109 protein-coding genes, 1 tRNA gene and 2 pseudogenes (1 of these 112 cut by a window edge) are annotated in these 112,342 nt (G+C 71.3%); 65 read left to right on the top strand and 47 right to left on the bottom strand.

Annotation, left to right across the window (positions count from 1 at the left end):
- Nucleotides 1–59, top strand: partial view of a bifunctional aminoglycoside phosphotransferase/ATP-binding protein gene (locus tag ABLE53_RS15540; RefSeq protein WP_348859918.1) — the end only. 1,420 nt of this gene lie to the left of the window's left edge; the window shows 59 of its 1,479 coding nt (coding positions 1,421–1,479); its start codon lies off the left edge, out of view; the stop codon is at nucleotides 57–59.
- Between the two features lie 113 nt (nucleotides 60–172).
- Here the strand turns inward: ABLE53_RS15540 and ppsA are convergent, their stop codons facing one another.
- A complete protein-coding gene (ppsA, locus tag ABLE53_RS15535) occupies nucleotides 173–2,578 on the bottom strand; it encodes a phosphoenolpyruvate synthase (RefSeq protein WP_348859917.1) in 2,406 nt (801 codons plus the stop codon).
- A 180-nt stretch (nucleotides 2,579–2,758) separates the two neighbouring features.
- Between ppsA and ABLE53_RS15530 the strand changes: the two genes are divergently transcribed.
- Entirely contained in the window at nucleotides 2,759–3,691 is a 933-nt protein-coding gene (locus ABLE53_RS15530) for a universal stress protein (RefSeq protein ID WP_348859916.1), read from the top strand.
- 349 nt (nucleotides 3,692–4,040) lie between these two features.
- Here the strand turns inward: ABLE53_RS15530 and ABLE53_RS15525 are convergent, their stop codons facing one another.
- The 7 genes from ABLE53_RS15525 to ABLE53_RS15495 are packed head-to-tail and all read right to left on the bottom strand — an operon-like array spanning nucleotide 4,041 to nucleotide 12,395.
- On the bottom strand, nucleotides 4,041–5,684 hold the full coding sequence (locus tag ABLE53_RS15525) for a dipeptide ABC transporter ATP-binding protein (protein WP_348859915.1): 1,644 nt from the start codon (nucleotides 5,682–5,684) through the stop codon (nucleotides 4,041–4,043).
- Nucleotides 5,681–6,832 (bottom strand): serine hydrolase domain-containing protein, encoded by a 1,152-nt coding sequence (locus tag ABLE53_RS15520; RefSeq protein WP_348859914.1) that lies wholly within the window; start codon nucleotides 6,830–6,832, stop codon nucleotides 5,681–5,683. The genes ABLE53_RS15525 and ABLE53_RS15520 overlap by 4 nt, the downstream gene beginning before the upstream one ends.
- Entirely contained in the window at nucleotides 6,829–8,016 is a 1,188-nt protein-coding gene (locus tag ABLE53_RS15515; protein WP_348859913.1) for an anhydro-N-acetylmuramic acid kinase, read from the bottom strand. The genes ABLE53_RS15520 and ABLE53_RS15515 overlap by 4 nt, the downstream gene beginning before the upstream one ends.
- On the bottom strand, nucleotides 8,016–8,960 hold the full coding sequence (murQ, locus tag ABLE53_RS15510) for an N-acetylmuramic acid 6-phosphate etherase (RefSeq protein ID WP_348859912.1): 945 nt from the start codon (nucleotides 8,958–8,960) through the stop codon (nucleotides 8,016–8,018). The genes ABLE53_RS15515 and murQ overlap by 1 nt, the downstream gene beginning before the upstream one ends.
- Nucleotides 8,957–9,853 carry an ABC transporter permease gene (locus ABLE53_RS15505; RefSeq protein WP_348859911.1) on the bottom strand — a complete coding sequence of 299 codons (897 nt, stop codon included), beginning with the start codon at nucleotides 9,851–9,853 and terminating at the stop codon, nucleotides 8,957–8,959. Before ABLE53_RS15505 ends, murQ begins: the two co-directional genes overlap by 4 nt.
- Nucleotides 9,850–10,830 (bottom strand): ABC transporter permease, encoded by a 981-nt coding sequence (locus ABLE53_RS15500; protein WP_348859910.1) that lies wholly within the window; start codon nucleotides 10,828–10,830, stop codon nucleotides 9,850–9,852. Before ABLE53_RS15500 ends, ABLE53_RS15505 begins: the two co-directional genes overlap by 4 nt.
- Before the next feature lie 2 nt (nucleotides 10,831–10,832).
- A complete protein-coding gene (locus tag ABLE53_RS15495) occupies nucleotides 10,833–12,395 on the bottom strand; it encodes an ABC transporter substrate-binding protein (RefSeq protein WP_348859909.1) in 1,563 nt (520 codons plus the stop codon).
- Between the two features lie 153 nt (nucleotides 12,396–12,548).
- Here ABLE53_RS15495 and ABLE53_RS15490 point away from each other — a divergent pair, with 153 nt between their 5' ends.
- From ABLE53_RS15490 to ABLE53_RS15465, 6 genes are all read left to right on the top strand, one after another.
- The gene (locus ABLE53_RS15490) at nucleotides 12,549–13,412 is read left to right on the top strand and encodes a MurR/RpiR family transcriptional regulator (protein ID WP_348859908.1); all 864 of its coding nucleotides are present in this window, start codon (nucleotides 12,549–12,551) and stop codon (nucleotides 13,410–13,412) included.
- 64 nt (nucleotides 13,413–13,476) lie between these two features.
- Nucleotides 13,477–15,087, top strand: coding sequence for a carboxylesterase/lipase family protein (locus ABLE53_RS15485; protein WP_348859907.1), 1,611 nt, complete (start codon nucleotides 13,477–13,479; stop codon nucleotides 15,085–15,087).
- A gap of 213 nt (nucleotides 15,088–15,300) precedes the next feature.
- Nucleotides 15,301–16,671 carry a colicin D domain-containing protein gene (locus tag ABLE53_RS15480; protein ID WP_348859906.1) on the top strand — a complete coding sequence of 457 codons (1,371 nt, stop codon included), beginning with the start codon at nucleotides 15,301–15,303 and terminating at the stop codon, nucleotides 16,669–16,671.
- A 34-nt stretch (nucleotides 16,672–16,705) separates the two neighbouring features.
- Complete coding sequence (locus tag ABLE53_RS15475) at nucleotides 16,706–16,945, top strand: colicin immunity domain-containing protein (RefSeq protein WP_348859905.1); 240 nt, start codon at nucleotides 16,706–16,708, stop codon at nucleotides 16,943–16,945.
- 441 nt (nucleotides 16,946–17,386) lie between these two features.
- A complete protein-coding gene (locus ABLE53_RS15470; protein WP_348859904.1) occupies nucleotides 17,387–19,531 on the top strand; it encodes a DEAD/DEAH box helicase in 2,145 nt (714 codons plus the stop codon).
- A gap of 38 nt (nucleotides 19,532–19,569) precedes the next feature.
- Entirely contained in the window at nucleotides 19,570–19,710 is a 141-nt protein-coding gene (locus ABLE53_RS15465; RefSeq protein WP_348859903.1) for a hypothetical protein, read from the top strand.
- Here ABLE53_RS15465 and ABLE53_RS15460 read toward each other — a convergent pair.
- A complete protein-coding gene (locus ABLE53_RS15460; protein ID WP_348859902.1) occupies nucleotides 19,707–20,879 on the bottom strand; it encodes a 4-hydroxybenzoate 3-monooxygenase in 1,173 nt (390 codons plus the stop codon). The genes ABLE53_RS15465 and ABLE53_RS15460 overlap by 4 nt on opposite strands.
- Nucleotides 20,880–21,017: 138 nt before the next feature.
- On the opposite strand from ABLE53_RS15460, the gene trxA reads away from it, so the two are divergent.
- The gene (trxA, locus tag ABLE53_RS15455) at nucleotides 21,018–21,383 is read left to right on the top strand and encodes a thioredoxin (protein WP_348859901.1); all 366 of its coding nucleotides are present in this window, start codon (nucleotides 21,018–21,020) and stop codon (nucleotides 21,381–21,383) included.
- A gap of 89 nt (nucleotides 21,384–21,472) precedes the next feature.
- The gene (locus tag ABLE53_RS15450) at nucleotides 21,473–21,769 is read left to right on the top strand and encodes a chorismate mutase (protein ID WP_348859900.1); all 297 of its coding nucleotides are present in this window, start codon (nucleotides 21,473–21,475) and stop codon (nucleotides 21,767–21,769) included.
- Nucleotides 21,770–21,811: 42 nt separating this feature from the next.
- Here ABLE53_RS15450 and ABLE53_RS15445 read toward each other — a convergent pair whose 3' ends face one another.
- Nucleotides 21,812–22,273: an MOSC domain-containing protein gene (locus ABLE53_RS15445; RefSeq protein WP_348859899.1), complete on the bottom strand. Its 462-nt coding sequence runs from the start codon at nucleotides 22,271–22,273 to the stop codon at nucleotides 21,812–21,814.
- Entirely contained in the window at nucleotides 22,270–23,460 is a 1,191-nt protein-coding gene (locus tag ABLE53_RS15440; protein ID WP_348859898.1) for an ROK family transcriptional regulator, read from the bottom strand. Before ABLE53_RS15440 ends, ABLE53_RS15445 begins: the two co-directional genes overlap by 4 nt.
- A gap of 131 nt (nucleotides 23,461–23,591) precedes the next feature.
- On the opposite strand from ABLE53_RS15440, the gene xylA reads away from it, so the two are divergent.
- The gene (gene xylA / locus ABLE53_RS15435; RefSeq protein WP_348859897.1) at nucleotides 23,592–24,788 is read left to right on the top strand and encodes a xylose isomerase; all 1,197 of its coding nucleotides are present in this window, start codon (nucleotides 23,592–23,594) and stop codon (nucleotides 24,786–24,788) included.
- 25 nt (nucleotides 24,789–24,813) lie between these two features.
- Nucleotides 24,814–26,205 (top strand): xylulokinase, encoded by a 1,392-nt coding sequence (gene xylB / locus ABLE53_RS15430; RefSeq protein ID WP_348859896.1) that lies wholly within the window; start codon nucleotides 24,814–24,816, stop codon nucleotides 26,203–26,205.
- 84 nt (nucleotides 26,206–26,289) lie between these two features.
- On the opposite strand, the gene ABLE53_RS15425 is transcribed toward xylB, so the two are convergent.
- From ABLE53_RS15425 to ABLE53_RS15410, 4 genes are read right to left on the bottom strand one after another with little or no spacing between them, the layout of a single operon-like run.
- Nucleotides 26,290–27,531: an FAD-binding protein gene (locus ABLE53_RS15425; RefSeq protein ID WP_348859895.1), complete on the bottom strand. Its 1,242-nt coding sequence runs from the start codon at nucleotides 27,529–27,531 to the stop codon at nucleotides 26,290–26,292.
- The gene (locus ABLE53_RS15420) at nucleotides 27,528–27,911 is read right to left on the bottom strand and encodes an acetylxylan esterase (RefSeq protein WP_348859894.1); all 384 of its coding nucleotides are present in this window, start codon (nucleotides 27,909–27,911) and stop codon (nucleotides 27,528–27,530) included. Before ABLE53_RS15420 ends, ABLE53_RS15425 begins: the two co-directional genes overlap by 4 nt.
- Nucleotides 27,911–30,256, bottom strand: coding sequence for a glycoside hydrolase family 3 N-terminal domain-containing protein (locus ABLE53_RS15415; protein WP_348859892.1), 2,346 nt, complete (start codon nucleotides 30,254–30,256; stop codon nucleotides 27,911–27,913). The genes ABLE53_RS15420 and ABLE53_RS15415 overlap by 1 nt, the downstream gene beginning before the upstream one ends.
- On the bottom strand, nucleotides 30,192–31,211 hold the full coding sequence (locus tag ABLE53_RS15410) for a LacI family DNA-binding transcriptional regulator (protein ID WP_348859891.1): 1,020 nt from the start codon (nucleotides 31,209–31,211) through the stop codon (nucleotides 30,192–30,194). Before ABLE53_RS15410 ends, ABLE53_RS15415 begins: the two co-directional genes overlap by 65 nt.
- 142 nt (nucleotides 31,212–31,353) lie before the next feature.
- Between ABLE53_RS15410 and ABLE53_RS15405 the strand changes: the two genes are divergently transcribed.
- From ABLE53_RS15405 to ABLE53_RS15385, 6 genes and pseudogenes are all read left to right on the top strand, one after another.
- On the top strand, nucleotides 31,354–32,667 hold the full coding sequence (locus tag ABLE53_RS15405; protein ID WP_348859890.1) for an ABC transporter substrate-binding protein: 1,314 nt from the start codon (nucleotides 31,354–31,356) through the stop codon (nucleotides 32,665–32,667).
- Complete coding sequence (locus ABLE53_RS15400; protein WP_348859889.1) at nucleotides 32,664–33,653, top strand: carbohydrate ABC transporter permease; 990 nt, start codon at nucleotides 32,664–32,666, stop codon at nucleotides 33,651–33,653. The genes ABLE53_RS15405 and ABLE53_RS15400 overlap by 4 nt, the downstream gene beginning before the upstream one ends.
- Nucleotides 33,653–34,543, top strand: coding sequence for a carbohydrate ABC transporter permease (locus ABLE53_RS15395; RefSeq protein WP_348859888.1), 891 nt, complete (start codon nucleotides 33,653–33,655; stop codon nucleotides 34,541–34,543). Before ABLE53_RS15400 ends, ABLE53_RS15395 begins: the two co-directional genes overlap by 1 nt.
- A gap of 158 nt (nucleotides 34,544–34,701) precedes the next feature.
- Nucleotides 34,702–34,923, top strand: coding sequence for a hypothetical protein (locus ABLE53_RS15390; RefSeq protein ID WP_348859887.1), 222 nt, complete (start codon nucleotides 34,702–34,704; stop codon nucleotides 34,921–34,923).
- A 50-nt stretch (nucleotides 34,924–34,973) separates the two neighbouring features.
- Nucleotides 34,974–35,117: pseudogene (locus ABLE53_RS24910) on the top strand (AAA-type ATPase lid domain-containing protein); the annotation flags it as partial.
- Between the two features lie 85 nt (nucleotides 35,118–35,202).
- Nucleotides 35,203–35,292, top strand: a complete 90-nt coding sequence (locus tag ABLE53_RS15385; RefSeq protein WP_348859886.1) for a helix-turn-helix domain-containing protein — start codon at nucleotides 35,203–35,205, stop codon at nucleotides 35,290–35,292.
- A 40-nt stretch (nucleotides 35,293–35,332) separates the two neighbouring features.
- Here ABLE53_RS15385 and ABLE53_RS15380 read toward each other — a convergent pair whose 3' ends face one another.
- From ABLE53_RS15380 to ABLE53_RS15325, 12 genes are all read right to left on the bottom strand, one after another.
- A complete protein-coding gene (locus ABLE53_RS15380; protein WP_348859885.1) occupies nucleotides 35,333–36,856 on the bottom strand; it encodes a CoA-acylating methylmalonate-semialdehyde dehydrogenase in 1,524 nt (507 codons plus the stop codon).
- 21 nt (nucleotides 36,857–36,877) lie between these two features.
- A complete protein-coding gene (locus tag ABLE53_RS15375; RefSeq protein WP_348859884.1) occupies nucleotides 36,878–38,215 on the bottom strand; it encodes an aspartate aminotransferase family protein in 1,338 nt (445 codons plus the stop codon).
- 122 nt (nucleotides 38,216–38,337) lie between these two features.
- Nucleotides 38,338–39,522, bottom strand: a complete 1,185-nt coding sequence (locus ABLE53_RS15370; RefSeq protein WP_348859883.1) for an ABC transporter substrate-binding protein — start codon at nucleotides 39,520–39,522, stop codon at nucleotides 38,338–38,340.
- A 65-nt stretch (nucleotides 39,523–39,587) separates the two neighbouring features.
- Nucleotides 39,588–40,385 carry an ABC transporter permease gene (locus ABLE53_RS15365; RefSeq protein WP_348859882.1) on the bottom strand — a complete coding sequence of 266 codons (798 nt, stop codon included), beginning with the start codon at nucleotides 40,383–40,385 and terminating at the stop codon, nucleotides 39,588–39,590.
- Nucleotides 40,382–41,215 (bottom strand): ABC transporter ATP-binding protein, encoded by an 834-nt coding sequence (locus ABLE53_RS15360; protein WP_348859881.1) that lies wholly within the window; start codon nucleotides 41,213–41,215, stop codon nucleotides 40,382–40,384. The genes ABLE53_RS15365 and ABLE53_RS15360 overlap by 4 nt, the downstream gene beginning before the upstream one ends.
- Nucleotides 41,212–42,132, bottom strand: a complete 921-nt coding sequence (locus tag ABLE53_RS15355) for an ABC transporter permease (RefSeq protein WP_348859880.1) — start codon at nucleotides 42,130–42,132, stop codon at nucleotides 41,212–41,214. The genes ABLE53_RS15360 and ABLE53_RS15355 overlap by 4 nt, the downstream gene beginning before the upstream one ends.
- A complete protein-coding gene (locus ABLE53_RS15350; protein ID WP_348859879.1) occupies nucleotides 42,129–43,172 on the bottom strand; it encodes a TIGR03842 family LLM class F420-dependent oxidoreductase in 1,044 nt (347 codons plus the stop codon). Before ABLE53_RS15350 ends, ABLE53_RS15355 begins: the two co-directional genes overlap by 4 nt.
- A 65-nt stretch (nucleotides 43,173–43,237) precedes the next feature.
- On the bottom strand, nucleotides 43,238–44,665 hold the full coding sequence (gene hydA, locus ABLE53_RS15345) for a dihydropyrimidinase (RefSeq protein WP_348859878.1): 1,428 nt from the start codon (nucleotides 44,663–44,665) through the stop codon (nucleotides 43,238–43,240).
- Between the two features lie 11 nt (nucleotides 44,666–44,676).
- Nucleotides 44,677–45,525, bottom strand: a complete 849-nt coding sequence (locus tag ABLE53_RS15340) for a nitrilase-related carbon-nitrogen hydrolase (RefSeq protein WP_348859877.1) — start codon at nucleotides 45,523–45,525, stop codon at nucleotides 44,677–44,679.
- Nucleotides 45,526–45,711: 186 nt separating this feature from the next.
- Nucleotides 45,712–46,008: a hypothetical protein gene (locus ABLE53_RS15335; protein ID WP_348859876.1), complete on the bottom strand. Its 297-nt coding sequence runs from the start codon at nucleotides 46,006–46,008 to the stop codon at nucleotides 45,712–45,714.
- 112 nt (nucleotides 46,009–46,120) lie between these two features.
- A complete protein-coding gene (locus tag ABLE53_RS15330) occupies nucleotides 46,121–46,765 on the bottom strand; it encodes an NAD(P)-dependent oxidoreductase (RefSeq protein WP_348859875.1) in 645 nt (214 codons plus the stop codon).
- A gap of 24 nt (nucleotides 46,766–46,789) precedes the next feature.
- Nucleotides 46,790–47,185 (bottom strand): FAD synthase family protein, encoded by a 396-nt coding sequence (locus ABLE53_RS15325; protein ID WP_348859874.1) that lies wholly within the window; start codon nucleotides 47,183–47,185, stop codon nucleotides 46,790–46,792.
- 46 nt (nucleotides 47,186–47,231) lie between these two features.
- Here ABLE53_RS15325 and ABLE53_RS15320 point away from each other — a divergent pair, with 46 nt between their 5' ends.
- Nucleotides 47,232–48,494 carry a DUF445 domain-containing protein gene (locus ABLE53_RS15320; protein ID WP_348859873.1) on the top strand — a complete coding sequence of 421 codons (1,263 nt, stop codon included), beginning with the start codon at nucleotides 47,232–47,234 and terminating at the stop codon, nucleotides 48,492–48,494.
- 97 nt (nucleotides 48,495–48,591) lie between these two features.
- On the top strand, nucleotides 48,592–48,840 hold the full coding sequence (locus tag ABLE53_RS15315) for an RNA-binding S4 domain-containing protein (protein ID WP_348859872.1): 249 nt from the start codon (nucleotides 48,592–48,594) through the stop codon (nucleotides 48,838–48,840).
- Nucleotides 48,841–48,861: 21 nt separating this feature from the next.
- Here ABLE53_RS15315 and ABLE53_RS15310 read toward each other — a convergent pair whose 3' ends face one another.
- From ABLE53_RS15310 to ABLE53_RS15280, 7 genes are all read right to left on the bottom strand, one after another.
- Nucleotides 48,862–49,230, bottom strand: coding sequence for an FKBP-type peptidyl-prolyl cis-trans isomerase (locus ABLE53_RS15310; protein ID WP_348859871.1), 369 nt, complete (start codon nucleotides 49,228–49,230; stop codon nucleotides 48,862–48,864).
- A 67-nt stretch (nucleotides 49,231–49,297) separates the two neighbouring features.
- A complete protein-coding gene (locus ABLE53_RS15305) occupies nucleotides 49,298–49,729 on the bottom strand; it encodes a CBS domain-containing protein (protein WP_348859870.1) in 432 nt (143 codons plus the stop codon).
- Nucleotides 49,730–49,804: 75 nt separating this feature from the next.
- Nucleotides 49,805–50,671 (bottom strand): inositol monophosphatase family protein, encoded by an 867-nt coding sequence (locus ABLE53_RS15300; protein ID WP_348859869.1) that lies wholly within the window; start codon nucleotides 50,669–50,671, stop codon nucleotides 49,805–49,807.
- Between the two features lie 41 nt (nucleotides 50,672–50,712).
- Nucleotides 50,713–51,726 carry a ribosome small subunit-dependent GTPase A gene (gene rsgA, locus ABLE53_RS15295; RefSeq protein ID WP_348859868.1) on the bottom strand — a complete coding sequence of 338 codons (1,014 nt, stop codon included), beginning with the start codon at nucleotides 51,724–51,726 and terminating at the stop codon, nucleotides 50,713–50,715.
- 2 nt (nucleotides 51,727–51,728) lie between these two features.
- Nucleotides 51,729–53,015 carry a 3-phosphoshikimate 1-carboxyvinyltransferase gene (gene aroA / locus ABLE53_RS15290; RefSeq protein ID WP_348859867.1) on the bottom strand — a complete coding sequence of 429 codons (1,287 nt, stop codon included), beginning with the start codon at nucleotides 53,013–53,015 and terminating at the stop codon, nucleotides 51,729–51,731.
- Between the two features lie 19 nt (nucleotides 53,016–53,034).
- Complete coding sequence (locus ABLE53_RS15285; RefSeq protein WP_348859866.1) at nucleotides 53,035–53,559, bottom strand: DoxX family protein; 525 nt, start codon at nucleotides 53,557–53,559, stop codon at nucleotides 53,035–53,037.
- Between the two features lie 175 nt (nucleotides 53,560–53,734).
- Nucleotides 53,735–56,323 (bottom strand): sigma-70 family RNA polymerase sigma factor, encoded by a 2,589-nt coding sequence (locus tag ABLE53_RS15280; RefSeq protein ID WP_348859865.1) that lies wholly within the window; start codon nucleotides 56,321–56,323, stop codon nucleotides 53,735–53,737.
- Between the two features lie 202 nt (nucleotides 56,324–56,525).
- Here ABLE53_RS15280 and ABLE53_RS15275 point away from each other — a divergent pair, with 202 nt between their 5' ends.
- From ABLE53_RS15275 to rsrA, 11 genes are all read left to right on the top strand, one after another.
- Complete coding sequence (locus ABLE53_RS15275; RefSeq protein WP_348859864.1) at nucleotides 56,526–57,245, top strand: hypothetical protein; 720 nt, start codon at nucleotides 56,526–56,528, stop codon at nucleotides 57,243–57,245.
- 21 nt (nucleotides 57,246–57,266) lie between these two features.
- Complete coding sequence (locus ABLE53_RS15270; RefSeq protein WP_348859863.1) at nucleotides 57,267–58,022, top strand: SOS response-associated peptidase; 756 nt, start codon at nucleotides 57,267–57,269, stop codon at nucleotides 58,020–58,022.
- Entirely contained in the window at nucleotides 58,019–58,669 is a 651-nt protein-coding gene (locus ABLE53_RS15265) for an alpha/beta hydrolase family protein (protein ID WP_348859862.1), read from the top strand. The genes ABLE53_RS15270 and ABLE53_RS15265 overlap by 4 nt, the downstream gene beginning before the upstream one ends.
- Nucleotides 58,670–58,710: 41 nt before the next feature.
- Entirely contained in the window at nucleotides 58,711–59,967 is a 1,257-nt protein-coding gene (locus ABLE53_RS15260) for an ROK family protein (RefSeq protein ID WP_348859861.1), read from the top strand.
- Between the two features lie 178 nt (nucleotides 59,968–60,145).
- Nucleotides 60,146–61,501 carry an LLM class flavin-dependent oxidoreductase gene (locus ABLE53_RS15255; RefSeq protein ID WP_348859860.1) on the top strand — a complete coding sequence of 452 codons (1,356 nt, stop codon included), beginning with the start codon at nucleotides 60,146–60,148 and terminating at the stop codon, nucleotides 61,499–61,501.
- 20 nt (nucleotides 61,502–61,521) lie between these two features.
- Nucleotides 61,522–62,568, top strand: a complete 1,047-nt coding sequence (locus ABLE53_RS15250) for an ABC transporter substrate-binding protein (RefSeq protein WP_348859859.1) — start codon at nucleotides 61,522–61,524, stop codon at nucleotides 62,566–62,568.
- A 3-nt stretch (nucleotides 62,569–62,571) separates the two neighbouring features.
- A complete protein-coding gene (locus tag ABLE53_RS15245; RefSeq protein WP_348859858.1) occupies nucleotides 62,572–63,390 on the top strand; it encodes an ABC transporter ATP-binding protein in 819 nt (272 codons plus the stop codon).
- A complete protein-coding gene (locus ABLE53_RS15240) occupies nucleotides 63,383–64,222 on the top strand; it encodes an ABC transporter permease (protein WP_348859857.1) in 840 nt (279 codons plus the stop codon). Before ABLE53_RS15245 ends, ABLE53_RS15240 begins: the two co-directional genes overlap by 8 nt.
- A gap of 58 nt (nucleotides 64,223–64,280) precedes the next feature.
- On the top strand, nucleotides 64,281–65,276 hold the full coding sequence (locus tag ABLE53_RS15235) for a TauD/TfdA dioxygenase family protein (protein WP_348859856.1): 996 nt from the start codon (nucleotides 64,281–64,283) through the stop codon (nucleotides 65,274–65,276).
- Nucleotides 65,277–65,449: 173 nt separating this feature from the next.
- Nucleotides 65,450–66,145, top strand: a complete 696-nt coding sequence (locus tag ABLE53_RS15230) for a sigma-70 family RNA polymerase sigma factor (protein ID WP_425474888.1) — start codon at nucleotides 65,450–65,452, stop codon at nucleotides 66,143–66,145.
- Nucleotides 66,145–66,426: a mycothiol system anti-sigma-R factor gene (rsrA, locus tag ABLE53_RS15225; RefSeq protein ID WP_348859854.1), complete on the top strand. Its 282-nt coding sequence runs from the start codon at nucleotides 66,145–66,147 to the stop codon at nucleotides 66,424–66,426. The genes ABLE53_RS15230 and rsrA overlap by 1 nt, the downstream gene beginning before the upstream one ends.
- A gap of 84 nt (nucleotides 66,427–66,510) precedes the next feature.
- Here rsrA and ABLE53_RS24850 read toward each other — a convergent pair whose 3' ends face one another.
- From ABLE53_RS24850 to ABLE53_RS15210, 4 genes are all read right to left on the bottom strand, one after another.
- Entirely contained in the window at nucleotides 66,511–66,585 is a 75-nt protein-coding gene (locus ABLE53_RS24850) for a 50S ribosomal protein bL37 (RefSeq protein WP_425474887.1), read from the bottom strand.
- Between the two features lie 310 nt (nucleotides 66,586–66,895).
- Nucleotides 66,896–67,579, bottom strand: a complete 684-nt coding sequence (locus ABLE53_RS15220; protein WP_348859853.1) for a Type 1 glutamine amidotransferase-like domain-containing protein — start codon at nucleotides 67,577–67,579, stop codon at nucleotides 66,896–66,898.
- A gap of 164 nt (nucleotides 67,580–67,743) precedes the next feature.
- Nucleotides 67,744–69,444 (bottom strand): AMP-binding protein, encoded by a 1,701-nt coding sequence (locus tag ABLE53_RS15215; RefSeq protein ID WP_348859852.1) that lies wholly within the window; start codon nucleotides 69,442–69,444, stop codon nucleotides 67,744–67,746.
- 34 nt (nucleotides 69,445–69,478) lie between these two features.
- Nucleotides 69,479–72,694: an acetyl-CoA carboxylase family protein gene (locus ABLE53_RS15210; protein ID WP_348859851.1), complete on the bottom strand. Its 3,216-nt coding sequence runs from the start codon at nucleotides 72,692–72,694 to the stop codon at nucleotides 69,479–69,481.
- A gap of 87 nt (nucleotides 72,695–72,781) precedes the next feature.
- Between ABLE53_RS15210 and ABLE53_RS15205 the strand changes: the two genes are divergently transcribed.
- Nucleotides 72,782–73,405, top strand: coding sequence for a TetR/AcrR family transcriptional regulator (locus tag ABLE53_RS15205; protein WP_348859850.1), 624 nt, complete (start codon nucleotides 72,782–72,784; stop codon nucleotides 73,403–73,405).
- 22 nt (nucleotides 73,406–73,427) lie between these two features.
- Here ABLE53_RS15205 and ABLE53_RS15200 read toward each other — a convergent pair whose 3' ends face one another.
- A complete protein-coding gene (locus tag ABLE53_RS15200; RefSeq protein WP_348859849.1) occupies nucleotides 73,428–74,321 on the bottom strand; it encodes a DUF2785 domain-containing protein in 894 nt (297 codons plus the stop codon).
- A gap of 59 nt (nucleotides 74,322–74,380) precedes the next feature.
- Between ABLE53_RS15200 and ABLE53_RS15195 the strand changes: the two genes are divergently transcribed.
- Nucleotides 74,381–75,853 (top strand): sensor histidine kinase, encoded by a 1,473-nt coding sequence (locus tag ABLE53_RS15195; RefSeq protein ID WP_348859848.1) that lies wholly within the window; start codon nucleotides 74,381–74,383, stop codon nucleotides 75,851–75,853.
- Between the two features lie 3 nt (nucleotides 75,854–75,856).
- Here the strand turns inward: ABLE53_RS15195 and ABLE53_RS15190 are convergent, their stop codons facing one another.
- A complete protein-coding gene (locus ABLE53_RS15190) occupies nucleotides 75,857–76,111 on the bottom strand; it encodes a WhiB family transcriptional regulator (protein WP_348859847.1) in 255 nt (84 codons plus the stop codon).
- Between the two features lie 228 nt (nucleotides 76,112–76,339).
- On the opposite strand from ABLE53_RS15190, the gene ABLE53_RS15185 reads away from it, so the two are divergent.
- A complete protein-coding gene (locus ABLE53_RS15185) occupies nucleotides 76,340–76,720 on the top strand; it encodes a hypothetical protein (protein ID WP_348859846.1) in 381 nt (126 codons plus the stop codon).
- 17 nt (nucleotides 76,721–76,737) lie between these two features.
- Here ABLE53_RS15185 and ABLE53_RS15180 read toward each other — a convergent pair whose 3' ends face one another.
- The 3 genes from ABLE53_RS15180 to sodN all read right to left on the bottom strand — a co-directional run bounded on the left by ABLE53_RS15180 (nucleotide 76,738) and on the right by sodN (nucleotide 78,633).
- A complete protein-coding gene (locus ABLE53_RS15180) occupies nucleotides 76,738–77,553 on the bottom strand; it encodes an RNA polymerase sigma factor SigF (RefSeq protein WP_348859845.1) in 816 nt (271 codons plus the stop codon).
- Nucleotides 77,554–77,925, bottom strand: coding sequence for an ATP-binding protein (locus ABLE53_RS15175; RefSeq protein ID WP_348859844.1), 372 nt, complete (start codon nucleotides 77,923–77,925; stop codon nucleotides 77,554–77,556).
- 303 nt (nucleotides 77,926–78,228) lie between these two features.
- Nucleotides 78,229–78,633 carry a superoxide dismutase, Ni gene (sodN, locus tag ABLE53_RS15170; protein WP_348859843.1) on the bottom strand — a complete coding sequence of 135 codons (405 nt, stop codon included), beginning with the start codon at nucleotides 78,631–78,633 and terminating at the stop codon, nucleotides 78,229–78,231.
- A 52-nt stretch (nucleotides 78,634–78,685) separates the two neighbouring features.
- Here sodN and ABLE53_RS15165 point away from each other — a divergent pair, with 52 nt between their 5' ends.
- From ABLE53_RS15165 to ABLE53_RS15150, 4 genes are all read left to right on the top strand, one after another.
- Entirely contained in the window at nucleotides 78,686–79,057 is a 372-nt protein-coding gene (locus tag ABLE53_RS15165; protein WP_348859842.1) for a S24/S26 family peptidase, read from the top strand.
- 152 nt (nucleotides 79,058–79,209) lie between these two features.
- A complete protein-coding gene (locus ABLE53_RS15160; RefSeq protein WP_348859841.1) occupies nucleotides 79,210–80,382 on the top strand; it encodes an NAD(P)-dependent malic enzyme in 1,173 nt (390 codons plus the stop codon).
- A gap of 20 nt (nucleotides 80,383–80,402) precedes the next feature.
- The gene (locus ABLE53_RS15155; RefSeq protein WP_348859840.1) at nucleotides 80,403–81,374 is read left to right on the top strand and encodes a zinc-binding dehydrogenase; all 972 of its coding nucleotides are present in this window, start codon (nucleotides 80,403–80,405) and stop codon (nucleotides 81,372–81,374) included.
- Nucleotides 81,371–82,030, top strand: coding sequence for an SDR family oxidoreductase (locus tag ABLE53_RS15150; RefSeq protein WP_348859839.1), 660 nt, complete (start codon nucleotides 81,371–81,373; stop codon nucleotides 82,028–82,030). Before ABLE53_RS15155 ends, ABLE53_RS15150 begins: the two co-directional genes overlap by 4 nt.
- 21 nt (nucleotides 82,031–82,051) lie before the next feature.
- Here the strand turns inward: ABLE53_RS15150 and ABLE53_RS15145 are convergent, their stop codons facing one another.
- Together ABLE53_RS15145 and ABLE53_RS15140 are read right to left on the bottom strand one after the other, a co-directional pair.
- Complete coding sequence (locus ABLE53_RS15145) at nucleotides 82,052–82,228, bottom strand: DUF6104 family protein (protein ID WP_348859838.1); 177 nt, start codon at nucleotides 82,226–82,228, stop codon at nucleotides 82,052–82,054.
- 68 nt (nucleotides 82,229–82,296) lie between these two features.
- Entirely contained in the window at nucleotides 82,297–86,103 is a 3,807-nt protein-coding gene (locus ABLE53_RS15140; RefSeq protein ID WP_348859837.1) for a multifunctional oxoglutarate decarboxylase/oxoglutarate dehydrogenase thiamine pyrophosphate-binding subunit/dihydrolipoyllysine-residue succinyltransferase subunit, read from the bottom strand.
- 181 nt (nucleotides 86,104–86,284) lie between these two features.
- Here ABLE53_RS15140 and ABLE53_RS15135 point away from each other — a divergent pair, with 181 nt between their 5' ends.
- The 3 genes from ABLE53_RS15135 to ABLE53_RS15125 all read left to right on the top strand — a co-directional run bounded on the left by ABLE53_RS15135 (nucleotide 86,285) and on the right by ABLE53_RS15125 (nucleotide 88,705).
- Entirely contained in the window at nucleotides 86,285–86,935 is a 651-nt protein-coding gene (locus ABLE53_RS15135; protein ID WP_348859836.1) for a hypothetical protein, read from the top strand.
- Entirely contained in the window at nucleotides 86,932–87,897 is a 966-nt protein-coding gene (locus tag ABLE53_RS15130) for an LCP family protein (protein WP_348859835.1), read from the top strand. Before ABLE53_RS15135 ends, ABLE53_RS15130 begins: the two co-directional genes overlap by 4 nt.
- A 148-nt stretch (nucleotides 87,898–88,045) precedes the next feature.
- Nucleotides 88,046–88,705, top strand: coding sequence for a hypothetical protein (locus ABLE53_RS15125; protein ID WP_348859834.1), 660 nt, complete (start codon nucleotides 88,046–88,048; stop codon nucleotides 88,703–88,705).
- A 25-nt stretch (nucleotides 88,706–88,730) separates the two neighbouring features.
- Here the strand turns inward: ABLE53_RS15125 and ABLE53_RS15120 are convergent, their stop codons facing one another.
- Nucleotides 88,731–89,426: a hypothetical protein gene (locus ABLE53_RS15120; RefSeq protein ID WP_348859833.1), complete on the bottom strand. Its 696-nt coding sequence runs from the start codon at nucleotides 89,424–89,426 to the stop codon at nucleotides 88,731–88,733.
- Nucleotides 89,427–89,606: 180 nt separating this feature from the next.
- On the opposite strand from ABLE53_RS15120, the gene ABLE53_RS15115 reads away from it, so the two are divergent.
- Nucleotides 89,607–90,323, top strand: coding sequence for a tail fiber protein (locus ABLE53_RS15115; RefSeq protein WP_348859832.1), 717 nt, complete (start codon nucleotides 89,607–89,609; stop codon nucleotides 90,321–90,323).
- Nucleotides 90,324–90,426: 103 nt separating this feature from the next.
- Here ABLE53_RS15115 and ABLE53_RS15110 read toward each other — a convergent pair.
- Nucleotides 90,427–90,499: transfer RNA gene (locus ABLE53_RS15110), tRNA-Arg, on the bottom strand.
- Nucleotides 90,500–90,595: 96 nt separating this feature from the next.
- Between ABLE53_RS15110 and argS the strand changes: the two genes are divergently transcribed.
- The 23 genes and pseudogenes from argS to ABLE53_RS14995 all read left to right on the top strand — a co-directional run.
- The gene (argS, locus tag ABLE53_RS15105; RefSeq protein ID WP_348859831.1) at nucleotides 90,596–92,269 is read left to right on the top strand and encodes an arginine--tRNA ligase; all 1,674 of its coding nucleotides are present in this window, start codon (nucleotides 90,596–90,598) and stop codon (nucleotides 92,267–92,269) included.
- Nucleotides 92,270–92,288: 19 nt separating this feature from the next.
- Entirely contained in the window at nucleotides 92,289–93,680 is a 1,392-nt protein-coding gene (gene lysA, locus ABLE53_RS15100; protein WP_348859830.1) for a diaminopimelate decarboxylase, read from the top strand.
- A 17-nt stretch (nucleotides 93,681–93,697) separates the two neighbouring features.
- Nucleotides 93,698–94,285: a hypothetical protein gene (locus ABLE53_RS15095; protein ID WP_348859829.1), complete on the top strand. Its 588-nt coding sequence runs from the start codon at nucleotides 93,698–93,700 to the stop codon at nucleotides 94,283–94,285.
- Between the two features lie 388 nt (nucleotides 94,286–94,673).
- Entirely contained in the window at nucleotides 94,674–94,862 is a 189-nt protein-coding gene (locus ABLE53_RS24905) for a zinc-binding dehydrogenase (protein WP_484555212.1), read from the top strand.
- A complete protein-coding gene (locus ABLE53_RS15085) occupies nucleotides 94,859–96,208 on the top strand; it encodes an MFS transporter (protein ID WP_348859826.1) in 1,350 nt (449 codons plus the stop codon). Before ABLE53_RS24905 ends, ABLE53_RS15085 begins: the two co-directional genes overlap by 4 nt.
- 76 nt (nucleotides 96,209–96,284) lie before the next feature.
- Nucleotides 96,285–97,595 carry a homoserine dehydrogenase gene (locus ABLE53_RS15080; protein ID WP_348859825.1) on the top strand — a complete coding sequence of 437 codons (1,311 nt, stop codon included), beginning with the start codon at nucleotides 96,285–96,287 and terminating at the stop codon, nucleotides 97,593–97,595.
- Nucleotides 97,592–98,689, top strand: coding sequence for a threonine synthase (thrC, locus tag ABLE53_RS15075; protein ID WP_348859824.1), 1,098 nt, complete (start codon nucleotides 97,592–97,594; stop codon nucleotides 98,687–98,689). The genes ABLE53_RS15080 and thrC overlap by 4 nt, the downstream gene beginning before the upstream one ends.
- A gap of 8 nt (nucleotides 98,690–98,697) precedes the next feature.
- Nucleotides 98,698–99,627: a homoserine kinase gene (gene thrB, locus ABLE53_RS15070; protein WP_348859822.1), complete on the top strand. Its 930-nt coding sequence runs from the start codon at nucleotides 98,698–98,700 to the stop codon at nucleotides 99,625–99,627.
- Nucleotides 99,628–99,869: 242 nt separating this feature from the next.
- Nucleotides 99,870–101,735: a transcription termination factor Rho gene (gene rho, locus ABLE53_RS15065; RefSeq protein ID WP_348859821.1), complete on the top strand. Its 1,866-nt coding sequence runs from the start codon at nucleotides 99,870–99,872 to the stop codon at nucleotides 101,733–101,735.
- 118 nt (nucleotides 101,736–101,853) lie between these two features.
- Complete coding sequence (gene rpmE / locus ABLE53_RS15060; protein ID WP_348859820.1) at nucleotides 101,854–102,063, top strand: 50S ribosomal protein L31; 210 nt, start codon at nucleotides 101,854–101,856, stop codon at nucleotides 102,061–102,063.
- Nucleotides 102,064–102,187: 124 nt separating this feature from the next.
- Entirely contained in the window at nucleotides 102,188–103,270 is a 1,083-nt protein-coding gene (gene prfA, locus ABLE53_RS15055; RefSeq protein ID WP_348859819.1) for a peptide chain release factor 1, read from the top strand.
- Complete coding sequence (gene prmC, locus ABLE53_RS15050) at nucleotides 103,267–104,115, top strand: peptide chain release factor N(5)-glutamine methyltransferase (protein ID WP_348859818.1); 849 nt, start codon at nucleotides 103,267–103,269, stop codon at nucleotides 104,113–104,115. Before prfA ends, prmC begins: the two co-directional genes overlap by 4 nt.
- A 19-nt stretch (nucleotides 104,116–104,134) precedes the next feature.
- Nucleotides 104,135–104,797, top strand: a complete 663-nt coding sequence (locus ABLE53_RS15045) for an L-threonylcarbamoyladenylate synthase (RefSeq protein WP_348859816.1) — start codon at nucleotides 104,135–104,137, stop codon at nucleotides 104,795–104,797.
- The gene (locus ABLE53_RS15040) at nucleotides 104,797–105,960 is read left to right on the top strand and encodes a glycosyltransferase family 4 protein (RefSeq protein ID WP_348859815.1); all 1,164 of its coding nucleotides are present in this window, start codon (nucleotides 104,797–104,799) and stop codon (nucleotides 105,958–105,960) included. Before ABLE53_RS15045 ends, ABLE53_RS15040 begins: the two co-directional genes overlap by 1 nt.
- Before the next feature lie 301 nt (nucleotides 105,961–106,261).
- Complete coding sequence (locus tag ABLE53_RS15035) at nucleotides 106,262–106,492, top strand: hypothetical protein (protein ID WP_348859814.1); 231 nt, start codon at nucleotides 106,262–106,264, stop codon at nucleotides 106,490–106,492.
- A gap of 9 nt (nucleotides 106,493–106,501) precedes the next feature.
- Nucleotides 106,502–106,924, top strand: a complete 423-nt coding sequence (locus ABLE53_RS15030) for an ATP synthase subunit I (RefSeq protein WP_348859813.1) — start codon at nucleotides 106,502–106,504, stop codon at nucleotides 106,922–106,924.
- A complete protein-coding gene (gene atpB / locus ABLE53_RS15025; protein ID WP_348859812.1) occupies nucleotides 106,921–107,754 on the top strand; it encodes a F0F1 ATP synthase subunit A in 834 nt (277 codons plus the stop codon). The genes ABLE53_RS15030 and atpB overlap by 4 nt, the downstream gene beginning before the upstream one ends.
- A 69-nt stretch (nucleotides 107,755–107,823) precedes the next feature.
- Nucleotides 107,824–108,087: a F0F1 ATP synthase subunit C gene (locus ABLE53_RS15020; RefSeq protein ID WP_348859811.1), complete on the top strand. Its 264-nt coding sequence runs from the start codon at nucleotides 107,824–107,826 to the stop codon at nucleotides 108,085–108,087.
- Between the two features lie 56 nt (nucleotides 108,088–108,143).
- Entirely contained in the window at nucleotides 108,144–108,686 is a 543-nt protein-coding gene (locus ABLE53_RS15015) for a F0F1 ATP synthase subunit B (RefSeq protein WP_348859810.1), read from the top strand.
- Nucleotides 108,686–109,498 (top strand): F0F1 ATP synthase subunit delta, encoded by an 813-nt coding sequence (locus ABLE53_RS15010; protein ID WP_348859809.1) that lies wholly within the window; start codon nucleotides 108,686–108,688, stop codon nucleotides 109,496–109,498. Before ABLE53_RS15015 ends, ABLE53_RS15010 begins: the two co-directional genes overlap by 1 nt.
- 54 nt (nucleotides 109,499–109,552) lie before the next feature.
- A complete protein-coding gene (atpA, locus tag ABLE53_RS15005; protein ID WP_348859808.1) occupies nucleotides 109,553–111,193 on the top strand; it encodes a F0F1 ATP synthase subunit alpha in 1,641 nt (546 codons plus the stop codon).
- A gap of 2 nt (nucleotides 111,194–111,195) precedes the next feature.
- Nucleotides 111,196–112,122, top strand: a complete 927-nt coding sequence (locus ABLE53_RS15000) for a F0F1 ATP synthase subunit gamma (RefSeq protein WP_348859807.1) — start codon at nucleotides 111,196–111,198, stop codon at nucleotides 112,120–112,122.
- A 24-nt stretch (nucleotides 112,123–112,146) separates the two neighbouring features.
- Nucleotides 112,147–112,342, top strand: a pseudogene (locus tag ABLE53_RS14995) (F0F1 ATP synthase subunit beta); the annotation flags it as partial.

The raw sequence follows: 112,342 nt of genomic DNA, 5'->3' as shown, positions 1-112,342 counted from the left end.
ACACCGCCGGGGCCCTCGACGACACCGTCGACCGCGCCGTCGTCGCCGTCACCGGTTGAGTCGGGGGTTGTGACCTGCCGAGTCGGGAGTTGTGACCCGACCGGCGCGCCAAAGCCCCGATTCGACGGGTCCGAACTCCCGAACTCATGTGGTCACAACCCCCGACTCGACGTCATCGCCCGAGCCGCCGCTCCTCGTCGAGGACCGCCTGGGTGACGCCGACGACGCTGTCGGGCAGCAGGCTGATGGCGTCGATGCCGGCCTCGACGAGGAACCTCGCCACCTCGGGGTGGTCCGACGGCGCCTGGCCGCAGATACCGGAGTGGATGCCGTGACGCCGGCAGCCGTCGATGGCGAGGGCGATCATCCGCTCCACCGCCGGGTCGCGCTCGTCGTAGTCGAAGGCGACCAGCTCGCTGTCGCGGTCGACGCCGAGCGTGAGCTGGGTGAGGTCGTTGGAGCCGATGGAGAACCCGTCGAACCGCTCGGCGAACTCGTCGACGAGGATCACGTTCGACGGCACCTCGCACATCGCGTACACCTTCAGGCCGTTCCGGCCGCGCTCCAGACCGAGGTCGGCCATCCGGCCGAGGACCAGGTCGGCCTCCTCGAGCCGGCGTACGAACGGCACCATCACGATGACGTTGGCGAGGCCCATCTGCTCCCGGACCCGCCGCAGCGCCCGGCACTCGAGGGCGAACCCCTCGGTGTACGCCGGGTGGGCGTAGCGCGACGCGCCGCGGAAGCCGAGCATCGGGTTGTCCTCCTCCGGCTCGAACGCCCGGCCGCCGAGCAGTGCGGCGTACTCGTTCGACTTGAAGTCCGAGAGTCGTACGACCACCGGCTTGGGGTAGAAGGCGGCGGCGATGGTGCCGATGCCCTCCGAGAGCCGCTCGACGACGTACGCCGCCGGGTCGGGGTAGCCACGGACGAGGCGGTCGATCTCGGCCCGCTCGGCGGCGTCGGCGATCCGCTCGGGATGGAGCGCGGCCATCGGGTGCACCTTGACGGACTCGGTGAGGATGAACTCCATCCGGGCCAGCCCGACGCCGTCGTTGGGCAGGAAGGACGTCTCGAACGCGAGGTCGGGGTTGCCCAGGTTGACCATGATGTGGGTCTCCGGACGGCGGGTGGACGTCGCGATGACCTCGTCGACGTGGAAGGCCGCACGCCCGCGGTAGACGTGCCCGGTGTCGCCCTCCGCGCAGGAGACGGTCACCTCGTCGCCGTCGGTCACGACGGTGGTGGCGTCGCCGGTCCCGACGACGGCCGGCAGGCCGAGCTCGCGCGCGACGATCGCGGCATGGCAGGTGCGTCCGCCGCGCTCGGTGACGACCGCGCCGGCGACCTTCATCAGCGGCTCCCAGTCGGGCGTCGTGCTGGTCGCGACCAGCACGTCGCCGGGCGCGAAGTCCCCGGCCTCGTCGGGGCTGGTCACGATCCGCGCCCGGCCGGCCGCGACCCGCGCCCCGACGGCACGTCCGGTGGCGAGCAATTCGCCGTGCGACTCCACGACGTACCGCGCCGACGCCGCCGGCGCCCGCAGCGAGGCGGCGGTCTCCGGGCGCGCCTGGACGACGTACAGCAGACCGTCTGTGCCGTCCTTCGCCCACTCGATGTCCATCGGCCGGGCGTAGTGGTTCTCGATCGTCATCGCCGTGCCGGCCAGCTCGAGCACCTCGTCGTCGGTGAGGCAGAACCGCTCGCGGTCGGCCTCGGGCACCGGCTCGTTGCGCACCGGCTCGGTGGCAGGGTCACCCAGCACCATCCGGACCGCCTTGCTGCCGCGCCGGCGACGGAGGACGGCGCGGTGGCCGGCGGCGTACGTCCGCTTGTGGACGTAGAACTCGTCGGGCTCGACGACGCCCTGCACGACGTTCTCGCCGAGGCCGTACGAGCCGGTCACGAAGACCACGTCGCGGAACCCGGACTCGGTGTCGAGCGTGAAGACCACGCCCGAGGCCGCGATGTCGGAGCGGACCATCTTCATCACCCCGACCGAGAGCGCGACGGAGAGCTGGTCGTAGCCGTGCCGGCGCCGGTAGTCGACGCCGCGCTCGGTGAACAGGCTCGCGAAGCAGCGGCGTACGGCGTCGAGCAGCGCGTCCTCGCCGCGGATGTCGAGGTAGGACTCGTGCTGCCCGGCGAAGCTCGCGTCCGGCAGGTCCTCCGCCGTCGCCGAGGAGCGGACGGCGAGCGCGACGTCCTCGCCGTACTCCTCGCGCAGCCTGCGGTACGACGCCAGCACCTCCTCGGCCAGGTCGTCGGGGAGTCCCGCGGCGTACACGACGCCGCGCGCCTCCTCCGCCCGCCGGGCGAGGTCCTCGAGGGTGATGTCCCCCTCGAGGGGCATGTCCGCGAAGATCGCCCGGAGCCGCTCGTCGGCACCGGCGCAGCGGAGCACGTGCCGGAACCCCTCGGCGGTGACCGCGTAGCCGTTCGGGACGCGGACACCCTTGGCCGAGAGGCGGCGGTACATCTCGCCGAGCGAGGCGTTCTTGCCGCCGACGAGTGCGACGTCGTCGAGCCCGATCTCGGCGAAGGTCCTGACGTAGCTGGTCCTCTGGAGGGTGCTCATGCCCCCATGCCACGCCCGCGGACGCTGTGGCCACAGGGCCGCTTGGAGCGTGGTGGAGGGACCATCTGCCCGTCGTGGCAGGGACCCGTGTCGAAGGTCCCGGCCGGCCTAGACGGTTGACCCTGACTCCCGCACCCGCGCGCGGGGGATGGTGGAGGTGACATCAACAGAGGGGTTGAGATGAAGTACGACGAGACGATCGTGGTCGGGGTCAACGGCTCCGCCGGCAGTGCAGCCGCGGTGAGGTACGCCGCTCGGGAGGCCATCCGACGCGACGCCGCGCTGCGTGTCGTCCACGTACCGCCCACGGCGCTGCCGGTCTATCCGGCGGCGTACGAGATGTGCCCGGCGGAGCTCGAGGCCGCCGGCCGCCGGATCCTCGGCGAGGCGGCCGCGCTCGCGCGGGACTACGTCGCCTCCGACCGGGTCACGACCGCGCTCCTGAAGGGTCAGCGCGCGCAGGCCCTGGTGTCGGAGGCGGCCGGTGCGGCTCTGCTCGTGCTCGGCGACGAGTCGCTGCCGTACGCCGAGCGGCTCGTCACCGGCTGGGCCGGCGACGAGGTGATCGCCCGCTGCGCCACGCCGGTCGCGCTGGTCCCGTCGACCTGGCGCGCGGTGGGGGAGCGGCGCATCGTCGTCGCCGGCATCCGCGACCCGCGGCGCTCGCTGGCGCTCATCGAGATCGGCCTCCAGGAGGCCAGGCGCCGCGACGCCCGGCTGGTCCTGCTCCACGCGGCGTACCGGCCCGGTCTCGAGGACGACGACCTCGCCCGCGGCGTCGACCCGGAGCTGTGGCTGGAGGAGGACCGGCGGATCTTGGATGAGGTCTCCGCCCCACTCCGCGAGCGGTACGCCGACGTCCCCGTGGAGCTGCGCATCGAGCAGGGCCGGCCGTCGCAGGTCCTGCAGGGCGCCGCCGGCCGCGCCGGGCTGCTGCTGCTCACCCGGCGGCCGAGCAGCGCCGCGTCGGGGGCCTTCGGGCTCACCGGCCGCGCCCTGCTCCACGGGGTGCCGTGCCCGGTCGAGGTCCTCCCGCCTGCCCGCGAGTGGGCGCTGCCGGGCCCGCGAGCGGGGCACGCCGTCGAGCCCGCCGAGGAGCCCGCGGCCACGTAGGGCGGCCTACGACCCGGGTTGCTCGCTGACGGCTATGTGCGTCGGAAGCGGAAGTCGCCGTTGGCGAGCCGGGTGGGGTCGTAGGCCGGGTCGTGTGCGCGGCGATGATGGTGATGGCAGAAGATGACACCGTTGTCGAGGTCGGTGGATCCGCCGCGCGGTGGCGGTGGCGACGAGCGAGGGCCCAGGCCTGGACACATACCCCCGGATCATCTGGCCCGGCGAGCTCCGGCCCTCCGACCGGAGCTGTCACGGGCGGACCGGCTACGACCAAGACCTGCGATTATCGTACGTCAGTTCGACGACGCCCGTCAGCCGTTTTCCACCCCGATCTTGCGACCGGATCGGTCTAGGAGTGACCCGCGGCACCCCGGTGCCCCGGGACCGCGGCGACGAGCTGCTTGGTGTAGTCATCCCGCGGATGGCGGAAGACCTCGTCGGGGTCGCCGCTCTCGACGACCCGGCCGGCCCGCATGACGTAGACGTGGTGCGAGACGAGGCGTACGACGGCGAGGTCGTGGCTGATGAAGAGGTACGACAGCCCGAGGTCGCGCTGGAGCGAGACCATGAGGTCGAGGATCTGCTCCTGGACGAGGACGTCGAGGGCGCTGACCGCCTCGTCGAGCACGACCAGCTCGGGCTCGAGCGCGAGCGCGCGGGCGATCGCGACTCGCTGCCGCTGGCCGCCGGAGAGCTCGTGCGGCCGCCGGCCGGCGTACGACGGCGGGAGGGCGACCTTGTCGAGCAGGTCGACCACCGACCTCCGCCGCGACGCGGCGTCGCCGATCCGGTGGACCCGGAGCGGCTCCTCGACGACCTGCCCGATCGTGTAGCGCGGGTCCAGCGAGGCGTACGGGTTCTGGAAGACCGGCTGGACGGCCCGCCGGTAGGCGAGCAGCTCCTCGCCGCGCAGCGCCGAGACGTCGGCGCCGCGGTAGCGCACCACGCCGCCGTCGACGTCCTCGAGGCGCAGCGCCAGTCGGGCGGTCGTCGACTTGCCCGAGCCGGACTCGCCGACGATCGCGACGGTCCTGCCGCGCGGGATGGCGAGGTCGACGCCGTCGACGGCGTGGAACGGGTCGTGCCGGCCGCGCATCCGGTAGCGCTTCAGCGCGTCGCTGAGCTCGAGGAGGACCTCCGGCTCGGCCGTGCCGTCGGAGACGTCGCGGACCGGGGCGACCTTGGCGCTCGCCATCCCGGGGGCCGCGGCGAGGAGCCGCTTGGTGTAGTCGTGCTGCGGCTCGGCGATGACCTGTGCGGCGGGGCCGGTCTCGACGACCTCGCCGCGGTACATCACGACGACCCGGTCGGCCCGCTCGGCCGCGAGGGCGAGGTCATGGGTGATGAGCAGGACCGCGGACCCGATCTCCGACGCCAGCTCCGACATCTGGTCGAGGACCCGGCGCTGCACGGTGACGTCGAGCGCGGACGTCGGCTCGTCGGCGAGGAGGACCTCGGGCCGACAGGCGAGCGCCATCGCGATGAGCACCCGCTGCCGCATGCCGCCGGAGAACTCGTGCGGGTACTGGTCGAACCGGGTCTCCGGCTCGTGGATCCCGGCCTGGCCGAGGAGGTCGACGGCCCGCTCGCGCGCAGCGCGCCCCTTCGCGAGCCCGTGCACCTCGAGCGCCTCGACGATCTGCGCCCCTACCCGTATCACCGGGTTGAGGCCGGTCATCGGGTCCTGCGGGACGAGACCGATCCGGGCGCCGCGGATCGCGGTCATCCGCGCCTCCGAGGCGGCGGTGACGTCGAGGTCGCCGAGCAGGATGGTGCCGCCGGTGATCCGGCCGTTGTCGGCGAGCAGCCGGTTGACGCACGACGCGAGGGTGGACTTGCCGGACCCCGACTCGCCGACGACCGCGACCGTCTCGCCGGCGGCCAGGTCGAGGTCGACGTGGCGCAGGGCCTCGATCTCGCCGCGCGAGGTCGTGAAGGAGACCGAGAGGTCACGGACTGTCAGGACCGGCTCGCGGTCGGGGGTGTCGGTCATCGTTCCTCACTGCCGTGGAACCGCTCGAGGCCAGCCTCGAGCAGGACGTCCTGGATGTCGGGACCCTGTACGACGTCGGGCAGCCGCGGCGTCGCGTCGCCGAGCGGCAGGGGACCGGTCGTGCCGTGCAGCCGGGTCGCGCCGCCGGCGACGACGAGCTCCTCCTCGAGCGCGAACGCCAGCCACGTGCCCGTGAAGCCGGGGTGATGGAGCAGGGTGAGCACGCCTCCGGCGTACGGCACCTGGCGGCGGCGGAATCCCAGCGCCTGCTCCTCGTGCAGCGGCGACGGAGTCGCGAAGCGCGCGAGCACCTTCGCCGGCACGAAGGAACCGTGGCGAAGTGCCGCGCCCAGCACGAGGAGGTCGTCGACGGTCGCGAACAGTCCGGCGTGGCCGGCGACCCCACCGAGGGCGTGCGCCGCGTTGCCGTCGCTCGCCTCCCCACGGATCGGCCGGTCGCGCCAGCCGTCGAACCGCTCGGGCCCGATGCCGACCGGATAGGGCCGGCCGCCGGCGAGCATGGCGTGCTCGTAGGCGTCGCTGTCCGCGCTCGTCGCGGCATCGTCGGGCGGCACCGGGCCGTAGCGGGCGGACAGCCCGAGCGGCTCGGCGACCACCCGGCGGTGGGCCTCGGCGAGATCGAGCGTGGAGACCCGCTCGACGATGTGGCCGAGCAGGATCATCCCGAGGTCGGAGTAGCGCCAGACGCTCCCCGGCGAGGCGGCGAGCGGGAGTCGCTGGGCGACCAGCAGCGCGGTCTGCCGGTCGGTCTCCTCGGCGTACAGCGGCCACCACGGCTGCAGTCCGCCCGTGTGCGTCAGCAGCTGCTCGACGGTGACCTCGTCCTTGCCGCCGCCGGCGAAGCCGGGAAGGTGCCGCCGGACCAGGTCGTCGAGCCCGAGCTTGCCGTCGGCGACCAGCCGCATCACCAGCGGCGTCGTGGCCGCGATCTTCGTCACCGACGCGACGTCGAGCAGGAGCCCCGGCGTCATCGGCACCCCCGGACGTCCGTCGGCCGGCAGCGCAGCCCATCCGGCGGCGGTGACCAGGCAACCGTCGGCCGTGCGTACGCCGACGACGGCGCCCGCGGGATGCCGCCCGTCGCCGCCGAGGAGCAGCAGCCGGTCGGCGTACGACTGAAGGGTCATGACGCACCACCACCGGAGCCGTCGACGACGAGCCCGTCCGGCCAGGCCGGCAGCGCGTCGGACGGCACGCCCGCGGCGCCGGGCGTGATCCGGCCGAGCACCCTCGCCCCGGATGCGCCGGTGCACGACGGCACGTTGCCGGGCAGGCCGTGGGCCGTCGCCCAGCCGATGAGCGCGAAGGCGACCGCCTCCTTCTCCCCGGCGGGTACGCCGAGGGCGTCGCTCGTCAGGACCCGCACCTCGGGCAGCAGCGCCACGATCCGCTCCATCAGCACCGGGTTGCGTACGCCGCCGCCCGACGCGACCAGGACCTCGAGCCCCGCCGCCGCGACGGCCCGCGAGACCGTCACCGCCGTCAGCTCGGTGAGCGTCGCGACGAGGTCCGGCACGGACGTCTCGACCCCCGCGCGGGCGGCCGCCTCGCGCACGTAGGCGAGGTGGAAGAGCTCCTTGCCCGTGCTCTTGGGTGGGGGCAGCGCGTAGTACGGCTCGGCGAGCAGATCCCCGAGCAGCCCGGCCACGACGGCGCCCTCCCGAGCCAGGGCGCCGTCGCGGTCGAACGTCTCCTCGCCCGGCGCCGCGGTCACGACGGCGTCGATGAGTGCGTTGGCCGGGCCGATGTCCCACGCCCGCGGCTCGGCCGCGGGCGCGCAGACGGTCAGGTTGGCGATGCCGCCGAGGTTGAGCGCGCCGGCCCGCCGGCCCTCGGCGACGTACGCCGTCAGCAGCCGGGTGTCCAGCAGCGGCACGAGCGGCGCGCCCTGACCGCCGGCGGCGAGGTCGGCGGCGCGTACGTCGGACACGACCGCCACACCGGTCGCCTCGGCGATCCACGCCGGCTGGCCGAGCTGGAGCGTGCCGAGCCCCCGGCCGTCCTCGACCCAGTGGAAGACAGTCTGCCCGTGCGAGCAGACCAGGTCGACCGGCCCGGCCGCAGCGACGGCCGCGCGCGCCGCGCCGGCGAAGGCCTGCCCGAGCGCGGTGTCGAGCTCGCACGCCACGTCGAAGCCGACCGGCGCGGGCGGGAGCGCGGCGATCAGCCGCTGCCGCAGCGCGCCGTCGTACGCCGTGGACCCGGCGTGCTCGATCCTCCCGACGAGCGTTCCGCCCTCGACCGCGAAGTCCACCACCGCGACGTCGATCCCGTCGTGGGAGGTCCCGGAGATCATGCCGAGCACGCGCATCAGCCACGCTCCTCGATGACCGCGCGCAGCCGCCCGCCGGCGGCGTCGAGCGCGCGCCTCGCCTCGTCGGCGTCGAGGCCGGTCGAGATCATCGCGATGGCGAGCTTGGCGTGCCAGTCGGCGGCGTCGAGCGTCTGCCGCGCGGTGTCGTCGTCGACGCCGGTCGCGAGCGTCACGATCCGGACCGCCCGCCGGACCAGCTTCGCGTTGGTCGCCCGGACGTCGACCATGAGCGTCTGGTAGGTCTTCCCGAGCTGCACCATGCTCACCGTCGAGAACATGTTGAGCACCATCTTGGTCGCCGTCCCGGCACCCAGCCTGGTGGAGCCGGCGACGATCTCCGGGCCGACCGGGATCTCGATCCCGTGGTCGGTCGCCGCGGACAGCGGGGTGTCGAGGTTGCACGACAGCCCGACCGTCAGCGCGCCCGCCTCGGCGGCCCGGGCGACGGCTCCGAGGACGTACGGCGTACGTCCGCTCGAGGCGATCCCGACCACGGTGTCGAGCGGTCCGACGCCCAACCCGTCGACGTCGGCCGCGCCGGTCTGGGCGCTGTCCTCGGCCGACTCCACGGAGCTGACGATCGCCCGCGGGCCGCCGGCGATGAGCCCGACGACCACGTCGCCGGCCGTGCCGAACGTCGGCGGCACCTCGGAGGCGTCGAGGACGCCGAGCCGCCCGGACGTTCCCGCGCCGGCGTAGATCAGCCGGCCGCCCTCGCGCATCCGCTCGACGGTGGCGGCGATGGCGGCGGTGATGGTCGGCAGCGCGGTGCGTACGGCGCCGGCGATGGTCGCGTCGCGGTCGTTCATGAGCTCGACCAGGTCGGCGACGGTCAGCTCGTCGAGCATGAGGCCGCGGTCGTCGACCGCCTCGGTCGCGAGCTCGTCGAGGCCGGCCAGCTCGTCGAGCCCCTCGCTCCGCTCGGGTGTCTCGTCGCTCATCGTCGGCCTCCCGCCCGCGGGTCGAACGCGGCGCGCAGGCCGTCGCCGACGAGGTTGAGCCCCACGACCGCCACCATCAGGGCGGCGCCGGGGAAGAGCAGCATCCACGGCGCCACGCTCACCAGCGACTGTGCGTCGTACACCATCCCGCCCAGTGACGCTGCCGGCGGCGGCGTCCCGAAGCCGAGGAAGCTCAGCGACGCCTCGGTGAGGATCGCCCACGACAGCGACAGCGTCACCTGGACGACGAGGATGCCCCGCATGTTCGGCAGCACGTGCTCGAACAGGGTCGACAGCCGGCTGCGCCCGATCGCGGTGGAGGCGAGCACGTAGTCCGCCTGCCGCAGGGTGAGGACCGGCCCCCGCGCGACGCGGGCGAAGATCGGCATGTAGACGATCGCGATCGACAGCGCGACGGTCACCCAGCTCCGCTTCAGCGTCGCGGCCAGGGCCAGCGCCAGCAGGAGTGAAGGGAACGCGAAGAGGACGTTGGTGATGACGCCGACCACGCGGTCGACGACGCCCTGGTAGTAGCCGGCGAGCACGCCCAGCACCACCCCGACGACCGCCGCGGCGGCCACGGAGACCAGCGCGACGCGCAGCGAGTTGGCCAGCCCGGAACAGACCCGGGCGAAGGTGTCGCGGCCGAACTGGTCGGTCCCGAACCAGTGCGCCCCGCCCGGCCCCTGCAGCGACTCGCGGACGTTCTGCTGCGCCGGGTCGTGGGTCAGCCCCAGCGCCGCGAGGAGGGCGAGCACGACGACCGCGACCATCAGCACCAGCCCCACGATCCCGGCCGGCGTGCGGAACGCCGCCGCCCAGGGATGCGTACGTCGGGGCGCGGCGGCCTCGGGCAGGTCGGGGACCTCGTGCATGTCCGCCGCGGCGCTCATCGCACCCTCACCCGCGGGTCGACGACCCGGTAGAGCAGGTCGGTCAGGAGGTTCACCAGTACGAACATCGCGGCGATGATCAGCACCGTGCTCTGCACGACGGCGTACTCCTTCTGGTTGAGCCCGAGCAGCACCTGCCGGCCGATCCCCGGGATCGCGAAGATCTGCTCGGCCACGAGCGCGCCGCCGAGGAGGAAGCCGAACTGCAGCCCGCTCATGGTGACCACCGGGATCAGGGCGTTGCGCAGGATGTGCCTGACCTGCAGCCGGCGCGCCGGGACGCCCTTGGCGCGCGCGGTCCGTACGTAGTCCTCGGCGCGCACGGCCAGGATCGCGGCCCGGGTCGTGGAGAAGACCGGCGAGGCGATGCTGATACCGAGCACCAGGGCCGGCAGCAGCATCTGCTCGAGGTTGAGGCCCGGGTCCTCCCAGAGCCGCCGGTAGCCCTCGCCGTTGGGATACCAGCCCAGGTTGTTCGCCAGCCAGCTCGACACAGCCGTCGCGAGCAGGAACGACGGGATCGACAGCGCCAGCAGGCTGGTCAGCTGGCTGACCTGGTCCCGGGCCCTGCCCGGACGGCTGGCGGCGAGCATGCCGCCGGGTACGCCGAGCACCAGCCCGACCACGATCGATAGCACGGCCAGCTCGATCGTGTTGGGCAGCGCCTGAGCGGTCATCGACAGCACGGTGAGGTGGGACGTGGCGGAGACGCCGAGGTGGCCGGTGAGAACACCGCCGAGCCAGCTGAAGTACTGCACGAGCAACGGCTTGTCGACGCCGTAGTAGGCCTCGAGCGCGTGCACCTGCGCGGGCGACAGGTCGCCGGCGGCGGTGCCGTACGCCGCGGTGATCTGGTCCCCGGGCACGACCCGGAGCAGCACGAAGGTGAGGACCGAGACCCCGAGCAGGGTCAGGACGGCCTCGCCGACGCGCCGCGTGATCGGATGGCGCGCGAACGCGCTGAGCCGGGCTGCCACGGTCAGGAGATCGACGCCTTCCACAGCGTGGCCAGCGACGCGTCCGTCCGCGCCTCGAGCCCGTGGACCGCCTTGTTGGCGACGATGTAGTCCTTCGGCGTGAACAGCCAGACCCACGGCGCGTTGTCGACGAGCTGCTTCGAGACCTGCTCGTAGATCGCCTTGCGCTTCGAGGTGTCCGTCGTGGCGATGCCCTGCGCGAAGAGCTTGTCGAGGGTCGGCGAGCTGTAGCCGGCCACCTTGTTGTAGCTGCCGCTGCTGGTGAAGTAGCGGGCGTACATCGTGTTCGGGTCCGAGCTGCCGCCGTTGAGCGCGATCGCCGCGTCGAAGTCGGCGTCGAGCCACTTCTGGACGTACGCGTTGGAGTCGAGCGTCTCGACCTTCACCTTGATCCCGACCTTCGCGAGCTGGGCCTGGATGTTCTGCGCCTCGTCCACGGCGGTGGAGTAGAGGCCCTGCGAGGTCATCAGGTCGAGCGAGAAGCCGTTCGGCTTCCCGGCCTTGGCGAGGTACTCCTTGGCCTTCGTCAGGTCCTGGTCGGGGCAGGGCTGGTCGTCGGGGTCGGAGCGGTACTCCGGCGAGGTGATCGGCCCGGTCGGCTCGCCCGCGCCGAGCGCCGCGGAGTCGATGACGTCCTGCCGCGAGATCGCGCACTGGATCGCGAGCCGGGTGTTGACGTTCGACAGCACCGGGGAGGAGGCCCGCAGCTGCAGCACGTGGTAGGAGAGTGAGTCGACCGGCGTACTCGACGTCTCGCCCGACTCCGCCGTCTTCGCCGTCACCGGGTTGTCGAAGATCGCGACGTCCACCGAGCCGGTCTTGAGCGAGGACACCATCGACTGGTCGTCGGGGATGATCCGGAACTCCACCTTCGCCGCCCCCGGCGTTCCGGCGTAGTAGTCAGGGTTGCGCTTGAGCGTGATCGACTCGTTCGGCGTACGGCTCACGAACTGGTACGGCCCCGAGCCGACCGGCTTCGTCTCCAGGGTCTTCACGGGGACGTCGGAGGGCACGATGGCGGTGTTGACCAGGGTCAGACCGGAGACGAACGACGCGTCCGGCTGCTTGAGGTGTACGACGACGGTCTGCTTGTCGGGGGTGTCGATGCTCGCCACGGAGGCGAAGTACGACGCCGAGCTCGCGCTCGAGGCCGGGTCCATGATCTTCTCGTAGGTGTACTTGACGTCGGTGGAGTCGAGCGCCGACCCGTTTCCGAAGGTCAGCCCCTTCTTCAGCGTGAACGTGTAGGTCTTGCCGTCGGCCGAGACCTTCGGCAGATCGGCGAGGCCGGCCTCCGGCACGCTGTCCTCGTCGGTGTTGAGCAGGGGGCTGTAGATCTGCGACAGGACCTGGATCGACTGGGTCGACGTCGACGTCCACGGCACCATCTGGGTGGGGTCGGCGGTGATGCCGAAGACGAGGGTCCCGTTGCCGTCGCCCGACGAGCCCGAGCCGGAGCTGCCGCAGCCGGCGAGCAGGCCGGTGGTCAGCAGGGTCGTGGCGAGCGCGGCGCTGGCGGCGCTGAGCTTCCCATGGGCGCGGCGTCCGGGGGCAGGCTTATTCACGGGTTCCTCCAGGGGGATGGGTGCGTCCCCGAGCGACGGCACCGGCGGGTCCTCCCGATGCTAGGGGAAAATGTTTCGCCCGTGGTCTCGGATCGGTAAATTACTGACATCCGGCCGCTAGGGTGGCCGCCGACCGGGGGAGAGGCGGAGCTGATGAGCGAGGACGTGCTGGTGCGGCTGCGCCAGGCCCGGCCGGGCCTGCGGCCGAGCGAGCGCCGGATCGCCGACGCCGCCCTCGCCGACCCCGCCGGGATCGCCGGGCTCACCATCACCGAGCTGGCCTCGCAGCAGGCGACGTCGACGGCCACCGTCGCGCGGTTCTGCCGCAGCGTCGGCTTCGACGGCTACACCACCTTCCGGCTCGCGCTCGCCCGTGCAGGCGCGGACGAGACCGGTCGGCGGGTCGAGTTCGGCGTGTCCGAGGGGGACATCGACCCCACCGACACCACCCGGGAGATGGTGCAGAAGCTCGCCTTCCAGGAGGCCCGCGCGGTCGAGGAGACCGCCGCGCTGCTCGATCTCGAGCAGCTCGACCGGGTGGTCGCCGCGATCGCCGCAGCGCCGGTCGTGGACGTCTACGGCTCCGCGTCGAGCGGGCTCGCCGCCCAGGATCTGCAGCAGAAGCTGCGTCGCATCGGCCGCCAGGTCAACGCGTGGACCGATGCCCACCTGGCGCTCACCAGTGCGGCCGTGCTCCCGGCCGACGCCGTCGCCATCGCCTTCTCCCACTCCGGCGAGACCGAGGAAGCCATCTCCGCGCTCGAGACAGCCGCCGGTCGGGGTGCGTTCACCGTCGCCGTCACGAACTTCCCCGACTCGCCCCTCGCCCGGCTCGCCGACGCGACGCTGACGACGGTCTCGCGGGAGACCCGGTTCCGCTACGGCGCGATGTCGAGCCGGATGGCGCAGCTGATGATCGTCGACGTCATCTTCCTCGGCGTCGCGCAGCAGCACCCCGACTCCGTCTCAGTCGCCCTCGCAGCGACCTTCGACGCGGTGGCGAACCGCCGCCGTTGACCCGCTGTGTGACCAGCGTCACACTCGATGGTAAAGAACCGTCGGCCACCTTCGGGGGTGCGCAATGCCAGCTCGGACCCGTCGTACTGCTGTTGTCGTCGCGGCGCTCGGCCTCGTGCTCGCCGCGCTCGTCACGTCGCCACCGGCGGTGGACGCGCATCCGTCCGGGGGCGGCGGTCACGGCCCCGGGCGGTCGTCGCTCGACGTACGCACCGACACGGGGGTCGTGCGCGGGTTCCGCGACCAGGGCGTGGACACCTTCCGCGGCATCCCGTACGCCGCCCCGCCGGTCGGCGCGCTGCGATGGCAGCCGCCGCAGCCGCACGCGCGCTGGCGCGGCGTGCTCGAGACGACGTCGTACGGTCCGCGCTGCGCCGCGCTCGAGAGCACGAACGGGCCGCGGACCGAGGCAGAGGACTGCCTGTATCTCAACGTCGACCGGCCCACCGGCGCCCGCCCCGGCGAGCGGCTGCCCGTCTACGTCTTCATCCACGGTGGCGGTCTGGTCAACGGCAGCTCCAACCAGGCGAGCGGCGAGAAGATCGCCCGCGAGGCGCACGTGATCGTCGTGTCGATGAACTACCGGCTGGGCGTCTTCGGGTTCCTCGGCCTGTCGGGGCTGTCGGGACAGGGGAGCGGCGACTACGGGTTCCTCGACCAGCAGGCCGCGCTGCGCTGGGTGCGCAGCAACGTCGCGGCGTTCGGGGGCGACCCGGGCAACGTGACGGTCGGCGGCGAGTCGGCGGGCGGGTTCTCGGTCTGCGGCCACCTCACCTCGCCCGGCTCCCGCGGACTCTTCAACCGCGCGATGATCCAGAGCGGCTCCTGCCTCTCGCGGCCGGTCGCCGAGACCGAGACCGACAGCACGAGCTTCGCCGCGGCCGCCGGGTGCTCCGACCCGGCCACCGCCGTCACGTGCCTGCGCGGCAAGGACACCGCGACGCTCCTCGACGCCAGCTCCGGCTTCTCGCCGACACTGACCAGCGGCACCGCCGCGCTCCCGGAGCCGCCGACCGACGCGGTCGCCGCCGGCCGCTTCACCCGCGTCCCCGTCGTGAACGGCTCCAACCGCGACGAGGGCCGCACCTTCGCGCAGGGCTACATCGGCGCCGACGAGGCGGCGTACGACGACTTCGTCCGGTCCTCCTATCCCGACGACGCCGACGCCGTGCTCGCGCACTACCCGTGGCCCGCCACCGCCGACCGGTTCACCGCGGCGTACCTCGTCGGCGCGATCATGACCGACTCCGGCATGCTCGCCGGCATCGGCGGCTGCGGCGCGCTCTCGCTCACCGAGCAGCTCGCCCGCTGGGTCCCGGTGCACGCGTACGAGTTCGACGCCCGCAACGGTCCCGGCCTGACGCCGATCGAGGGCTACGTCTGGGGCGCGGGCCACGCCGCCGAGCTCGCCTACCTCTTCCCGAGCTTCGACAACGGCACGCCCATCGCCCCGACCTTCGACGCGGGCGAGCGGCAGCTGTCGCGCGACATGGTCCAGTACTGGGGCTCCTTCGTCGCCCGCGGTACGCCCTACGCCCCCGGCCGGGCCTTCTGGCCCGTGTGGAACGGCTCGGGGCAGGTCATGTCCCTCCGCGTCGCCGGCCAGAGCCACACCATCTCCACCGCCGCCTACCGCGCCGAGCACCAGTGCGACTTCTGGGACTCGGTCGGCTGACGTCTCAGGTGTCGCCTCGGCGCCGCCGGCAACCCCTGAGCCCCGCTACATCCTGACCGCCACCCCCGCTGGTCGTCTTGAGCAAACGTTCGCTCAAACCGGGAACCACCCCCACGAACGCGGTCGGCCGAGGCGCGCCGGACCTTCGGACTTATCCACAGGAGTCACGTTCGGTGTTGTTTGCGTGCGTTTGCGTATGGATAGATGTCGTGCGTGAACGCTCGCATCGACACCGACCACGGCGGGGGCACCGTCTCGGACCACCTGTACCTCGCCCATGCCGCGCTCGTCCCGGCGGTCGAGTCACTGGCCGGCGCGCTGTCGGGCAGCGGCGGGATGGCGGGCAGCGGGCTGGGCTCGGAGGGCTGGGCGTCCGACTACGACCCGGCAGCGGGCCGGCTGCTGACCGGTGCCGCCGATCTGGCGTCGGGCGCGGGCGTACTCGCGAACCTGACCAACGCGACCTTCCGCAACCATGCCGCGGCCGACGGCGGAGCGGTCGTACGCCTCGAGCCTGGGGAGCCCGGCGGGGAGGTGAACCCGGAGTACGCCGATGGCGACCCCGACCCGGCCCACAACACGACACTGCTCTCACCGGGGGCGCCGCCCGGGACGCGCGGCCACAACGGCGGGGCGCCCGACGTGTGGGCCAAGCTCCAGGCGGCGCCGGGCGTCGTCGGTGCCCTGGTCTGGCCCGACGCCGACACCGGCCGGCTCCGTGACACCGCTGCCGCATGGCACCGGGCGGCGTACGCCCTTGAGAGCGCCGCCCGGTATCCCGAGCTGGCCCGCATTGATCTGACCGGGCTGCGTTCGCCGGAGATCCCGATGGCGGAGCAGGCGTTCGGCCGGATGCGCGACGACTGCTACGGGCTGTCGGCGGCGATGGGGAAGATGGGGCGGGCGTGCACGGACTACGCCGACGCGGTCGAGAGCATCCGCGACGAGATCCTCCACGCCCTGCGCGACCTGGAGCGCGACAGCGTCATCAACGGCGTCGCGTCGGGTGTGCTGAGCCTTGTCACCGCCGGCGGCGGTGCCGGTGTCGCCGCGGAAGTCGAGAGCGCCCTGCTCGCACGGGTAGCCGTCCGCGTCGGCGCCCTCCTCTACAAGCTTTCCAAGCTCGTTGAGCGCGCCAAGGCCGTCGTCGGCCCGGCGCTCGAGGCTGTGTCCGCGATCCTGCTGCGGCTTCCCAAGCTTCGCGACGCGGTCGTGATCAATGCGAAGTTCCGGGAGTTCGCGACGGAGGTGCTGCCCCGACTCCAGGCTCCCGAGATCACGTTCCAGGCTTCTCAAGTGCGCAGGAAGTTCAAGCACGCCAAGGACTTCGGGGTCCTTGGCAATTTCAACAAGGCGAACTCGGCGAGCTTCACGTCTGCGATCCGCGACTTCATGAACGCTGATGGCACCGCTGTCATGTCCGGCACGATGCGCGGCCAGGAAGGCAACGTCATCATCTACTACGACGCCATCACGCAGCTTTTCGTAGCCACGAAAGCGGATGGTTCGTTCATCAGCGGATGGCGACTGCGCAAGTCGCAATTCGAAAAGCTTCTTACGGAAGGACACGTGGGCCTTGGCTGAGTCGCATCCCGATGTCACCCAACTCCGGTCGCTCATGGAGGACCTGGTGGCTGGCAGGATCGAGCCGGCGGGTTTTCCGGCCGAGTACTTCTCGCGGTATCAGCGGGCGCCGGATCCGTTGCCGCTGGAACTCGAGCGGGTCTTTGAAGAGGTCTTCTGGCTGGCCGAGGAGTACGTCGCGGAGCCGGAACTGCGGGAGCCAGGGGATCTGGATGAGAAGCAGCTCCTGTGCGGCGTTGCCGAGCAGCTGAAGCGTCTCGACGCGCTCGGCTGACCTTGCTGCGCGGCGTTGGCGCGCTTACGCCATGTGCCATCGGCTCTTGTGGTGGTCACGCGCCCCCGCTCTCGGGCGGACTGGTTCCGTGGACGACTGTGTTGGTCTCGACGCCGGCCACTCCGTGTCCGGGCTCGACCAACGAGGGCGGCCGCTCGACCAACATTCTGAGGAAGATCGGTGGGGACTTCCGCGTTAGAGCATCGACGGCGTTAGACTCGGCGTCGCGCCAGGTTCGCGGCCCGACGTCATGGGACCGACAGAGGGCAGCCGACCCGGACCAGATGCGCCGCTCGCGCAGGTCCGGCACGTCCGCCCCCGCAGTCGCGGGCCGTCGTACGCCGCCGGTGCATGGGCCTGAAAGCTTGGGCCCGTCCGACCCCTCGGGGTCGCTGTTGTACGTGCCACGCCACCCAGGAACGTGGCTATAGGAGGAATCCTTTGGCTCGAGGAGCCGCTACCCGTCGGGGCTCACGCCCCACGCAGTCGCGCAACCGCCGCAAGACCGCGCACAAGGACAACGAGGGCATCATCCCCGTCCTCGCCCAGGTCGTGCGCGAGGTCGAGAGCGCCGTCCAGCGACGCTCGGCGATGCCCGACGTACGCACGAAGTTCCAGGTCGTCGCCCTGCTCGCCCGCGACGAGCGCCACCGCGTGCTCGAGGACGGGACGCTCAACGAGCAGCGCCGCGCCGAGCAGCTGAAGCGGCTCGACGGCATCGCGACCATCCTCGCGAAGACCGCGGCACTCGACTCCCGTCTGTTCGAGCTCCTCGGCGAGGGCGCGGTGGTCTCCGACGCCGCCGTCGAGCTCAAGCGCGAGCTCATGGAGCAGGCCGGGCTCGAGGTGCCGGAGGAGGAGCCGAAGAAGGACGAGGAGGAGATCGAGCTCGTCCCGGACAAGCGCGTCGTGCCGATCTCGGTCGTCCAGCGCCAGCTCTCCAACCCGTTCCTCGTCCCCGACTTCTCCTCCGCCAAGCCTGTCGTCCACGCCCGCCGCCTCGCCGGCTGGGAGCTGCTCGGGCCGCTGTTCCGCAGCTTCGAGTACGCCGGAGACGGCCCCTCCTGCATGCCGCTGCCCGACGCGCTGACCGCCGAGCCGATCCCGGTGCCGGTCGGCCGTGAGCTGATGCCGCACCAGATCCAGACGATCTCCGCGGCCGCCGAGGGCCACCGCACCTTCCTCCTCGCCGACGAGCCCGGCCTCGGCAAGACCGCGCAGGCGCTGCTCGCCGCGCAGGCCGCCGACGCCTACCCGCTGCTCGTCGTCGTTCCCAACGTCGTGAAGACCAACTGGGCGCGCGAGGCGGCGATCTGGACGCCGCGGCGTACGTCGACCGTCATCCACGGCAACGGCGAGGACGTCGACGGCTTCGCCGACATCGTCGTGGTCAACTACGAGATCCTCGACCGCCACGTCGGATGGCTCGGCGACTTCGGGTTCAAGGGGATGGTCGTCGACGAGGCCCACTTCATCAAGAACAAGACCTCCCAGCGCTCCCAGCACGTCCTGCACCTCTCGGACCGGATCCGGCAGCGCACCCCCAACCCGCTGATGATGGCGCTGACGGGCACGCCGCTGATCAACGACATCGAGGACTTCCGCGCGATCTGGCAGTTCCTCGGCTGGATCGACGAGACCAAGCCGCTCGGCGAGCTCCTCGAGGCGCTCGAGGAGACCGGGCTGACCCCGCAGGACCCCGGCTTCTACCCGGCGGCCCGCCGTGCCGTCGTCGCGCAGGGCATCGTCCGGCGCCGCAAGGTCGACGTCGCCGCCGACATCCCGGCCCGCCGCGTCGCCGACATCCCCGTCGAGCTCGACGACGAGATCGGTCGCTCCATCCGCGAGGCCGAGGCCGAGCTGGCCCGCCGCCTGCTGGAGCGCTACGACATGGCGATCAAGACCCGCACCTCCGGCGAGGCGGTCGACGGCATCGACCTCGAGCTCGTACGCCGGGTCGCGAGCTGGGAGCGCGAGGACAGCGACACCTCCACCGGCGAGAACGTCTTCGGCATGATGCGCCGGATCGGCAAGGCGAAGGCCGGTCTCGCCGCCGACTACGCCGCGCAGCTGGCGCGTAACGTCGGCAAGGTCGTCTTCTTCGCCAAGCACATCGAGGTCATGGACGCGGCCGAGGAGACGTTCGCCCGGCGCGGCATCCGCTACGCCACCATCCGCGGCGACCAGACCACGCGGGCACGCGAGCGCAACATCGAGGAGTTCACCAACGACCCGGGCGTCGAGGTCATCGTCTGCTCGCTGACCGCGGCCGGTGTCGGCATCAACCTGCAGGTTGCGTCCAACCTCATCCTCGCCGAGCTGTCGTGGACCGACGCCGAGCAGACCCAGGCGATCGACCGGGTCCACCGGATCGGCCAGGACGAGCCGGTCACCGCATGGCGGATCATCGCCGCCCAGACGATCGACACCCGGATCGCCGAGCTGATCGACTCGAAGGCCGGGCTCGCCGCCCGCGCCCTGGACGGGTCGGACGAGGAGATCGGGTCGTCGGCCGACGTACAGCTCGAGGCGCTGGTCTCTCTGCTCACCGAGGCGCTCGAGCGCCGCGAGGGCGTCCGCGTCTGACCCCCGGTGGGGCTGGCGCCGGCACGTACGCTGTCGGCATGACGCTCCTCATCATCCTGGTCGTCCTCGTGGCCGCCGGGCTCGCCTACAAGTTCCGGGTGCCGCTGCTCGCCAAGATCCTCGGCCAGCCGCGCAGCCGGATCGAGCGGCGCTTCGGCGGCCGCAAGCAGCTGCGCTAGAAGCCGATCCGGAGGCCGGCGTAGTTCTCGGCGAGGCCGGCCGCTCCGGCCTGGCTGGAGGTGACCCAGCGCAGCTGGGAGAGCTGCAGCTGGGCGTCGAAGTCGTCGTCGGACCGGTGCAGCATCGAGGTCATCCACCAAGAGAAGTGCTCGCAGCGCCACACCCGGCGCAGAGCGGTGTCGGAGTAGGCGTCGGCGAGCGACGCGTCGCCCTTGAGGAGCGCGACGAGGGCGGGCGCGAGCAGTGCGACGTCCGCGATCGCGAGGTTGAGCCCCTTGGCGCCGGTGGGCGGGACGATGTGGGCAGCGTCGCCGGCGAGGAAGAGCCGGCCGTGGCGCATCGGTGATTGGACGAAGCTGCGCATCGGCAGGACGCTCTTGTCGGTGATCGGTCCGGAGTGCAGCTCCCAGCCGTCCCGGCCGTGGCCGAGCCGGGTGGCGAGCGCCTCCCAGATCCGGTCGTCGGACCAGTCCTCGACCGGCGTGCCGTTGGGCACCTGCAGGTAGAACCGCGACACGGTCGCCGACCGCATCGAGTGGAGCGCGAAGCCGTCGTCGTGCCAGGCGTAGATGAGCTCGTCGGTGGAAGGCGGTACGTCGGCGAGGATGCCCAGCCAGGAGTACGGGTAGACCCGCTCCCACGTCCGCCGGCCCGACTCCGGGATCGCCGTACGGCTCGGACCGAAGGAGCCGTCGCATCCGACGACGACGTCGGCGTCGAGCCGCTGCGGTGCGCCGTCACGGTCGGTGTACGTCACCGAGGGCCGGTCGCTCTCGAGGTCGTGCAGCGCCACGTCTGAGACCTCGTACATCACCCGTCGGCCGTCGGCCTCGGCGGCCACGTGCAGGTCGGCCTGCACCTGCGTCTGGCCGTAGACCCACACGCTGCGGCCGACCAGGTCGACGAAGTCGAGGTGGTGTCGCTCGTGCGGCCACTGCAGGTAGATGCCGCGGTGCTCGTCGCCGTGCGCGTCGATCCCGGCGCCCAGGCCGACCGAGCGGAGCAGCTCGACCGAGGAGTGCTCCAGGATGCCGGCGCGGATCCGCGCGGCGACGTACTCCTTCGAGCGGGACTCGAGCACGACGGCCTCGACGCCGTCGGCCGCGAGCAGGTGCGCGAGGAGGAGGCCGGCAGGGCCGGCGCCGACGATGGCGACTTCGGTACGCACCAGGACATGTCACCACCACCCGCTGGTCCGGCGCGACCGGCGGGTTCCGCTGGCCGGAAGGGAATCCCTCTGCGGCCCCGCGCGTTGACCGATCGTGCCGGGAACCTCTCGGCACCGATCCACGCAGGAGAGGCAACCATGGCGACCACCACCCTCGGAGCCGAGAACTTCGAGAAGACCGTCACCGACAACGAGATCGTGCTGGTCGACTTCTGGGCCAGCTGGTGCGGCCCGTGCCGCCAGTTCTCGCCCGTCTACGAGGCGGCCTCCGAGGAGCACCCGGAGATCGTGTTCGGCAAGGTGGACACCGAGGCCGAGCAGGCGCTCGCCGGCGCCGCCCAGATCACCTCGATCCCGACGCTGATGGCCTTCAAGAAGGGCCACCTCGTCTTCTCCCAGCCGGGCGCGCTGCCGGCCCCGGCGCTCAAGCAGGTCATCGACGCCGTCGTCGACCTCGATGTCGACGCCGCGCTCGCCGAGGCCGAGAAGCAGCAGAAGGACTGACACCGGTCGGGTCGTCGAGCCGGCCGAGACGCCGCCCGCCATCCGGATGCAGTACGCCGGCGGCGTACGCCATCCGGTTTGATGGACCCGTGACACCCGACGACGCCCAGGCAGAGCTGCTCCGTCTCCGGACGAGCATCGACAACCTCGACGCCGCCCTCGTGCACCTGCTCGCCGAGCGGTTCAAGTGCACCGAGCAGGTCGGGCGTCTCAAGGCGCGCGCCGGGATGCCGCCCGCCGACCCGGACCGCGAGGCCGTCCAGATCGAGCGCCTGCGGAAGCTGTCCGACGAGTCCGGCCTCGACCCGGCCTTCGCCGAGAAGATCCTCAACGTGATCATCGCGGAGGTCATCCGCAACCACCGGCAGTTCCTCGACTCGGAGTGAACCGGCCCCGCTGCCGGCCCGCGATCGGCATCGACGTGTCTGCTACTCCGGTACGACCGCGTCGCCGACCGCGATCGTGCCCGACTCGAGCACGCGGAAGACCGTGCCGGCGCGCCGGCGGAGCGCCTCGGCGGCACCCGGGCCGAGCTCGTCGTCGAGCAGACGGCACGGCGCCGCGACGCGGACGACCTCGAGCAGGACTCCGCCGACGCGCAGGCGCGTGCCGGGAGCGGTGGGTACGTCGCCGTGGCTGACGGTCACGTTGCGCCGGGTGAGACCCGGCTCGACCGGCCGGCCGAGCTGCTCGGCCGCGTCGTCGAGCCGCTCCTGCGACTGGAGCGTGACGTGGCGGTGCCGGCTGCCGTGGTAGCGGTCGCCGACGAGGCCCTTGCCCGCCTCGGCCTCGACCCGCTCGACCGACTTCGTCGGCAGCCGGCGTCCGGGCGCGACGTGGATCGCGGTGACGATCGGGGTGACGATTGCGGTCTCGGCCGGTGCGCTCACGCCGCACCACCGGCCGCGGTGAGAGCGAGGTAGCGGGCAGGGTCGGCGACGACCCGGCGTACGACGCTGCCGGCGGCGCCGCGGACTGCGGCCTCGGCGCCGAGCCGCGAGCTGAGGACCGCGGGCGGCGCGGGGAGGTGGCGGCCGAGGGTCTCCTCGACACAGGGCCGGAGCCAGGGTGCGAGCTCGGCGAAGAGGCCGCCGAGGACGACCGCGTCGGGGTCGAGCAGGTTGGTGACCGAGGCGAGCGCGACGCCGAGGTGGCGGCCGGCGTCGCGGACCGCGCCGATCGGCTTCTCATCGCCGTCGGCGCACCGGGCGAGCAGCTCCGCCCGGTCGGTGACTCCGGCCTGGGCGACGATCGCGTCCTGGCCGGCCAGCCGCTCCAGGCAGCCGCGGCCGCCGCACGAGCACGTCGGCCCGTCCGGGTCGAGGACGACGTGGCCGAGCTCGCCGGCGCGCGCGTGGGCGCCGCGGAAGAGGCGCCCACCGACGACCACGCCGCCGCCGATGCCGATCTCGCCGGAGACGTGGACGAAGTCGGGCGGCGCCTGCCCGCCGAACCACAGCTCGCCGAGCGCGGCGAGGTTGGCCTCGTTGTCGACCGTGACGCCCAGGGGAGTGGGGTCGAGTGCCTCCGCGAGCCGCTCGGCGAGGGCGACGTCGTGCCAGTGCAGGTTGGGGGCGGAGAGGACCCGGCCGCCGCCGTCGACGGTGCCGGGTACGGCGACGCAGACGCCCGCCAGGTCGAGGTGCTGCTCCTCGGCCGCCCGACGGGCGGCGCCGGCCACCGCAGCGAGCTCGGCGAGGACCGATGCGGCCGAGGGCCCGCGGTTGTCGCGTGTCACGACGTGGCGGTAGCGCGGGCCGCCGCCGAGGTCGGTCACCACGGCCGCGAGGTAGTCGACGTTGACCTCCAGCCCGAGACCGGCCGCACCCTGGCGGTCGACGCTCAGCACGGCCGCCGGCCTGCCGCGGTCGCCGGCCGGCGTACCGCCCGCCGCCTCCGCCACCAGCCCGGCGTCGACGAGGTCGGCGACCAGCCCCGAGACCGAGGACTTCGTCAACCCGGTCCGGGCGGCCAGCTGCGCACGGCTGAGCGGCCCGGCATCGGCCAGCTCGCCGAGCACGAGCGCGAGGTTGCTCGCACGCATGCCGGCGTGCTGGAGCGCGGGACGCATCGCCATGCCGCCAGATTAGATCATGTCCCGTACTTTCGGTGCTCGAGCCGCTGCGCGCCGGAAGAGCCGTTGACAGAGCCTGCCGTCAGAGGTTGGATCGCCCTATTAGTCCAAGACGTGGAAGAAATGGAGCGGCCATGACGACGACGGCGACAACGGGGTCGGCCGGCACCTACCAGCCGGTGCCCGAGGACAAGTTCAGCTTCGGTCTGTGGACCGTCGGCTGGCAGGCGGTGGACGTGTTCGGTCCGGCGACGCGGCCACCGATGGACCCGGCGTACGCCGTCCACAAGCTCGCCGAGCTCGGCGCGTGGGGCGTGACCTTCCACGACAACGACGTCTTCGAGTTCGACGCCGACGACCAGGCCCGCGACCAGGCGCTCGCCTCGTTCCGCAAGGCGCTGGACGAGACCGGCGTCGTGGTGCCGATGGTGACGACCAACCTGTTCGGCCACCCGGTGTTCAAGGACGGCGGCTTCACGAGCAACGACCGGGGCGTACGCCGGTTCGCCCTCGCCAAGGTCGCCCGCAACCTCGACCTCGCCGCCGAGCTGGGCGCGAAGACCTTCGTGATGTGGGGCGGCCGCGAGGGGGCCGAGAGCGCCTTCGCGAAGGACGTCGGGCTGGCGCTGGACCGCTACCGCGAGGCGGTCAACCGGCTCGCCGACTACGTGCTCGAGCAGGGCTACGACCTGCGGTTCGCGATCGAGCCGAAGCCCAACGAGCCGCGCGGCGACATCCTGCTGCCGACGATCGGCCACGCGCTCGCCTTCATCGAGACCCTCGACCACCCCGAGATGGTCGGCCTCAACCCCGAGGTCGGCCACGAGGAGATGGCGGGCCTCAACTTCGCGGCCGGCATCGCCCAGGCGCTGTGGCACGGCAAGCTCTTCCACATCGACCTCAACGGCCAGCACGGCCCGCGCTTCGACCAGGACCTCCGCTTCGGTGCCGGCAACCTGCGCGGCGCGTTCGCGCTGGTCGACCTGCTCGAGACCCACGGTTACGACGGGCCGCGGCACTTCGACTTCAAGCCGCCGCGCACCGAGGACGAGGCGGGCGTCTGGGCGTCGGCCGCGGGCTGCATGCGCAACTACCTCGTGCTCCGCGAGCGGGCCGCCGCCTTCCGCGCCGACCCGGAGGTGCAGGCGGCGCTGGAGGAGTCCGGGCTGGGCACCCTGGCGGAGCCGACGCTCGCGCCGGGGGAGACACTCGCGGACGTGCGCGCGGAGAGCCACGACATCGACACAATGGCGGCGCGCGGCTTCGGGTTCGAGCGGCTCGACCAGCTCGCCATGGACCACCTGCTCGGCATCGGTCGGCAGAGCCGCTGAGCTCGCTTCTGGCTAGGCTGGGCTGATGCCACTTGTCGCCGGGGTCGACTCGTCGACCCAGTCCTGCAAGGTCGTGGTCCGCGACGCCGAGACCGGCGAGCTGGTCCGGTCGGGGAGCGCCGCGCATCCCGACGGCACCGAGGTCCACCCGGACGCCTGGTGGTCGGCGCTGGAGGAGGCGTCCGCCGCGGCCGGCGGTCTCGCCGACGTCGCCGCGGTCGCCGTCGGCGGCCAGCAGCACGGCATGGTCTGCCTGGACGAGTCGGGCGCCGTCGTACGCCCCGCGCTGCTGTGGAACGACACCCGCTCCGCCGACGCCGCGGCGGCCCTGGTCGACGAGCTCGGCCGCGACGTGTGGGCCAAGGCGACCGGCTCCGTGCCGGTCGCCAGCTTCACCGTCACGAAGCTGCGCTGGCTCGCGGAGCACGAGCCGGAGTCGGTGCGGCGTACGGCGGCGGTCTGCCTGCCGCACGACTGGCTGACCTGGCGCCTCGCGGGCGCCGCCGGCCTCGACTCGCTGGTGACCGACCGCAGCGACGCGAGCGGCACCGGCTACTGGTCGCCGGCCGACGGCGACTACCGGCCCGACCTGCTCGAGAGGTCGCTCGGCCGCTCCGATGTCACGCTGCCGCGCGTCCTCGGACCTGCCGAGCGCGCCGGCACGACCGGCGGGGGAGCCGCGGTGGGCCCCGGCTGCGGCGACAACGCCGGCGCCGCCCTCGCGCTCGGTGCCGGGCCGGGCGACGTGGTCGTCTCGATCGGAACGTCCGGCGTGATCTCGGCCGTCTCCGCAGCCCCGACCGCCGACCCGACGGGCATGGTCGCCGGGTTCGCCGACGCCACCGGGCGGTTCCTGCCACTCGCCTGCACCCTCAACGCCGCGCGCGTCCTCTCCGCCACCGCGAACCTCCTCGGTGTCACCCTCGAGGAGCTCTCCGACCTCGCCCTCAAGGCGCCGTCGGGCGCCGGCGGGCTGGTCCTCGTGCCGTACCTCGAGGGCGAGCGCACCCCGGACCGCCCCGGCGCCCACGGCGTGGTCCACGGGCTCACCCTGAGCACCGCCGAGCCGGCGTACCTCGCCCGCGCCGCCGTCGAGGGGCTCCTCTGCGGCCTCGCCGACGGGCTCGACGCACTCCGCGACCAGGGCGTCCCCGTCGAGCGCCTCCTGCTCGTCGGCGGCGGCGCGCGCTCCGAGGCCGTACGCCGGCTCGCCCCAGCCGTCCTCGGCCACCCGGTCACGGTCCCCGAGCCGGGTGAGTACGTCGCCGACGGCGCAGCCCGCCAGGCCGCCTGGACCCTCCTCGGTGGCGACACCCCGCCCACCTGGGCTCCCGCCGGAGTCGAGGTCTACGAGGCGACCCCCGACCCCGCCGTACGCGCCCGCTACGCCGAGGTCCGCGAGCTCACCGAGCGTTGAATCGCGGGTTGTGACCGGTCGATTCGGGGGTTATGACCGGTCTTCGGGTCAGAATCCCCGACTCAACGGGTCCGAACCCCCGACTCAACCGAGCGTGCGGTCGAGCCAGGCGTTGCGGAACCTGCCGGCCGGGTCGTAGCGCCCGACGAGGGAGCGGAAGTCGTCCCAGCGCGGGTAGAGCGGGGCGAGGTCGGCCGGGCCGGCGGCGAACACCTTGCCCCAGTGCGGTCGGGCGCCGAGGGGGAGCAGGCGCTCCTCGAGCAGCGGCAGGAGTGGGAGTACGCCGGCGTGATCGCGCCGCCAGGTGAAGTGCAGCCCCACCGTGTCGGTGCCGTAGGCCCCGGACACCCACAGCCCGTCGCCCGCGATGCCGCGCACCTCGGCGACGAGGAGCACCGGGGCGAGCGCCGGCCCGAGGCCGCGGACGGCCTCCAGCGCCTCGCGGGCGTGGACGAGGGGCACGAGGTACTCGCTCTGCAGCTCGTCGCCGGCGCTCGGCTGGAAGCCCAGTCGGAAGTGCGGGATCCGCTCGTGCCACGGCCCCGGCACCCCGAGCTGCGGCGTGGTCAGGGTGGGGTCGAGCCCGTCGATCATGTGCCGCTGCGCGGTCGCAGGACGCGCGCCGGAGAGCTCCGGCGTCCCCTCGGACGCCAGTGCCTTGGTCCACACCGAGACGGTGTCCTCCGTCCACCGGGTGAACACGGACACGGAGTAGGCGAGCCCGAGCACCTCCTCGACCCGCTCCAGCAGTACTGGCCAGGTCAGTCCCTCGTGGACGACCTGGACGACGTCGTACGCCGGGACGGTCTCGAGCTCGACGTGGGTGACGATCCCGAGCGCGCCGAGCCCGACGACGGCGCCCGCGAAGTCCGGGGAGGACGCGTCGAGCCGGACCAGCTCGCCGCGGCCGTCGACCAGCTCGAGCGCCGTGACCGACGTCGCGAGCGAGCCGTTGCGGAGCCCCGCGCCGTGGGTGCCGGTCGCGACCGCCCCGGCGACCGAGATGTGGGGGAGCGAGGCGAGGTTCGGCAGGGCCCGGCCGCGGGCGTGCAGCCAGACCGCGAGGTCGCCGTACCTCATCCCGGCCGGGAGCCGCACCACCGACCCGTCGAGCTCCGGGCCGGCGAGCGCCTCGGTCGAGACGAGCAGGCCGTCGGTGTCGGCGAGGTCGGTGAAGGAGTGTCGGGAGCCGAGCGCCCGCAGCCGCGGCTCGCGTACGACGAGCTCCTGCACCTCCGCGACCGACGCGGGCCGGACGAGCCCGCGGGCGGCGAACGCGTGGCTCCCGGCCCAGGTCGTGCCTGCGGGCGTCACGGCGGGCGTCACCCGAGCACCTCGGCGAGCCAGCGGAGCTGGCGGCGCTGCTGGAACGCCTCCCCGCCCTCGTGGTCGTTGAACTCGTAGACGGCGATCTCCTTCGGCACGTGCGACGAGCCGCCGTAGGCGTGGTACGCCGCGAAGACGGTCGACGGGGGACAGGTCTGGTTCATCATCGCAACGGAGAACAGCGCCGGGGCGGTCGCCCGTCGAGCGAGGAGCGCGGCGTCGAGGTGGACGAGCGTGTCGAACGCGGCTGCCACCCGGTCGCGGTGGGCGGCGAGATAGCGGGCGACCTCGGCGTACGGGTCGCCGACCGCGAGCTCGGCCGGCTCCGGCAGCTCCGGCCACTCCCACAGCTCTGCGAGCGGCAGGTCCGTGCGCGGCATCAGTCCTCCACGTCGAGCGTGACCTCGGCGTGCAGGTGCCGCCGGTCCCCGACGTACCTCGCCTCGCCGGTCATCCGGACCTTCAGCACCTCGCGGATGTCGCTGCTCGAGGCGCCGACGCGGAGCTCGACCTCGCCCGGCTCGACGAGGCGGCGCAGGTCGCGGCCGGTGTAGGACGCCAGGTCGGCATGCAGCCCGATCCGGACCGTGACGCGTGCGCCCGGGGCCAGGTCGGCCCGCGCGGCGCCGACGAGCTGCTGCACCGGGCGTACGACGGAGGCGGTGACGTCGTGAAGGTAGACCTGGACGACCTCGCTGACCTCGCCCGGTGTCGGGTTGGCGAGCGAGACGGCCACCTCCACCGTGCCGGCGGTGGGCCACTCCGGGCAGCCGAGCAGCTCGACGCCCTCCCAGACGGCCGCGGCGTACCCGAGCCCGTGGCCGAACGCGAACAGCGGCGTCGGGTCGACCGAGCTGACCTCGGTGCGCTGCCCGAGCCGCGGCACGAGGTAGGTCCCGGGCTGGCTGCTCGTCCGCGGGAACGAGACCGGCAGCCGTCCCGACGGGTTGACCCGCCCGGAGAGGACGTCGGCGAGTGCCGGCGCGCCCTCCTCGCCGGGGAAGAAGCCGCACACGACCGCGGCCACCCGGTCGGCCACCCGGGAGAGGTCGTACGGCCGCCCGACCAGCAGGACGAGGACGACCGGCGTGTCCGTGGCGAGCAACGCCTCCAGCAGCTCCTCCTGCCGTCCGGGCAGGCGCAGGTCCACGGCGTCGCAGCCCTCTCCGGAGGTGCCGAGGCCGAACAGCCCGGCCTGGTCGCCGAGCACGGCGACGCACACGTCGGCCCCGGCCGCCGCCTCCGCCGCGACCCGGATCCCCTCGTCGTCGCCGCCGGTGACCGGGCACCCCTCGGCGTACGTCACGTGGTAGCCGGCGGCATCGCCGGCGAGCGCGTCGAGCACCGTCGGGATGGCGACCCCGATCGGCACGGTCGGGTGGTGCACGCCCACGTGCATCGGGAACGAGTAGCAGCCGAGCATCGCCTGCGGGGTGTGTGCCCGCGGCCCGACCACCGCCAGCCGGAGTCCCGCGGGGAGGGGAAGCGTCCCGTCGTTCTGCAGGAGTACGACGGAACGCGTGGCGAGCTCGCGGGCGAGCGACCGCATCTCGGGGTCGTCGAGCGTGTCCGGCACGGCCGCGGGATCCGGCGACCAGCCCTCGTCGAGCATGCCGAGCCCGGCCTTCTGCGTCAGCACGCGGGTGACGGCGCGGTCGACGAGGGCCTCGCGTCCGGCGTCGCCGCGGACCGCCTCGAGCAGCGGTCCGCCGAAGCAGCTCACCGACGGGAGCTCGACGTCGATCCCGGCGGCCAGCGCGGCAAGGCCCGCGTCGGCGGGGGTCTCCGCGACGGCGTGCTGAGTCTGCAGGAAGCCGACCGAGAAGTAGTCGGCCACCACGGTCCCCGTGAAGCCGAGCCGGTCGCGCAGCAGCCCGGTCAGCATGCCGTCGTCGGCGGCGGTGGGCACACCGTCGACGGCGGTGTAGGCGTTCATCACCGACCGCGCTCCTGCCTGCAGCGCCGCCTCGAACGGCGGCAGCAGGACGTCGGCGAGCTCGCGCGGCCCGAGCGAGACCGGCGCGAGGTTGCGGCCGGCGGCCGACGCGGAGTAGCCGGCGAAGTGCTTGAGCGTCGCGACGACCCCGGCCGTCTCCAGCCCGCTCACGTACGCCGCGCCGATCAGTCCCACCAGGTAGGGGTCCTCGCCCATGGTCTCCTCGACCCGGCCCCAGCGCAGGTCGCGGACCACGTCGAGCACGGGCGCCAGCCCCTGGTGGATCCCGAGCCGGCGCATGAGGCCGCCGACGGCGTACGACATCCGCTGGACGAGGCCGGGGTCGAACGACGCGGCCCAGCACAGCGGGCTGGGGAAGACGGTCGCCCGCCAGGCCGCCAGGCCGGTGAGGCACTCCTCGTGGACGACCGCCGGGATCCCGAAGCGGTTGGCCGCCATGATCTGCCGCTGGCTCTCCGCGAGAGCGACCGCGCCGCGGCCGGGCTCCACCGGCGCGGTGCCGTACGGCCGGGTGAGCTGGCCGAGCCCGCCGACGATCACCTCGGCCCAGTCGAGCGGCCCGACCAGCTCGTGCTGGTGCGGCGCGACGTCGCCCTCGGTGGCATCGATGCCGACCCAGACGCCGTACAGCTGGGAGACCTTCTCCTCGAGCGTCATCCGGCCGACCAGGTCGGCGACCCGCTCGGCGACCGGGCGCCGCGCGTCACGCCAGGGGAGCGGTGCTTCCCCGGACGACGAGTCTGGTGGGTAGTCGGACGTGCTGCTCATCGACGCTCTCCTCACGGATCAGGTGCACGAGGAGCTGGAGCGCGCGCTGCCCCATCTCCCTGATCGGCTGTTCCACGGTCGTCAGCGGGGGAGTGCGCACGGCCGCCTCGGGGATGTTGTCGAAGCCGACGACCGACAGGTCGCCGGGTACGCCGAGGCCGAGCTCGGCGGCCACCTGGATCGTGGCGATCGCGGTGCCGTCGTTCGCGGCGAAGACGGCGGTCGGCCGGTCGGGCCGTGACAGCAGCGCCCGGGCGGTCTCGGCCGCGACCTCCGGCTTGTAGTCGCCCTCGCACAGCAGGCTCTCGTCGAGAGGTACGCCGGCGGCGCGGTGCGCCTCCCGGAACCCCTGCTCGCGCGACCGCGAGGACTGCAGGTCGGGCCGGCCGGTGAGCATCGCGATCCGGCGGTGGCCGAGATCCAGCAGGTGCTCGGTGGCGAGGCGGCCGCCCTTGAGGTTGTCGGAGTCGACGGTCGGGAGGCCGGTCGGCCCCTCGTGGGGGTCGATGGCGACGATGGGGCTGCTCGTCACGATGTCCGTGACCGTCGGGGTGACGAGCACGGCCCCGTCGACGAGCGTGCCGCTCACCCGGTTGAGATGGCGGCGCTCCCACCCGACCCGCTCCTCGGCCTGGCCGGCCGCGGAGTAGACGACCAGCTCGAAGCCGGTGCCGCGGATCGCGTCGGCGGCGCCCTTGAGGACCTCCGTGCTGAACGGCTCGAAGTCGGCGACCAGGATGCCGATCACGTTGGTGCGGTGGTTGCGCAGCGACCGGGCGACCAGGCTCGACTCGTAGCCCAGCTCCGCGATGACGGCGCGCACCTTCTCGGAGGTCGCGCCGGCGACGCCGTACCGGTCGTTGAGCACCTTCGACACGGTCGCGACCGAGACGCCGGCCGCCTCCGCGACCTCGCGGATCGTCACCCGCCCTCGCGGGCTCCGCCCAGTGTCCATGCTCCGAAACATACTCATGGAAATCGTTATCGACAACGATTGACATCGCCTCCGCGGCGTTGTCATGCTGGCCGGGAATCGGCGTGACGCACGTCACATCCCGGCGCCGACAGGGCGCGGCGACGATCCGGAGGAGAGGACCATGCGCGGACATCGAGGTCTGGCCGCCGTAGCCGGACTGATCACGGTAGGGGCCATGCTCGCCGCCTGCGGAGGCGGCAGCGGCAGCAAGTCGTCGGCCGCGGTCGCCACGGGCAGCGTCGAGGACGTCGGCAACGTGTCGCTCACCTGGTGGCACAACGCCACCGCGGACCCGGGCAAGTCGGAATGGGAGAAGGTCGCCCGCGCCTACACGAAGGCCCACCCCAACGTGACGTTCAAGATCGTCCCGATCCAGAACGAGCAGTTCACCTCGAAGGTCCCCGCCGCGCTCGAGAGCTCCAACCCGCCGAGCCTCTACCAGCAGTGGGGAGGCGGCGCCGAGGCCACGCAGGTCCAGTCCGGGAAGCTCCTCGACATGACGCCGCAGGTCAGCGGCTGGATCGACCAGCTCGGCCCGTCGGCGAAGGGCTGGCAGGTGGACGGCAAGTGGTACGGCGTGCCGTACGACTACCACGTCGTGGGGTTCTGGTACCGCAAGGACCTGTTCGCGAAGGCCGGCATCACCCAGCCGCCGACGACGATGACCGACTTCGACGCCGACGTGCAGAAGCTGAAGGCCGCCGGCATCGTGCCGGTCGCGATCGGCAGCAAGGACCGCTGGCCGGATGCGTTCTGGTGGGAGTACTTCGTGCTCCGCGAGTGCTCGCAGGACACGGTGACCTCCTCCATCGAGAGCTCGTCGTTCGACGACGAGTGCTTCACCAAGGCCGGCGACGACCTCAAGGACTTCATGGCGACCGACCCGTTCCAGGAGGGCTTCCTCGGGACGCCCGCCCAGCAGGGTGCCGGCAGCTCGGCCGGACTGGTGGCCAATGGCAAGGCGGCGATGGAGCTGCAGGGCGACTGGGAGATGCTGGTCATGCCGTCGCTGACCCAGGACAAGGACTTCGCCTCCAAGATGGGCTGGTTCCCCTTCCCGGCGGTCGACGGCGGTGCCGGCGACCCGAAGGCCGCGCTCGGTGGCGGAGACGGGTTCAGCTGCACCAGCAAGGCCACCGTCGCCTGCCCGGACTTCCTGAAGTACATCACCAGCGCCCCGGTCCAGACCGAGCTGGTGAAGTCGACGACGATCTCGCTCCCGTCCAACCCGGCCGCGAACGGCGCGATCACCAACGAGGCCGCGAAGACCGCGCTGTCGTACCTCGGGACGGTCTCCTACAACCAGCTCTACTTCGACCAGGCCCTGCCGACCGACGTCGGACAGGCGCTGGACACCGCCGTCGCCGACTTCGTCGCCGGCAAGGGCTCCTCCAAGGACGTCGCCGACTCGGTCGCCAACTCCAAGGCGCCGTGAGCAGCACGATCAGGGAGGCCGCGGGGCCGGTCTCCTTCCCGGAGGGAACCGGCGCGGCCGGCCGCATCCAGTCGCGGCCGGCGCGCCGCCGGTCCTGGCGGAAGAGCGGCGAGCTCGCGCTGCTCCTCGGCCCGGCGACGCTGCTCTTCGTCGGCTTCGTGCTCGTGCCGATCGCGGTGGCGGTCTACCACAGCTTCTACCGCTGGAACGGGTTCGCCGTCGTCACCGACTTCGTCGGCCTGCACAACTACTCGTTCGCGCTCCACGACCCGGACTTCCGCGAGGCGGTGGTCCACAACCTGATCATCGTGGCGCTCTCCCTGCTGATCCAGCTCCCGCTGGCGATCGGGATCGCGCTCCTGCTCAACCGTCGGCTGCGCGGTCGCGGCCTGCTCCGGCTGGTGGTCTTCGCGCCGTACGTCCTCTCCGAGGCGATCGCCGGCGTGATCTGGCTGCTGATGCTCCAGCCGGACGGGTTCGTCGACCGGGTGTTCCGGGACGCGGGCCTCGGCGGGCTCGTCCACCACTGGCTCGCCGACCAGCGTCTGGTGCTCTACACCCTCTTCGTCGTGATCACCTGGAAGTACATCGGCTTCGGGATCATCGTGCTGCTCGCCGGACTGCAGGGCATCCCGGCCGAGCTGCGCGAGGCCGCCGCGATGGACGGTGCGGGTTCGTGGAGCATCACCCGGCGGATCACCCTCCCGCTGCTCGGCCCCACGATCAGGATCTGGGTCTTCCTCTCGGTGATCGGCTCCCTGCAGCTCTTCGACCTGGTGTGGATCATGACCCTCGGCGGCCCGGCGAACGCCTCGGACACGATGGCGGTCTACATGCTCGACCACGGGTTCCGCCGCTACCAGTTCGGCTACGGCAGCGCCGTCGCGGTGATCCTCTTCCTCATCTGCCTCGTCTTCTCCCTCCTCTACCAGCGGTTCGCGCTGCGGCGGGACGTCGAGGGTGCGCTGACCAGGGCGGTGGGCTGATGGCGGTCGTCGAGCACCCGCTTCCGGGTGGCCCGGCCCGGCCGGACCACGGCGTACGCCGGCGGACCGGCGGCTCACTCCCGGGCACGGTCTCGGCGTACGTCGCGGCGGTGGTGCTCCTCGTCGTGACGCTGGTGCCGCTGCTCTTCGTGTTCGTCGGCGGGTTCCGCACAACCCCTCAGATCAACGAGAACCCGGCCGGGTTGCCGAAGCCATGGGTCCTCGACAACTACCGCGAGATCCTGGGCTCCTCGCTGTTCTGGCGGTTCCTGCTCAACAGCGCGCTGATCGCCGGCGCGATGACCCTTGTCACCGTCACTCTCGGGGCGATGGCGGCGTTCGCGCTGGCGCGCTACAGCTTCCGCGGGCGTGAGGCGATGTACGCCATGTTCTCGATCGGGCTGCTCTTCCCGCTCAGCGTCGCGGCCCTGCCGCTCTACCTGTGGCTGCGGCAGATCGGCCTGCTGGAGAGCTATCTCGGCGTCATCCTCCCCGAGGCGGCGTTCCAGCTCTCGCTGACGATCATCATCCTGAGGCCGTTCATGCGCGAGGTCCCCGGCGAGCTCGAGGACGCCGCCCTCGTCGACGGCGCGAGCAGGCTGAGCTTCTTCTGGCGGATCCTGATCCCGCTGTCCGGTCCCGCGCTGGCCACGGTGGCGATCCTCGCCTTCGTCACGAGCTGGAACTTCTTCGTCCTCCCGCTGCTGGTCTTCAACGACCAGAGCCACTTCACCCTGCCGCTCGGGGTGGCCGCGTTCCAGACGCAGTACTCCCAGGACACCGCCCGCGTCCTGGCCTTCAGCGCCCTCTCGACGCTGCCGACCCTGCTGTTCTTCATGGCCGCGGAGCGGAAGATCGTCGGCGCCCTCAGCGGCGCCGTCAAGGGGTAGTCACGACCTCGCCTCCGGCGTGCCGCACCGGTAGCGAACCGCAGTCCCGTGCCGGCGCGGCACGCGGCGCTTGCCCGGCACCGCCCCGACGGTGTGGACTGCGTCGCAGGCCCTCGGTGGCCCGTTTCGTCGACCGAGTGGAAGGGAACCGATCCACCATGACTGCTGACGCGTTCGACAGGGCGAACGAGGCGGATGTCGAGGAGCAGGAGCAGCCTGTCGTCGACGACGCGGAGGTCGACGAGGAGGAGGCGGCCGGCAACGACGTACCGCCCCGTCGCGACGACGTCGACGAGGCCGACTACCTCGACCAGGTCGAGGCGGTCTCGGGCTTCGACGACGACTATCCGTACGGCGAGTCCGAGGAGGACGAGGCCTGACCGCCGGGTCGGCGCTGGGCTCACCAGCGCCGACCCGACGATGATCAGACGTGGGCGGCGCGGTGCAGGCGGGGCCGGGGACGCGGCTGCGCGACCACGGCTGGCCGGGCAACGTGGCCGAGCTGCGCCGGGTTGTCAGCCGAGCCGCTGCGCTGACCGACCTCGTCGACGTACGCCACCTGCCGCCGAACTGCTCTCCGACTCCGGCCACCGGCTGTCCCGCATCGAGACCTTCGAGCGGGACGAGATCATCCGCGCCCTCACCCGCCCGGCATCACCATGAACGACGCGGCCGCCGAGCTCGGGATGTCGCGGGCGACCGTCTACCGCAAGCTCTCGCAGTACGGCATACGCCTGCCACGCGGATAGGGCCCGGCGGACGCCAGACCTGCGGAACCCCGACTCGGCCCTAGTCGTGCTGAGGGAAGCCGAGGTTGATGCCGCCGTGGGAGGGGTCGAGCCAGCGGGTGGTGACGGCCTTCTCGCGGGTGAAGAAGTCGACGCCGTGGACGCCGTAGGCCTTGGTGTCGCCGAAGAGCGACGACTTCCAGCCGCCGAAGGAGTGGTAGGCGACCGGCACCGGGATCGGGACGTTGATGCCGACCATGCCGACCTGGACCTCGCGCTGGAACTTCCGGGCGGCCCCGCCGTCGTTGGTGAAGATGGCGGTGCCGTTGCCGAACTGCCCGGAGTTGATCAGCTGGAGGCCCTCCTCGTAGCCCGAGACGCGTACGACGGAGAGGACGGGGCCGAAGATCTCCTCGGTGTAGACGGTCGAGCTGGTCGGCACCTTGTCGATGAGCGTGGGGCCGACCCAGAAGCCGTTCGGGTCGCCGTCGATCTCCACCCCGCCGTGGCCGATCCGGCCGTCGACGACCACCTCGGCGCCGTCGGCGGTCGCCACGTCGACGTACGAGGTGACCTTGTCGCGGTGGGCGCCGGTGATGAGCGGCCCCATGTCGGAGCCGCGGCGGCCGTCGCCGATCTTGAGCCCGGCCATCCGCTCCCGGATCTTGCCGATGAGGTCGTCGGCGACGGTGTCGACCGCGAGGACGACCGAGATCGCCATGCAGCGCTCGCCGGCGGCGCCGAAGCCGGCGTTGACCGCCGAGTCGGCGACGAGGTCGAGGTCGGCGTCGGGGAGTACGAGCATGTGGTTCTTGGCGCCACCGAGCGCCTGCACGCGCTTGCCGGCGGCGGTGCCCTTCTCGTAGACGTACCTCGCGATCGGGGTCGAGCCGACGAACGAGATCGAGGCGACGTCCGGGTGGTCGAGCAGCGCGTCGACGGCCTCCTTGTCGCCGTGGACGACGTTGAAGACGCCCGCGGGCAGGCCGGCCTCGGCCCACAGCTCGGCGAGCCAGTTGGAGGCCGACGGGTCCTTCTCGGAGGGCTTCACGACGACCGTGTTGCCGGCCGCGATCGCGATCGGGAAGAACCACATCGGCACCATCGCCGGGAAGTTGAACGGGCTGATGATGCCGACCACCCCGAGCGGCTGCTTGAGCGAGTGGACGTCGACGCCGGTCGAGACGTTCTCGCTCATCGCGCCCTTGATCAGGTGCGGCATCGCACACGCGAACTCCACGACCTCGAGGCCACGGGCGATCTCGCCGGCCGCGTCGGCGAGCACCTTGCCCTGCTCGGCGGTGATGATCGCGGCGAGCTCGTCCTTGCGGGCGACGAGCAGCTCGCGGAACTTGAACACGACCTGCATGCGCTTGGCCAGCGAGGCCTCGCCCCACTCGGCGAACGCCTTCCGCGCGGCGCCGACGGCGGTGTCGACGTCGGCCGCGGTCGCGAAGCGGACGTGCCGCTGGACGGTGCCGAGGGCCGGGTCGTACACGTCGCCGACGCGGGTGCCGGTGCCGGGCGTCGTGGCGCCGTCGATCCAGTGGTCGAGGACCGGGAGTCCGGAGTTCTGGTCAGACATCGTTGTCACCTTTCGAGGGTTTCAGAGAAGGCCGAGGACCTCGTCGTACGTCGCCAGCGCCTCCGCCACCTCATCGGAGGTGACGACGCACGGGGGTACGACGTGGATGCGGTTGTCCTGGACGAAGGGGAGCAGCCCGCGCGCGAGCAGCTCGGACTTCGCCTTCGCCATGGTGGCGGCCGAGGCGGGCTCGCGGGTGGCGGCGTCGGCGACCAGCTCGATCGCCCAGAAGACGCCGGTGCCGCGTACCTCGCCGACGACGTCGTGCTTCGCCTCCAGCTCGGCGAGACCCGGGCCGATGTAGTCGTGGCCGATCGTCGCGGCGTTGTCGACGACGCCCTCCTCCTTCATCGCGTCCAGGGTCGCGACGATCGAGGCCATAGCCAGGGGGTGGCCGGAGTAGGTGAGGCCGCCGGGGAAGACCCGCTCGTCGAACGTCGCGGCGATCGGGTCGCTGATGATCACGCCGCCGGCCGGGACGTAGCCCGAGTTGACGCCCTTGGCGAACGTGATGAGGTCGGGGACGACGCCGTACGCGTCGAGCGCGAACCAGTGCCCGGTCCGCCCGAAGCCCGCCATGACCTCGTCGAGGATCAGCATGATGCCGTACTGGTCGCACAGCGCGCGTACGCCGGCGAGGTAGCCCGGCGGCGGCATCAGGACACCGGCGGTGCCGGGGACGGTCTCGAGCATGACCGCGGCGATCGACTCGGGGCCCTCGGCCTCGATCACCCGGCGGAGGTGGTGCAGGGCGCGCTCGCTCTCCTGCTCCGGCGTCGTCGCCCAGAACTCCGACCGGTAGAGGTAGGGGCCGAAGAAGTGCACGTGGCCGCGGGCGAACTCGTTGGGCACCCGGCGCCAGTCGCCCGTGGCGACGACCGCCGCCCCGGTGTTGCCGTGGTAGGAGCGGTAGGTCGTGAGCACCTTGTCGCGGCCGGTGTGGAGACGCGCCATCCGGATGGCGTTCTCGTTGGCATCGGCGCCGGCGTTGGTGAAGAAGACCTTGTTGAAGCCCGCCGGGGCGAGGGCGGTGATCCGCTCGGCGGCCTGGCCGCGGGTCAGGTTGGCGGTCGCAGGCGCGACCGTCGTCAGGACATCGGCCTGCTCCTTGATCGCCGCCACCACCCGGGGATGCTGGTGGCCGATGTTGGTGTTGACCAGCTGGCTGGAGAAGTCGAGGTAGGTGCGCCCGGCGTGGTCCCAGACCCGGCTCCCGCTGCCGCCCGCCAGCACGAGCGGCTTGAGACCGCCCTGTGCTGACCACGAGTGGAAGACGTGTGCTCGGTCGAGCTGCAGCGTCAGCGCGTCGAGGTCGGTGTTCGCGTCGGTCGTCGGGGAGTTCGGGATGGTGCTGGTCATGGCGCCTGATTTCGTCGTACGGATCGGGGCTGATCCTGCTGGCCGAAACAACTGATTCCGAAGATTGGATCGGCCAGCAGGCACGTTTTCAGAAGGCTATCGCACTGATTGTTTCGTGATCATCACTTCCCACCCTCGGTCAGGGTGACCGAGATCGGCTTGAAGTCGGTGCCCTTCACGTCGAGTCCCATCTTCTCGAGGTTGGCGAGCGCCTTCTCGGTGTAGTCGTTGGTGTAGGCACCCGCGGCCGGCGCCTTGGTCAGCACCGTATCGCCGTCCTTGTTCTTGGTGTTCCGGGCGATGTCGACAGTCTGGTCCCACATCTTCTTGTCCACCATGCCGATTCCCTGCGGCGAGGGCCAGACCAGCTTGTTGATCTCGTTCATCATCCACAGCTGGTGGACCGGTGCGAGCCCGTCGCCCGCGGACACCACGTCGTCGGCGCACTGCTGCGGGTTGCTGGCGCACTCGATCCAGCCCTGGTAGCTCGCGGTCAGGAACTTCACCGTGGTGTCCTGGAAGTCCGGGTCCTCCAGCTTCTTACTGTTGGCCCAGATCGCGTCCTGGAGCATCGCGGTGCCCTCGTCGTTCCAGTTGATCACGTTGAGGTCGGAGGGCTGGTAGAGCTTGCCGGTCTTCGGGTTCTTCGACTCGAGCACGAGGGCGTACTCGTTGTAGATCATCGCCTGAGCCGCGTCGATGTCGCCCTTGAGGAAGCCGTCCATGTCGAAGGCCTGCTGGACGATGTTGACGTCCTTCGAGGGGTCGAGCCCGGCCTTGGTCATGCCGGCGAACAGCTCGTACTCGTTGCCGTAGCCCCAGTCGCCGACGTTCTTCCCCTTGAGGTCCTTCACGCTGGTGATGCCCTGGTCCTTGAACGAGATCTGCAGCGTCCCGGAGCGCTGGAAGACCTGCCCGACGTCGGTGATGCCGGCGCCCTTCTCCCGCGACTGCAGCGCCTTCGGGACCCACGCGATCGCGAAGTCGGCCGAGCCGCCGTCGGCGACTGTCAGCTGGGGCACCGTGTCCGAGCCGGCGGGCACGATCGTGACGTTGAGGCACTGCTTCTCGTAGTAGCCCTTCGCGCCCGCCTCGATGTAGCCGGCGAACTGCGCCTGGGTCTGCCACTGCAGCTGCAGGGTGACCGGGGTCATCGAGCTGCAGCCGCTGCCGGACTCGCTGCCGGAGGCGGACGGCGACGAGCTGTCGTCGGAGCCGCAGCCGGCGAGGCCGGCGACGGCGAACGCGGCCGAGGCCACGCCGGCGGCGAGCCTCGTACGGCCGCTCGTACGACGGGGTGTGTGCATCGGGTTCCTCCTGATGGATGGGTCGGCCACGCTGCCGGGTGGGATGTACGCCGAGATCGGGGTGGTCACTGCCGGGAGACCGAGACCGACCGTCTCCCGAGGACGAGGCGCTCGACGAGGAGCGCCGCGAGGAAGAAGAGCAGCCCGAGGACGACGGCGCCGAGCACGGCCGCCCAGGCGCCGGGGTAGTTGGTCGCATGGGCCTGGTCGCTGATCCGGAACCCGAGGCCGTTCTGCAGGCCGCCGAAGTACTCGCTCACGACCGCCGAGATCACCGCGAGCGAGGCCGCGACGCGCAGCCCCGTGCAGAGGTGGGGGAGCGAGCCGGGCAGCCGGATCAGCCGGAGGACCGCCGTACGGCTGGCCGCGAGGCTGCTCATCAGCTCCTGGTGGACCGTGGAGATCTCGCCGAGGCCGCGCAGGGTGTTGATGAACATCGGCACGAACGCCGCGATGGCCACGACGCCGCGCCGCGGCACCGCCGAGGTGAGGCCGTAGAGGTGCATGAGCACGGGGGCGAGGCAGACGATCGGGATCGCCGCGAGCGCCGCGACGAGCGGGGTGATCGCGTGGCCGAGGACGGTGACGCGCGAGCACAGCGCGGCGAGGAGCACGCCGACGACGCAGCCGATCACCAGGCCGATGAGCGCGTTCAGGCCGCTGTTGCCGGCCGCCTCCGCGATCTGGCTCGGGTGGGCGGTGACCTCGTGCCAGATGTCCGTCGGGGCGGCGAGGACCCAGGACTTCACGTCCAGCAGCCGGACCAGCCCCTGCCAGAGGGCCAGCACGACGATGCCGAAGAGGACCGGCGGCACGACCAGTCCGGTGCACCGGCGCAGGGCCGCCGCCGGCGCGCCCGTCACAGCGCCCCCTGTGCGTTGGCGGCGTGCTTGCCGGCTCCGGCGCGGCCGCGCAGCGCCTCGCGGACCTCGGTGATGGCGGCGAAGAACTCCGGTGATTCCCGGGTGTCCTCGGTGCGGTCGCCGAGCGGCACCTCGACGATCTGGGTGATGCGTCCGGGCCGCGGCGACATGACCACGACCCGGTCGGAGAGGAAGACCGCCTCCGGGATCGAGTGGGTCACGAACACCACCGCCGCGCCGGTCTCGCCAGCGATCCTGACCAGCTCGGCCTGCATCCGCTCCCGCGTCATCTCGTCGAGCGCCCCGAACGGCTCGTCCATGAGCAGCAGGGTCGGGCTCTCGGCCAGGGCGCGGGCGATCGCCACCCGCTGCTGCATCCCGCCCGAGAGCTGCGGCGGCCGCTGGTCTGCGAAGTCGGCGAGCCCGACCAGCTCGAGCAGCTCCATGGCGCGCGAACGCCGCTCGGACCGGGGTACGCCGTGGAGCTGCAGCGGCAGCTCGACGTTGGCCCGCACGGTGCGCCAGTCGAGCAGCCCCGCCTGCTGGAACGCGAAGCCGTAGTCCTGGTCGAGCCGGGCGCGGCGCGCGGTCTTGCCGTTGACCTCGACGCTGCCGCGGGTGGGCCGCTGCAGGTCGGCGATGATCCGCAGCAGCGTCGACTTCCCGCACCCGGACGGCCCGATGAGCGACACGAACTCCCCGGCACCGACCACCAGGTCGACCTCGGCGAGCGCGTGCACCTCCCCGCGGCGGGTCGGGAACGTCATGGTGACGCCGCTGACGGCGACGGCCGGCGTACTCGTCTGGGTGCTCGTCTCGGTGGTCGTCATGCTCGGGCTCCGGTCCGGTGGTAGCGCCACAGGGCGAGGTCGACGAGGGTGATCGCGGCGGCCGCGACGAGGCCGAGCGCCGCCGCGGCGGCGACCGAGGCGTAGAGCCGGGCCGCCTCGGACTGCTGGGTGTACTGCCAGATCCGGGAGCCGATCCCGGTCGCCTGGCCGACGGACCCCTGGCCCAGCGAGATCTCGGCGACGATCGCCCCGACGACCGACGCCGCCGCGGCGAGCCGCAGCGACGGGACGAGGTAGCGCACCGCCGCCGGCAGCTTCAGCCGGAGCAGCGTGCTCCACCAGCCTGCCGCCGCCGACGCGAAGTAGTCGGCGTGGACCGCGGACGGCGACTTGAGGCCGCGAAGCATCCCGACCGAGACCGGGAAGAACGCGAGGTAGGCGGCGATCAGCTCGATCGAGGTCGCGTTCGTCCAGTCCCACGGGCCGACGTGGACGTGGTGGCCCCACTGCTGCAGCACCGGGGTGAGTGCGATGAGCGGCACGGTCTGGCTGAGCACGACGTACGGCAGCAGCGCGCGCTCGGCGAGGCCGAAGCGCTCCATGACGAGCGAGAGGAGTACGCCGACGACGACCCCGATCGCGAACCCGACCGCCGCCCAGACCAGGGTGTGGCCGCACGCGACCAGGATGCCGTGGAGCACCGACGGGCTGTCCTGCTTCGGGCCGAACGTGATCGCCTTCTGCGCCCCGCCGCCGTCGTCGTCGCCGAAGACCTTCCAGATCGCCGACAGGTGGGGCATCGCGGTGTCGTCGGTACGCGGCAGCAGCGGGACGCCGAGGACCTTCGCGCCCCGCTCGGGACCCCACGCCTTGTAGCCCTCCCACAGCGCGCCGAGCACGACCAGGCCGACCACCACGGCCAGCGCCCGGCCGGCGTACCTCACCGCTCTCGTCATGCCTTCGCCGCCGTGGGGAGGTTGACCCGCGGGATGACGTGGTCGCCGTACGCCGCCAGGGTCTCGTCCTTGGCGTCGTGCTGGAGGTAGATCGCGAACTGGTCGACGCCCAGCTTCTTGAGCTCCTCGAGCTTGGTCGCCTGGTCCTCGACGGTGCCGAGCACGCAGAACCGCTCGACGATGTCGTCGGGCACGAACGCGGTGTGGGTGTTCCCCGCCCGTCCGTGCTCGTTGTAGTCGTAGCCGTCCCGGCCCTTGATGTAGTCGGTCAGCGCCTGTGGGACCGCCCCGGCCCCAGAATCGGATCCGGCGCCGTACTTCGCGACGATGTCGGCCACGTGGTTGCCGACCATCCCGCCGAACCACCGGCACTGCTCGAGGGCGTGGTCGAAGCCGGCGGCGGTCCCGTCGGTGACGTACGCCGGCGCGGCGACGCAGAAGGTGAGCGACTCGGGATCGCGGCCGGCGTTGCTCGCGGCCTCCTTGACCGCGGCGATCATCCACGCCGCGATGTCGACGTCGGCGAGCTGCAGGATGAACCCGTCACCGACCTCGCCGGCGGCCTTGAGCGCGAGTGGCCCGTACGCCGCGACCCAGACCTCCAGCGACGACGTCCGTGCCCACGGGAAGCGGAGCGTGCTCCCGTTGAGCTCGACGCTCCGGCAGCTGGCCAGCTCGCGGATCACGTGGGTCGCCTCGCGCATCTCCTTGATCGTCGACGGCCTCCCGTTGAGCACGCGCACGGCGGAGTCGCCGCGGCCGATGCCGCAGACGGTGCGGTTGCCGTACATCTCGTTGAGCGTCGCGAACACGCTCGCCGTCACGGTCCAGTCGCGCGTGGCCGGGTTGGTGACGAACGGACCGACCGTGATCCGCTTGGTCTCGGCCAGGATCTGGGAGTGGATGACGTACGGCTCCATCCACAGCAGGTGGCTGTCGAAGGTCCACACGTGGGAGAAGCCGTACTCCTCCGCCCGCTTCGCGAGCGCCACCGTCCGCCACGGCGGCGGGTCGGTCTGCAGGACGACCCCGAAGTCCATGATCGCTCCTTCCGGCGGTTGAGGAGGTCGCGAAGCGACCGTCTCGAAACCACCGATGACGTGGGTCAGCTCAGGTACTGCGAGGTGCCGCGCTTGACGTACTGCCCGTGGCCCTTCGTGCCGACATAGCCGGTCCCGTCCACGATCACCGAGCCCCGCGACATGACGAGGTCGACGTGACCGTCGATCTCGAAGCCCTCCCAGGCGGAGTAGTCCATGTTCATGTGGTGGGCCTTTCCGACCCCGATGGAGGTGTGGCCGTTCGGGTCGTAGACGACGATGTCGGCGTCGGCGCCGGGCGCGATGACGCCCTTCTTGCCGTACAGGCCGAACATCCGGGCCGGGGTCGTGGAGGTGATCTCGACCCAGCGCTCGAGGGTGATCTCGCCGGTGACGACGCCCTGGTACATCAGGTCGAGGCGGTTCTCGACCGAGCCGATGCCGTTCGGGATCTTGGAGAAGTCCCCGATGCCCATCTCCTTCTGCTCCTTCATGCAGAAGGGGCAGTGGTCGGTGGAGACCATCTGGATGTCGTTGGTCCGCAGGCTCTGCCACATCGCGTCCTGGTGGCCCTCGGCGCGCGAGCGCAGGGGAGTGGAGCAGACCCACTTGGCGCCCTCGAAGTCGCCCCACTCCTCGCTGCTGGCGCCGAGCTGCTCCTCGAGGGAGAGGTAGAGGTACTGCGGGCAGGTCTCGCCGAAGACGTTGAGCCCTCGGTCGCGTGCGGCGGCGATCTGCTGGACCGCCTGCTTGGCGGAGACGTGGACGACGTACAGCGGCGCGCCGGTCAGGTCGGCGATCATGATCGCCCGGTGGGTGGCCTCCTCCTCGGCCTGCCACGGGCGGGTGACGCCGTGCCAGTACGGCGTGGTGTTGCCGGCCTCGACCGCCTGCTTGACGAGGACGTCGATCATGGCGCCGTTCTCGGCGTGCATCATCATCATCGCGCCGTTCTCGGCGCCCTTCTGGAACGCCCGCAGGATCTGGCCGTCGTCGCTGAGGAAGACGCCCTTGTAGGCCATGAAGAGCTTGAAGCTGGTGACGCCCTCGCCGATCAGCTCGTCCATCGCCTTGAGCGACTCGTCCTGGACGTCGGAGAGGATCTGGTGGAAGCCGTAGTCGATCGCGCAGTTGCCGGCGGCCTTCTCGTGCCACAGGTGGTACTGGTCCATGACCCGCTGGTCGGGGTACTGCACGACGAAGTCGACGATCGTCGTCGTACCTCCCCACGCCGCGGCGCGGGTGCCGGTCTCGAAGGTGTCGGACGCGAAGGTGCCGCCGAACGGCATCTCCATGTGGGTGTGGGCGTCGACGCCGCCGGGGATGACGTACTTCCCGGTCGCGTCGATCGTCGTGTCGGCGTTGACCGGGCCGAAGGGCGCGGTGCCGGGCTGGAGGAGGGCGACGATGGTCTCGCCGTCGACGAGGACGTCGGCGACCGTGCGGCCGGTGGCGCTGACGACGGTGCCGCCGGTGATGAGAGTCGTGCTCATCGAGACCTCCCTCAGGGCTTCGCGATCGCGGCGTACGTGTCCGGCCGGCGGTCGCGGTAGAACTGCCAGTCGTCGCGCATCTCCTGGACCATGTCCATCTCGAGGTCGCGGACGAGCAGCTCCTCCTTCTCACTGGAGCCGAGCTCGCCGACGAAGTTGCCGCGCGGGTCGATCACCTGGCTGGTGCCGTAGAAGTTGACCGCCTCGTCGCCGTACTCGTTGTCCTCGAGGCCGACCCGGTTGGGCTGCAGCACGAAGTAGCCGTTGGCGACGGCCGCGCACGGCCCCTCGACCTCCCAGAGCCGGTTGGAGAGGCCGGGCTTGGTGGCGTTGGGGTTGAAGACGATGTGGGCGCCGGCCAGGCCGAGCTCGCGCCAGCCCTCGGGGAAGTGCCGGTCGTAGCAGATGTACATCCCGACCTTGCCGATCGCGCAGTCGAAGACCGGATAGCCGAGGTTGCCGGGCCGGAAGTAGAACTTCTCCCAGAACTTGTCGACGTGGGGGAGATGGTTCTTGCGGTACTTGCCGAGCACGGTGCCGTCGGCGTCCACCAGCACGCTGGTGTTGTAGTAGACGCCGGTCTGCTCCTCCTCGTAGATCGGCAGCACCATCACCATGCCGAGCTCCTTGGCGAGGCTCGCGAAGCGCTGCACGACCGGCCCGTCGGCGGGCTCGGCGAAGCGGTAGTACTTCTTGTCCTGGGTGATGCCGAAGTACGGCCCGTAGAAGAGCTCCTGGAAGCAGATGGCCTGCGCGTCCTGGGCCGCCGCGTCACGGGCGAACTGCTCGTGGCGATCGAGCATCGACTCCTTGTCGCCGGTCCAGGTGGTCTGCGTGATGGCCGCTCGCACGATCGTCATTGGCCCTCATTCCTCTCGCATCAGCCGGTCAGGGGCACCGCCGTGAAACCCCACCCCGTGATCGTCGTGACACGACATGTCGGCGGGGTTTCGACGTGTGTCGGAGGGATTAAGGGTTGCCCTCGGCCCCGGGCCTGTCCAGAGCAATCGGCCCACGAAATGCGCCCGATCTGGACCGCTGCCCGGTCAGGCAGCCGTCAGCCGGCGTACGACGACCTGCTCGACCGCGCGGGCGAGCCGGAGTCGCAGGGTCGGGTCGACCCGGGGGCAGCCGAGCTCGAGCAGCAGCGCGACGCCGTCGCGGGCAGCGCGGCCGCGGTCGTGGGGGAGGGCGCCGGGGAGCCGGTTGGCCATGGCGGCGACGTCGGCGCAGGTCTCGACGGCCAGGTCGCAGTCGGCGGCGCTGAGCGTGGCGCGGACCTCGCGACCGGCCCGGACGAGCACGCCGAGCACCTCGACCTTCGCAGCCGTCGCGAGCGGCATCCGACACCCACCTCGTCCGTGACCCGAGCCGCCGGGGCGGCCTGACAGAGCCCCAACGACGAGCGCCCGCCCCGCGTTACGCGGGGCGGGCGCGTGGTCCGGACCGGCGCCGTCAGTGACCGGTGGTGAACCGCTGCCGGGGGTGGTTGGACTGCTCGATCTCGTCGACGTAGGCGAGCGCGAAGTCGGTTCCGGAGATCTCCGAGGATCCGTCCTCCTTGGTGACGAGCAGGTCCCCGCCGGTGCGATAGGTGCCGAGCGTCTCCCCCGGCGCCCAGGCGCCGAAGAGCGCTGCGGGGGAGACGTAGAACCAGCGCAGCTCCTCGGGGGACTGCTCCAGGGCCGCGAGGACCTCGGCGTGGGAGGAGGCCTCCGGCTTCCACTCCTCCTTGAAGTCAGGCGTGTCGATCAATCTCGGCCCGTCCGGGGCGACGAGCGAGCTGCCGGCGCCACCGACGAAGGAGAGGCGTACGCCGGCGTCGATCGACGCCGAGATCAGCGACGGGACGAGCTCCACCAGCTTGCGGCCGTCGACGTCGGCGCCGTGGACCGCGATGACGAGCTCGTCGGCGTCCCGCGCCGCCTTGCGGACGGTGTCCTCGTCGGCGAGGGTCCCGATGCGGTACTCGACGCCCTCGTCGGGCGCGCTCGGCTCGTGCCGGCTGTAGGAGATGACGCTGTGGCCGCGCTTGACAGCCTCCCGGGCGATGTTGCCACCGGCGTAGCCGGTGCCTCCGAAGATCACGATGGTCGACATGCGGTCAACCTAGCGGGCGGCCGGTCAGACGCCGGAGATCTTCTCGATGAGGGCCGTCGTCGAGATGGCGGGCGTGCGCGGGAGGTAGACGACCTCGCAGGCGTCCTTGAACTCGTCGAACCGCCCCGACCAGTCGTCGCCCATGACCAGGACGTCGGCCTTGTAGGTCTCGATGTAGTGCCGCTTCAGCTCGAGGCTCTCCTCGAGGAAGACCTCGTCGACCGGCTTGAGCGCCGCGACGATCGCGAGCCGCTCGCCCTGGCTGAAGACCGGGTCGCGGTCCTTCTTCTTGCGGTTGAGCTCGTCGGCGGACACGCCGACCACGAGACGGTCGCCGTACGCCGCTGCCCGCTCAATCATCCGGAGGTGGCCGATGTGGAACACATCGAACGTGCCGAAGGTGATGACGGTGCGGGACATGGGATGGGATTCTCGCACGTCAGGTACCACCGGGCAGAATCACGCCATGACCTCACCGGGCGGCCTGATGGCGGTGGACACCGCGGCCGACGCCGTACGCCGCCGGGCGCTGCGACGCATGCGGACCGTCGCCACGGGGCTGCTCGTCCTGGCGGCGATCGTCTATGTCGCGACGCTGCACCACGGCGGGTTCTGGGGCTACGTCAACGCGGGCGCGGAGGCCTCGATGGTCGGTGCCATGGCCGACTGGTTCGCGGTCTCGGCGCTGTTCCGGCACCCGCTCGGGCTGCCCATCCCGCACACCGCCCTGATCCCGAAGCGCAAGGACGACATCGGGGCCAGCCTGGAGGAGTTCGTCGGCGACAACTTCCTGCAGGAGGAGATCATCCGGGACCGGATCACCGTCTCGATGCCGGCGCTGCGGATCGGGCTGTGGCTCTCCGAGGAGGCCAACGCGAAGCGGCTGGTCGACGAGGCCGCGGTGATCGCCGCGGCGGTCCTGAAGCGGGTCCGCAACGACCACATCGAGGCACTGGTGACCGAGGCGGTCGTGCCGCGTCTGCGGGAGGAGCCGATCGCCCCGCTGCTCGGCACGACGCTCGGGGAAGCGCTCGACGACAACGTCCACCACGGCCTCGTCGACCTGGCCCTGGTCGAGCTCCACGGCTGGCTGCTCGAGCACCAGGAGACCGTCACCGACGTGCTCGGCGAGCGGGCCCCCTGGTGGGCGCCGCAGGCGCTGAAGGAGCCGCTCACCAACCGGATCCACGTCGAGCTGGTCCGCTGGGTCGCCGACATCCGTGACGACCCTGACCACCGCGCCCGCAAGGCCTTCGACTCCCTGCTGCGCGACCTCGCCAACGACCTGGTCAACGACCCCCCGACCCAGGAGCGGGCCGAGCGGCTCAAGCTGCGCCTCCTCGACCACCCGCAGGTCATCGAGACCTCCATCGCGCTCTGGGACGCGCTCCGCCGGGCGCTCACCGGCTCGCTGGAGGACCCCGACGGCGCCGTACGCAAGCGGGCCCTCGACGAGGTCCAGCTCTTCGCCTCGCGGCTCATCGCCGACGAGGCGCTGCAGCACCGGCTCGACGGGCTCGCCTCCGACGCGGCGGTCTTCGTCGTCAACCGGTACGGCTCGGAGGCCACCGCCCTCATCACCCACACCATCGAGCGCTGGGACGGCCGCGAGGCGGCCAAGCGGATCGAGCTCCACGTGGGCCGCGACCTTCAGTTCATCCGGATCAACGGCACCATCGTCGGCGGCCTCGTCGGCGTACTCATCCACACCGCCACCCAGCTCACCTGACCTCGGATCACCAGTTGTGGCACGTCGAGTCGCCAGTTGTGGCACGTCGAGTCGCCACCTTTGGTCGGTCGCGTCGCCACCGTGCGACGATCGGAGCGTGAGCGAGCCGCAGGACGTCCCGATCCGCGACGAGTCGATCAGGCTCGGTCAGTTCCTGAAGCTGGCCAACCTCGTCGAGACCGGCGCCGAGGCCAAGCCGGTCATCGCCGGCGGCCTGGTCCGCGTCAACGGCGAGGTGGAGACGCGGCGCGGCCGCCAGCTGCGCCTCGGCGACGTCGTGGAGCTGGCAGGACAGGCGGCCAGGGTGACCGACGAGGCGTCGTACGACGACAACCTGCCGTGGTGACCTGCCGAAGGGCAGGGCGGCTCAGCTCACGCCGAGCAGGTCGACCACGAAGATCAGCGTCTCGCCGGGCTTGATGACCCCGCCCGCGCCGCGGTCGCCGTAGCCCAGGTGCGGCGGGATGACGAGCTGCCGGCGCCCGCCGACCTTCATCCCCTGCACGCCCTGGTCCCAGCCCGAGATGACCTGGCCGATGCCGAGGCGGAACTGGAGCGGCTGACCGCGGTTGTAGGACGCGTCGAACTCCTCGCCCGTCGAGTGGGCGACGCCCACGTAGTGGACCGACACCGTCTTGCCGGCGGTCGCCTCCTCGCCGTCACCCTCGGTGATGTCGGTGACCACCAGGTCGGTCGGCGGCTCGGGGTCGAAGGACTCGATCTCAGGCTTCTCCATGCCGCCAGCCTAGGCGCACATGCGCGGCGACCCGGCGGCCGGGCACGTGCACACGCGCCGACCGGCGTCAGGTCTGGTGGACGTACGCCTCCAGCTGGTCCCGCTCGAAGGCGAGCTCGTCGATGCGGTGCTTGACGAGGTCGCCGATGCTGACGATGCCGGCGAGTACGCCGTCGCGCAGGACCGGCACGTGCCGGATCCGCCGCTCGGTCATGATCGTCATCAGCTCGTCGACCGTCGCCTCCGGGCCGCAGGTGACGACCGCGGGGGTCATGATCTCGCCGACCTCGAGGTCGAGCAGGGACTCGTCGGTGTGGAGCCTTCTCACCACGTCACGCTCGCTCACGATGCCGGCCAGCCGGCTCCCGTCAGGACTGACGACGCAGGCGCCGATGCCGTGCGAGGCCAGCACGCCGAGCAGCGTGCGGACGGTCTCGTCCGGGCCGATCGTCACGACGTCGGGACGGGCCTTGCGAGCGAGGATCTCCTCGATGTGCATCTTCCGACGGTAGGGCCTGCGGACCGGCCGGCGAAAGGGACCTGTGGGACAAGACTCCGACGTCGCGCGCCGGCGTCAGTCCGGTCGCCGGAACGGTGTGACGCTTCCGGGGCGTGGCGCCGGCCAGTCGGCGTCGGAGTCGCCGTCGGGCAGCGAGCCGAGGAAGGAGAGCACGGCGTCGTGCAGGTGTCCGTTGGTCGCCAGCGCGTTGCCGCCCCACGGGCCCTCGGTGCCGTCGAGCGAGGTGAAGGTCCCGCCGGCCTCGCGCACGATGACGTCGAGCGCGGCCATGTCGTACACCTCCAGCTCCGGCTCCACCGCGATGTCGACGGCACCCTCGGCGACGAGCATGTAGGACCAGAAGTCCGAGTAGGCGCGCGTACGCCAGCAGCGCCGCATGAGGGAGAGGAAGTCCTCGAGCCGGCCGCGCTCCTCCCAGCCGTGGAGCGAGGAGTACGACAGTGACGCGTCCTCGAGGCGGCGTACGTCGGAGACCTGGCACTTCGTCGCCTTCATCAGCGACTTGCCGGTGTAGGCACCCTGGCCCTTCGCCGCCCACCAGCGCCGGCCGAGCTGCGGTGCGGAGACGACCGACATCACGACCTCGTTCTCGACCGCGAGGGCGATGAGGGTGGCCCAGACGGGTACGCCGCGCACGTAGTTCTTGGTGCCGTCGATCGGGTCGATGATCCAGCGTCGGTTCGAGGAGCCGGTCGAGCCCTGCTCCTCGCCGGTGACGGCGTCCCGGGTCCGTGCCCGCGAGAGCGTGCGGCGGATCGACTCCTCGACGGCCTTGTCGGCGTCGCTGACCGGGGTGAGGTCCGGCTTCGTCATCACGTGCAGGTCGAGCGCCTTGAACCGCGAGGTCGACAGCGAGTCCGCGTCGTCGGCGAGGAGGTGCGCCAGCCGCAGGTCGTCGTTGAAGTCAGGTGTGCCAGCCACGGGCCCACCTTAGTGTCCCGACCCGCCCAGCGGGATCCGACCTAGAGAAGGTACGCCGGCACCGACCGCGCCTCGAGGAGGCGCCTGAAGGACGCGACCCGGTCCGCGTCGAGCTCGCCCCGCTCGATCGCGAGGTCGAGGCCGCACTCAGGCTCCTCCACGCCGTGCGTGCAGCCGCGCGGGCAGTCGACGGTCATCTCCTCGAGGTCGGGGAACGCCTTGATCAGGTCCCCCGGCTCGACGTGCGCGAGCCCGAACGACCGGATGCCGGGGGTGTCCACGATCCAGCCGCCGCCGGGCAGGGGGAGCAGGAGCGCCGAGGTCGAGGTGTGCCTCCCGCGCCCGGTGACGGCGTTGACGACGCCGACCTCGCGGCCCGCGTCCGGGACGAGCGCGTTGACCAGCGTCGACTTGCCGACGCCGCTGTGACCGAGCAGCACCGACGTCTCGCCGGCGAGACGCTCGCGGAGCTCGCTGAGGTCGCCGCCCTTCTGCGTCACGACCCAGGGCACGCCCAGGGAGCGGTACGTCGCGAGCAGCGTCTGCGGGTCCGCCAGGTCGGCCTTGGTGAGGCAGAGCAGCGGCGCCATCCCGGCGTCGTACGCCGCCACCAGCGCCCGGTCGATGAGCCCGGTCCGCGGCTCGGGGTCGGCGAGCGCCGTCACCACGACCAGCTGGGTGGCGTTGGCGACCACCACCCGCTCGACGGGGTCGTCGTCGTCGGCGGTCCGCCGCAGCACCGTCGTACGCGGCTCCACCTCGACGATCCGGGCGAGGCTGCCCTCGGCGCCGGAGACGTCGCCCACCACGCGGACGCGGTCGCCGACGACCACGCCCTTGCGGCCGAGCGGCCGGGCCTTCATCGCCATCACCGTCACCGGACCGTCGGAGGTCTCGACGAGCAGCGTGAAGCGCCCGCGGTCGACGGTCACCACCACGCCGGCCACGGCGTCGTCGTACGCCGGCCGCTCCTTGGTCCGCGGCCTGGTCCGCCGCCGGGGCCGGTCGTAGTGCTCGACGTCCTCGTCGGAGTAGCGGCGTGCGGAGCGGGCCATCGTCAGAACAGCGAGGCCCAGAACGGCGCGAAGTCGGTGAAGGTCTTGCCGGTGGTGGCGATGTTCTCGACGAGTACGCCGTCGACGGCAGCCCCCACGATCACGCCGGCCTGGGCCATCCGGTGGTCGGCGTAGGTGTGGAAGACACCGCCGTGGAGCGTCGCCGGTCGCAGCGAGAGGCCGTCCGGATGCTCGGTCACGTCGGCGCCGAGCGCGGACAGCTCGGCGGCCAGGGCGGCGAGCCGGTCGGTCTCGTGGCCGCGGATGTGGCCGATGCCGCGCAGGTGCGAGGGGCCCGAGGCGAGCGCGCAGAGCGCTGCGACCGCGGGGGCGAGCTCGCCGACGTCGTGCAGGTCCAGGTCGACTCCCTCCAGGCCGGCGAGGCCCGGCCCCGCGACGGCGAGCCCGTCGTCGGTGAATGCGACGGTGCAGCCCAGCTGGGTCAGGATGTCGCGCAGCGCGTCGCCGGCCTGGTCGGTGACCTCCGGCCAGTCGCGGACCGTGACCGTGCCACCCGAGACGGCGGCGAGCGCGAGGAACGGAGCCGCGTTGGAGAGGTCGGGCTCGATGCTGCGGTCGACCGCCTTGACCACGCCGGGCGCGACCGCCCAGCGGTTGGCCTCGGAGTCGTCCACCTCGACGCCGTGCTCGCGCAGCATCGCCACGGTCATGTCGATGTGGGGGAGCGAGGGGACCGGCTTGCCGTCGTGGCGCACGTCGACACCGTGCTCGTAGCGCGCACCCGCGAGCAGCAGCGCACTGATGAACTGGCTCGAGGCCGACGCGTCGATGACGACCGTCCCGCCGGGGACGGCTCCCGTGCCGTGGATCGTGAAGGGCAGCCGCTCGCCGCTGATGTCGACGCCGAGCGAGCGCAGCGCCGTCAACACCTCGCCGATCGGCCGCTGCCGCATGTGCTCGTCGCCGTCGAAGGCGACCTCGCCCGTCGACAGCGCCGCGACCGGCGGCACGAACCTCATCACCGTTCCGGCCAGCCCGCAGTCGACGAAGGCGTCATGGTCGAACGCGCCCGGCGTGACGGTCCAGTCCGGGCCGGACGTGTCGACCGCGCTGCCCAGCGCCGTGAGCGCGGCCGCCATGAGGAGCGTGTCGCGCGAGCGCAGCGCGCGGCGTACGACCGACGGCTGGTCGGCGATGGCCGCCAGCAGCAGTGCACGGTTGGTGAGCGACTTGCTCCCAGGCAGCGTCACCGTCGCGTCCACCGGTGCGGTTGCGCGGGGCGCCGGCCAGGGGTCGGCCAGCAGATCGGTCCGGGGCGAGGTCGTCACCCCTGAAGGTTATCCGGGCTCACGCCACCTTCGCCTTGGCGAGCTTCGCCTCCTGCCGGGCGGACACCGCCAGGTGGCGCGCCTCGCGGCGGGCGTCCTTCGCGGCGCGGCGCGCACGCCACGCCAGGCCCGGCTTCCCCTCGGTGTCGCCGGCCGCGATGATCAGCCCGCCGATGAGCGAGAGGTTCTTGGCGAACTGGATCTGCTGCATCTTCTTCGCCGCCGGGTCCGACTCCTCCCAGAACCGGTGGCCCGCCAGCGTCGTCGGCACCAGGCTCCCGGCCAGCAGCGCCGACGAGAGCCGCGGGAACTTGCCGGTGATCAGGCCGACCGCGCCCAGCAGCTGTACGCCGGCGTTGATCCGCACCATCGTCTTCGGGTCGTGCTGGACGGGTACGCCGGCCTTCTGCGCCGCCTGCACCAGCGGCCCGGTGATGGGCTCGGCCTTCTTCGCGTGCGCCTCGGCATTCTTGAGGGCGTTGATCGGGCCCACCACGAAGATCGACGACATGAGCGGGCGGGCGATCAGTCTGCTCAGGGTCATGGGTCGACAGTAACCCGTAACGCCCTCGGCCATGCCGGACCGACGCGGACTCAATGCCGGGGCAGCCCGCGCGTCAGCGTTACGAACGGCGGCGCTTGAGCCGAGCCGATACGGGCGACGAGCTTCCTGCCGAGTCCGATCGCGAATGGTTTCGACGACCGTCGGGTTGGAGCCGTCATCGAGCGGGCTCCGGGCGCGGCAGACGTGGATCGAGCCATCGGACGTAACCCGTCGCGGCGCCCTGCGTTTTCGATGTCGGGCCAGCAGCGGTTGCGCCGTGGCGCGTCTTCACCATCTGGATGTGACCGCCGTACGTAAAGGTCGTCCGGAAGCTCCACCCCTCCGCGGGGTCGTACGTGAAGTCGACATGGACCGCGGACGTGCTCGGCGAATTGAGCGTGCAGCGCTGAGCGGTTGACGGGGGCGGATCGGGAAGATCCTTTCCACAGGCGACGTGGGCCACGCCGGACCACCCGTCAGCTCCTTTGAGTTGAACGCTCACGGCTCCTGAGGACTGGCCCTCTTGCGGCCACCCCACGACGTCAGCGCGAACGTGCTCATAGCCGGTCTCGGGCAAGACCTCCGGTTCTTGCAGCCTTGGGTCCACGTGGACTGTGACGGTTGCGCTCGCGGACCGGCCGCTCGGGTCAGTGACGGTGTACATAAACGAGTCAATGACCGCCGAAGTCGTCGTGACGTAGGGCTGGTAGATCCACGTCAACGGATCCCCATCGGACGTGGGCAGTATCCGTCCGTACTTCGGGTCGCTGAATGTCGCTGTCAGTCGGTCACCATCGGGATCGGAAGCTCCTAGTTCGACGCTGCCGGGGACAACGTCGACGTCGTCGCCGTTCGTCTTGGACGGCGCGGTCACCACCGTCCACGCGGAGGTGTCCTTTGCAATCGGTGCCTGGTCGGCACGGACCTTGAGCGTGATCGTGCCTGTGTCGCGACCCCCGTGACCATCCTTGACGGTGTAGGTGAACCGCGTCGTGTAACCCTCGACCCCGGGCGCGCCGGTGTACGTGAGCGAGCCATCACCGTTGGGGGTGATGTGGCCGCGCTTCGGCTGGGTGAAGCCGGCGAGCATGAGAGCGTCGCGGTTGGAGTCGGACGCGTGCCGCAGCGGCCAGAGCAGGGTCGGCTTCACCGGCGAGAGAACGCCGTGCACCGGAACCATGTAGTTGTCGGCGATCGGCGGCGTGTTAGGCGTACGCACCCTCACCGAACCGCTGACCGTGCCGCCGTGGCCGTCGGAGAGCGTGTAGAGGATCGTGTCGGTGCCGCGCCAGCCCTCGTCGGGCGTGTAGGTGACGGTGGTGACGGGACCGGAGGAGCGCGCGAGCACGAAGGCGCCGCCGCTGACGGCGGTCTTGCCGCCGGCGAGCCGCGGCATGACCGGACGACCCGCCTTGCCGCCCTTGACGACGGTGCCGTGGGAAGGCTTCTTGGCCCGCGCGGACTTCACCCGCAGCTGGTCGCCGTTCGGGTCGGTCGCGCCCTTGGTGAGGTTGATGACGACCGACTTGCCCGGCGTGACGGTGACAGCGGGGAGCGGCGTGTCGATGACCGGCGCCTGCTCGGACGAGGTGGCGGGAGGGTTGGACGGCGTACTGCTCGGCGGAGGTACGACGGGCGGCGCAGTGGTGGGAGACGGCGTGGTCGCCGGGGGAGTGGTGGCGCTCTTCGGCGAGGGCTTCGGCTTGGGCTTCGGCTTGGGCTTCGGCGTGCTGGCCGGCGGAGTGGTCGCGCTCGGCGGCTGGCTCGACGCCGTCGCGCTCGAGGGTGGGGCGGCGGGCGGCTCGGCAGCGGGCTTGGGCGCGTTGCCGCCGCTCACCGCCACCGCGGCGACGACGACAGCCGCGGCGGCGACCCCCGACGCGCCCGCGGTGACCCGGCCGACGGGGTTGTGGATGAGCCAGTCCCGCGCCCGTCCGAGGAACAGCAGGAGACCCACCTTGGCGCCCCCAGTTGCGGCGGCCAGGTAGCCGACCCCGGCCGACCCGAGCAGCAGCGGCGCGAGCAGCGCCCCGAGGTTGGAGTTGACCTCGGTGAGCTCGAGGTAGATCGCCGTACACGGCCGGCACCCCTTCAGGTGCTCCTCGACCTTGGCGGCGTCGCGTTTGGACAGCCCGTTGCGGATGTAGGCGCCGAGGTTCGCACGGGTGCGCGCGCAGGCGTCGTCGACGGCGTCCTGTGCGTGCATCGAGATGAACGCCTGGCGCAGCCCCTCTCGGGCGCGGTAGGCGAGTGCCGAGACGGAGTTGGGGGACATCCCGAGCAGGGGCGCGATCTCGGCCGGCTTCTGGCCCTCGACCTCGGTGTGCCAGAGCACCTGCTGCCACCGCTCGGGCAGCTGCGCGAACGCCTTCGCGGCGGCCTGGTTGTCGAAGCCCGCGACGGCGGTGTCCTCGAACGGCACGCCGGGGTCGTACGGCGTCAGGTCGTCGGTCGTGGTGAGCCTGGAGCCGGCCCGGATCTTGTCGACGTGCAGCCGCCGCAGCGACGTGAGCAGGTAGGCGCGGAAGGCCAGGTCGGGGCCGCCGCCCTTCTGCAGGACCGCCAGCACCTTCGCGAACGACTCGGAGACGAGGTCGTCGACGTCCCCGGCCGAGACCAGCTGCCGGGCGAGCCGGCGGGCCGCCTCGACGTGGCGCTCGAAGAGCGTCCCGTAGGCCTCGAGGTCCCCGGCGCGTACGGCGCTGATGAGCTCGGCGTCGCCGGGCTCCTCAACGGTCTGCAGAGGGGCGGTGGGGTCAGTCACGGTTCAAGGACGGTCGGTTCGGAGGGTCATGACGCGATACGCGCGCACGCGTGTCACGCGCTTCCATGCTGCACCCCGAGTTTGATCGTGAAAATTCGCTGAGAAATACGTGCGCGATAGCGTCATGCGACTGCTCTCGTGACGTCCCATTCTCGCATGGGCGCTCAGGGTGCCATGTGACGACGGAAGGGAGGGCGGTCCTGTGGGCTTCATCACGAAGCTGCTGCGTCGCGGGCAGGATCGCTCCGCGACCGGGGTGGAACTGACCGAGGAGCAGCGCGCGGCACTGCCGCCGCACTTCGAGGCAGCAGGGGAGGCCCTGGCCGCGGGGAGCCCGTACGTCGCCGAGGCGTGCTGGGTGGCGGGGCGTGACATCGCCGAAGACGGCGCACCGCTCGGTGAGGCCCTGGAGGGCCTCCGCTCCACCACCCGGCTCGTCGTCGGCCGCGACCCGAGCTTCGAGGAGTGCCACGCGATCTCGATGGCGTGGAGCGAGTCCACCCTCGGGTTCCTGCACCAGCTCTCGTGCGCCGACCCGAACACCGGTCTCGCCACTCTCGCCCACATGCGCGAGCGGATCTCCGAGCTCTATCGCGGCGCCCGCGCCTGCTCGTTCGCGCTCGTCGTGGCCGACGCCCACGCCACCGAGGATCTCGACGCCGTCGACGCGCTGACGCGGACGCGGCGGATGGCGCTGATCGGGGAGACCGCGCGTTCGGTGTTCGACGGCATCTCCACTGTCGGCCGGGTCGGCCCGAACCGGCTCGTCGTCGTCGTGCCCCGCGACGACACCCTCGCGACCCGGGTCTCGCTGCTGAAGCGGATGCTCGAGAGCTCCGCCGACCGGGTCTGGATCGAGGGGCTGCCGCACACCGACGAATCGGCCGGGATCCTCCTCGATGAGCTCGCCCGGGGGGCGTGAGCCGCTCGTTAGAGTGTTCGCATGTGCGGGCGCTACGCCTCCAGCAGGCATCCTGACGACCTTGGCGACGTGTTCGAGATCGACGAGCTGCGCCTGCCCGAGCCGCTCGACGAGAACTACAACGTCGCGCCGACCGACGAGGTCTACGCCGTCCTCGAGCGTCCACCGCGGAAGGACGATGGCGACGACGAGGACCGGATCGAGCGCCAGCTGCGCACCGTGAAGTGGGGCCTCGTGCCGTCGTGGGCGAAGGACGCCTCGATCGGCTCGCGGATGATCAACGCGCGGATGGAGACGGTCGCCGAGAAGCCGGCGTACAAGAGGGCCTTCGAGAAGCGCCGCTGCCTGCTCCCCGCCGACGGCTACTACGAGTGGTACGAGACCTCGCAGCTCGACAAGCGCGGCAAGCCGCGCAAGCAGCCGTTCTTCATCCGGCCCAAGGACCACGGGATCCTGGCGATGGCAGGGCTCTACGAGCTGTGGCCCGACCCCACCAAGGACAAGGACGACCCCACCCGCTGGCTGTGGACGTGCACCGTCATCACGACCAACGCCGCTGACCACCTCGGCCGCATCCACGACCGGATGCCGCTCATGGTCGAGAGGGACCGCTGGGAGGAGTGGCTCGACCCGCGCCGTCCCGGCTCGACCGACCTCCTCGTGCCGGCCTCGCCCGACGTTTTGGAGGCCTACCCGGTGGCAACGCTGGTGAGCAACGTCCGCAACAACGGGCCCGAGCTGACCGAACCACTGCCGCTGGAGGAGACGCTGCTGTGACAGAGCAGATGATCGAGACGCCGTACGGCGAGGGTCGGCTCGTCACCCGCCGGGCGCGCAAGCCGGTGGCTACCCTGCTGCTGTCACATGGTGCCGGCAACGGCATCGACACCCCGGACCTCGAGGCGCTCAACAAGGCGCTGCCGGCACAGGGCATCACCGTCGTACGCTTCGAGCAGCCCTGGAAGGTCGCCGGACGACCGGTCGCGACGCCTCCGAACACCCTCGACGTCGCGCTCACCGAGGCGGCCAACTGGATGCGCGTGCGTACGCCGATGGTCGTCGGCGGCCGCTCCGCCGGCGCCCGCTCGGCCGCCCGCACCGGTCGCTCGCTCGGTGCCGCCGGCTGCCTGTGCCTCGCCTTCCCGCTCCACCCCCCGGGCAAGCCCGAGAAGAGCCGCCTCGAGGAGCTCCGGGGCAGCAAGGTGCCGACCCTCGTCGTCCAGGGTGAGCGTGACCCGATGGGGAAGCCGGAGGAGTTCCCCGAGTGGGTCGAGGTGGTGCCCGTCCCGGGCGCCGACCACTCGCTCAAGGTGGGTGTCCGTGGCCCGATCAGCCAGCAGGACGCACTCGCGATCCTGATCGAGTCGACGCTGGAGTGGATGGTCCGCGAGGTGATCGGTCCCGCGGAGCGCGCCCGGGCCTGAGACTGCGCCGGATCCCGCCGAATCGTTGTTAACCTAGTGAAATGGTTCGGTTAAAGCCGGGTCAGCTCCGCTCCTCGGCCACCACGCGACGGGCTGACCTGCCCGAGCGGCCAGCGGGCCGCCGAGGCTCGGACTCGGCGGCCGCGCTGCTTCGGGCCGTGCTCGACCACGGGCCGGTGGCACGCAGCAACCTCGCGCGCTTGGCCGGACTCTCCCCGGCCTCGGTCAGCGGCGTCACGGGAGCGCTCATCGAGCGCGGGCTGATCCGCGAGGTCCCTGAGGCCGCCGGTCCGCCCGGCTTCGGGCGACCGCACGTCCCGCTGGATCTCGATCCCGACGCGGTCGCCCTCGTCGGCGTGCACGTGGCGGTCCCGCACGCCACCGTCGCCGTCCTCGATCTGCGCGGGCGGGTCATGGCCCAGCGCAGGGTGTCGTACGACGCGCCCGCGCCGGCGCAGGTCGTCGAGCTCGTGGCCGGCGAGGTGGCCGTGTTCCGCGAGGAGTTCGCGGATCGCCGGATCCTCGGCGTCGGCGTGGCGTCCGGAGGTCGCGTCGACCGCGCCTCGGGGGTCGTGGTCGAGCACACGGTGCTCGACTGGCGCAACGTCCCGCTGCGCGAGCAGTTCGAGGCGAGAACCGGCCTGCCGACCTACGTCGAGAGCCACGGGCGGGCGCTGCTGCGGGCCGAGCAGCTGTTCGGCCGGCATGCGGTGCGTGCGCGCGAGAGTATCGTCCACGTCTTCGTCGGCAACGTGGTCGACGCCGCCTTCTCGATCCGGGGGCGCGTGCACCAGGGGTCGCGCTCCGCGTCCGGCACCGTCGCCCACCTCCCCGTCGATGCGGACCGCATCGCCGCCGACTCGTGCCGGTGCGGCCGTGTCGGCTGCCTCCAGGCGGCGGTCTCGGAGCGCAGCCTGCTGCGTCGAGCCGCAGGGCTCGGTATCGCGGCCCGCCACGTCGGCGACCTGCAGGCGCTGGCGCAGCAGGGTGACGAGCGGCTCATCGACCTCTTCGTCGAGCGGGCGCGGCTGCTCGGTCACGCGGTCGCCTACCTGCTCGACCTCTTCGACCCGGAGGTGCTGACTGTCATGGAGTCCGGGTTCCTGTGGCTTCCGCCGGCACGCGAGGCACTCCTGGCGGAGGTGGCTGCGCGGTCGGAGATCGTGGACGACCCCGGCCGGGTGGTCGTCCCGTCGAGCTTCGCCGAGTCGCCGCTCGCTGTGGCCGGCGGAAGCGTCGTGCTCGAGAGGGTCTACGCCGCGCCGCTCGCGTGGCCGGGCCTCCCGACCGCTTCCTGAGTGCGACTTAATTCAGTCGGGAGCATTGTTGACGACTAAGTCGATTAGTTTAGTCTTATTTAGCGGCGAGGGCAGTCCCGCCCAGCCGCCCGCGGTCACCCGTCCGCCGGCCCCTGTCCGCCCTGTCCGTCCGTCGAACCAATGCCGCACACTGCCGTCGCGGTCGAAGGAGTCACACGTGAGCCAGTCCGGCCGCCAGCTGAGCCTCAACGCGTTCCTGCACGACACCGGGCACCACGAGGCCTCGTGGCGCCACCCCGAGAGCGCGGTCGACAGGATCGACGACATCACCTGGTACCAGGAGATCGCCCGGAAAGCCGAGGAGGCGAAGCTCGACGCGGTCTTCCTCGCCGACGGCCCCGCGTGGTACGGAACCCGCCACCGCCCGAGCAACCAGTTCGAGCCGGTCACGCTCCTGACCGCGATCGCCGCCGCCACGGAGCGGATCGGGCTGATCGCAACGGCCTCGACCACCTACTTCGAGCCCTTCAACCTCGCCCGCCTCTTCGCCAGCCTGGACCGGATCTCGGCCGGTCGTGCCGGGTGGAACATCGTCACGACCTACAACGAGGCCGCCGCGCCCAACTTCGGGCTCGACGGCGTGCCGAGCAATGAGGAGCGGTACGAGCGCGCCCAGGAGTTCGTCGACGTCGTCACCAAGCTGTGGGACAGCTGGGAGGACGACGCGGTCGTCGCCGATCGCATGTCGGGCGACTACGTCGACGCCTCGAAGGTGCACCCCGTCGACCACGTCGGACGCCACCTGAAGGTGAAGGGGCCCTTCAGCGCGCCCCGGTCGCCGCAGGGACGTCCGGTCTACGTCCAGGCCGGCTCCTCGAACGAGGGCCGCGCGTTCGCCGCGCGCAACGCCGAGGCGATCTTCACCGCCCACCAGACCCTGGGCGACGCGCAGGCGTTCTACGCCGACATCAAGGCCAGGGCACGCTCGCTGGGGCGCGACCCCGGCCATGTCCTCGTGCTGCCCGGCATCAGCGCGTTCATCGGGGAGTCCCCCGCGGAGGCGGAGGAGCTGTACCGCTACTTCAACAGCCTGACGGTCACCGAGTTCGGCCTCAACCAGCTCGAGAAGCTCGTCGGCGTCTCGCTGCGTCACCTCGACCTGGACGAGAAGGTGCCGGTCGAGATCTTCGGCGGCGCGGGCAACGTGCTCGACAACAACCGGAGCCGCAAGCAGGTCGTCGCCAACATCGTCGAGCGCGACCGCCCCACGCTGCGCGAGCTGCTCCACCGCCTCGCCGGCGGTCGCGGTCACAACGTGGTCCACGGCACCCCGGTGCAGGTCGCCGACCTCATCCAGGAGTGGTTCGAGAACGGCGCCGCCGACGGGTTCAACGTCATGCCGCCGCTCTACCCGCAGCTCCTCGACGCGTTCACCGCGCAGGTGGTCCCGATCCTGCAGGACCGTGGCCTCTTCCGCACCGAGTACGCCGGCTCGACGCTGCGCGAGCACTACGGACTGCCCCGTCCCGAGAGCGTCTACACCGCCGAGCCATCCGTGGCCGTCGGCAGGTGACGGGCGGCAACGACGCGCTGATGAGGGCCACCACGATGACCACCGGGGTACGACGGCGCCCACGGCGCCTCGCCGCGCTCGCGGCCGCGGCACTGATCGCCGGCCTGAACCTCTCGGCCTGCGGCGCGCAGAACGGTCCGACGACAACGATCCGCTACCAGTCCAGTGCCGGCTCGGTGGACGTCCTCCAGCTCGCTGCTGCCCTGGGCTACCTGGACGGAGTGACCCTGAAGAAGGTCGGCGACGTGACTGGTGGGCCGCAGGCGGTGCAGGCACTCGTTGGGGATCAGGTCGACATCTCCACCAGCTGCTTCTTCGGCGCCATCGGGCAGGTGGTCGCTACCGGAGCGCCGATCAAGGCAGTCGTCGCGACGTACGGCTCCAACGCCAAGGTCAGCTCGCAGATCGTCACGCTCGAGGACTCCTCCGTCCGGTCCGCCCAGGACCTGGTCGGCAAGAAGATCGCGGTCAACACGCTCGGCGCGAACGCCGAGGCTGTCATCGACACCTGGATGCTGAAGAGCGGGCTGACCCAGGACCAGATCAGGCAGGTCACCCTGGTGCCTCTGCCGCCGCTCAACATGGTCGAGGCGCTGCAGGAGCACCAGGTCGACGCGATCGACGTCGGCACAGGACTGGTGAAGGCCACCGAGGAGACCGGGCTGGACCTGCGGACGCTGGTCAAGGACACCGACGTGGTCGGCACCTACAACGGCGGCGGCGCGTCGATGCGGACCGACTTCCTCGACGAGAACCCCCGCACGTCCGAGAAGGTCGTGACGGGCATCGCCAAGGCGGTCCGCTACATCGAGAGCCACCCCCGCGACCAGGTGCTCAAGGTCTACGACGCCTGGCTCCGCGAGAACGGCTACGGAAGCTACGTCGCGGCGGTCGACAAGAACTGGGGCGGCTCCACGGGCGTTGCGACGCCGCAGACGGCCGCGATGCGCGACCGCGACTTCTCGATCTGGCTCGACTGGCTGAAGGCCCGCGGCGACGTGGATCCGTCGAAGGCGAGGCCGAGCAATGTCTACACCAACCAGTACAACGACGTGGCGAAGGGCTGAAGCATGAGTGCGCGAATCGATCTTTCAGGCGTCGGACAGGTGTTCCAGGTCCGGGGCGACGATGACAAGCAGAAGCGCGACTTCGTCGCGCTGGAGGGCGTCGAGCTCAGCGTGGCCGCAGGCGAGTTCCTCACCCTCGTCGGGCCCTCGGGGTGCGGCAAGTCGACCATCCTCGACCTCGTCGGCGGATTGACGAAGCCCACGACCGGAACGGTCAGTGTGGATGGCCGTCAGATCGTTGGGCCGGGGCCGGACCGCGGCGTGGTCTTCCAGCAGTACACGCTGCTGCCTTGGCGCACCGCGCTCGGCAACATCGAGTTCGCCCTCGAGGCCACTGGGTCGTGGAGCAGGTCGGAGCGGGCCGCACGGGCTCACGACTACCTCCGCCTCGTCGGGCTCGAGGAGTTCGCCAACCGCTATCCGCACGAGCTCTCCGGCGGCATGAAGCAGCGGATCGCGATCGCCCGGTCTCTGTCGTACGAGCCGGCCGTCCTGCTCATGGACGAGCCGTTCGGCGCCTTGGACGCCCAGACCCGCGAGCGGCTGCAGGAGGAGCTCATCGAGATCTGGAGGCGGACCGGCACCACCATCGTGTTCATCACCCACGACATCGAGGAGGCCGTGTTCCTGGGCCAGCGGGTCGCCGTGATGAGCAGCCGGCCGGGGACGATCCGCACCGTCATCGACATCGAGCTCGATCACTCCCGGTCGGGCGAGGAGGACATCCGCGGCACGCAGGAGTTCGCGGCGTACCGGCACGAGATCTGGAGCCTGCTGCGCGAGCGCCAGCACGGCCGGGAGGAGGTGGCCTCCGTTGCCTAGTCTCCTCGAGGAGCGTACGGAGCCCGGACTCAACCAGCGCCAGCGGGCGGCAGCGCGGGCGACGCCGGTGTCGGCGTACGTCACCAGGCTCGGCCGGGTGGGCCGGGGCGTCCTCGGCATCGCGATCCTGGCCGTGATCTGGGAGGTGTTCCCCCGGCTCGGGGTGGTCAACGGCTACTTCCTGCCGCCGTTCCACACCGTCGTCGCCGCCTGGTGGGACCTGCTCAAGGACGGCGACCTCCTCCGGAACCTGCGCGCGAGCCTCGTGCGCTCGGTCGCCGGCTTCGCCATCGCCACCGCCGTGGCGATCCCGGTCGGTGTCGCGATCGCGTGGTACCGCCCGATCCGCGAGCTGCTGACCCCTCCGCTGGAGGTCTTCCGCAACACCGCAGCGCTCGCCCTGCTCCCCGCCTTCACGCTCATCCTCGGGATCGGGGAGACGTCCAAGATCAGCATCGTCGTCTACGCCTGCTTCTTCCCGATCCTGCTCAGCACGATCACCGGTGTCGCGACGGTCGACCAGCAGCTGCTCCGCTCGGCGAGGGTGCTCGGACTGAGCCCGGTGGCGACCTTCCGGAAGGTCGTCTTCCCGGCCGCCGTACCCACGATCTTCACCGGGATCCGGATCTCCGGTGCCGCGGCGATCCTCGTCCTGATCGCCGCCGAGCTGGTGGGCGCAACGGCCGGTCTCGGCTTCCTCATCAACTACACGCAGATGAACTTCCTGATCCCCGAGATGTACGCCGCGATCCTCACCACGACCCTGCTCGGCCTCGCCGTCAACTACGGCCTGGTCGCGCTGGAGCGGCGCTTCTCGCGCTGGCGTCCCTGACGGACCCGGCCGCTCGAACCGTCCCAACCGGTCGAAAGACCCCGAGAAAGGAACTGTCATGACCGCTCAAGTCACCGCCCACGCCGAGGAGTCCGTCGCCACCGAGGCGATCGCGACCCAGGCCCCGCCCGAGTCCGGCTACACCGCCATCACGGTCCGCAAGGTCGGCGCCAACATCGGTGCGCAGATCACCGGTGTCCGGATCGGCGGCGACGTGCCGGAGGCCCAGATCGCCGAGATCAAGAGGGCGCTCGCGGCCCACAAGGTGGTCTTCTTCCGCGACCAGCACCACGCCGGCGACGCGGAGCAGCGCGCCTTCGCGGCGCTGCTCGGGACCCCCACGAAGCCGCACCCGACCGTCGCGGGGGACGGGGACGCCGTCCTGCCGATCGACTCCGACCGGAGCAAGGCCAACAGCTGGCACACCGACGTCACCTTCGTCGACCGCATCCCGTCCGCCTCGCTGCTGCGCGCCGTCGAGCTTCCGCCGTACGGCGGGACGACCGTCTGGGCCAACACGACCCGGGCCTACGAGCAGCTGCATCCCGCGCTCCAAGCACTGACGGACCGGCTCTGGGCGGTGCACTCCAACCTGTACGACTACGCGGCCGAGCGCGACGAGAAACGGGTCGGCGGAATCGACGTGGAGGAGGAGCGCTACCGCGAGGAGTTCGGCCACGTCGAGTACGAGACCGAGCACCCCGTCGTACGCGTCCACCCGGTCACCGGTGAGCGCACGCTCCTCCTCGGCCACTTCGTCCGCCACTTCGTCGGGCTCTCGACCGTCGACTCGAGCGACCTGTTCCAGCTCCTGCAGCGCCACGTGACCCGGCTCGACAACACCGTGCGCTGGAACTGGCGCCTGGGCGACCTCGCCATCTGGGACAACCAGGCCACCCAGCACTACGCGGTCGACGACTACGACGACCAGCACCGCCGCCTGCACCGGATCACGCTCGCGGGCGACGTGCCGGTCAGCGTCGACGGCGTCCGCAGCACGGTGCGCAAGGGCGACGCCAGCCACTACTCGCCGGTCGCTGCGCTCGGATCCTGAGGGAGCAGGGACCCGTCCGGGGCCTGTGGCCCGGCCCGCTGGGGTCGGGCCACAGGCCTGTGCTCGTGATGGGCCCGGTGTCGCCGGGCGGCCGTCGTACGCCGGCTCGCCGGGAATGACAGCCGCGGGCGTCGCGTTCTCCGAACGTGACTGCGCTACTGGACCGCCCGATGGTGACGATGCCCCTCGTCGCCCCCCGGCGCGTAGGCTGGGGTGCGATGAGTGAGACCAACGACTTCCTCGACCCCGAGCCCACCGACGCGGGCCCGGTCGACGTCGCCACGGAGACCGACGAGGAGCGTGCCGCCCGTTTCGAGCGCGATGCTCTGCCGTTCCTCGATCAGCTCTACTCGGCGGCGATGCGGATGACCCGCAACCCCGCGGACGCGGAGGACCTCGTGCAGGAGACGTTCGCCAAGGCGTACTCCTCCTTCCACCAGTTCAGGCCGGGCACTAACCTCAAGGCCTGGCTCTACCGCATCCTCACCAACACCTTCATCAACAACTACCGCAAGAAGCAGCGCGAGCCGCAGCAGTCGATGTCCGAGGACGTCGAGGACTGGCAGCTCGCGCGCGCCGAGTCGCACAGCTCCGCAGGTCTCAAGTCCGCGGAGATGGAGGCCCTCGAGCACCTGCCCGACTCGCAGGTGAAGGACGCCCTGCAGCGTCTGCCCGAGGAGTTCCGGCTCGCGGTCTACCTCGCCGATGTCGAGGGGTTCGCTTACAAGGAGATCGCCGAGATCATGGACACGCCGATCGGGACGGTCATGTCGCGCCTCCACCGCGGCCGCCGTCAGCTTCGCGACCTGCTCTCGGACTACGTACGCCAGAACGACCTGCTCGCGGTCGGCCGCGACGGAGGTGCGTGATGGACACCCACCAGCACGACCAGGACGTCAGCCCTGCCGAGTGCGCGGACTTCCTCGAGCAGATCGTCTACCTGATCGACAACGAGCTCGACGAGCAGGACCGCGCCGAGGTCAAGCACCACCTCGAGACCTGCAACCCGTGTCTCGAGCGCTACGACCTGCAGCGCACGGTCAAGGCGGTCATCGCCCGGTCGTGCTCCGAAGTTGCTCCGGGCGAGCTGCGCGCCAAGATCCTGATGCGGCTGCAGCAGGTCCGCGTCGAGATCGACGAGATCTCCTGAGCCGGCCGCAGTAGTAGACATGCGAAGAGCCCCCGGCCTGCTGGCCGGGGGCTCTTCGCGTCTCCCCATGGTGGGGAGCGATGCTCAGCTGTTGGGGCGCTTGCCGTGGTTCGCGCTCTTCTTGCGGCGCGCGCGGCGCTTGCGGCCGGTCTTGCCCATGGTGTCCTCCTGGTAGTCGTCGTCGACCCCGAAGGGCCGAGGGACAGTGTCTCAAACCTCGGCCGCCGGGCTGAAATCGGGCGCGGCCGCCGGTCGGCCGTTCGCCGCGACCGGCAGGCGAACCTCGAGCACGGCGAGGGCCAGGACGGAGCAGAGCAGCGAGCCGACGACGTACTCGACGTCGAGCCCGGCCGCCGCCGAGGCACAGCCAGGCGAGCGCCCAGACCGGTGCCGAGGAAGTCGACGAGGAGGACCGAGAGGAAGAGCCGGGCCTCGCGGGGGGAGCGCGCCAGTAGCCGACCGTCGGGGGTCACCGCCCGGCGCCGAGGAGTGTCCACCGCCCCTCCGAGACGACGTCGACGGCGCCGTCGACGACCCCGATCGCGGTCTCGTCGTCGATCGCGTACGCCGGCACCGACATCCCGCTCGCCCAGGCCTCCGCCTCGGCCATGCTGTTCCCGGGCTGGCCCTCCGGGGCCAGGTGCGGACAGATGGCGAAGTCGACGACGCCGAGGGTCTCGTCGCCGCCCCCGGGAGGCGTCCAGGGGTAGGAGTCGACGAACTCCTTCCCGATCCTGGGCGCCATCACCATGCTGCCGGCGCTGAGCCCCACCCAGACCGCGTCGCGCAGCGAGGGCAGCAGGTCGGCGAGTCCGGACTCGCGCATCCAGTGGGCGAGGTACAGCGCGTTGCCGCCGTTGACCAGGAAGACGTCGGCCTCCCGGACCGCAGGGACCCAGAGCTCCTCGGCGAGATCCGGGAGCGTGGTGAGCTCCAGGAGACCGACCGACCTCCAGCCCAGCTCGCTCATCGGGCAGCGAGGCTCCTGCCCGCTGACGAACGCGGCCGCGCGTCCGATGCCGCCGCGCATGGCGTAGCCGGCGGTCGGGATGCACAGCGCGTCCGACTCGGAGATCGGCTTGCCCAGCATCTCGACCAGCGCGCGGTGGATGCTCGGGTTCCTGATGCCCGCGGAGGTGAGGAGAAGCTTCATGGCCGCTCCATTCGGAACCGCGCGTCGTCGCCGTCGCGCGTGCGAGCACGGTCGGGTGTCATGTCGCCTCCCGAAGTCTGATTGCGGACTGCAATCGGATGATGGGAAGCAACCTAGGACTAACTGGTTGCAGGTCGCAAGTGCTTACCGGTGCTGGTGCTGGCTCAGGTCGGCTGGACGACCATCCGATTGGCCTCGTCGACCAGCTCGACCTTGCGGATCTTGCCCGTGACGGTCATCGGGAACCGATCGACGATGCGCACGAGCGGCACCTTGTACGCCGCCATGGTCTCCCTCGCCCACGCCTGTAGGGCGCCGGCGTCGACAGCGCCCGGCTCCACCAGGCTCACGAACGCGACCGGCACCTGCCCCTTCTCGGGATCGTCGGCCGGCACGACCGCCACCGTCTGGACCGCGGGGTGGCGGGTCAGGAGCATCTCGACCTCGGCCGGGAAGACGCTCATCCCCTTGACCTTGATCATGTCCTTCTCGCGGCCGAGGTAATGGAGGCAGCCGTCCTCGTCGATGCGGCCGTTGTCACCGGTGTGCAGCCAGCCGTGACGCAGCTGGGACGCGGTCGCCTCGGGCTTGTTCCAGTACCCCGTCAGCACCGCCGGACTCCGGACGATGATCTCGCCCGCCTCGCCGACCGGCAGCGGCTCGCCGGTCTCGAACGAGACGACCGCGATGTCGGTGCCGGGCACCGGGATCCCGCAGAACACCGGCTCGGAGAGCAGGTCCTTGTCGCCGTCGGCCAAGCCGTACGGCGAGGTGTCCGACGTGTGCGTCTCGGTCATGCCGTACGCCGCCTCGCGCAGCAGTGACCAGGGCCCGACGGCGGCCGCCCAGTCGCGGCGCACGTCGGGCGTGAGCTTGCGGACGAACGACACGGCGAGAGGGTCGGTGAAGGTGCTCAGGTCGTGCTCGGCGAGGTCGGGCCGTGCGAGGAGCTCGAGATAGTTCTCGACGGTCCCGACCATCGAGGTCACGCCGTACGTGCTGATGCCGCGGAGTGCGGCGCGCGGCTCCCAGCGGGGGAGGAGGACGCAGGTACCGCCGACGACCAGGGGCGTGAGGATGCCGAAGTTCTCACCGGCGATCCAGAAGACCGGCAGGTAGCAAAGCGAGACGAACGTCCCGTCCACCGGCTGCGCGGCAGCGCCGGCGCTGGCCGCGTTGGTGTAGAGCATGTGGCGCTGGGTGTGCTGGCAGCCCTTGGGCAGGCCGGTCGTGCCACCTGTGTAGTTGAGGGCGGCGAGGGCGTCGAGGTCCGTGGCAAGAAGCGGCGCAGGGTCGGACCGCTCGGCGACCGACCACGCAGTGACGTCGGGGCGTTCCGGCACCTCCGGCGGCACCGGGTCGCCCGCGAGCTCCCGCGGCCCGGTGACGAGCACGTGACGGAGGGACACCGCGGGTCGTACGGCGTCGAGCACCGGCAGCAGGGGGTCGACGGTGACCACGACCTCCGCACCGCTGTCGGACAGCTCGTACTCGAGCTCGGCGGCGTGGAACATCGGGTTCACCGGTACGTGGACCGCCCCGATCCGCAGGATCGCCATCATCGTGATCGTGAACTGCGGACAGTTCGCCATGAAGACCGCGACCCGGTCGCCAGGGCCGACACCCACCGCGCGCAGCCAGCCGGCCACGCGGGCCACTCGACCCGCGACGTCGGCGTAGGAGAGGTCGTTGCGCTCGAACGCGATGGCCGTCGTGTCCGCGCGCTCGGCCGCCCAGTGGTCGAGGTGCTCGGGCAGCGTGAGCTCGCCCAGCGGGTAGAAGACCTCCGACGGTGTGTCCGCCGGTCGCACCTTCGCCTGACGGGCCCGCAGGTCGGCGACGTACTCCTCGATGTCCACGCTCATGCCTCTCTTGCCGCATCTGTCGTTGTCACGGAGCTCACCAGGTGTCGATGAGCCGGCGTCCGGTGTCACGCTCGACCCGCTCGGGCAGGGCCGCGAGGATCACCTGTCGGGTATCGGCGGGGTCGATGACGTCGTCGAGCTCGAAGACGGTCGCCGCCGCGATCGCCTTGCCGCGGGCGTACTCCTGCGCGAGCAGGTCGTCGTACGCCTGCTGTCGCGCCTGCGGGTCCTCGATCGCCTCCAGCTCCCGTCGGTAGCCCAGACGTACGGCGCCCTCCAGCCCCATTCCGCCGATCTCGCCGGTGGGCCAGGCGACCGTCACGGCCGGCTCGCGGAACCCGCCGCCGACCATCGCCATCGCACCCAGGCCGTAGCCCTTGCGCAGCACGACGGCGGCCACGGGCACGCCGAGGTTGGCGCCGGCGACGAACATCCGGCCGAAGTGCCGGACCGTTGCCGTGCGCTCCGCATCCGGGCCGACCATGAAGCCGGGAGTGTCGCAGAGTGAGACCACGGGCAGGCCGTGGCCGTCGCACAGCTGCAGGAAGCGCGCTGCCTTGTCCGCGGCCGGGACGTCGATGGCGCCGCCGAGATGTGCGGGATTGCTGGCGAGGAGCCCCATCGGCCGGCCCTCGATGCGGACCAGGGCGGTGACCACGCCCACCCCGAAGTCGGGACGCAGCTCGAGGACGGAGCCGGTGTCGGCGAGCAGGTGGACCGCCCGGCGTACGTCGTAGACGCGCACGCGGTTCTCGGGGACCACATGGCGGAGCCGGCGCTGGTCGGCGCACTCCCACTCGGCGACCCGGCCCTGGAAGTAGGAGAGGTAGCGGCGCGCGACGTCGACGGCCTCCGCCTCGTCCTCGACGAGCACGTCGACGACCCCGTTCGGCACCTGGACCGAGGTGGGCCCGACCTCCTCGGGGAGGTACCGGCCCAGGCCGCCACCCTCGATCATCGCCGGACCGCCCATCCCGATGTTGGCGTCGCGGGTGGCGATGACGAGGTCGCAGCAGCCGAGCAGCGCCGCGTTGCCGGCGAAGCAGCGCCCCGATGCGATGCCGACCGTCGGCACCCGCCCGTTGAGGCGGGCCATCGTGGCGAATGTCGGCACGTCCAGCCCGCCCGCGGAGACCACGTCGGTGTCACCCGGCCGGCCCCCGCCGCCCTCGGCGAAGAGCACCACCGGGATCCGCTGCCGCTCGGCGAGCTCGAGCATCCGGTCGGTCTTACGGTGGTTGAGCATCCCCTGGGTGCCGGCGAGGACGGTGTAGTCGTAGGCGAGGACGGCGCAGCGGGTCCGCTCCGGCGCGAACAGGCCGCCGTTGACCTGGCCGATCCCGGTGACCATGCCGTCGGCGGGCGTGTTCGCGATCAGGTCGTCCATGGACCGGCGCTGGCGCTGGGCAGCGACGACGAGGGCGCCGTACTCGGTGAAGGTGCCGGGGTCGCAGAGGTCGGCGACGTTCTCCCTGGCGGTGCGATGGCCGGTACGCCGGCGCTTCTCGACGGCGGCCGGCCTCGCCTCGTCGAGGCCGATGCGGTGGCGCTCGACGACCTCGGCGAGGTCGTCGCGGATCTCGTCGAGGTCGACCTCGGTCTCGATCCGCTCGGTCGCGTCCTGGTCCTCGTCGGGGTGCAGGTGGAGGAGCACCGACCCCTCCGCGGGCACGTCGCCGACCTCCGCCGACACTGACTCCACGGTCCCGGAGACCGGGGCGACGACGACGTGCTCCATCTTCATCGCCTCGAGCACGACGAGCGGCTCGCCGGCCCGGACGTGCAGGCCCGCCGTGGCCGGCAGTGCAACGACCGTGCCGGCGAACGGCGCGACGACGTCGCCCCCGCCGGCCGTCGGCGTCCCGGCGTCGGTGCGCTCGGGCAGGAGATCTGCGAGGTGGTCGTCGACGTACGTCGTGGTCGCATGGCCCTCGCGGACCTCGGGCCGGGCGACGAGCGCTCGCAGCAGGTCGAGGTTGGAGACCGGACCGGTGATGCGGAAGTCGGCCAGGGCCCGGTCGGTCGCGGTCATTGCGGCCGCTAGGTCGTCCCTGGCGGTGTGGGTCACGACCTTCGCGAGCAGCGAGTCGTAGCGCGTCGTCGTCTCGAGCCCGCGGTAGCCGTAGGTGTCGACCCGGACGCCCGGCCCGGTCGGGACCTCGAAGTCCTCCAGCAGCCCCCCGGTCGCGCGCGCGGTGCCGTCGACGGCGAGCTCCTCGAGGTTGACCCGGGCCTCGATGGCGATGCCGCGCGGCGCCGGGATCGTGCCGGGGGCGAGGCCGAGGTCGCCGAGCGTCCTCCCGAGCGCGATCTCGAGCTGGGCCTGGACGAGGTCAGCACCGGTCACCGCCTCGGTCACGGTGTGCTCGACCTGGATACGCGGGTTGGCCTCCAGGAAGGCGAACCGGGTGGGGTCGTCGGCGTCGACGAGGAACTCGATGGTCCCGGCACCGGAGTAGTCGAGAGCGCTCGCGAGGCGCACGGCGGCATCGAGCAGCGGCTCGCGATGGCGCTCCTCCACGGTCACCGCCGGGGCGACTTCGACGAGCTTCTGGTGGCGCCGTTGCAGCGTGCAGTCCCGGTCCCAGAGGTGGGCGACCGCGCCGCTGCCGTCACCCAGGACCTGGACCTCCAGGTGGCGCGCCCGGGGAAGATACTCCTCGGCGTACACCTCGCCGCTGCCGAAGGCCCGCTCGGCCTCGGAGCGGCATCGCTCGTGGGCCCAGGCGACGTCGGCGACGTCCCGCACGATCCGCATCCCGCGTCCGCCGCCGCCGGCCACCGCCTTGACCATCACCGCACCGTCGGGGCCCAGCGACGCGAGGAAGTCGGCGACCTCGTCGGAGGTGGCGCCGCCCGGCGTCGCCCTGAGCACCGGCACGGACGCCTCGGCAGCCAGCGCCCTGGCGCGGGCCTTGTCGCCGAGGAGTGCGAGCGTGGCCGGGGACGGCCCGACGAAGGTGAGCCCCGCCTTGCCGCACCGCTCGGCGAAGTCGCTGCTCTCGCTCAGGAAGCCGTAGCCCGGGTGGACGAGACCTGCCCCGGTGCGACGCGCGACGTCGACCAGCTGCTCGGCGTCGAGGTAGCCGCCGTCACCGGCGAGCGGGACAGCCTCGTCGGCGAGGGCGACGTGCTTCGAGGCGCGGTCGTCGGGGGTGAAGACAGCGACAGTCTGCAGCCCCAGGGCGGCGGCGGCGCGATGGATGCGTACGGCGATCTCCCCGCGGTTGGCGACGAGGACCTTGGTCATCGGGCTCCTTCGACGATGAGGCAGTGGTGTGGTGCCGGTCACGATCCTCCATTGACATTGGCGTCAACGTCAATGAGTGTGTGGCGCGTGGTCACGGGACACGGCTGGGCGACCCGGGAGAAGCTCGACCGGGCCGAGAGCAGGACGCGGGCCGCGCTCGTCGAGGCCGCTCAACGCGCCTTCGAGCGGCTCGGCTACGCGCAGTGCACGATCGCCGACATCGCCGCCGAGGCGGGCGTCTCGCGCGCGACGTTCTACGTCTACTTCGCGTCGAAGTCGGAGGTGTTCGCCGTCGTGGCGCAGGAGGTGCGCGACCGCTTCCTCGCCGCCCAGGAGCTGAAGGGGCTCGACGCCGACGATCCGTACGCCGTCGGCCGCGCCACCACGGCTGCCTTCCTCGACGCCTACACGCAGAACCTCGCGTTCATCACCGTCCTCGAGCACCAGTCGCTCACCGACCCCGACATGCAGGTGCTCTGGGAGGAGATCCACAGCCGCCCGATCGGCCGCACCGCGCGCTACGTCGAGCGCCTGGCCGCCGACGGCGCCGCGAGGCCGGCCGCACCGCCCGAGGCGGTCGCCCGGGCAGCGGGCGGCACGGTCGCGCACTTCGCGCCAATGGTCGTGGCCGACCCGAGCCGCCGCAACGAGGTCATCGACCATCTCACCGCGATGTTCTTGCGACTGCTCGGAATCGACCCCGAGGAATGATGGCGCCGGTCGGACCGGGCACTCAGGAGAGGTAGCGACGGTTGCTGCGCCGCAGGGCGTCTACGACGACGAGCAGCAGGTCATGGCGGATCTCCGGCTGCCGGGCGCCCAGCGCGAGCTGGAGGTAGAGCGCCCGCAGGAACGACTCGGCGTTGCCGGTGACGAGGTAGGGGTCGCGGTCTGGCGCGGGGCCGTCGACCGCGCCGAGACCGCGGAGCTCGTCGGGAGAGTCGGCGCCGTCGGGCTCGGCGGCCGCGGCGACGCCCGCGATCCGGTTGACCCACGGCTCCATGACGGTGAGCGGGACCTGGTTGCGGCGGAGTACGGCCAGCGTGGCGGTCGCCAGCCGATCGGGCTCCCCGTGGACGTGGACGACGTCGCTCCGGGCGAGCACCCGATCGGCCACGACGTCGAGGATGACGGTGAGCTCGGGCGTCGTCAGATGAGGGGAGTTGGCGAGCGCGGCGAGCGCGTCCGCGCCGTGGGCGACGGCGTGCGCCCAGCCCTTGTGCGGCACGAACCCGCGCAGGTCGCGCTCGCGCAGCAGCCACGTGGCGATCCGGTCGCCCCATTCGAGCACCTTCCCGCCGGGGACCAGTGGCTTGCCGTTGTCCCGCGCGATGCACTCGCCGAGGACCAGCACGGAGAAGCTCCGCCGGAAGACGCTGTCGGTGCCGGACTCGCCCAGGCCGACGGCCAGGCCTGCGGCCATACCGTCCCCCAGGCCGGTCAGCAGGTCGTCGTACACACCGCGCTGGATCCAGGTCGTCAACGTGGGGTACGCCAGCGCGTCGCGACGCTGCGGGTCGGGGTCCCCGAGCATGGTGGTGAGCTCGGCTGTGAGCTCGTCCAGCGGTCGGTCGGAGGGCACCGCCAGCCCCGTGGCGCGAACCTCTTCCCAATACGACCCGGACACGGGACTATCCTGCCAAACCCCGTCCGCGGCCGCGGGGGGTATACCTCTACGCTGGCGGCGTGCCGTCGCTCCCCGAGCTAGCCAAGAGCCACACCGACCTCGACGACACCGATGTCGCCTGGCTCCAGCTCCTCATGGCCGACTGGCAGATCCTGGCGGACCTCTCCTTCGCCGACCTCGTGCTGTGGCTGCCCGACCGGGAGGAGAAGGGGTTCTGGGCCGGCGGGCAGATGCGCCCCACGACCGGCCCGACGGCGTACGTCGACGACATCGTGGGCACCTTCGTCCCGATCGGCCGCAGGCCAACCCTCGACGACGCGTACGCCGCCGGGCGGCTCGTCAGGGAGGGCGACCCGGAGTGGCGCGACGACCTCCCCGTCCGGGTCGAGACGATCCCGGTGCGCCGTGGCGGCCGGATCATCGCGGTACTCGGCCGCAACACCAACCTGCTCGGCGTACGCACCCCCAGCCGGCTCGAGCTGACCTACCTCCAGACCGCGTCCGACCTCACCCAGATGATCGCGCAGGGCTACTTCCCGGTGGCCGGGGAGCGCGGTGACCACGCCGACACCCCCCGGGTGGGCGACGGCTTCATCCGGGTCGACGAGGAGGGTGTGGTCGAGTACGCCAGCCCCAACGCGCTCTCCGTCTTCCGCCGGCTCGGGCTCTCCGGCGACCTCACCGGGCAGTCGCTGGCGGAGGTGACCCGCACACTCGTCCCGCCGCGGAAGCGGCCCGACGAGGAGACCCTCAGTGCCGTGCTCGGCGGTCGCGCCCACCGTGACACCGAGATCGACACCGGGGCGGTCGCGATCATCGCGCGGGCCATCCCGCTGCGCCCCCGCGGCGACCGGATCGGGGCGCTCGTGCTGCTTCGGGACGTCACCGACCTGCGCCGCCGGGACCGGGAGCTGGTGACCAAGGACGCGACCATCCGCGAGATCCACCACCGCGTGAAGAACAACCTGCAGACCGTCGCGGCCCTGCTCCGGCTGCAGGCCCGCCGGATCGGGTCGGGCACAGCGAAGTCGGCGCTCGACGAGGCCGTCCGCCGAGTGGGGTCGATCGCGCTCGTGCACGAGATCCTCAGTCAGCAGGCGGTGGAGGAGTACGTCGAGTTCGACGAGATCGCCGACCGGCTCGCGGCGATGGTCGGCGACGTAGGCGCGGTCGGCACCAGCATCCGCATACGCCGCGACGGCACCTTCGGCGAGCTGCCGTCCGAGGTCGTGACGCCGCTCGCGATGGTCCTCACCGAGCTGCTGCAGAACGCCGTCGAGCACGGCTTCGCCGAGGGAGCCCAGGGCGGCCTGATCGAGGTGACCGTCCGCCGTCCGCCCGGTCACCTGGTGGTCACGGTCGAGGACGACGGCCGCGGGCTGCCGCCGGGGTTCGACCTCGACACCTCCACCAACCTCGGGCTCTCGATCGTGAGGACCCTTGTGGAGTCGGAGCTGGGCGGGAGGCTCGGGCTCGGGCCGCGCGAGCGATCGTCGGGGGCCAGAGCCGTGATCGATGTGCCGGTGGAGTAGCCCTCAGACGCCGGTGCGCACGCGGGACCGCGCGTTGCGGCGCTTCAGCGCCCGCCGCTCGTCCTCGCTGAGTCCGCCCCAGACACCGTGGTCCTGTCCGGCCTCGAGAGCCCACTGCAGGCACTGCTCGCGGACCTCGCAGCGACGGCAGACCTGCTTCGCCTCCTCGATCTGCAGGATCGCCGGGCCGGTGTTCCCGATCGGGAAGAAGAGCTCGGGGTCCTCGTCGAGGCAGGCAGCACGGTTGCGCCAATCCATGGCTTGGGGGAACCTCTTTCCTTCACAACGTCGTGAGGCGGAGCCGGGGTCTGCCGGCTTGCCGGGTGCGCCGGAGGCAGGAGGATGTGAACGCCTTCACGTGCGCAGCACCCAGCGTTCCAACAAATGAACGTTTAAACAAGGGGTGACGGGTGTCTCTTCCGTCACCGCGGCGGCGGGTCCCGGGATGATTACGCCCACCTCCGCGCACGCTCGTAGGCTGCGCGGGTGAGCCCAGCCCGTCGTCCCGCCACGCTCGTCATCGCCGCCGTCCTCGCCGCCCTGGAAGCGGTCGCCCTGCTCGTGCTGGCGGTGCTCCAGGTGGTGTCGCACGACGACGGCGAGAGTGGTGTGGGCATCGGCCTCGCGGTCTTCTTCCTGCTGTGCGCGGTCGGTCTCGGCTGGTGCGCCTGGTCGCTTGTCGGCCTGAGCTCCTGGGCACGGGCGCCGATCGTGCTCGTGCAGCTGATCATGCTCGGCCTGGCGTGGAACGGCCGCCACAACGTCGCGCTCGCGGTGGTCCTCGCCGTGGTCGCCGTCGGCACCCTCGCCGCGGTCTTCCACCCGGCGAGCATCGACGCGCTCGAGGCCGACGACGAGGAGCAGTAGCCCGGCGGCGTACGCCGTCAGTCGGTCTCGAGTGCCGTCCGGAGGTGGTCCAGCGTCCGGGTGAGCAACCGGGAGACGTGCATCTGGGAGATGCCGATCTCGGCGGCGATCTGGGACTGGGTCATGTTGCGGAAGAACCGCAGCATGAGGATCTTCTTCTCGCGGTCGTCGAGCGCGTCGAGCAGCGGCTTGATCGACTCCCGGATCTCGACGTTCTCCAGGCTGTCGTCTTCCACGCCGATGGTGTCGAGCATGGTGCCAGTGCCGTCGTCGCTGTCGTCGCCGGCGTCGAGCGAGAGCGTGGAGTAGGCGTTGCCGGACTCGAGGCCCTCGACGATCTCCTCGACGGTGCAGCCGATGCGCTCAGCGAGCTCGCGGGGGGTCGGGGAGCGGCCCAGCGCCTGGGTGAGCTCGGCGCTCGTCGTACCGATCTGCATGCGGAGCTCCTGGAGCCGCCGCGGCACCCGGATCGCCCAGCCCTTGTCGCGGAAGTGGCGCTTGATCTCGCCGATGATCGTCGGCGTGGCGTACGTCGAGAACTCGACCCCGCGCTCGTTGTCGAACCGGTCGACGGCCTTGAGCAGGCCGATGGTGCCGACCTGGACGAGATCCTCGAGCGCCTCGCCGCGGTTGCGGAAGCGGCGCGCGCAGTGCTCGACGAGGGGGAGGTGCAGGTGCACCAGCTGCTCCCGGGCGTCGCTGCGGTCCGCGAGTCCGACGTCGGGCGCGGAGAGGACCGCGAAGAGCTCGGCGCTGCGGCGCCGCGTCTCCTCGACCGCAGCGCTGCGGGGTGGGTCGACCAGCTCGTCCCGAGTCGGCTCGTCGTCGGACATCTAGAGCGCTGCCTCCAGCGGCGTCGCCTGCACCACCAGCGTGATGTCGAGCCGACTCTGTCCGGTGGAGGCCCGCGCGGAGGTGGCGAGGGTCGTCAGCACCTGCCACGCGAAGCTGTCCTCGTCGATCTCGGCGGGAGCGGCGCAGTCGGCGGCCACCGAGACCGTCATCGTCCGGTCGCCCAGCCAGAACCGCGCCACCACGTCGGTCCCTGCGGCGGCCGACTCGAGCACGATCGCGGCCGCCTCGCCGACCGCCATCCGAAGGTCTTCGATGTCGTCGAGCGTGAAGTCGAGCCGCGCGGCGAGGCCGGCGGTGGTGGTGCGGAGCACCGAGACGTAGACCCCTTCGGCGGGGAGGCGCAACTCCACGTCCGCACGTTCGGGCAACTCGTCCGATCCCGTCAGTGGCATCCCAGTTGTTCCTTTGCGGTCACCATACGTCGGTCCGCGTCGTAGGCCCCCTGAACGACGCGCATGGGAGTCCGGGCCCCCTTCCCCGGTTGTAGCGCCAGTAAACCGCCGATCGGGAATCGGATGCGCGATTTCCCCCCGGATTCCGTGGTGATTCTCAGCAATCGGTCCCGGATCGGAAGCCGGTACTGGGTGTCCGCTCCCCACGAACCACGAACGCCGCCCCGGGAGCCGGGGCGGCGTGTCGGTGGAGTCCGGGCCTCAGGCCTTCTTGGTCTCCCAGAAGATCTCGGCGATCTCGTCGATCTTGGCGAGCAGCTGGTCGGCGACCGCCTCGTCGAAGACCGCCTTGGTGCCGCCGCTGCCGCCGGCGAGCTTGGTGGCCTCGTTGAAGAGGGTGTGGAGCTGGGGGTACTTCTCGAAGTGCGGCGGCTTGAAGTAGTCGGTCCACAGCACCCAGAGGTGGTGCTTGACGAGCTCCGAGCGCTCCTCCTTGATGACGGCCGCGCGGATGCGGAAGTCAGGGTCGTCGTTGTCCTTGACCTTGCCGATGATGGCCTTGATCGACTCGGCCTCGATCCGGGCCTGGGCGGGGTCGTAGACGCCGCAAGGCAGGTCGCAGTGGGCCGAGACCTCGATGGTGGGTGCGAACAGTCGCGCGAACATGCGGGTCCTCTCTTCGAAGAACGTTGGTGTTCTGGCTGCGACACTACTCCGCGTGTCGCCGCGCTCTCCATGGGTACCCCGTCACGCGAACGCCCACGCGCCGCTGGGCCTCGCCCGGGTCTCCGGCGAGTCCATGACGCCCACGCTGAGCGCGGGTGACCGGCTGCTCGTCTCCTACCGGCGTACGCCGTCCGAGGGGGCGCTCGTGGTCGCCCGGCTCCCCGACGGGACCGTGGCCGTGAAGCGGGCCGTCGAGCGGCGTACGACCCGCTCGGGCGGGCCCGGCTGGTGGCTGCTGTCCGACAACCCGGACGCCGGTGTCGACTCCCGCCACCGCGGCGTGATCGCCGACGCCGACGTGCTCGCCGTCGTGCTCGCCCGGGTGTGGCCGCGACCCGTGCTGCTTTCCGCCAAGCGCCGGTGACACCGGTTGTGACGGCCTCCGTTGCGTGCGCATCGTGAGCGTGTGACAGACTGCCGCGCGGGGCGAACATCCCCGGCAGACGGTTCCGCGGCACCACCTTGATTCGCGACGTCCACCCACGAATCACGCACGCGCAGCCCCTGGAGGGACCCATGCCCGACATCCCGTACGCCGGCGACCCGGTCTTCGACCTGCACCGCGGCGGCAAGATGCAGATCAGCCCGACCGCGTCGGTCGGCAACCGCGACGAGCTCTCGATGGCCTACACCCCCGGCGTCGCCCGGGTCTGCACCGCCATCGCCGAGGACCCGGCGCTGAGCCAGCTCTACACCTGGGTGCCGAACACGGTCGCCGTCGTCACAGACGGCACCGCCGTCCTCGGCCTCGGCGACATCGGCCCCTCGGCCGCGATGCCCGTGATGGAGGGCAAGGCGGTGCTGTTCAAGGCGTTCGGCGGCGTCGACGCCGTCCCGATCTGCCTGGACACCACCGACGTCGACGAGATCGTCGACACCGTCGCCCGGCTGGCGCCGAGCTTCGGAGGCATCAACCTCGAGGACATCTCCGCGCCGCGCTGCTTCGAGATCGAGGAGCGGCTCAAGGAGCGCCTCGACATCCCGGTCTTCCACGACGACCAGCACGGCACGGCAGTCGTGTCGCTGGCCGCGCTCATGAACGCCCTGCGCCTCACCGGCCGTACGCCGGAGTCGACCCGGGTCGTCATCTCCGGTGCCGGCGCCGCCGGCGTCGCGGTGGCGAAGATCCTGCTGGAGTACGGCGTGAAGGACCTCGCGCTGCTCGACCGCAAGGGGGTGCTGGCGACCTCGCGCGGCGACCTGACCCCGCACAAGAGGGCGATCGCCGCGCTGACCGCCGACCGCAGCGGCCGGACGGGCACCCTGGCCGACGCGATCGCGGGCGCCGACGTCTACATCGGCGTCTCGGGAGGCACCGTGCCCGAGGAGCTCGTCGCGACGATGGCCGAGGACGCCATCGTGTTCGCGATGGCCAACCCGAACCCCGAGATCCACCCCGAGGTCGCACACCGGTACGCGCGTGTCGTCGCGACCGGCCGCTCGGACTATCCCAACCAGATCAACAACGTCCTCGCCTTCCCCGGGATCTTCCGGGGCGCCTTCGACGCCCGGGCCTCGGCGATCACGGAGGGGATGAAGCTCGCGGCCGCCCAGGCGCTCGCGGGGCTGGTCGGCGACCAGCTGTCCGAGGAGCTCATCATCCCGGCGCCGTTCGACCCACGGGTGGGGCCGGCGGTCGCCGCCGCGGTGGCCGACGCCGCCCGCCGGGAGGGCGTCGCGCGGGCTTGAGGGTTCGCTAGGTTGGGGGCATGTTCGCCGTCTACGCCGAGTCCTTCAGCACCGACGACCCCCTGAACGGCCTCGTGGTCGGGGAGCGCCCCGAGCCCGACGTACCCGACGGCTGGACCACCGTCAGCGTCAAGGCCGCCTCGCTCAACCACCACGACCTCTGGTCGCTGCAGGGCGTGGGGCTGAAGGAGGAGGCGCTGCCGATGATCCTCGGCTGCGACGCCGCCGGGCTCGACGAGGACGGCAACGAGGTGGTCGTCCACGCGGTCATCAGCGATCCGGGCTTCACCGGCGGCGACGAGACCACCGACCCCAAGCGGTCCCTCCTCTCCGAGCGCTATCAGGGCACCTTCGCCGAGAGGGTCGCGGTGCCGAGGCGCAACGTCGTCCCCAAGCCCGCCGGGCTGTCCTTCGAGGAGGCGGCCTGCCTCCCGACGGCGTGGCTGACGGCGTACCGGATGCTCTTCACCCAGGGCGGGCTCAAGGCCGGCGACTCGGTGCTGGTCCAGGGCGCCGGCGGCGGGGTGGCGACCGCGGCGATCACGCTGGCGCGCGCCGCCGGGCTGAAGGTCTACGCCACGTCGCGCGACGAGGAGAAGCGGAAGCGCGCCCTCGAGCTCGGCGCCCACGCCACGTTCGCCTCGGGCGAGCGGCTGCCGGACAAGGTCGACGTCGTGATCGAGACCGTCGGACGGGCCACCTGGCAGCACTCGATCCGCTCGCTGAAGCCGGGCGGCGCGATCGTCATCAGCGGTACGACGTCGGGGCCGAAGCTCGACGACGCGATGCTCACCCACATCTTCTTCCTGCAGCTGCGGGTCATCGGCTCGACGATGGGCACGCGTGGCGAGCTGGCGTCGCTCGTGTCCCTCCTCGAGGCGACCGGCGCCAGGCCGCTCGTCGACAGGACCCTGCCGATGGAGCAGGCGCGTGACGGCTTCGAGGCGATGGCGTCGGGCGACCTGTTCGGGAAGGTCGTCTTCACCCGGTGAGGGTCCTGCTGACCGGTGCAGGCTCGGGCATCGGCCACGAGCTCGCCCGACGGCTCATCGACCGGGGCGACGAGCTCTGGCTGGTCGTGAGGACGCCGGAGAGGGCCGCCGGCTTCCCGTCCGCCCACGTGCTCGTCGCGGACCTGGCCGACCCTGCGGCCGTCGAGGCGCTGGAGCTCCCCGACGCCCTCGACGCGGTCGTCCATGCGGCTGGCGTCGTCGAGCTGGGCCCGGTCGCCTCGCTCCCGACCCGCGCCTGGCAGGAGCACCTGGCCGTCAACCTGGTCGCACCCGCGGTGCTCACCCGGGTGGCGCTGCCTGCCCTGCGCGCCGCGGGCGGCACGGTCGTCTTCGTCAACTCCGGGTCCGGCCTGCGCGCCAACTCCGAGTGGTCGGCGTACGCCGCCTCGAAGTTCGGGCTCCGCGCCCTCGCCGACTCACTGCGTGCCGAGGAGGCCGGTCACGGCGTACGCGTCACCAGCGTCTTCCCGGGCCGCACGGCCACGCCCATGCAGGAGAAGGTCCACGAGCACGAGGGCCAGGCGTACGACGCAGGCCGCTGGATCAGGGCGTCGACTGTGGTGGACGCGATCCTCGGCGCCCTCGACCTGCCGGCCGATGCGACCATGCCCGAGGTGGTCCTCCGGCCGCGCTGAGCGGCCGCTCAGCGGCCCCGCTCAGTCCTCCGGGTCGTCGAGACGGGCGAGCCAGGTCGCGAGCCGCTCGACAGCGGTCTCGAACTCCGGGTGCACGTCGACGAACGCCTGCAGCTGCTCGGCGACCCAGGCCAGAGAGACCTCCTCGTCGCCCCGGCGGGAGACCAGCTCCTCGATCCCACGGTCGGTGAAGTACATGCGCCCAGTCTCCCAAACGGCCGACGGCCCCGGGCACAACGCCCGGGGCCGTCGTATGAGAGCGGCCGTCAGCTGAAGGCCCGGTCCAGGAGCTCCTTCTGCTCGGCCAGGTGCCGCTTGGCGGTGCCGACGGCGGTCGTGGTCGACGCGACCCGGGTGATCGGCTCGACCGCCACGCCCAGCTCGGGAATGACGTTGAGGGCGTAGACCGGCCACGGGCCCTGGTTGTAGGGCTCGTCCTGCACCCAGCGCACCTTCTTGAGGTTGGGGTACTTCGCCAGCTCGGCCTTGATCTGCTCGGTCGGCCACGGGTAGAGCTGCTCGACGCGCCCGATCGCGAACGTGTCGGCGTTGTCCCGCTTGCCGCGCTGGACCATCAGGTCCCAGGTGATGCGGCCGGAGCAGAGCAGGAGCGTCTCGACCTTGGCCGGGTCGGCAGCGTCGTCGCCGATGAACGGCCGGAAGGTGCCGGACGTGAAGTCGGCCGGCTGCGAGGCGGCCTCCTTGCGACGCAGCATCGACTTCGGCGTCAGGACGATGAGCGGCTTGTGCTCGGCCTCCAGGGCCTGCCTGCGCAGCAGGTGGAAGTACGACGCCGGGGTGCTCGGCTGGGCGACCGTGAAGGCCTCCTCGGCGGCCATCTGCAGGAAGCGCTCGACCCGGGCCGAGGAGTGGTCGGGGCCCTGGCCCTCGTAGCCGTGGGGGAGGAGCAGCACGACCCCGGAGTCCTGACCCCACTTGGTCTTGCCGGAGGTGATGTACTCGTCGATCACCGACTGGGCGCCGTTGACGAAGTCGCCGAACTGCGCCTCCCAGAGGACCAGCGCCTCCGGCCGCGCGACGGAGTAGCCGTACTCGAAGCCGAGCGCGGCGTACTCGCTCAGCAGCGAGTCGTAGACGTAGAACTTCGCCTGGTCGTCGGTGAGGTGGGCCAGCGGGGTCCACTCGTCGGCGTTCTTGCGGTCGATCATCGTCGCGAACCGCGAGACGAAGGTGCCGCGGCGGGTGTCCTGGCCGGCCAGGCGGACCGGGCGGCCGTCCATGAGGAGCGAGCCGAACGCCAGGATCTCGCCTGTGCCCCAGTCGATGTTGCCCTCGGCGATCTGGGTGGCGCGGCGTTGCAGCTGGGTGAGCACCTTCGGGTGGACGGTGAATCCCTCGGGTGGCGTGACGTAGGCGTCGGCCACCCGCTTGAGGACCTCGTTGGACACCGCCGTCACCGTCTCGGCCGCCGGCTTGGCGGGGTAGGCCGGCACGGTCGCCCAGGCCTCGGGCTGCTTGTCGGCGTCGCGGACCTCGGTGAAGACCCGCTCGAGCTTGGCCTGGTAGTCGGCGAGGACCTGCTCGGCCTCCTCGACGGTGATGTCGCCGCGACCGATCAGGGACTCGGTGTAGAGCTTGCGGACCGACCGCTTCTGCTCGATCAGGTCGTACATCAGCGGCTGGGTGAAGCTCGGGTCGTCGCCCTCGTTGTGACCGCGGCGGCGGTAGCAGATGAGGTCGATGACGACGTCCTTGTTGAACGCCTGGCGGTACTCGAACGCCAGCCGGGCCACCCGGACGCACGCCTCGGGGTCGTCGCCGTTGACGTGGAAGATCGGCGCCTGCACCATCCGCGCGACGTCGGTCGCATACAGCGAGGAGCGCGACGCGCTCGGCGAGGTGGTGAAGCCGACCTGGTTGTTGATGATCACGTGGACGGTGCCGCCGGTGCGGTAGCCGCGAAGCTGGGAGAGGTTGAGCGTCTCCGCCACGACGCCCTGGCCGGCGAAGGCCGCGTCGCCGTGGACGAGGAGCGGCAGGACCGGGAACGCCGCGCCCTTGTTGAGCACGTCCTGCTTGGCGCGGGCGATGCCCTCGAGGACCGGGTCGACGACCTCGAGGTGGGACGGGTTCGCCGCCACCGAGACCTTGATCCTCGCCCCGGTGCCGGAGGTGAACTCGCCCTCGGCACCGAGGTGGTACTTCACGTCGCCCGAGCCCTGGACCGTGCGAGGGTCGATGTTGCCCTCGAACTCGCGGAAGATCTGGTTGTAGCTCTTGCCGACGATGTTGGCGAGCACGTTGAGCCGGCCGCGGTGGGCCATGCCGATCGTGACCTCGTCGAGGCCGGTCTCTGCGGCGGCCTCGCACAGCTCGTCGATCACCGGGATGGTGGTCTCGCCGCCCTCGAGGGAGAACCGCTTCTGGCCGACGAACTTCGTCTGCAGGAAGGTCTCGAACGCCTCGGCCTCGTTGAGCTTCTCCAGGATGCGGAGCTGCTCCTCCTGGGGCGTCCGGTCGTACGGCCGCTCGACCCGGTCCTGGATCCAGGCCCGCTGCTCGGGGTCCTGGATGTGCATGTACTCGATGCCGGTCGTGCGCACGTAGGCGTCGCGGAGCACCCCGAGGATGTCGCGCAGCTTCATGAACGGCTTGCGGCCGGCCGCGAACGAGCCGACGGGAAACTCGCGCTCGAGGTCCCACAGGGTGAGGCCGTGGTTCTCGATCTCGAGGTCGGGGTGGGTGCGCTGCTTGTACTCCAGCGGGTCGGTGTCGGCCATCATGTGGCCGCGGACGCGGAAGGCGTGGATCAGCTCGCCGACCCGGACCTGCTTGGAGACCTGGTCGTCGTGGCTGGTCGAGATGTCCTGGTTCCACCGGATCGGGGTGTAGGGGATCCGCAGGCTGGCGAAGATCTCGTCGTAGAACCCCTCGGCGCCGAGGAGGTACTGGTGCACGATCTTGAGGAACTCACCCGACTGGGCGCCCTGGATGACGCGGTGGTCGTACGTCGAGGTCATCGTCATGATCTTGCTGACCGCGTTGGCGGCGATGGTGTTCTCCGAGGCGCCCTGGAACTCCGGGGGGTACTCCATCGAGCCGACCCCGATGATCGCCGCCTGGCCGGCCATGAGGCGCGGGACCGAGTGGCTGGTGCCGAGGCCGCCGACGTTGGTCAGGCTGACCGTCGTGCCGGAGTAGTCGGCCATCGTGAGCTTGTTGTCGCGCGCCTTGCGGATGATGTCCTCGTAGGCGGTCCAGAAGCTCGCGAAGTCCATCGCCTCGCAGCCCTTGATCGACGGCGCGACGAGCTGCCGCGACCCGTCCGGCTTCTGCTGGTCGATGGCGAGGCCGAGGTTGATGTGGGGCGGCGTCACCATGGTGGGCTTGCCGTCGATCTCCTCGTAGGTGTTGTTCATGGCCGGCATCGCCTTGATCGCCTTGACGATGGCGTAGCCGATCAGGTGGGTGAACGACACCTTGCCGCCGCGTGCGCGTCGGAGGTGGTTGTTGATGACGGTGCGGTTGTCCCAGAGCAGCTTGACCGGGATGTTGCGGACCGAGGTCGCGGTCGGCACGGACAGCGAGATGTCCATGTTCTTCGCGGTGGCCGCCGGGATACCCCGCAGCGTGGTGTAGGTCGGCTTGTCGGTCACGGTCGGCGTCGCCGGGGCGGGGGCGTCCTTCGGGACCGGCGAGGTGGTGCCCTTGGCGGGCTCAGCAGCCTTCGACTCGGGACGGGGCTTGGCAACCGGGGCAGGGGTGGAGGCGGTGTTCGGGCCGGAGGACTTCGGGGCGACCGGGGCCGGCGCCACGCCGGGCTCCGTCTTCGGTGCGGCGGGGGCGGGCTGCGCGGTCTTCGTGGCGTTCTGGGCGGGCTGCGCGGTCTTCGCTGCCGGGGCCGGCTGGGCAGGAGAGGCGGCGGGCGGCGTGGACGGCGCGGAGCCGTTGGCGGCGGGGTTTCCGTTGGTCTCGAAGAACTTCACCCATACGGGGTCAACACTGCTCGGGTCCTTCGTGTACTGGTCGTACATCTCTTCGACCAGCCACTCGTTGGCGCCGAACTCCGCGGGGATGTCGGCAGTGTTGTTGGATGGGGTGCCTGAGGACACGACGTGCTTCGCCTCTTCCGGAATGCGCGCTGATTCGTTGAATCGTTACCGGCCATCAAGGCTAGACCCACCGACCAGCAAATGCAGGAGCCAGGGTCCGGTTTCGGGCAAGGTGTAAGCCGTTGCACAAATGGAGTCCGCCACACGTTGGCGGCAGGTTCCCTGAGGAAGAGCTCGACAGATGACGACCACGGCCGGCCGCCCCGTGATGCGGGTCGGCGCCGTCCTCGTCGCGGCGGCGCTGCTGCTCGGCGGCTGCGGCGGCGACGAGGACGACAAGCCCGCGCCGAAGCCGGCGCCATCCCAACCGGCGGTCACGACCCGTACGACGGTCGACCACGTGACCGGCCGGTTGAAGCCCAAGGCGCGCAAGGCGATCATCGCCCGCGCCGGCAAGCTCGTCGACGGCTGGTTCGACGCGGCGTACGTCGGCGGCGACTACCCCAGGAAGGCGACCTCCTTCACGAGCGCGTTCCCCGGGTTCACCGGCGGCGCGGTCGCCGCGGCGCGGAAGAACCTCAAGCTGATGTCCAACGCCGACATCGGCGCGAGGATCAGCGGCGTCCAGCCGTTGTCCAAGGGCGTGCGGCTCGACGTGCTCGCCATGAAGGGCTGGCCGGTCGGCGTCACGGCGCGGATCTGGCTGAGCTACCGGACCAGCGGGCAGCTGGTGTCCAAGCAGCTCGTCCGGGGCCAGCTCGACCTGACCAAGGTGAAGGGGACATGGAAGGTGTTCGCGTTCACGGTCACGAAGACCCGGCGCCCGCTCGGCGGCTCCGGCACCGGCAAGAGTCCCTCCTCGGGCAGCTCGTCGAAGGGAGCGTCCTCATGAGCGAGCGTCAGCGAGCGAGCCTGCGCTCGCGGCTGCGCAGGATGGTCGGACACCGGCTGGCGACGTCGATGGCCCTCGGGGCCGTACTGGCCGTCGCGGCCCTCGTCGTACCCGACTCGAGCGTCGCTCCCACCAACGCCGCCCTGGTCAAGCTGGACGAGGCGTCCGGGGTCGACCTCGGCGGGCTGGCACGCAAGAACGGCGTCATCTGGATCCTCGCGGTCGGCTCCGACGCGCGGCCGGGGCAGGACATGCTCCACACCCGCGGCGACGCGCTGCAGCTGATCGGCATCAACACCCGGACCGGCGCGGCGAGCTCGATCGGGGTGCCACGGGACTCGTGGGTCGACATCCCCGGCCACGGCTACAACAAGATCAACTCCTCGCTCTACTTCGGCGGCCCGAAGCTGCTCGGGCAGACGGTCGGCAACCTGGTGGGTATCCAGCCGTCGTACGTCTTCGTCACGAAGTTCCCCTACCTGGAGAACATGGTGAACGGCATCGGCGGCATCACCGTCCAGAACCCGGTCGCGTTCAGCGACGAGTACCTCAAGCCGAAGGGGTTCAAGAAGGGCCGGATCCACCTCGACGGGTACGACGCCATGGCGTTCTCGCGGATCCGCCACGATCTGCTCCGCGGCGACTTCGACCGCTCGGCCAACCAGCAGCGGGTGCTGCGCGGCATCCAGCTGAAGGTCCGCGCCCACCAGCACGACGTCGGGTTCCTCGCGCGCGGGGTGGTGTCGGTGATGAAGAACCTCCACACCAACCTGTCGCCGGGCGACCTCTACAAGCTCGCGCAGGCGGTCGCCCGGGTGGACCCCACCAAGATCCGGACCTGCGTCGTGCAGGGCTCGATCGGCGACATCGGCGGCGCCAGCGTCGTCCTGCCCTTCGTCTCGGCCGCGCGGGCGATGGGTGCCGACGCGCGTGCCGACGCAACGCTCAGCCGCTGCCGGTAGTCCGGGACGCCGCCACGTGCGGGGTTCCCTGCCCGGCCATGTGCTGCAAAGGTAAAGGTGCGGATCTCGGGGCCGGTCGGTTCGGCATGCCCTGGGACCGGCCGGCGGGGCAGGCCCGTCGGTAGCCATCCGAAGGAGTGCTCCAACGATGAACCATCGACTCCGTGTCGCGAGCCTCGCGACGGCGACCGCCCTCCTGGGGTCAGGCATCGCCGTCGTCGCGTCGGCTCCCGCCCACGCCGCCGACGTCGACGTCGCAGTCACTTCCTGGACGAAGTCGGCGCAGGTCGGCAAGAACGTCACCATCAAGGGGACCATCACCGACGCCGAGGGCGATCCCGTGACCACGGGTATCGCCGGTCTCGCCCGCAAGGTGGGCAACGGCGACTGGCAGCCGGTCAAGGACGACCAGTCCCCGCAGACGTTCAGATTCACCGACAAGCCGACCAGGGCGACGTCGTACCGCGTCGTCTACGCCGACCAGACGGGCACCCAGGCCTACAGCTCGGTCCAGATGCACGTGAAGGTCCATCGCGCCGTCGGCCGGCCCCGCCTACTGCCGCGCAAGGGGGCACTGGCCGGGCCGGTGAAGCCGGCGTACAAGCACAGCAGGGTCGTCATCCAGGAGCGCGCGATCGGATCGGGACCCTGGGAGCGGGTGAAGGTCGTCAAGACGAACGCCAAGAGCCGCTGGGTCCTGCGCGTCCCGAAGAAGTACATGCACTACCGGGCGGTCGTCCGGGCCAGTCACGGCCTCGCCTGGACGGCGTCCCCCGGGACGCTCGTCCGCCCGCGGGACTTCCGCTGAGGCACCGGTGCCGTACGAGCGCCCGTCACGGGTGCTCGTACGGCACCACCTTGTTGCCCTTGAGGCACTGCGCGTCCATGCCGAGCAGCGCGGACGGGACGTCGTACTTCTCGAAGTCGGAGCACGCCGGGACGTCCTGCATGCCCAGCACCTCCTTCCAGCCGCCGTCGTCCTTCCAGACGGCGCGGTAGCCGCCGGCCACGTTGGCCGCGTTCGGGCAGCTCTGCAGCGACGGGTCGACGTCGCGCATCACGTAGGCGAACCCGTCGCTCCTGGTGGCGCTGACGGTGATGACGGCCCCGCGTTTGCAGCCCGGCGTACCACCCAGGCGCTTCCAGTCCTGCTCGAGGGCCTCTCGGGCGTACGCCACGAAGCCGGCCGGTGCGTCCGGCACCGCGTCGTCGGCGACCGGGAGCCGCAGGGTGAGGTTCTTGTAGGTGTGGACGACGCCGCCGGGGGCCTCGGTCGGTGAGCTGCTCGCGCTGGGCGTCTGCGTGGGAGCAGCGGAGCTGCTGCTCGGGGTCGCGCTCGGCGTGGGCGTCTTCGACGGCGTGTTCGACGGGGTCGGCGACGGCTCCGCCGGCACGCTGGTGCTCACCGAGAACGACGGCATCGGGGTCGGCGACGACGACGCGCCGGCCGAGGTCGCGTCGTCACCGCAGCCGGCCAGCAGGGCGGCGCCCGCGACGGCCAGCGCCGCCAGCATGAGGAGGGTGCGCATGCTCTCACTGTGCTGCATCACCAGCCCCAGGGGTCGCATCCGCCCCCGCGTGCCGGGCAACTGGCCAGGGGCAATACCCCGGGTGTGCGGCAGAAGACATTGAAAGTTGAACTAATTTTTCTGGTGCCGATGTTCTGCGGATGAGCGGCTCACTAAGCCCGCTCGGAAGGAACCTCCGACATGAAGCTCGACGCGCGCCACGCCACAGTCGTCGTTGCCGTAGCCGTCATCGCCACAGCACTCCTCGTTGTCGGCCCGGCCGACGCCGCCAAGCTGGTCACCAGCCGGGACATCAGGAACAACTCCGTGTCCAGCGCCGACATCAAGAACGGGTCGGTGACCAGCACCGACATCAAGAACGGAACCATCCGCAAGCAGGACCTGTCCACGTCCCTCACCAAGTGGCTGACCACTGCCCAGGGCGCCACCGGCGCCACGGGCCCCCGGGGTCCGAAGGGCGACACGGGTGATAAGGGCGAAAAGGGCGACACCGGAGCGCAGGGTCCGAAGGGCGACACGGGTGAGAAGGGTGCGAAGGGTGACATCGGAGCCCAGGGCGAGAAGGGCGACACCGGTGCCACCGGTCCCCAGGGGCCTCAGGGCCCGGCAGGGACCACGGCGTTCGGCAACGGTCCGCACTACGACCAGGTGTACGCCGCGCCGGACGACTGTGTCATCGGCTCGGTCTGGCTGATGGCGGCCCCTGGCGCCCTCGGCGTGCCCGCGCACGGCCAGACACTGAAGATCTCGGACTACAGCGCGCTGTACAGCCTGCTCGGCACCACGTACGGCGGGGACGGCCGCACCACCTTCAAGCTCCCCGACCTGAGCGCCGCCGAGCCGGACGGCCTGACCTACAGCATCTGCACGACCGGGATCTACCCCAGCCGGTCGTGAGCCCGCAGGCCCCGGGAGAGCACGCGGCGAGGCACGTGGAAAAGCAGATGGCCCGAACCCTCCGTGGGTTCGGGCCGTGCCGATGTCCTGAGACATCACAGGGCGCCCTCGGCAGGATTCGAACCTGCGGCACCTGGTACCGGAAACCAGTGCTCTATCCCCTGAGCTACGAGGGCCCGCGCCGCCGATCTCTCGACCGGGTGGCGCGAACCGGAAGACTACCCGCCGATCTCGGTGCGGAGGAAACCGGGACCCGCCGATAGGCTTGGGGGGTGACCCCTGCGCAGCTCTCCACCGCGATCGTCGATGTCCTGACGACGCTTGTCGACGAAGGCTCCGTGAGCCTGCCCGACGGCGTCCCGGCAACCGTGTCGGTGGAGCGGCCGCGACAGAAGGAGCACGGCGACTACGCCACCAACGTCGCTCTGCAGCTGGCCAAGAAGGCAGGCACCAACCCGCGCGCGCTGGCCGAGCTCATCAAGGCCGGCCTGGAGCAGCACGACGGCGTCAGCAAGGTCGAGGTCGCCGGCCCGGGCTTCCTCAACATCACGGTCGACACCGGCGCCCAGGCACAGCTCGCCGCCGAGATCGTCAAGGCCGGCGCGTCGTACGGCCACACCAACACGCTCGGTGGTCAGCAGATCAACGTCGAGTTCATCTCGGCCAACCCGACGGGCCCGCTCCACCTCGGCCACACCCGGTGGGCCGTCGTGGGCGACGCGATCGGGCGCGTCCTGGAGGCGGCCGGCGGCAAGGTGACCCGCGAGTTCTACATCAACGACCGCGGCAACCAGATGAACCTCTTCGGCGCCTCCATCGAGGCGGCCGCGCTCGGGCAGCCGGCTCCCGAGGACGGCTACCACGGGGCCTACATCGCCGAGCTCGCGCAGAAGATCGTGGCCGAGGACCCCTCGATCCTCGACCTGCCCGAGTCGGAGCGCGTCGAGGCGTTCCGGGAGAAGGGCTACGCGCTGCAGCTCAAGGAGCAGCAGGACCAGCTCGACGAGTTCCAGACCCACTTCGACGTCTGGTTCTCCGAGCGCAGCCTCCACCAGGGCGACGTCGCCAGCCAGCTCGAGAAGCTCCGCTCGCAGGGTCACCTGTACGACGCCGACGGAGCCCTGTGGATGCGCACCACCGACTTCGGCGACGACCGCGACCGGGTGCTGATCCGCTCCAACGGCGAGCTGACGTACTTCGCCTCCGACACCGCCTACTACGTCAACAAGCGGGAGCGGGGCTTCGAGCTCTGCATCTACCTGCTCGGCGCCGACCACCACGGCTACGTCGGGCGGCTCAAGGCGATGGCGGCGTGCGCCGGCGACGACCCGGACAAGAACATCGAGGTCCTCATCGGCCAGCTCGTGAAGATCATGCGCGGCGACCAGGAGGTGCGGCTCTCCAAGCGCGCCGGCCAGATCGTCACCCTCAACGAGCTCGTCGAGGAGATCGGCGTCGACGCGCTGCGCTACTCGCTGGCCCGCTACCCGGCCGACAGCCCGCTGACGCTCGACATCGAGCAGATCACCAGGGCGTCAAACGACAACCCCGTCTACTACGTGCAGTACGCCCACGCGCGCACCTTCCGGATGAAGGTCAACGCCGCCGACCTCGGGATGACGCTCGACGACGCGATGGCCGCCTTCGACCCGTCGCTGCTCGCGCACCCGCGCGACGGCCAGCTGCTGCGCGCGCTGGCGGAGTTCCCGCGTGTCGTCGCGGCGGCGGCCGAGCTGCGGGAGCCGCACCGGATCGCGCGCTACCTCGAGGACACCGCGTCGGTCTTCAACAGGTGGTACGACACCAAGGAGTGCCGCATGCTGCCGCAGGGCGACGAGCCGGTGACCGCGACCAACCTCACCCGGCTCGTCCTCGTCGAGGCGGCCCAGCGGGTGATCGCGAACGGGCTCGACCTGCTCGGCGTCAGTGCGCCGGAGCGGATGTGACCGGGCCGGAGGTGACCCGATGACCCACGAGGCCGGCTGGGCGCACGCACCCGGCGCGCTGAACGCGCCGTCCTGGCTGCGGCAGCCCGGCGACGTCAACGCGCTCGTGCCCCAGCTGTGGTCGCAGACCGCCCACAAGCAGGGCGGCGTCCTGTACGTCGGCGGCGTGGCCGTCCCCGACCTCGTGGCCAACGTCAACACCCCGGCGTACGTCCTCGACGAGGACGACTTCCGCTCGCGGGCGCGCGCGTTCCGGGACGGCTTCACGGGCTACGACGTCTACTACGCGGGCAAGGCCTTCCTCTGCACCGCCGTCGCGCGCTGGGTGGCCGAGGAGGGGCTCTTCCTCGACGTCTGCAGCAACGGCGAGCTCACTGTCGCGCTGCGGGCGGAGTTCCCGGTCGAGCGGATCGGCTACCACGGCAACAACAAGACGCCGATGGAGCTGCGCCGGGCGATCGTGGCCGGCGTCGGCCGGATCATCGTGGACTCCTTCGACGAGGTCGAGCGGGTCTGCGCGATCACCGCCGAGACCGGCCTGACCGCGCGGGTGATGGTGCGGGTGACGGCCGGGGTCGAGGCCCACACGCACGAATACATCGCGACCGCCCACGAGGACCAGAAGTTCGGCTTCTCGATCAGCTCGGGTGACGCCTTCGCCGCCGTACGCCGGCTGCTGGACGCCCCCGGCGTCGAGCTCCGCGGACTGCACAGCCACATCGGCTCGCAGATCTTCGACAGCGCCGGCTTCGAGGTGGCCGCCCGCCGGGTACTGGCGCTGCACGCGCGGATCCGCGACGAGCTCGGCACCGAGCTGCTCGAGCTCGATCTCGGGGGCGGCTTCGGGATCGCCTACACCACGCAGGACGACCCGTCGACGCCGAAGCAGCTCGCCGAGGAGCTCACCGCGATCGTCGAGCACGAGTGCCGCGCCCTCGGCGTCACCGTGCCGCGGCTGTCGGTCGAGCCCGGCCGGGCGATCGTCGGGCCGTCGATGTGCACCGTCTACACCGTCGGCACGGTCAAGGAGGTCGAGCTCGACGGGGGAGCGCGGCGCACCTACGTGTCCGTGGACGGCGGGATGAGCGACAACATCCGCACGGCGCTGTACGACGCCGACTACTCCGCCACGCTCGCCGGACGCGCCTCCGACGCGCCGCCGGTGCTCGGCCGCGTCGTCGGCAAGCACTGCGAGGCCGGCGACATCGTCGTGAAGGACGAGTTCCTCCCCGGCGACGTCCGCCCGGGCGACCTCGTCGCCGTACCCGCCACCGGCGCCTACTGCCGCTCCATGGCCTCCAACTACAACCACGCCCTGCGTCCGCCCGTCGTCGCGGTCAAGGACGGCACCTCCCGGGTGCTCGTACGCCGGGAGACCGAGGACGATCTCCTCGCCACCGACCTCGGCTGAGGCGCCAGACTGGGGAAATGCTGTTCCCCAACGCCGACCTCGAGCGCATCGCCGCGGGGGAGGTGGACCTGGCGTTCCGCCGCTGGACGCGGCCGATGCACCGGGTCGGCGGGCGCCAGCGGACCCGGGTCGGCGTCGTGGAGTTCACCTCCGTCGACGTGGTCGAGCCGGCCGCGCTCACGGAGGAGGACGCCGGGCGCGCCGGCACCACATTGGACGCGCTCCACGCCTTCCTCTCGCGCAAGCAGGGCGACGTCTACCGCATCGGGGTGAGGTACGCCGGCGCCGACGAGCGGGTCACGCTGCGCGCGAAACGGCCCGGGAAGCGCGAGATCGAGGAGGTCGCGGCCAGGCTGGCCGACATGGACCGGCGCACCCGTCGCGGCCCGTGGACCCGGCAGCACCTCGAGCTGATCGAGGCCCGGCCCGCGGAGCTCGCCGAGACGATCGCGGCCTCGATCGGACGCGAGAAGAGGCCGTTCAAGGCCGACGTACGCCGCCTCAAGGAGCTCGGCCTCACCGAGTCCCTGCCGGTCGGCTACCGGCTCTCGCCGCGCGGCCGGGCCGTCCTCGCCCACCTGCGCGCCGCCGACCGGGGCGGATGACCGACCACAACTGGCGACTCGACGGGTCGGAACTGGCGACTCGACGGGTCGGAACTGGCGACTCGACGTGGCTTGACCTCGAGTCCGCTTGAGGCGGTGTGCTCGTGTCATGCGCGCGATCAGGCAGCACGAGCTCGGCGGCCCGGACGTCCTGTGCTGGGAGGAGGTGCCGGACCGCAGCCGGGCGCGGGCGAGGTGCGGGTCGTCGTCGAGGCGGCCGGCGTACACCTCGTCGACACGGCCATCCGGCAGGGTCCGCACGCCCGACGATGCCGCTCCCGGAGCTGCCCATGACACCCGGGCTCGGCGTGCTCTTCCTCCAGGCCGCGAAGCGGGCGGGCGCCCGCGCCGTCGGCCTCGCCGGCGGGGGCGAGGTCTGGGGCCACGGATGCTGGACGTGCCCGGCGGGATCGCGGCCCTCGGGCGCGAGGTCCTGGCGGCAGCGGCCGACGGGAGCCGCGTGCCGTACGTCGGCAGCGTCTTCCCGCTCGCCGAGGCGGCGCAGGCGCACCGGGCGCTCGAGGCGCGGGAAACCACAGGCAAGGTCGTGCTCGTCTCCGCCAGGATGGACGGGTGAGCGCCCTCGACGTCGGTGAAGCGGTGGCCGCGTCGCTGTGGCGCGGCCGGCACCTGCGCACGACGATCGGCATCTTCGCCCTCGGGTTCATGATCGCGTTCGAGTACCTCGCCGTCGCCACGGTGATGCCCGACGTCGCCGCCGGCCTCGACGGCCTCTCCCTCTACGCCGTGGCGTTTTCCGCGCCGATCGGGGTCTCGGTCGTCGGGTACGCCGTATCCGGCCCGGCGATCGACCGCAGCGGACCGCGTCGCGCGCTCGATCTCGGGGTGCTGGTCTTCGCCGCGGGTCTGGTCCTGTCCGGTCTCGCCCCGACGATGCTGGTCTTCGTGGCCGGCCGCGCGGTCCAGGGGTTCGGGTCGGGGATGGTCGGCACGGCGCTGTACGTCGTCGTGGCGCAGGCCTACCCGGAGCGGCTCCGTCCGCGGGCGTTCACCGTGCTGACCGGGGCGTGGGTGCTCCCGGCGCTGGTGGGGCCGGTCGCCGCCGCCTGGGTCGCCGACGCGGCGAGCTGGCGGTGGGTCTTCCTCGGCGTGCCCGGCCTCTCCGTGCTCGCCTGGCTGCTCGTCCGCGGCGCGCCGTCGCGGGCACGCGGCGACGACAGCGGCCCTCCCGCCCGGGTCGGCTGGGCCGTCGCCGCCTCCGTCGGCGTACTCCTCGTCAGCGTGGCCGGTCAGGGCGACGTCGTGCTGTGGCCGGTGCTGCTCGCCGCTGCCGCGGCGGTCGTGCTGGTCGCCGGTCCCCGCCTCCTCCCGGTCGGGACGTGGCGCGGGGCGCGCGGTCTGCCGAGCGTGATCGGCACCCGCGGCCTCGTCGGCGCCGCGTTCGCGGGCGCTGAGGCCTACGTGCCGCTGATGCTCACCCTCGAGCGCGGCCTCACCCTGACCGACGCCGGGTGGGTGCTCACCGTCGGTGCCGTCACCTGGTTCGGCGGGTCGTGGGTGGTGATCCGGGTGCCCGCCCTCCACGACGAGGTACGCCGGGTCCGGCTCGGCATCGTGCTGCTCACCGCAGGCCTCGCCGTCTTCGCGACCGCGGCCGCCGACGGCGTACCCCTGCTCGTGCCCGTCCTCGGCTGGGGCGTCGCCGGGCTCGGGATCGGGATGGCGTTCTCGACGCTGTCGGTGCTCACCCTGGCGGCTGCCCCCGAGGGGGAGGAGGGCCGGGCGTCCTCGGCGCTGCAGCTCAACGACGGGCTCGTCCAGTCGCTCGTGCTCGCTCTCGGCAGTGCGCTCTTCGCCGGCTTCGCGCACTCCTCGCCCGTCGCGGGCGCGACGCTGCTGGTGGTGATCGCCGCCGGCATCGCCGCCGTATCGCTCGCGCCGTCGGCCCGACTCCGCAGCTGAGCCCGATCCTGGCCGGGCGTGTCCGCGCACAGAGCGCGGGTCGGCGGCGCGGGCCGGCCACGGATACCCTTGTCCGGTGAGCAGTGCTAAGCCCGGTGACAAGCTCGACCGTCTGGGTGTCGCCGTCCTCGGCTGCGGGGTGGTCGGCTCCCAGGTGGTGCGCCTCCTGCTGGAGCAGGAGACCGACCTCGCGGCGCGGGTCGGCGCCCCGGTCGAGCTCCGCGGCGTCGCCGTACGCCGCCTCGACGCGCCCCGCGACGTCGACGTCCCGGCCGAGCTGCTCACCACCGACGCCGCCGGGCTCGCGGCCCGCGACGACATCGACCTCGTCGTCGAGGTGATCGGCGGGATCGAGCCCGCCCGCAGCCTCATCCTGACCGCGCTGGAGAGCGGCGCCAGCGTCGTCACCGCCAACAAGGCCCTCCTCGCCGAGGACGGCCCGACGCTCTACGAGGCCGCCGAGAAGGCCGGCCGCGACCTCTACTACGAGGCGGCCGTCGCCGGTGCGATCCCCATCCTGCGCCCGCTCCGCGAGAGCCTGGCCGGCGACAAGGTCACCCGCGTGATCGGCATCGTCAACGGCACCACCAACTACATCCTCGACAAGATGGACGCCCTCGGCTCCGGCTTCGAGGAGGCCCTCGCCGAGGCCCAGGAGCTGGGGTACGCCGAGGCCGACCCGACCGCCGACATCGAGGGCTTCGACGCCGCTGCGAAGGCGGCGATCCTCGCCAGCCTCGCCTTCCACTCCCGCGTCACCGCCAGCGACGTCCACCGCGAGGGCATCACCGACGTGACCGCCGGCGACGTCGCCTCCGCGAAGGCGATGGGATGCGTCGTCAAGCTGCTCGCCATCGCCGAGCTCAACGGCGACGCCGTCTCGGTCCGGGTGCACCCCGCGATGATCCCGCGGTCCCACCCGCTCGCCAGCGTCCGCGGCGCCTACAACGCCGTCTTCGTCGAGTCCGACGCGGCCGGCCAGCTGATGTTCTACGGTCCCGGAGCCGGCGGTTCGCCGACGGCGAGCGCCGTGCTCGGCGACCTCGTGACGGTGGCCCGCCACCGCATCCAGGACACCCGGGGCGCCGGCGAGTCGGCGTACGCCGACCGGGCCGTGCTTCCGATGGGCGAGACCCTCACCCGCTACCACGTCGCCATCGACGTCGACGACCGCGCGGGCGTGCTGGCCTCGGTGGCGACGGCCTTCGCCCAGCACGACGTCTCGATCCAGACCGTGCGTCAGGAGGGCCGCGGCGAGGACGCCCAGCTGGTCGTCGTCTCCCACGAGGCGACCGACGCGCAGCTGTCGGCCACGGTCGAGGAGCTGCGCGGCATGGACATCGTGCGCGACGTCACCTCCGTCATGCGCGTCGAAGGAGCAGAGTGAGCACCACCCCCACCGCCCCGGCGGGCGCCGCGACCCACCAGTGGCGCGGCGTCATCGAGGAGTACCGCGACCATCTCGACCTCCCCGCCGGCACCGTGGCCGTCACCCTCGGCGAGGGCGGCACCCCGCTCGTGCGGTCGGAGTGGCTGTCGGAGACCGGCCAGGCCGAGGTCTGGCTGAAGGTCGAGGGCCAGAACCCCACCGGCTCCTTCAAGGACCGCGGGATGACCACGGCCATCTCGGTCGCCGTCCACGAGGGCGCCGCGGCGTGCGTCTGCGCCTCCACCGGCAACACCTCCGCCTCGATGGCGGCGTACGCCGCCAAGGCCGGCCTCACCCCGATCGTGCTCGTCCCCAGCGGCAAGATCGCCGCCGGCAAGATGGCCCAGGCGCTCGTCCACGGCGCCCAGGTGATCCAGGTCCGGGGCAACTTCGACGACTGCCTCCGAATGTCGCGGGGGCTCGCCGACCACTATCCGGTCGCTCTCGTCAACAGCGTCAACCCGGTCCGGCTCGAGGGCCAGAAGACAGCGTCGTTCGAGATCGTCGACCGCCTCGGCGACGCCCCCGACGTGCACCTCCTGCCGGTCGGCAACGCCGGCAACATCAGCGCCTACTGGCTCGGCTACAAGCAGTACGCCGAGCGCGGCCGCGCGACCAGGAAGCCGGTCATGCGCGCGTTCCAGGCCGAGGGTGCAGCGCCGCTGGTCACCGGCCGGGTGTTCCCCGACCCGGAGACCAAGGCGACCGCGATCCGGATCGGCAACCCCGCCTCGTGGAGGCTCGCCGACGCCGCCGCCGCGGAGTCCGGCGGCGGGTTCGCCGCACTCCCCGACGAGAGGATCCTCGCCGCCCAGGCCGAGCTCGCCCGGCGCGACGGCGTCTTCGTCGAGCCGGCCTCCGCGGCCGGCGTCGCCGGCTTCCTGCAGGACCTCGAGCAGGGCATCTCGTACGCCGGCCGCCAGGTCGTCGTCACCGTCACCGGCCACGGGCTCAAGGACACCGCCACCGCGCTGGAGTGGTTCGGCGAGGTGCCGCAGGTCGTCGTCGACGCCGACATCGAGGCCGCCGCGAAGGCCGCCGGGCTCGTCTGAGGGTCGCCATGGTCACCTTCGTCGAGGGCGCCGTCACCGTCTCGGTCCCGGCCACGTCCGCCAACCTCGGGCCCGGCTACGACTCGCTCGGCCTCGCGCTCGGCCTGCGCGACCAGCTCACCGGCGAGGTGCTGCCCTCCGGGCTGCAGGTGAGCGTCGAGGGCGCCGGCGCCGAGGGCGACACCCGCGTCCCGCTGGACGAGAGCCACCTCGTCGTACGCTCCATGCGCGCCGCCTTCGAGGTCCTCGGTGCCCAGCCCGCCGGTCTGCGGCTGCACTGCCGCAACCTCATCCCGCACGCGCGCGGCCTCGGCTCGTCCTCGGCGGCGATCGTCGGCGGCATCGTGCTCGCCCGCGCGCTCGTCGCGGGCGGCCAGCTGGTCCTCGACGACGACTCGGTCTTCCGGCTCGCGGCCAGGCTCGAGGGTCACCCCGACAACGTGGCGCCCGCGTTCTACGGCGGCTTCACCATCTCCGGCCAGGAGCCGACCGAGTCGGGGGAGGAGTTCTACGCCGTACGCACCTCGGTCGACCCGCGGATCAGCGCGGTCGTCTTCGTCCCGCCGACCGGCGTGCGGACCGAGGTGGCCCGCGGGCTGATCCCGGAGTCGGTCCCGCACGCCGACGCCGCGGCCGACGCCGGTCGTACGGCGCTGCTCGTCGCGGCCCTCAACGGCCAGCCGGAGCAGCTGCTACGCGCGACCCGCGACTACCTCCACCAGGAGTACCGGCGGCCCGCCATGCCCGTCTCGCTCGCCTTCGTGGACGAGCTGCGGGCGGACGGGTTCGCGGCGATCGTGTCCGGCGCCGGGCCGACCGTGCTCGCCTTCAGCGACGGCGTCGACTCCGCCTACACCGCCAAGCTCGCGGCCCGATGCCCGCACGGCTGGACCTGCCACGCGCTGCCGGTCGACCTCCGCGGCGCGATCTCGGTCTGATGGTCGTCGCCACGACCGAGGCGGAATCCGCGTCGGGTCGGGCGGTGTTACATTGGTGACGCGCCGTCGGTCGACGGCGTAGCATCCCGCAGGGCCTCGGGTGCCCGGCCGATGCGAACCACCTCCTTCCCTACAGACCGTGCTCGTGCACGTCCGTGACGGCTGCCCGTCCGAGGGGAAGTTCTGACAATGACGAGCCCCGGCGTCGTACGCCGGTGGCGGATACGTGGGAAGGACCTCACGTGACGGAAACGACCGAATCCACCGCACCGAAGAAGCGCGGTGGACTCAACTCCATGCTGATCGCGGACCTGAAGGCGATGGCGGGAGGCATGGGGATCCCGGGCGCCGGCTCCATGAAGAAGGCCCAGCTCATCGAGGCCATCAAGGCGGCGCAGGGCAACCGCGCCGCCGCGCCGGCCGACCGCGCCGCCGCGCCGGCCGACCGCGCCGCCGCGCCGGCCGACCGCGCCGCCGCGCCGGCCGAGGGTGACGCCGCGCCGCGCCGCGAGCGGAAGCCGCGCGCCGGCGCCCAGGGCGAGCGGGCCGCGGAGCAGAAGAGCGCTGCGGCGGAGTCCCAGAAGCAGGACGAGTCGAAGCAGGACCGGCCGAAGCAGGACCGGCCGAAGCAGGACGAGTCGAAGCAGGACCGGCCGAAGCAGGACCAGAAGGACCAGCGGTCCTCGGGCCAGGGCCGCGGTGACCAGGACGGCCGCCGCGGTCAGGGCAACCAGGGCAAGAGCCAGGACCGACAGGGCCAGGACCGACAGGGCCAGGACCGACAGGGCCAGGACCGACAGGGCCAGGACCGACAGGGTCAGGACGGCCAGGGCCAGGAGAGCCAGGACGACGGCCAGCAGGGTCAGCAGGACGGCGACGGAGGCAGCCGCCGCAACCGCCGCCGTCGCGGCCGCGACCGGGACCGCAGCCGCGGCAACCAGCGCAACGAGCCGGACACGACGATCCTCGAGGACGACGTCCTCGTTCCGGCGGCGGGCATCCTCGACGTGCTCGACAACTATGCGTTCGTGCGCACCAGCGGCTACCTGCCGGGCGCCGAGGACGTCTACGTCTCGCTGTCGATGGTCAAGCGGCTCGGCCTGCGCCGGGGCGACGCGATCGTCGGGCAGGTGCGCCAGCCCCGCGAGGGCGAGCGCAAGGAGAAGTTCAACCCGATGGTGCGCATCGACAGCGTCAACGGGGCCGACCCCGAGTCGGCGAAGCACCGGGTGGAGTTCAGCAAGCTGACTCCGCTCTACCCCTCGGAGCGGCTGCGGCTCGAGACCGACCCGGCCAACCTGATCGGCCGGGTGATCGACGTCGCCGCGCCGATCGGCAAGGGCCAGCGCGGCCTCATCGTCTCGCCCGCGAAGGCCGGCAAGACGATGATCCTGCAGCAGATCGCCAACTCGATCACGACCAACAACCCCGAGTGCCACCTCATGGTGGTCCTCGTCGACGAGCGGCCCGAGGAGGTCACCGACTTCGAGCGATCGGTCAAGGGCGAGGTCATCTCCTCGACGTTCGACCGTCCGCCGGCGGACCACACGACGGTCGCCGAGCTGGCGATCGAGCGCGCCAAGCGTCTCGTCGAGCTCGGGCACGACGTCGTCGTACTCCTCGACGGCATCACCCGCCTCGGCCGTGCCTACAACCTCGCCACGCCGGCGTCGGGCCGGATCCTGTCGGGCGGGGTCGACTCAGCGGCGCTGTATCCGCCGAAGAAGTTCTTCGGCGCAGCCCGCAACATCGAGAACGGCGGCTCGCTCACGATCCTCGCGACCGCCCTCATCGAGTCGGGCTCGAAGATGGACGAGGTGATCTTCGAGGAGTTCAAGGGCACCGGCAACATGGAGATCAGGCTGCGCCGCGACTTCGCCGAGAAGCGGATCTTCCCGGCCATCGACGTCGTCGCCTCCGGCACCCGCCGGGAGGAGCTGCTGATGAGCCCGGAGGAGCTCCAGATCGTCTGGAAGCTCCGCCGCGTCCTCTCCGGTCTCGACGGCCAGCAGGCGCTCGAACTGCTGCTGGAGCGCCTTCGGAAGACGCACAGCAACATCGAGTTCCTGATGCAGGTGCAGAAGACCACCCCGGGCGAGGGCCTCTGAGGGTGGTCCGGAAGATTTCGGCCCCCGATCCCGTTGCCATAGACTGACTCTTCGGTTCCGGTTCACGTCCCACGCATCAGTGGTGGCGACCCGGCGCCCATCTCTCGAGAGGAACCTCATGAAGCCCGACATCCACCCGACCTACGTCGAGACCCAGGTGACCTGCACCTGTGGCAACACGTTCACCACGCGCAGCACGAAGTCGGACGGCGTCATCCGCGCCGACGTGTGCTCCCAGTGCCACCCCTTCTACACCGGCAAGCAGAAGATCCTCGACACCGGCGGCCGCGTCGCCCGGTTCGAGGCCCGCTACGGCAAGAAGAAGTAGCTACGTCGAAGCGCCGACCTTCCCGATCGCGGGAAGGTCGGCGCTCCTCATTTGATGTGCAGGAGCGCCGACCCGGCGCCTCTGAGGTGTGCGGAAGCGCCGACCCGGCGCTGGAGGAGAGACGGTGTTCGAGGCGGTAGAAGGGCTCGTCGAGGAGCACGCCGAGCTGGAGAAGCAGCTCTCCGCGCCCGAGACCCACGCCGACGCCCGGCTGGCGAAGCGGCTCAACCAGCGGTACGCCGAGCTCAGCTCGATCATCGGGGCCTACCGCGAGTGGCAGCAGCTCGGTGACGACGCGGGGGCCGCGCGGGAGCTGGCTGCCGACGACCCGTCGTTCGCGGACGAGGCGGACACGCTCGAGGCGAGACGCGCGGACGCCGAGGAGCGGCTGCGACGCCTGCTCGTGCCGCGCGACCCGACCGACGACAAGGACGCCATCCTCGAGGTGAAGTCGGGGGAGGGCGGCGAGGAGTCGGCGCTGTTCGCCGGCGACCTGTTGCGGATGTACACCCGGTACGCCGAGCGGCAGGGCTGGACGACCGAGATCCTCGACGCCACCGAGTCCGACCTCGGCGGCTTCAAGTCCGTCACCGTCGCGGTGAAGGCGAAGGGCACGCCCGAGCCAGGCGCGGCGCCGTACGCGCTGCTGAAGTTCGAGGGCGGGGTGCACCGTGTCCAGCGGGTGCCCGTGACCGAGTCGCAGGGCCGGGTCCACACCAGCGCCGCCGGCGTACTCGTCATGCCGGAGGCCGAGCCGATCGACGTCGAGATCAACGAGAACGACCTGCGGATCGACGTCTTCCGCAGCTCCGGCCCGGGCGGCCAGAGCGTCAACACGACCGACTCCGCGGTGCGGATCACCCACCTCCCGACCGGGATCGTCGTCTCGATGCAGAACGAGAAGTCCCAGCTGCAGAACAAGGAGCAGGCGCTGCGCGTGCTCCGCGCCCGGCTGCTGCAGGCCGCCCAGGACGCCGCCGACGCCGAGGCCTCGGATGCGCGCCGGAGCCAGGTCCGCACCGTGGACCGCTCGGAGCGGATCCGCACGTACAACTATCCGGAGAACCGCATCTCCGACCATCGCACCGGCTACAAGGCCTACAACCTCGACCAGGTGCTCGACGGCGATCTCGGCCCGGTCGTCGAGTCGGCCGTCGAGGCCGACCTGGCGGCGCGGCTGGCGGCGCTCGAGGAGCACGGCGGTTGAGCACGACGCGCCCCCGCCAGGTCCTGGCCGAGGCCACGGACCGGCTCCGCGAGGCGGGCGTGCCGAGTCCGGAGTACGACGCCGCCGAGCTGCTCGCCCATGCGCTCGGCACCACGCGCGGCTCGCTGGTGCTCGTCGACGACGTACCCGCGGCGGCGCTCGAGGCGTTCCAGGAGCTCCTGGCCCGCCGGGCCGACCGTGAGCCGCTGCAGCACCTCACCGGCGTCGCCCACTTCCGGCACGTCGAGCTGGCGGTCGGGCCGGGTGTCTTCGTGCCGCGGCCGGAGACCGAGCTGCTCGCCGGCTGGGCGATCGAAGCGGCACAGGCTGAGGAGGCACCCGTCGTGGTCGACCTGTGCACCGGCTCCGGCGCGATCGCGCGGGCGGTCGCCGACGAGGTGCCGCAGGCCGAGGTGCACGCCGTCGAGCTGAGCGACGACGCCTTCCGGTGGGCGCAGCGCAACCTGGACGGCACCGGTGTCGACCTGCGCCAGGGGGACTTCGCCGCGGCGTTCGACGACCTCGCCGGGTCGGTCGACGTGGTCGTCTGCAACCCGCCGTACGTCCCGCTCGAGGCGTGGGAGTCGGTCGCGCCCGAGGCCCGGGACCACGACCCGCACCAGGCGCTCTTCTCCGGCGACGACGGGCTCGACGCGATCCGCGTCCTCGAGCGGCGCGCGGCCCTCCTGCTGAAGCCGCAGGGAGTGCTCGGCTTCGAGCACGCCGACGTGCAGGGCGAGTCGGCACCCGCCGTGTTCGCGGCCACCGGCCGCTGGTCGGAGGTGCGCGATCACGCGGATCTCGCGGGGCGTCCGCGCTACACGACGGCGCGGCTGGCACGATGAGCCCGAAGGAAGGAGACGCGTGAGCACCCGTTATCCCACCGGCACCGACGAGGAGCGCGAGGAGGCCGTCGAGGCGGCCGCCCAGGCGCTCCAGAACGGCTCCGTCGTGGTCCTGCCGACCGACACCGTGTACGGCATCGCCGCGGACGCGTTCGACAAGGGCGCCGTCACCGCGCTGCTGGAGGCGAAGGGCCGCGGCCGGTCGATGCCGCCGCCGGTGCTGGTCAGCAACGCGGCGACGCTCGACGCGCTCGCGACCCGGGTGCCCGAGTGGGCCCGGTCGCTGGTGGAGGAGCTCTGGCCGGGCGCGCTCACGGTGGTGCTCCACCAGCAGCCGTCGCTGCAGTGGGACCTCGGCGACACCCGCAGCACCGTCGCCGTACGCATGCCCGACCTGGAGCTGACCCGCGAGATCATCGATCGGGTCGGCCCGCTCGCCGTGAGCTCGGCCAACAAGACCGGGATGCCGGCAGCCACCGACGCCGACCAGGCGGAGGAGATGCTGGGCGACGACGTCGAGATCCTCGTCGACGGCGGGGAGGTGCCCGGGGGAGAGGCGTCGACCATCGTCGACGCGACCGGCGACGTGCCCCGCCTGCTCCGTCTCGGCGCGATCCCGGTGGACCGGCTCGACGCCGTCCTCGAGAAGCACGGGCTCTCGGTGGAGGAGACCACTGCCTGATGCGTGCCTACCTGCTGGTCTTCCTCGTCGCCGCGGCGGTGACCTACCTGCTGACCGTCGTCGCCCGTGAGGTGGCCGTGCGGACGGGCGCCGTGGCACGGGTCCGGGACCGGGACGTCCACGCCGAGCCGATCCCCTACATGGGCGGGCTCGCGATGTTGGGCGGCCTGGTGGCGGCGTACGTCGTGGCGCGCAAGCTGCCCTTCCTCGCCGACAGCCCGAGCTTCGTGCTCCACGACGCCGGGGTCGTCATCCTGGCCGGGGCGCTGATCTGCCTGGTCGGGATCATCGACGACATCATCGAGCTCGATGCCCTCACCAAGCTGGGCGGGCAGGTGCTCGCCACGGCGGTGCTGATCGCCTTCAACGTCCAGTACATCTTCATCACCCAGCCCGACGGCACCCAGTTCTCCATCGAGCCCGCCCAGGGCGCCCTGCTGACCGGGCTCGTCGTCGTCGCCACGATCAACGCGGTGAACTTCATCGACGGCCTCGACGGCCTCGCCGCAGGCGTCGTCGGCATCGGGGCGGTCGCGTTCTTCCTGTTCTGCTACGAGCTCACCCGGATCAACGACGTCAGCCGGGCGACCACGGCGGCGCTGCTCAGCTGCGCGCTGGCCGGGGCCTGCGTCGGCTTCCTCATCCACAACTGGCACCCGGCCAGGCTCTTCATGGGGGACAGCGGCTCGATGCTCATCGGCCTGGTCCTCTCGGGGAGCGCCGTGTCGCTGTCCGGGCAGTTCACCCCCTCGGACCTCAGCCAGGGGGCCCACGGGTCGCAGGCCAGCCTGCTGCCCACGCTGCTGCCGGTCCTGCTGCCGGTCACGATCCTGGTGGTGCCGCTCGCCGACCTGGTCATGGCCGTCGTACGCCGGACCGCGGCCGGCCGCTCGCCGTTCTCGCCCGACAAGCAGCACCTCCACCACCGGCTGCTGGAGATCGGTCACTCGCAGCGCCGCGCGGTGCTCATCATGTGGCTGTGGGCGGCGCTGATCGGCTTCGGCTCGGTCTTCGCCAGCCTCTACACCGGTCCGGCGATGTGGAGCGGGCTGGGCGCCGCGGTGGCGGTGACGCTGGTGCTGACCTTCCTGCTGCCGAAGGTGCGCGGGGCGCGCACCGACGCGTTCCTCGAGCCGCCGGAGGAGCCGTCGCCGGCCCCCTGATGCGAGCCGTGGTCCCGCCACGTGGAAGGGTGTGGATCGATCCATTTCGGGCGGGCGAGACGCTTGTGATAGTTTTCACGAGCGTTACGGATACGCTCAGGTAACGCCCGCACGCCCCACGACACACAGATCGGCCGCCGATGATGACGACCGCCCCCAGCGCACCAGGAACGGGCCTCAGCCCCCGCCCGGGAGGCGGTCTGCGCTGTGATAGGTTCTCGGCGAGCGTCGACGTCGTGTCCACGTTCGCAGCGCAGGTCGGCCAGGCCGCGCGAGCGCACTCCGTCAATCCCCAGGTAGCATGCCCGTCGTCGAGGACCCTCATCCGCCTCTGCGTGGACGTGACCTACTCGGTCTCGGAGGGCTGCTCGTCGGCTCCGTCGTCGGTTGTACGGCGATCGGGCTGGTCATCGACCATGTCGCCGGGTCGGCACCGGTCGGCGCGGTCGTCGGTGTTGCGATCGGCATCGCCCTCGGCGCGGTCGGCTTCATCGCTCGCGTACGTCGGGCGCTCCGCGATCCATCAGAGTGAGGTGACACCGTGACGACCACATCGCAGGCGATCCAGCAGCCCGGAAGGGCGACGGTCGGCCGGGTCATCCGGGACCAGCGCAAGATCGAGCTGGTCGCCCTCGGCATGATGGTGTTCAGCCTCTGGTTCGGACAGTCGGGTGACTGGCTGCTCCCGGCCTGTCTGGCCGGCGGAGTGCTCCTGGGGCTCCTCAACCACCTCGCGACCGAGTTCTGGCTGCTTCGGGTGATCACCTCCGGGGCCAAGCCCACCCGGGGCCAGATGACGCGCGCGACGATCGTCCGTCTTGCCGTGCTTGCCGTGATCGCCGTCGGCGTCGCGGCCCTGTTGTGGCCCGACGGCATCGGCCTGCTCCTGGGGCTGGCCATCTTCCGTCTGATCGCCCTGGTGATGACCACCATCCCGCTGCTGAAGGAGCTGAAGAACCCATGAGCGGCCTGCTGGCCACCATCGCGCCCCTCGAGATCGACATCCACCCCGGGGAGCACCCGGAGTGGCACGTCCTGGGGATGACGCTCAACGCCGACACCATCTGGTGCACGCTCGTCGCTGGTGCGATCGTCGTCGGTCTCGGTCTGATCCTGCGCCGCCAACTGGTCAAGAAGACCGCCGGCAACGTCCCCACGAAGCTGCAGATCCTCTGGGAGACGATCGTCAAGGAGGTGCAGACGCAGGTCGAGGACAACCTCGGTCGGGTCCACCCCTATGTCGTCCCGTTGGCCGTGGCGCTGTTCTTCTTCATCCTCATCGCCAACTGGCTCGAGCTCATCCCCAGCGAGCTCAACAAGGACGTGCACGCGCTCCCGGCGCCGACGGCCGACACCAACCTCACCTACGCCATGGCGGTGCTCGTCATCGTCAGCGTGTGGGTCTACGGCATCCGCACCAAGGGCGTGAAGGGCTACTTCCGCCACTTCATCGAGCCCTACCCGGTGCTGCTTCCGCTGAACATCCTCGAGGAGCTCGTCAAGCCGATCACGCTTGCCCTGCGACTCTTCGGCAACATCTTCGCCGGCGGCATCATGCTCGGCCTGATCGCGGGCCTGGTCGCCTGGAAGATCGGCCCGGTCCCCGTCGGCGGCGTGCTGTCGTTCCTCGCCGACATCCTGTGGAAGCTGTTCGACATGTTCATCGGCCTGATCCAGGCCTTCATCTTCTCGCTCCTGACGGTGCTCTACTTCGGCATGGCTGCGGCCGGCCACGGCGACGAGCACGGTCACGACGACGAGCAGGACGAGAAGGCCCCAGAACTCGCGGCCTGAGCCCCGCTCACGTCGTACCAGAGGTAAACCCCGATGCGCCCGCCCGGGCGCGTGAATCAAGGAGAGACAGTGGCAGCAGATCCGGATCTCGTTTCGGCCATCAAGACCGCGGGCGCGTTCGTCGGCGGTGGCCTCGCACTCGGCGGCGGCGCGATCGGTGCCGGCGTCGGTGACGGCCTGGCCGGTTCGTCGTACATCCAGGGCGTGGCGCGCCAGCCGGAGGCACAGGGCCGCCTGCAGACGATCTTCTTCCTGACGGTCGGCCTGGTCGAGGCGATGTTCTTCATCAACCTCGCCTTCATGGCGCTGTTCGTCTTCGTCCTGGGCAAGTGAGCACGGCCCGACACGGGGCACGCACCACCCGCACTAGGCAAAGGACCAAGAGGTAGATGAGCATCCCTCAGCCGACTCCGCTCGCGAGCAACTTCCTGGTGCCCAACGGCACCTTCATCGTGGAGTTGATCGCGTTCGTCGTCATCGTCATCCTCCTTGCCCGGTACGTCATCCCGCCGATCAACAGGGCGATGACCGCCCGGCAGGACGCCATCCGGAAGCAGTTCGCCGATCTCGACCGAGCCAAGGAGGAGGCGAACTCCGCCAAGGACGAGTTCGAGTCGCAGATCGCCGACGCCCGCAAGGAGGCCGCGCAGATCCGCGAGCAGGCTCGCGAGCAGGGCGCCGCGATCATCGCCGAGATGCGTGAGCAGGCCCAGGCCGAGGCCGCGCGGATCGTCGAGCACGGCAAGACCCAGATCGAGGCCGAGCGTCAGCAGGCGGTCGCCTCGCTGCGCGCCGAGGTCGGCTCGCTGGCGACCCAGCTGGCCGGTCGCATCGTCGGCGAGAGCCTCGAGGACGAGACCCGGCAGAACCGTGTCGTCGAGCGTTTCCTCGGCGACCTCGAGGCCGGCGCGCCGTCGGGCGGTGTCAACTGATGGACTTCCGTGGAGCATCGGCCGAGACGCTCTCCGCCGTCATCGACGAGCTGAAGGCTGCTGTCTCCGGCTCGACCGAGGCGGCAGCGACGACGGCCGACTCCCTGTTCTCCGTCTCGCAGACCTTCCGAACCGAGCCCGCGCTGCGCCGCTTCGCGACGGACGGCTCGATCCCGGTCGAGGCCAAGCAGGGGCTGGTCAGGGAGGTCTTCGGCGGCAAGCTCGACGACGCCGCCCTGACCGTCCTGGTCAGTGCGGTCTCGCGGCGCTGGACCCACAGCGGAGACCTGCCCGACGGTGTCGAGCGGCTCTCCGAGGTGGCGGCGGTGCTGTCGGCCGGCGAGCAGGGTCCGGAGCTGTCGGACGAGCTGTTCGAGCTGCGCCGGATCATCGACCACAACCCGACCCTGCGGGACGCGCTGTCGGATCCTGCTCGGTCCGTCGCGGACAAGAGCGAGCTGGTCGACTCGCTGCTGGCCGGCAAGGTCCAGCCCGCGACGCTCACCCTGGCCAAGCAGGCGCTCGCCGGCAGCTACGGCACGGTGTCGGCGGCTCTGTCCGCCTACCGCACCCTGGCCGGCGACACGTTCGGCGAGAGCGTCGCGACGGTCTACGTCGCGTCGCCGTTGAGCGACGACCAGGCGGCCCGGCTCGCTGCGACGCTGCAGCGGAACTACGGGCGCCCGGTCCACACCAACGTCGTCGTCGACGCCTCGGTCCTCGGTGGCATCCGGGTCGAGATCGGCGACGATGTCATCGACGGATCGGTCGCGAGCCGACTCGACGACGCCGAGCGGCTCCTGGCGGGCTGAGCGTCTCGCCGAGCACCCAGACTTCAGACAGACACGAGAGAGAAGGCACGTGAGATGACGGAGCTCACCATCCGTCCGGACGAGATCCGCGACGCACTGCAGAAGTTCGTCGCCGAGTACAAGCCCGAGGCCGCCAAGACCGAGGAGGTCGGCACGGTCGCGCAGACCGCGGACGGCATCGCGCGGGTCGCCGGTCTGCCCTCGGCGATGGCCAACGAGCTGCTCGAGTTCGAGGACGGCACGCTGGGCATCGCCCTGAACCTCGACACCCGCGAGATCGGTGTCGTCATCCTCGGTGACTTCGACAAGATCGAGGAGGGCCAGACGGTCCGCCGCACCGGCGAGATCCTCTCGGTGCCCGTCGGCGACGGCTACCTCGGCCGCGTCGTGGACCCGCTCGGCAACGCGATCGACGGCCTCGGCGAGATCGCGACCGTCGGCCGGCGCGCCCTCGAGCTGCAGGCGCCGAGCGTGATGCAGCGCAAGTCCGTGCACGAGCCGCTCGCGACCGGCATCAAGGCCATCGACTCGATGACCCCGATCGGCCGCGGCCAGCGCCAGCTCATCATCGGCGACCGCGCCACCGGCAAGACCACGATCGCCATCGACACGATCATCAACCAGAAGCAGAACTGGGAGTCCGGCGATCCGGACAAGCAGGTCCGCTGCATCTACGTCGCCATCGGTCAGAAGGGCTCGACGATCGCCTCGGTGCGTGGCGCCCTCGAGGCCGCCGGCGCGCTCGAGTACACCACGATCGTGGCCGCCCCGGCGTCCGACTCGGCCGGGTTCAAGTACCTCGCGCCGTACACCGGCTCGGCCATCGGCCAGCACTGGATGTACGACGGCAAGCACGTGCTGATCGTGTTCGACGACCTCACCAAGCAGGCCGAGGCCTACCGCGCCGTGTCGCTGCTGCTGCGGCGTCCGCCGGGCCGCGAGGCCTACCCCGGTGACGTCTTCTACCTGCACAGCCGCCTGCTCGAGCGATGCGCGAAGCTCTCCGACGACATGGGCGCGGGCTCGATGACGGGTCTGCCGATCATCGAGACCAAGGCCAACGACGTCTCGGCGTTCATCCCGACCAACGTCATCTCGATCACCGACGGTCAGATCTTCCTGCAGTCGGACCTGTTCGCCGCCAACCAGCGGCCCGCGATCGACGTCGGCGTGTCGGTGTCGCGAGTCGGCGGCGCCGCGATGACCAAGGCGATGAAGGCCGTCACCGGCTCGCTCAAGGTCGACCTGGCGCAGTACCGCGCGATGGAGGCCTTCGCGATGTTCGCCTCCGACCTCGACGCCGCCTCCCGGCAGCAGCTCGAGCGCGGCCAGCGGCTGATGGCACTGCTGAAGCAGCCGGCGTACTCGCCGTACCCGCTCGAGGAGATGACGGTCTCGCTGTGGCTCGGCACGACCGGCCGCCTCGACGTCATCCCGGTCCAGGACGTGCTCAAGTTCGAGCAGGAGTTCATCGACTACCTGCGGACCTCGCAGGAGGGGATCCTCAGTGGCATCCGCGAGTCGCTGAACGTCACCGAGGACACCGAGTCGGCGCTGGAGAGCGCCTACGACCGGTTCCTCGGTGAGTTCCAGACCTCCGAGGGCGGCTTCATCAGGCCGGGTCACGAGGAGGCCGCCCCGCTGAGCGACGCGGAGATCGAGCAGGAGCAGATCGTCCGGCAGAAGCGGGGCTGAGCATGGCCGTCTCGCTGCGTGAGTACCGCGCGCGGATCCGATCGACGGAGTCGATGAAGAAGATCACGCGTGCCATGGAGCTCATCGCTGCGTCCCGCATCATCAAGGCGCAGCAGCGGGCCAATGCGGCCGCGCCGTACGCCCGCGAGCTCACCCGTGCGGTGTCGGCCGTGGCGACCTACTCCAACGTCAGCCACGCCCTCACCACCGAGCCCGAGAGCCCCGACCGCGCTGCGGTCCTGGTCATCACCAGCGACCGCGGCCTGGCCGGCGCCTACTCCTCGAGCGTGATCCGCGAGGCCGAGGGGCTGATCGAGAAGCTCCGCTCCGAGGGCAAGGAGGTCGACCTCTACATCTCCGGGCGGAAGGGCGAGGCCTACTACCGGTTCCGCGGCCGCAAGGTCGAGCAGAGCTGGACGGGCCACAGCGACCAGCCGACGTACGACGTCGCCAAGGAGATCGGCGGCAAGCTGATCGACGTCTTCATCCAGGGTGCCGACCCCGGGATGGCCACCGCTCCGGGCGTTGACGAGGTCCACCTCGTCTACACCCGCTTCCGGTCGATGCTCGTGCAGGAGCCCCACGCCGTGCGGCTGCTGCCGCTCGAGGTGGTCGAGGGCGAGGAGCGTCCGGACCCGAGCGAGGTGCTCCCGCTCTACGAGTTCGAGCCGAGCGCCGAGGCGGTCCTCGACGGTCTGCTCCCGCAGTACGTCGAGAGCAGGGTGTTCTACGCTCTCCTGCAGGCGGCCGCCTCGGAGCTGGCGGCCCGTCAGAAGGCGATGAAGTCCGCGACCGACAACGCCGACGAGCTCATCAAGAAGTTCACCCGGATCGCCAACCAGGCCCGCCAGGCCGGGATCACCCAGGAAATCAGCGAGATCGTCGGGGGCGTCAACGCGCTGGCCGACGCGACTGCCGCGAACGACTGACCCATCCCCGAAAGAGTGAGTGACATGACTGCAACCGTTGACGAGACGACCACGGCCACGACGGCCAGCGGTCGCATCGCCCGGGTGATCGGCCCGGTGGTCGACGTGGAGTTCCCCGTCGACGCGATGCCCGAGATCTACAACAAGCTCGAGGTCGAGGTCGTCCTCGGCGGCGAGTCGACGACGCTGCCGCTGGAGGTGGCCCAGCACATCGGTGACG

It is taken from the genome of Nocardioides asiaticus (assembly GCF_040049175.1).
GTDB classification, from domain to species: Bacteria; Actinomycetota; Actinomycetes; order Propionibacteriales; family Nocardioidaceae; genus Nocardioides; species Nocardioides cheoyonin.
Note: the sequence above shows the minus strand (reverse complement) of the source record. Positions and strands in the feature narration are given on the sequence as shown.

Bases quoted from the DNA above. Each gene is read 5' to 3' on its own strand.
- ABLE53_RS15410 (WP_348859891.1), bottom strand. From the start codon at position 31,211: ATGGACACTGGGCGGAGCCCGCGAGGGCGGGTGACGATCCGCGAGGTC.
- ABLE53_RS15420 (WP_348859894.1), bottom strand. From the start codon at position 27,911: ATGCCGCGCACGGACCTGCCGCTCGCAGAGCTGTGGGAGTGGCCGGAG.
- ABLE53_RS15040 (WP_348859815.1), top strand. From the start codon at position 104,797: ATGCGTGCCTACCTGCTGGTCTTCCTCGTCGCCGCGGCGGTGACCTAC.
- ABLE53_RS15530 (WP_348859916.1), top strand. From the start codon at position 2,759: ATGAAGTACGACGAGACGATCGTGGTCGGGGTCAACGGCTCCGCCGGC.
- ABLE53_RS15520 (WP_348859914.1), bottom strand. From the start codon at position 6,832: ATGACCCTTCAGTCGTACGCCGACCGGCTGCTGCTCCTCGGCGGCGAC.
- ABLE53_RS15330 (WP_348859875.1), bottom strand. From the start codon at position 46,765: ATGTCGACCATCGTGATCTTCGGAGGCACCGGCTACGCCGGTGGCAAC.
- ABLE53_RS15220 (WP_348859853.1), bottom strand. From the start codon at position 67,579: ATGAAGCTTCTCCTCACCTCCGCGGGCATCAGGAACCCGAGCATCCAC.
- ABLE53_RS15260 (WP_348859861.1), top strand. From the start codon at position 58,711: ATGGTTCGGTTAAAGCCGGGTCAGCTCCGCTCCTCGGCCACCACGCGA.
- ABLE53_RS24905 (WP_484555212.1), top strand. From the start codon at position 94,674: ATGCTGGACGTGCCCGGCGGGATCGCGGCCCTCGGGCGCGAGGTCCTG.
- atpB (WP_348859812.1), top strand. From the start codon at position 106,921: ATGAGCGGCCTGCTGGCCACCATCGCGCCCCTCGAGATCGACATCCAC.
- ABLE53_RS15340 (WP_348859877.1), bottom strand. From the start codon at position 45,525: ATGACGATCGTGCGAGCGGCCATCACGCAGACCACCTGGACCGGCGAC.
- ABLE53_RS15305 (WP_348859870.1), bottom strand. From the start codon at position 49,729: ATGCACATCGAGGAGATCCTCGCTCGCAAGGCCCGTCCCGACGTCGTG.
- ABLE53_RS15250 (WP_348859859.1), top strand. From the start codon at position 61,522: ATGAGGGCCACCACGATGACCACCGGGGTACGACGGCGCCCACGGCGC.
- ABLE53_RS15125 (WP_348859834.1), top strand. From the start codon at position 88,046: ATGAACCATCGACTCCGTGTCGCGAGCCTCGCGACGGCGACCGCCCTC.
- ppsA (WP_348859917.1), bottom strand. From the start codon at position 2,578: ATGAGCACCCTCCAGAGGACCAGCTACGTCAGGACCTTCGCCGAGATC.
- ABLE53_RS15095 (WP_348859829.1), top strand. From the start codon at position 93,698: ATGCTGTTCCCCAACGCCGACCTCGAGCGCATCGCCGCGGGGGAGGTG.
- hydA (WP_348859878.1), bottom strand. From the start codon at position 44,665: ATGAGCACGACTCTCATCACCGGCGGCACCGTCGTCAGCGCCACCGGC.
- rpmE (WP_348859820.1), top strand. From the start codon at position 101,854: ATGAAGCCCGACATCCACCCGACCTACGTCGAGACCCAGGTGACCTGC.
- ABLE53_RS15010 (WP_348859809.1), top strand. From the start codon at position 108,686: ATGGACTTCCGTGGAGCATCGGCCGAGACGCTCTCCGCCGTCATCGAC.
- ABLE53_RS15385 (WP_348859886.1), top strand. From the start codon at position 35,203: ATGAACGACGCGGCCGCCGAGCTCGGGATGTCGCGGGCGACCGTCTAC.
- ABLE53_RS15490 (WP_348859908.1), top strand. From the start codon at position 12,549: ATGAGCGAGGACGTGCTGGTGCGGCTGCGCCAGGCCCGGCCGGGCCTG.
- xylB (WP_348859896.1), top strand. From the start codon at position 24,814: ATGCCACTTGTCGCCGGGGTCGACTCGTCGACCCAGTCCTGCAAGGTC.
- ABLE53_RS15475 (WP_348859905.1), top strand. From the start codon at position 16,706: ATGGAGGACCTGGTGGCTGGCAGGATCGAGCCGGCGGGTTTTCCGGCC.
- ABLE53_RS15285 (WP_348859866.1), bottom strand. From the start codon at position 53,559: ATGACCCTGAGCAGACTGATCGCCCGCCCGCTCATGTCGTCGATCTTC.
- ABLE53_RS15145 (WP_348859838.1), bottom strand. From the start codon at position 82,228: ATGTACTTCACCGACCGTGGGATCGAGGAGCTGGTCTCCCGCCGGGGC.
- ABLE53_RS15355 (WP_348859880.1), bottom strand. From the start codon at position 42,132: ATGACGAGAGCGGTGAGGTACGCCGGCCGGGCGCTGGCCGTGGTGGTC.
- ABLE53_RS15415 (WP_348859892.1), bottom strand. From the start codon at position 30,256: ATGAGCAGCACGTCCGACTACCCACCAGACTCGTCGTCCGGGGAAGCA.
- ABLE53_RS15015 (WP_348859810.1), top strand. From the start codon at position 108,144: ATGAGCATCCCTCAGCCGACTCCGCTCGCGAGCAACTTCCTGGTGCCC.
- ABLE53_RS15485 (WP_348859907.1), top strand. From the start codon at position 13,477: ATGCCAGCTCGGACCCGTCGTACTGCTGTTGTCGTCGCGGCGCTCGGC.
- ABLE53_RS15310 (WP_348859871.1), bottom strand. From the start codon at position 49,230: ATGGAGAAGCCTGAGATCGAGTCCTTCGACCCCGAGCCGCCGACCGAC.
- ABLE53_RS15270 (WP_348859863.1), top strand. From the start codon at position 57,267: ATGTGCGGGCGCTACGCCTCCAGCAGGCATCCTGACGACCTTGGCGAC.
- ABLE53_RS15245 (WP_348859858.1), top strand. From the start codon at position 62,572: ATGAGTGCGCGAATCGATCTTTCAGGCGTCGGACAGGTGTTCCAGGTC.
- xylA (WP_348859897.1), top strand. From the start codon at position 23,592: ATGACGACGACGGCGACAACGGGGTCGGCCGGCACCTACCAGCCGGTG.
- ABLE53_RS15115 (WP_348859832.1), top strand. From the start codon at position 89,607: ATGAAGCTCGACGCGCGCCACGCCACAGTCGTCGTTGCCGTAGCCGTC.
- rsrA (WP_348859854.1), top strand. From the start codon at position 66,145: ATGGACACCCACCAGCACGACCAGGACGTCAGCCCTGCCGAGTGCGCG.
- ABLE53_RS15035 (WP_348859814.1), top strand. From the start codon at position 106,262: ATGCCCGTCGTCGAGGACCCTCATCCGCCTCTGCGTGGACGTGACCTA.
- ABLE53_RS15210 (WP_348859851.1), bottom strand. From the start codon at position 72,694: ATGACCAAGGTCCTCGTCGCCAACCGCGGGGAGATCGCCGTACGCATC.
- ABLE53_RS15390 (WP_348859887.1), top strand. From the start codon at position 34,702: ATGACTGCTGACGCGTTCGACAGGGCGAACGAGGCGGATGTCGAGGAG.
- ABLE53_RS15515 (WP_348859913.1), bottom strand. From the start codon at position 8,016: ATGCGCGTGCTCGGCATGATCTCCGGGACCTCCCACGACGGGATCGAC.
- ABLE53_RS15370 (WP_348859883.1), bottom strand. From the start codon at position 39,522: ATGCACACACCCCGTCGTACGAGCGGCCGTACGAGGCTCGCCGCCGGC.
- ABLE53_RS15320 (WP_348859873.1), top strand. From the start codon at position 47,232: ATGACCTCACCGGGCGGCCTGATGGCGGTGGACACCGCGGCCGACGCC.
- ABLE53_RS15380 (WP_348859885.1), bottom strand. From the start codon at position 36,856: ATGTCTGACCAGAACTCCGGACTCCCGGTCCTCGACCACTGGATCGAC.
- trxA (WP_348859901.1), top strand. From the start codon at position 21,018: ATGGCGACCACCACCCTCGGAGCCGAGAACTTCGAGAAGACCGTCACC.
- ABLE53_RS15190 (WP_348859847.1), bottom strand. From the start codon at position 76,111: ATGGATTGGCGCAACCGTGCTGCCTGCCTCGACGAGGACCCCGAGCTC.
- ABLE53_RS15235 (WP_348859856.1), top strand. From the start codon at position 64,281: ATGACCGCTCAAGTCACCGCCCACGCCGAGGAGTCCGTCGCCACCGAG.
- ABLE53_RS15155 (WP_348859840.1), top strand. From the start codon at position 80,403: ATGTTCGCCGTCTACGCCGAGTCCTTCAGCACCGACGACCCCCTGAAC.
- ABLE53_RS15395 (WP_348859888.1), top strand. From the start codon at position 33,653: ATGGCGGTCGTCGAGCACCCGCTTCCGGGTGGCCCGGCCCGGCCGGAC.
- ABLE53_RS15405 (WP_348859890.1), top strand. From the start codon at position 31,354: ATGCGCGGACATCGAGGTCTGGCCGCCGTAGCCGGACTGATCACGGTA.
- murQ (WP_348859912.1), bottom strand. From the start codon at position 8,960: ATGAGCGACGAGACACCCGAGCGGAGCGAGGGGCTCGACGAGCTGGCC.
- ABLE53_RS15215 (WP_348859852.1), bottom strand. From the start codon at position 69,444: ATGAGCGTGGACATCGAGGAGTACGTCGCCGACCTGCGGGCCCGTCAG.
- ABLE53_RS15180 (WP_348859845.1), bottom strand. From the start codon at position 77,553: ATGTCCGACGACGAGCCGACTCGGGACGAGCTGGTCGACCCACCCCGC.
- ABLE53_RS15525 (WP_348859915.1), bottom strand. From the start codon at position 5,684: ATGACCGACACCCCCGACCGCGAGCCGGTCCTGACAGTCCGTGACCTC.
- ABLE53_RS15000 (WP_348859807.1), top strand. From the start codon at position 111,196: ATGGCCGTCTCGCTGCGTGAGTACCGCGCGCGGATCCGATCGACGGAG.
- ABLE53_RS15505 (WP_348859911.1), bottom strand. From the start codon at position 9,853: ATGAGCGCCGCGGCGGACATGCACGAGGTCCCCGACCTGCCCGAGGCC.
- ABLE53_RS15135 (WP_348859836.1), top strand. From the start codon at position 86,285: ATGACGACCACGGCCGGCCGCCCCGTGATGCGGGTCGGCGCCGTCCTC.
- ABLE53_RS15325 (WP_348859874.1), bottom strand. From the start codon at position 47,185: ATGTCCCGCACCGTCATCACCTTCGGCACGTTCGATGTGTTCCACATC.
- rsgA (WP_348859868.1), bottom strand. From the start codon at position 51,726: ATGGCCCGCTCCGCACGCCGCTACTCCGACGAGGACGTCGAGCACTAC.
- atpA (WP_348859808.1), top strand. From the start codon at position 109,553: ATGACGGAGCTCACCATCCGTCCGGACGAGATCCGCGACGCACTGCAG.
- ABLE53_RS15335 (WP_348859876.1), bottom strand. From the start codon at position 46,008: ATGCCGCTCGCGACGGCTGCGAAGGTCGAGGTGCTCGGCGTGCTCGTC.
- ABLE53_RS15130 (WP_348859835.1), top strand. From the start codon at position 86,932: ATGAGCGAGCGTCAGCGAGCGAGCCTGCGCTCGCGGCTGCGCAGGATG.
- ABLE53_RS15375 (WP_348859884.1), bottom strand. From the start codon at position 38,215: ATGACCAGCACCATCCCGAACTCCCCGACGACCGACGCGAACACCGAC.
- thrB (WP_348859822.1), top strand. From the start codon at position 98,698: ATGGTCACCTTCGTCGAGGGCGCCGTCACCGTCTCGGTCCCGGCCACG.
- lysA (WP_348859830.1), top strand. From the start codon at position 92,289: ATGACCCACGAGGCCGGCTGGGCGCACGCACCCGGCGCGCTGAACGCG.
- ABLE53_RS15360 (WP_348859881.1), bottom strand. From the start codon at position 41,215: ATGACGACCACCGAGACGAGCACCCAGACGAGTACGCCGGCCGTCGCC.
- sodN (WP_348859843.1), bottom strand. From the start codon at position 78,633: ATGTTCGCGCGACTGTTCGCACCCACCATCGAGGTCTCGGCCCACTGC.
- ABLE53_RS15465 (WP_348859903.1), top strand. From the start codon at position 19,570: ATGACGCTCCTCATCATCCTGGTCGTCCTCGTGGCCGCCGGGCTCGCC.
- ABLE53_RS15440 (WP_348859898.1), bottom strand. From the start codon at position 23,460: ATGGCGATGCGTCCCGCGCTCCAGCACGCCGGCATGCGTGCGAGCAAC.
- ABLE53_RS15160 (WP_348859841.1), top strand. From the start codon at position 79,210: ATGCCCGACATCCCGTACGCCGGCGACCCGGTCTTCGACCTGCACCGC.
- ABLE53_RS15350 (WP_348859879.1), bottom strand. From the start codon at position 43,172: ATGGACTTCGGGGTCGTCCTGCAGACCGACCCGCCGCCGTGGCGGACG.
- ABLE53_RS15120 (WP_348859833.1), bottom strand. From the start codon at position 89,426: ATGCGCACCCTCCTCATGCTGGCGGCGCTGGCCGTCGCGGGCGCCGCC.